Here is a 115343-nt window from a genome sequence, read left to right on the forward strand (position 1 = left end):
CCAGGTTCTCGAACTTGGTGTCGCCGGTGACTTCGATACCGGTGATCGACTTGGTAATTGCGTCCTGGCCGCCCGCGTACAGGTCGTTCGGCGCGGTGATTTCCACGGTGCCGGTGGCCGAGCCTGGGTTGATGGTGACCTGAGTGCCACCGGTCAAGGTAACGGTCACACCACCGTGGCCAGTCACTGGCAGCTTGGTGTCTTCACTGATCAGGGTCACGGTGTAGGTGATCTTGCCACCTTCCACCACAGCGGTGTTGTCCACCGACAGGACAGCGGTGACTTTGCTGATGGTGTCGGTCACGTTGACAGTGGCCGGGTCGCCGATCTGCAGGTTTTCCAGCGGCGCACCGGTGACGGTGGCCTTGTCGATGCTAACGGTGATGGTGCCTTTATCAACAAAGACGTCATCGCCTTGGGCCGGCGCCGAGATGGTCTTGGTGGTCTCGCCAGCAGCGAACACCACGGTTTCACCGGTGCTCAGCAGCACGGTCAGCGGTTTATCGATGGCCTGGTTCAGGGTCACCTTGAAGGTCGGCGCAGTCGCTTCGTTCACCGACTCGGTGACCGGCGTGATGCTGACCTTGACCAGGTTGTCGCTGCCGTTCGGCTCGTCGCTGACAGTAGTGGTCACTGGCGTCTTATCGGTCACCAGGTTTTCGAACTTGGTGTCACCGGTGACCGAAATGTCGGTGATCGACTTGGTGATCGCAGGCTGGCCACCGGTGAACAGGTCGTTCGGTGCAGTGACGAAGGCGGTACCCGAAGCAGAACCCGCCGGAATAGTCACGACCGTGCCGCCAGTCAGGGTCACGGTCACACCGCCGTGGCCAGTCACTGGCAGCTTGGTGTCTTCACTGATCAGGGTCACGGTGTAGGTGATCTTGCCGCCTTCGACGACAGCGGTGTTGTCCACCGACAGGACAGCGGTGACTTTGCTGATGGTATCGGTCACGTTGACAGTGGCCGGGTCGCCGATCTGCAGGTTTTCCAGCGGCGCACCGGTGACGGTGGCCTTGTCGATGCTAACGGTGATGGTGCCTTTATCAACAAAGACGTCATCGCCTTGGGCCGGCGCCGAGATGGTCTTGGTGGTCTCGCCAGCAGCGAACACCACGGTTTCACCGGTGCTCAGCAGCACGGTCAGCGGTTTATCGATGGCCTGGTTCAGGGTGAGCTTGAAGGTCGGCGCAGTCGCTTCGTTCACCGTGTCGGTGACCGGCGTAATGCTGACCTTCACCAGGTCACCCTGCCCGGAAGGCTCATCCGTAACGCTGGTGCTGACCTCGGTCTTATCCAGGGTCAGGTTCTCGAACTTCCACGCGTCCGCGCCGCTGACCGCGTCGATGGCGTTGACCACCGGCTCGTTAGCACCGACATAGACGTTATCCGGCGCGGTCGCAGTGGCCGAACCGGTGGTGCTGTTGGCGGGCACGATGACAGTGGTGCCATCGGTCAGCTTGAAGTACAGCTCCGAGTGGTTATTGATCGGCAGGCCATCTTTGTTGGTCAGCGTGATCGTGTAAGTGATCTCGCCGCCTTCGCTGACCGACTGGCTTGCGGTCAACTTGGCGACAACTTCGTCGATGGTGTCGGTCACTTTGACCGAAGCATCACCACCCAACTGCAGGTTTTCGAAGGCAGCACCGGTAGCGTCTACCGCCGACTTGATGCCCAGGGTGATTTCGCCAGCATCCTGGTAAACGTCATCGCCCTGCGCCGCGTGCTCGTACGGTGCACTGGTTTCGCCGGCCTTGATGGTCACCGTGGCATTGTTGCTCAGGGTCACGACCAAGTCGTGGGCCAGGGCGGTGTTGATGTGCACGGTGAAGGTCGGTTTGACGTTCTCGGCCACCGAAGTTTGGTCGGCCGTGATGGTGACCTTGACGATATCGCCTTCGTTGCCTGGGGTGCCTGGCTCGTCGGTAACCTGCGTGCTGACCGGGGTCTTGTCCAGGTTCAGATTTTCAAACTTCCACGCGTCCGCGCCGCTGACCGCGTCGATGGCGTTGACCACTGGCTCGTTAGCACCGACATAGACGTTATCCGGCGCGGTTGCAGTGGCCGAACCGGTGGTGCTGTTGGCGGGCACGATGACAGTGGTGCCATCGGTCAGCTTGAAATACAGCTCCGAGTGGTTATTGATCGGCAGACCGTCTTTGTTGGTCAGCGTGATGGTGTAGGTGATCTCGCCGCCTTCGGTGACCGACTGGCTTGCGGTCAACTTGGCCACAACCTCGTCGATGGTGTCGGTCACTTTGACCGAAGCATCGCCGCCCAACTGCAGGTTCTCGAAGGCAGCACCGGTAGCGTCTACCGCCGACTTGATGCCCAGGGTGATTTCGCCAGCATCCTGGTAAACGTCATCGCCCTGCGCCGCGTGCTCGTACGGTGCACTGGTTTCGCCTGCCTTGATGGTCACCGTGGCATTGTTGCTCAGGGTCACGACCAGGTCGTGGGCCAGGGCGGTGTTGATGTGCACGGTGAAGGTCGGTTTAACGTTCTCGGCCACCGATGCCTGGTCAGCGGTGATGGTGACTTTGACGATGTCACCTTCGTTGCCAGGGGTGCCTGGCTCGTCAGTAACCTGGGTGCTGACCGGAGTCTTGTCCAGATTCAGATTTTCAAACTTCCACGCGTCCGCGCCGCTGACCGCGTCGATGGCGTTGACCACCGGCTCATTAGCACCGACATAGACGTTATCCGGCGCGGTCGCAGTGGCCGAACCGGTGGTGCTGTTGGCGGGCACGATGACAGTGGTGCCATCGGTCAGCTTGAAGTACAGCTCCGAGTGGTTATTGATCGGCAGACCGTCTTTGTTGGTCAGCGTGATGGTGTAGGTGATCTCGCCGCCTTCGGTGACCGACTGGCTTGCGGTCAACTTGGCCACAACCTCGTCGATGGTGTCGGTCACTTTGACCGAAGCATCGCCGCCCAACTGCAGGTTTTCGAAGGTACGACCATCAACGTCCACAGCCGACTTGATGCCCAAGCTGATTTCGCCGCCGTCCAGATAGACGTCGTCGCCCTGCGCCGCGTGCTCGTAAAGCGCGCTGGTTTCGCCGGCCTTGATGGTGACTGTGGCGTTGTTGCTCAAGGTGACGACCAGGTCGTGTGCCAGAGCGGTATTGATGTGCACGGTGAAGGTCGGTTTGACGTTCTCGGCCACCGAAGTCTGGTCGGCAGTGATGGTGACCTTGACCAGATCGCCTTCGTTATTGCCGCCTGGGTTACCGGGGGTACCTGGCTCGTCAGTGACGGTGGTGCTGACCGGGGTCTTGTCCAGTGTCAACTGTTCGAATTTTCCGACGTCAGCGCCAGCAACGGTAGCGATCGACTGCACCACCGGGGTATTGCTGCCGACATAGACGTTGTCCGGAGCAGTGACGGTAATCGAGCCGCTGGTGCCATTGGCCGGCACGGTAATGACGGTTTTGCCGTCGCTCAGCGTGAAGTTCAGGGCGCCGTGGTTGTTGATCGGCAGGCCGTCTTTGTTGGTCAGCGTGATGGTGTAGGTGATCTCGCCGCCTTCGGTGACCGAAGGCGTCGCGGTCAGCTTGGCCACGACTTCGTCGGTGGTGTCTGTCACTTGGACGGTAGCCGCACCGCCCAGCTCCAGGTTCTCGAAGGTAGCACCGGTGGCGTCTACCGCCGACTTGATACCCAGGCTGATTTCGCCCGAATCATTGTAGACGTCATCCCCCTGCGCATCGTGGGTGTACGGCGCGCTGATTTCGCCCGCCTTGATGGTCACGGTCGCGTTGTTGCTCAGGGTCACAACCAGGTCGTGATCCAGCGGCTGGTTGATGTGCACAGTGAACGTCGGTTTGACGTTTTCCGCCACCGAAGTCTGGTCGGCGGTGATGGTGACCTTGACCAGGTCGCCTTCGTTGCCTGGGGTGCCTGGTTCGTCGGTAACCTGGGTGCTGACCGGGGTCTTGTCCAGATTCAGGTTTTCGAACTTCCACGCATCCGCGCCGCTGACAGCATCGATGGCATTGACCACCGGCTGGTTAGTACCGACATACACGTTATCCGGGGCGGTTGCAGTGGCCGAGCCCGTGGTGCTATTGGCCGCGACGACAACAGTGGTGCCATCGGTCAGCTTGAAATATAGCGCCGAATGGTTGTTGATCGGCAGACCGTCTTTGTTGGTCAGCGTGATGGTGTAGGTGATCTCGCCACCTTCGGTAACCGAAGGCGTCGCAGTCAGCTTGGCTACCACTTCGTCGATGGTGTCGGTCACTTTGACCGAAGCATCACCACCCAACTGCAGGTTCTCAAAGGCAGCACCGGTAGCATCTACCGCCGACTTGATGCCCAGGGTGATTTCGCCAGCATCCTGGTAAACGTCATCGCCCTGCGCCGCGTGCTCGTACGGTGCACTGGTTTCGCCTGCCTTGATGGTCACCGTGGCATTGTTGCTCAGGGTCACGATCAGGTCGTGGGCCAGGGCGGTGTTGATGTGCACGGTGAAGGTCGGTTTAACGTTCTCGGCCACCGATACCTGGTCAGCGGTGATGGTGACTTTGACGATGTCACCTTCGTTGCCTGGGGTGCCTGGTTCGTCGATAACCTGGGTGCTGACCGGGGTCTTGTCCAGATTCAGGTTTTCGAACTTCCACGCATCCGCGCCGCTGACAGCATCGATGGCATTGACCACCGGCTGGTTAGTACCGACATACACGTTATCCGGGGCGGTTACAGTGGCCGAGCCCGTGGTGCTGTTGGCCGCGACGACAACGGTGGTGCCATCGGTCAGCTTGAAATACAGCTCCGAGTGGTTATTGATCGGCAGACCGTCTTTGTTGGTCAGCGTGATGGTGTAGGTGATCTCGCCGCCTTCGGTAACCGAAGGCGTCGCAGTCAGCTTGGCTACCACTTCGTCGATGGTGTCGGTCACTTTGACCGAAGCATCACCACCCAACTGCAGGTTCTCAAAGGCAGCACCGGTAGCGTCTACCGCCGACTTGATGCCCAGGGTGATTTCGCCAGCATCCTGGTAAACGTCATCGCCCTGCGCCGCGTGCTCGTACGGTGCACTGGTTTCGCCTGCCTTGATGGTCACCGTGGCATTGTTGCTCAGGGTCACGATCAGGTCGTGGGCCAGGGCGGTGTTGATGTGCACGGTGAAGGTCGGTTTAACGTTCTCGGCCACCGATACCTGGTCAGCGGTGATGGTGACTTTGACGATGTCACCTTCGTTGCCTGGGGTGCCTGGTTCGTCGATAACCTGGGTGCTGACCGGGGTCTTGTCCAGATTGAGGTTTTCGAACTTCCACGCGTCCGCGCCGCTGACCGCGTCGATGGCGTTGACCACCGGCTCGTTAGCGCCGACATAGACGTTATCCGGCGCGGTCGCAGTGGCCGAACCGGTGGTGCTGTTCGCGGGCACGATGACAGTGGTGCCATCGGTCAGCTTGAAATACAGCTCCGAGTGGTTATTGATCGGCAGGCCATCTTTGTTGGTCAGCGTGATCGTGTAAGTGATCTCGCCGCCTTCGGTGACCGACTGGCTTGCGGTCAACTTGGCTACCACTTCGTCGATGGTGTCGGTCACTTTGACCGAAGCATCACCACCCAACTGCAGGTTCTCGAAGGCAGCACCGGTAGCGTCTACCGCCGACTTGATGCCCAGGGTGATTTCGCCAGCATCCTGGTAAACGTCATCGCCCTGCGCCGCGTGCTCGTACGGTGCACTGGTTTCGCCGGCCTTGATGGTCACCGTGGCATTGTTGCTCAGGGTCACGACCAGGTCGTGCTCCAGCGGCTGGTTGATGTGCACGGTGAACGTCGGTTTGACGTTCTCGGCCACCGAAGTCTGGTCGGCAGTGATGGTTACTTTGACCAAGTCACCTTCGTTGTTGCCGCCTGGGTTGCCCGGAGTACCTGGCTCATCGGTAACGGTTGTGCTGACCGGCGTCTTGTCCAGGGTCAGCTGTTCGAACTTGCCGACATCAGCGCCAGCAACAGTTGCGATCGACTGTACCACCGGGGTATTGCTGCCAACGTAAACGTTGTCCGGAGCAGTCACGGTGATCGAACCGCTGGTGCCGTTGGCCGGCACGGTGATGACGGTCTTGCCGTCGCTCAGCGTGAAGGTCAGGGCGCCGTGGTTGTTGATCGGCAGGCCGTCTTTGTTGGTCAGCGTGATCGTGTAGGTGATCTCGCCGCCTTCGGTCACCGAAGGGGTGGCGGTCAGCTTAGCCACAACTTCACTGATAGTGTCCGAGATCTCAACGGTAGCTGGACCACCCAAGGCCAGGTTCTCGAAAGTGGCACCTGGAACGGTAGCGTCGGTAACGCTGAGGGTGATGGAGCCAGCGTCGTGATAGACGTCATCACCCTGAGCCGGAGTCTTGTACTCGACTTCGGTCTTACCGGCTTCGATCGTCACGGTGTCTCCGTTCGACAGAGTGACGGTCAACGGACGATCCAGCGCCTGGCTTACTTTCACAGTAAAGGAAGGTTGCTGGTCTTCGGTCACATTGCCATTGCTGACGATGCTTACGGTGACAGTATCGACGCTGTCATTGATGACAGTCGAGGCTGGAGTCGGATTCGGGGTCAGCTGCTCGAAGTTGCCGCCGGTGGCGTTTTCGATGGTGACGCTAACAGTCGAACCGTTGTTATAGACGTCGTTCGCCGGGGTCTGGAAATCAACGCTGCCTTGGGTCTTGCCCGCTTCAACAGTGATGGTCTGGCCGTTGGACAGGGTCACGGTTACCGGCGTCTGGGCAGGGTTGCTCAGGGTCACGGTGTAGGTGATGACACCGCCTTCGGTCACCGACGGGTTCGCCGTCAGCGTTGCGGTGGTGGTGTCGACCGAATCGTTGATCGTGGTCTGAGCCGGGGTCGGATTCGGGGTCAACTGCTCGAAGTTACCGCCCGTGGCGTTCTCGATAGTGACGCTGACAGTCGAACCGTTGTTGTAGACGTCGTTCGCCGGGGTCTGGAAATCAACGCTGCCTTGGGTCTTGCCCGCTTCAACAGTGATGGTCTGGCCGTTGGACAGGGTCACGGTTACCGGCGTCTGGGCAGGGTTGCTCAGGGTCACGGTGTAGGTGATCACACCACCTTCAGTGACGCTTGGCGAAGCGGTCAGGGTCGCAGTGGTGGTGTCGACCGAATCGTTGATCGTGGTCTGAGCCGGGGTCGGATTCGGGGTCAACTGCTCGAAGTTACCGCCAGTGGCGTTCTCGATGGTGACGCTAACAGTCGAACCGTTGTTGTAGACGTCATTCGCCGGGGTCTGGAAATCAACGCTGCCTTGGGTCTTGCCGGCTTCAACAGTGATGGTCTGGCCGTTGGACAGGGTCACGGTTACCGGTGTCTGGGCAGGGTTGCTCAGGGTCACGGTGTAGGTGATGACGCCACCTTCGGTGACACTTGGCGAAGCAGTCAGAGTCGCAGTGGTGGTGTCGACCGAATCGTTGATCGTGGTCTGAGCCGGGGTCGGATTCGGGGTCAGCTGTTCGAAGTTACCACCGGTAGCGCCAGTAATAGTTGTGCTGACGGTCGAACCGTTGTTGTAGACGTCGTTCGCCGGCGTCTGGAAGTCAACGCTGCCTTGGGTCTTGCCCGCTTCAACAGTGATGGTCTGGCCGTTGGACAGGGTCACAGTCACTGGCGTCTGGGCAGGGTTGCTCAGGGTCACGGTGTAGGTGATTACGCCACCTTCAGTGACGCTTGGCGAAGCGGTCAGGGTCGCAGTGGTAGTGTCGACCGAATCGTTGATCGTGGTCTGAGCCGGGGTCGGATTCGGGGTCAACTGCTCGAAGTTACCGCCCGTGGCGTTCTCGATGGTGACGCTGACAGTCGAACCGTTGTTGTAGACGTCGTTCGCCGGGGTCTGGAAATCAACGCTGCCTTGGGTCTTGCCGGCTTCAACAGTGATGGTCTGGCCATTGGACAGGGTCACGGTTACCGGCGTCTGGGCAGGGTTGCTCAGAGTCACGGTGTAGGTGATGACACCACCTTCGGTCACCGACGGGTTCGCAGTCAGCGTTGCGGTGGTGGCGTCTACTGAATCGTTGATCGTGGTCTGAGCCGGGGTCGGATTCGGGGTCAACTGCTCGAAGTTACCGCCCGTGGCGTTCTCGATGGTGACGCTGACAGTCGAACCGTTGTTGTAGACGTCGTTCGCCGGGGTCTGGAAATCAACGCTGCCCTGGGTTTTGCCGGCTTCAACGGTGATGGTCTGGCCATTGGACAGGGTCACGGTTACCGGCGTCTGGGCAGGGTTGCTCAGGGTCACGGTGTAGGTGATGACACCGCCTTCGGTCACCGACGGGTTCGCCGTCAGCGTTGCGGTGGTGGTGTCTACTGAATCGTTGATCGTGGTCTGAGCCGGGGTCGGATTCGGCGTCAGCTGCTCGAAGTTGCCACCGGAAGCGCCGGTTATGGTTGTGCTTACAGTCGAACCGTTGTTGTAGACGTCGTTCGCCGGGGTCTGGAAATCAACGCTGCCCTGGGTTTTGCCGGCTTCAACGGTGATGGTCTGACCATTGGACAGGGTCACGGTTACCGGCGTCTGGGCAGGGTTGCTCAGGGTCACGGTGTAGGTGATCACGCCACCTTCAGTGACGCTTGGCGAAGCGGTCAGGGTCGCAGTGGTGGTATCGACCGAATCGTTGATCGTGGTCTGAGCCGGGGTCGGATTCGGGGTCAGCTGTTCGAAGTTACCACCGGTAGCGCCAGTAATAGTTGTGCTGACGGTCGAGCCGTTGTTGTAGACGTCGTTCGCCGGGGTCTGGAAGTCAACGCTGCCTTGGGTCTTGCCCGCTTCAACAGTGATGGTCTGGCCGTTGGACAGGGTCACAGTCACTGGCGTCTGGGCAGGGTTGCTCAGGGTCACGGTGTAGGTGATCACGCCACCTTCAGTGACGCTTGGCGAAGCGGTCAGGGTCGCAGTGGTGGTGTCGACCGAATCGTTGATCGTGGTCTGCGCCGGGGTCGGATTCGGGGTCAGCTGTTCGAAGTTACCACCGGTAGCGCCAGTAATAGTTGTGCTGACGGTCGAGCCGTTGTTGTAGACGTCGTTCGCCGGGGTCTGGAAGTCAACGCTGCCTTGGGTCTTGCCCGCTTCAACAGTGATGATCTGGCCGTTGGACAGGGTCACGGTTACCGGTGTCTGGGCAGGGTTGCTCAGGGTCACGGTGTAGGTGATGACGCCACCTTCAGTGACGCTTGGCGAAGCGGTCAGGGTCGCAGTGGTAGTGTCGACCGAATCGTTGATCGTGGTCTGCGCCGGGGTCGGATTCGGGGTCAGCTGTTCGAAGTTACCACCGGTAGCGCCAGTAATAGTTGTGCTGACGGTCGAGCCGTTGTTGTAGACGTCGTTCGCCGGGGTCTGGAAGTCAACGCTGCCTTGGGTCTTGCCCGCTTCAACAGTGATGGTCTGGCCGTTGGACAGGGTCACAGTCACTGGCGTCTGGGCAGGGTTGCTCAGGGTCACGGTGTAGGTGATTACGCCACCTTCAGTGACGCTTGGCGAAGCGGTCAGGGTCGCAGTGGTGTTGTCGACCGAATCGTTGATCGTGGTCTGCGCCGGGGTCGGATTCGGCGTCAGCTGCTCGAAGTTGCCACCGGAAGCGCCGGTTATGGTTGTGCTTACAGTCGAACCGTTGTTGTAGACGTCGTTCGCCGGCGTCTGGAAGTCGACGCTGCCCTGGGTCTTGCCCGCCTCAACGGTGATGGTCTGGCCATTGGACAGAGTAACGGTTACCGGCGTCTGGGCAGGGTTGCTCAGGGTCACGGTGTAGGTAATCACACCGCCCTCGGTCACCGACGGATTCGCCGTCAGTGTCGCAGTGGTGGTGTCGATGGTATCGGTAACCTGGGTAACCGCCGGCGCTTGCGGCACAGTCACCGTCAGGCCGTTGCCACCGGTGGTACCCGTTACAGTTGCCGAGATCTGGCCACCGTCGATATACGGCGTGTCATTTGCCGGAACCACGACATTGACGCTGCCGCTGGTCTGCCCGGCCGGGATGACGATAACGGCACCGTTAGACAGGGTGACGATCAGGTTGGTGGTCGGCGCTTGGCCAACCGTAGCGGTATAGACGATTACGCCACCCGCTTCGCTGATGGAAGGAGTGGCGCCAAGAATAAGGTCGGTAGCAACGTTGGTGCCTGTCGTCGGCGTAGTCACCTGGTTGTTGCTGGTGGTATCCAGCAAGCCAACTTCTTCACTATCGAGCGCGCCAGCAAAGCCCAGCCCTTGCGTCGGGAACCCGACGGTAGCGTCTACCCGGCCCGCGGTTTCCTCCAGCATCACAAAGCTGTGACCACCGCCCAGCGCGCCGCCGCCCGCTGCGGACGGGCCGGCTGCGGTGGCCTCAAGCTCGGTAGTCGGGTCGACACCTGCAGCGATCGCCTGTTGCAGTTCTTCCACCGACGGTGCGGCCTGTGCGGTCGCCTGGCTCAGGTCGGTGCTGCTGTCGGGCGCATCGGCACTCCACTGGCTGTCACGGCCAAGGTCAAGCAGACGGCCATCGGCCAGCTCAAGAGTAACTGCGCCACCCGGGCCAGTGAGTACTTCCTCACCTGCCAACAGGCGGTCCCCTTCGATGAGCACACGGCGAATACCCTCTGGGGATACCGCAATAACCTGGCCGACAATGCTTTTGACGATGGCTACAACGCTGCTCATTGGACTCTCCGTGTGACCCTATGGGTACTTCCCTGCCAGAGCGGCACTCGCAGCCACTTCAGGCGGAACTATGTCGATGATCTCTTGACGCTTTTTTCGTCAATTTTTCGTCTATAACTATTTGGAATTACTTAAATGCCAAACTATTGACCTTATACAGGCCATCCTAAACAATCGGCAATGTAATGTCACATTGATATTTGTACCTTAGCCAACGGTTCATTCAGAACAAATGTCGTACATCATCGAAAGCGCGCTCAACGCTATTTTCGGCAACATTTATTACACCCTGAGTCGGTATTTCATGCTGCTGACAATCCCCCCCTTCAGCAACCGTCAAACCTGCAGACGTCAATTTAAAAGCGCCCGGGCTGCCGCGTTTAGACAAGCACAAACCTTGCCTTAAACCCGACGGGCAGGGGCATCAAAACCCGCAAAACCAGGGATTGTATAGCCGCACGAGCCAACACCAGCCGCTGAGCGCGTGACGTGCAACAACACTTCATCGCAGATCAAAGGGATAGAGAACGATTGCGCAGATAACCACACGGCGATGATGGCAAAACATTGACGATTTCTGAACCAGAACCGAGCGTGCAAACAGACTTACGCCGATGAATTTTAACGATCGATACCTATAAGACCGTCAACAAATCAGCGCCCATTTACTGACGACGAAAAAGATCGATCACCGACGGCAATTCTCACTCGCCCCGCGGGCAGTCTATGCTGCTGAAAATGCTTCAGCCTGCATGCACACTGGATCAAAAATGAAACACCCTTGCTCAGGAGCAGCCTGGTAGCAATGAACGACGTACAATTGTTTACTCAGTATCGATTCGAGGCGACCATTGGCCGTCTGCTCAGCCAAAGGGCCTTGTAGGCCTCACCTACACCGCTTGGCAGTACCATTGAACGCCAGGGCGAGCCGGCCCGACCTTAATGCCGGCACAGCCACCCCACCCACCACAAGGATGAAGAGAGCGCCGCGTGGAATCTGAAGTCAGTCGAGTCCAACTCAACCATGATCCACGCAGTCAGCATGACGATCCCTTGCTGGATAGCCTGCTGAGCCTGTGTGTCCTGCACCAGAAACCCGCCAGTCGGGTCATGCTGACCACCGGGCTGCCGCTACCCGCCCAGCGCCTGAGCCCCGAGCTGCTGCCCCGCGCCGCCGCCCGGGCCGGTCTGCAAGGGCGCCTGTTGCAGCGCAAGCTGGAACAGATCCCGAGCATCGCCATGCCTGCGATGCTGCTGCTAAAGGAAGGCCGCAGTGCCGTCCTGCTGGGCTGGGAGAACGAAGACACCGCGCGCCTGTTGCTCAGCGAGAGCGATGGCGGCGAGGTGCATGTAAGCCGCGAAGCCCTGCAAAGCGACTATAGCGGCCGGGTGTTCTTTGCCCAGCCGCAGCACAAGTTCGACGTCAACCACGGCAACCTCATCCCGCGGGCAAAGTCGTGGTTCCGCGATACCCTGCTGCGCAGCAAGTGGCTGTATATCGACGCCATCGCCGCCAGCCTGGTGATCAACCTGATCGCCCTGGCCGCGCCGCTGTTCGTGATGAACGTGTACGACCGTGTAGTGCCCAACCAGGCAACGTCAACGCTCTGGGTGCTGGCCATCGGTATCGCCGGCGCCTACATCTTCGACCTGATCCTCAAGGGCCTGCGCGGCTTGTGCCTGGACCTGGCCGGCAAGAAGACCGACCTGATCATCTCGGCGACGCTGTTCGAGCGCATCGTCGGCATGTCGATGAAGTACCGCCCGGCCAGGGTCGGCAGCTTTGCCCAGAACATTCACGAGTTCCAGGGCCTACGCGACTTCCTCGCCTCACTGACCCTGACCAGCCTTATCGACCTGCCGTTCACCGTCCTTATCCTGATCGTCATCGCCATCATTGGCGGGCACTTGGTGTGGATCCCGATCATTGCCTTCCCGCTGGCCCTGGGCATCGGCTATGCCTTGCAACGGCCGCTGATGGCGACCATGGAACGGACCATGGCCCTGGCCTCCGAGCGCCAGTCCAGCCTGATCGAGACCCTCGCCGGCCTGGATGCGGTAAAGGTCAACAACGCCGAAAGCGAACGCCAGTACATGTGGGAGCAGACCCTCGGCACCCTCAGCCGCCTGGAACTGCGCGTGAAGGTGCTGTCGAGCCTGGCGATGAACATCACCCTGCTGATCCAGCAGCTGGCTGGCGTGGCGATGATCTGCGTCGGCGTGTACCTGATCATCGACGGCAACCTGAGCATGGGCGGCCTGGTGGCGTGCTACATGCTCAGCGGCCGTGCCCTCGGCCCGCTGGGCCAGCTCAACGGTTTGCTCGCCCGCTACCAGCAGGCCAAGGTAACCATGGTTGCCACCGACCACATGATGGAACTGCCGCAAGAGCGCAACTTCGAGGAGCGCCCACTGAGCCGTAAGGTACTGCAGGGCAGTGTCGAGTTCCGCGGGGTCGATTTCACCTACCCGAACCAGCAGAACATGGCGCTGAAAAACATCAACCTGACCATCCGCCCCGGCGAGAAGGTCGGCATCATCGGGCGCAGTGGTTCGGGCAAGAGCTCGCTGGCCAAGCTCATCGTCGGTCTGTATGAGGCCGATGGCGGCTCGCTGCTGGTCGATGGCGTGGACATTCGCCAAATCGACGTCAGCGAACTGCGCCACAACATCGGCTATGTACCGCAGGACATCCAGCTGCTGGCCGGCACCCTGCGCGACAACCTGGTCAGCGGTGCCCGCTACATCGAGGACGAGCTGATCCTGCAGGCCGCCGAGCTGGCAGGTGTGCATGAATTCGCCCGCTTGCACCCGGACGGTTACGAACTGCAAGTGGGTGAGCGCGGGCAGAACCTGTCCGGCGGCCAGCGGCAGAACGTCGCCCTGGGCCGTGCGCTGCTGCTCAACCCGCAGATCCTGTTGCTAGACGAGCCCACCAGTGCCATGGACAACACCGGCGAAGAGCGCCTCAAGCAGCGCCTGCAAGCGGTGGTGGAAGGCAAGACGGTGCTGTTGGTCACGCACCGCGCCTCCCTGCTGTCGCTGGTGGACCGGCTGATCGTGATCGATCGCGGGCAGATTGTCGCCGACGGCCCGAAAGCCGCGGTCATGGATGCGCTGAAGAAGGGGCAGATCAGTGTTGCATAAGCTGGATATTGGGCAATTCAAGGATGGCCTGCGGCGCTACTTCAAAGGTTCCGATTCACTGGGCGGGCAGCCGCTGCCAGAGGTCAACAAGGCCCTGATCGAAGATGCGCCGCGGGTTGTGCGGCTGACCATCTGGGGCGTGATCCTGTTCTTCGTGTTCTTGATCGTGTGGGCCAGCGTCGCCCCCATCGACGAGGTCACGCGGGGCGAAGGCAAGGCCATTCCGTCTTCCAAAGTGCAGAAGATTCAGAACCTGGAGGGCGGTATCGTCGCCGAAATCTTCGCCAAGGAAGGGCAAATCGTCGAAGTCGGCCAGCCATTGCTGCGTCTGGATGAAACCCGCTTCGCCTCCAACGTTGGTGAAACCGAAGCTGACCGACAGTCCATGGCTCTGCGGGTCGAACGCCTGAGTGCCGAGGTAGAGGACCGCCCGCTGAAGATCGACGAAGAACTGCGCAAAGCGGCACCAAGCCAGGCAGCCAGTGAAGAGTCGCTGTACCAGAGCCGGCGCCAGCAACTGCAGGACGAAATTGGCGGCCTGCAGCAGCAGCTGGTCCAGCGCCAGCAAGAGCTGCGTGAGTACAGCTCCAAACGCGCCCAGTACGCCAACAGCCTTGAGTTGCTGCGCAAAGAAATCGGCATGTCCGAACCGCTGGTGGCAACCGGCGCAATCTCCCAGGTCGAAGTGCTGCGCCTGCGCCGCGCCGAAGTGGAGAACCGTGGGCAGCTGGACTCCACCGCGCTGGCCATCCCCCGTGCCGAGGCGGCCATCCGCGAGGTGCAAAGCAAGATCGAGGAAACCCGAGGCAAATTCCGCAGTGAAGCGCTGACCCAGCTGAACGAAGCACGCACCGAGCTGAACAAGGCCACGGCCACCAGCAAGGCACTGGACGATCGGGTGCACCGCACCATGGTCACTTCGCCTGTACGCGGTATCGTCAAGCAGATGCTGGTCAACACCATTGGTGGGGTGATCCAGCCTGGCAGCGATATCATCGAGGTGGTACCACTGGACGACACGCTGGTCATCGAAGCGAAGATCCTGCCCAAGGACATCGCCTTCCTGCACCCTGGCCAGGAGGCAACCGTCAAGTTCACGGCCTACGACTACACCATCTACGGTGGGCTCAAGGCCAAGCTGGAGCAGATCGGCGCCGACACCATCACCGACGAAGACAAAAAGACCACCTACTACCTGATCAAGCTGCGCACCGACCGCAGCCACCTGGGAACCGACGAGAAGCCGCTGCTGATCATTCCGGGGATGGTGGCGACGGTGGATATCATGACCGGCAAGAAGACCATCATGAGCTACTTGCTCAAGCCGATCATGAAGGCGCGTTCGGAGGCGCTGCGCGAGCGCTGACAGACGAGATATGAATGCCCCAGGGTCAACGCAACACCTGTAGGAGCGGGTTTACCCGCGAAGCAGGCAACGCGATGGGTGGCACGGGCTTCGCCCGTGTTCGCGGGTAAACCCGCTCCCACAGGTACGGCGCTGGTGCCACGGGCAGCGTCGTATCTGCTGGGTTGTCGGTGGTCAAGTGTGATCAGCGCCAGGGCGCAGGTTCACCTACCAGTTGCCCCTGAATGCCGCCTACCCCCATCTCCTGCAACACCCGCCGCTCACCTTCTGTCTCGACCCGCTCAGCAATCAGCGGCAGGTCGATGCTGTGCGCCGCACGCTGGATCGCCTCGATGAACAGCCGCTTGTGCTGCTCATGGTCGATGTTGCGAATGTAGCTACCGTCAATCTTCAGGTACGCCAGGCCCAGGTGGGCCAGGTTGCCGATCATGCTGAAGCGCCCGCCAAAGCGCTGCAACGCTAGCCCGAAGCCCAACCCGTGCAGGCGCCGGGTGAGTTGTTCCAAGGCTGCCTGCTCAGGCAACTGTTCCTCGCCAATTTCAAAAACCAGCCGCGGGCCGAGCGCCGCATTCTGGCCCAGCAGTTCAAAGATGCGGTGCAGGGCCTTGGGGTCGGCCAATGTAGCGGCGGACAGGTTCAGCGCCAGCACCTGGTCATGCCCACGCAGGTGCGTCAATACTTTCTCCAGCACCAGCACGTCCAGTCGCGGCATCCAGCCAAAGCGCTCCAGCCAGGGCAGGAAGCGGCCCGCCGGCAATGCCTCGCCCTGACCATCCTGCAAGCGTGAAATCACCTTGTGGTGCAGTACCCGTTGCACCGAAGTGCAATCCACCACCGGCTGGAAGAACAGCTCGAAATGCCCATTGTTGAACGCCTGATCGAGACGCTCGTGCCAGGCGTGCTGGCTATCGGCAGCAACTGCAGCCACGCCTTGTTCAAGGCATACCCACCCTGGCGTTGGCTGGTTTTCGGCACGGGCCAAAGCCTCATCGGCGAGCTTCAGCAAAGCCTGTGGAGAATCGCCTGGGCTGAACGGCGCGAGGCCAATACAAGCCACCGGGTCGATATCACTGGCGCCCGTTTCGTGCAGGCTCTGCAGCGTTGCCTCCAAGGCCTGGGCAAGGTTCACCGCTTCTTCATGCACCATGCCCGGCGCCAGCACGGCAAACTCGCCACCGCGGCTGCGGGAAATCAGGTCGTTGGTTTCCGGGAAGCTGGCACAGGTGCGGCGCAACTGCTCACCCACGGCCTGCAGCAACTGGTCGGTACGCTGGCCGCCAAGGCGTGCGTTCAGCCCCGCCAGCCCTTGGACACGCAGTAACAGCAGGTAGCCGGCGCGCGCGTCTTCCAGGTTGCTTACCCGGGTGTTCAACTGCATTTCGAAATAGCGGCGGTTCGATAGCCCGGTCAGGCTGTCCTGGTAGGACTCCGCACGCAGCCGTTCGCTGCGCTCGGCCTGCTCGGTGAACAGCGCCTTGAGCTTCTCGACCATCTGGTTCATCGCCTGCACCACACGGCGCAGCTCCGGTGTGCGCGGCAACTCAGGCAGGCTGAGGAATTCACGACGCGCAATGGCGTGGGATTGCTCGACCATATAGTCCAGAGGCCGCAACTGGCGGCGCAGCAGCAAGGCGCCGAGCACGGCGCTGGCCGCTCCGCACAGCAGCAACCAGCCCAAGCTGCCCAAGGCGCTTTGCCAGAGTTTGGCAATGGCAAACATGGGGTGGCTGATCACCTCTACCCGCGCGGCCTGTTGCCAGCCACGGCTGACGATGGCGTCGCCACCAGCGGCCTCAAGGCCAATCAGGTGCACGAACCAGGCAGGTACGCCGCCAGGGTCCGGCTCCGCGTGGCGCTCCACCAGCACGGCATTGGAGCCCAGATCGACGACCTTGATGCTCGCATAGTAACCACTGTCGAAGATCGAGCTGACCATCAGCTCGACCATCGCCGGGTCGTCGATATTCGGCGTCAGCGATAACGCCAGCGCGGTCGCTGCATCCTGGGCGTGCGACCGCAGCTGGTTGACGTACTGGCTGCGTGAGCTTTCCAGGCTGACCATGAAACTGCCACTGAAGGCGACTACCAGGAACAGGCAAATGGCCAACAGCAATTGTTTGAACAGTGACATCTGTGCTCCTTCAGTAAACCGGCTCGGCCGGGAACCCTTCGGCCTGCATTTTCTTCAGCAAATCCTGCCAGCGTGACAGCCGCTTGGTATCGCCGACCTTCTTGTTGCCTGTTGCGCCCGTCAGCCACAAGCCTTCGCCATTGAAAGCGTAAACCGGCAGCAGGTCGGTACGTTGGCTTGCCGGCTTGATGGCATCCATCAGGCTATCGAGCACCAAGGGCTGGGCCTGTGGGTTCGAATAATAAGTCAGGACCATGTGTGCCCGGTTCTGCCGCAACGCCTTGACGTAGGTGATGCGTAGTTTTTCGCTGGGTATACCCATGCGCCGCAGGCTGAAATATTTGGCGATGGCGTAGTCCTCGCAGTCCCCGGCACCTTTGATCAGTGCCTGCACCGGTGTCGCCCAGTAGTCGACCTCGTGCCACAGGTCGATGTCCTCTACATAGCGCAATTGCTGGTTGAAGAAACGGTTGACCACTTGCAGCCGCTCAAGCTCAGTACCCTGCTTCTGCGTGGCCATCAGGTTCTGCCACGCATCGATACGGCCCTGCCCGGCACCCAGAGGGCCATACAGGGCCTGCGACTTGCGGCTGATCTGGGAGAAATCCCAATCCGCGTGCAAGCCGCCCAGCAGCAGACTGCCCAGCAGCGCGGCAAAGCCGACACATCGCACAACGGTTTTGAACATCCAGGATATCGCCACTGCCAAGCCCTGTTCAGGCCAGTCGAAAGCAGCGATGGTGCGGCTTGCTACCGCAAAAAACAATGGCACCCTGCAATCATGCATCCGCCTGTCAGCCCGCCTACACTTTCTGTTTATATCCTTCTATAGCCTGCTTCCTTTGGCACGTGACTTCATCCACCATAGCCGCGCTTTTGGGGCGCCCGTTCCAATCCGGGCCTTGGTTTGACAACTCCCCCAAGCTGTTACTAGTGTCATTGGATCCAACTTTAGTCATCGTTGAGGCAGACGTCGCGTGGCCGAAAAAATCAAATTGAGCAATGTGCTGGTCAGCGAGCAGCTGTCGCCGCACCAGGCCCGTGCCGTGATCGAAGAACGCCTGCGTAGCGCCATCCTCGATGGCCGCCTGCCCCCTGGCACCGCCGTGCGACAACAAGAGCTCGCCACCTTGTTTGGTGTCAGCCGCATGCCCGTGCGCGAAGCCCTGCGCCAGCTTGAAGCGCAATCGCTGCTGAAAGTGGAGATGCACAAAGGTGCGGTGGTTGCGCCGCTGATCGGCGAGGATGCGGTGGATACCTATGCCCTGCGTGTTCTGCTGGAGAGCGAAGCGCTGCGCCAGTCTATCCCGCTGCTGGATGCCAGCGACATCGCCAGCGCACGTGGCTATATCCAGCAACTGGAGAACGAAACCCGCCACGCCGAAATCGGCCGACTGAATCGCTTGCTCCATATGACGTTGTACAGCAAGGCGTCGAACAGGAAGCTGTTGCGACTGATCGAGGACGAACTGAACGAAGAAGAACGCTTCCTGCGTTTTCATCTTTCATCCATGGGCTTGGGCAAGCTGACCCAGGACGATCACAACGCACTGGTAGATGCCGCCAGCGACAAGCTGGTGGACGAGGCGGTAGCGGTGCTGGAACGGCACCTCAATAGCGGGGCTTTGGTGATCCGCAACTATCTTGATACCCAGCGAGGGCGTTAGCCCGTAACTGGCCTTATGTGCGGGGCGAGCAGATGGGTTGCAAATTCAGCTCGCCGCGCCAACAATGAGACTAATTATCATTCATGTCCATTGATGCCAGCACCCTCCCCCTATGCCCAGCAATGACTCCGTGCAAACGCTCTACAGTAACCACCACGGTTGGTTACACGCCTGGCTACGCAGCAAGCTGGGCAATGCCGCCGATGCCGCAGACCTGGCCCATGACACCTTCGTCCGCTTGCTGCAACGCCGCGAACACCTGCAGCTAAACACCCCTAGGGCCTTCTTGCGCACGGTAGCCCGTGGGCTGATCATCGATCACTGGCGCCGCGAGGAGCTGCACCGGGCCTACCTGGAGGCATTGGCCCATGTGCCGGAAGCACAGTCTCCATCAGCCGAAACCCGCGAGCTGCTGCTGGAGTTGCTTGAACGTATTGCGCGCATGCTCGACGGCCTCAAACCCAAGGTACGTCGCGCCTTCCTCCTGGCCCAATGCGAGGGGCTGAAGCATCAGGCCATTGCCGAGCAGATGGGGATCTCAGTGCGTACGGTGGAGCGTTACATCGCTGATGCGCTCTACCATTGCTATGTGCTGCGCTACGAAGACGAGTGTTGAGCCAATGAGTGCCGCACGCCCTGATGCAAAAGCGGTCAAGCAGGCCATCCAGTGGATGCTGCGTCTGCGTGAGAGCGGGCATGAGCCGACCTTGCAGCAACAGTGCGCGCAATGGCGCAGTGCCCACCACGAACATGAGCAAGCCTGGCAACGGGTAGTACACCTGCATCAGGACCTTGACCTGCGCTCGATCCCGGGTGCAGGGCTGGCGTTGCAGACCCTGGAAACCAGCCAGCAGCGCCTGCACCGCCGGCAAGCGCTGAAGCTGCTTGGCGGCGTTGTCATGGCTGGGTCGGCGGCATGGCTGGCCAAGGACCTCGATGCCATCAGTGCGTGGGCGTCGGACTATGCCACCGGCACCGGTGAGCGACGCGTCTTTACCTTGCCTGGTGGCTCACTGCTACAACTCAATACCCGCAGTGCTGTGGACCTGGCCTTCAATGAGCAGCAGCGTATGGTCCGCCTGAAGCAGGGGGAGCTGATGATTACCTGCAACGCCCGGCATCCCGTACTGGTACAAACTCGCGATGCGCTGCTGGAAGGGTTCGAAGGACGCTTTGTAGCCTATCAGGACAACGACTGCACACGTGTCAGCGTCAGCCACGGCAAAGTGGCGATCCACCGACCTGGCAATGGTCAATTGCTGTGGATTGAAAGCGGCCAGAACTGGCGGCTGGATGCTGAGGGGGCGCACCCGCTCGCGCACCTGAACATGGATGCGATGGCCTGGACTGAAGGGCTGATCGTTACCCAGGACATGCGCCTGTCCGACTTCCTCGCGCAGGTCAGCCGTTATCGCCATGGTTACCTGGGCTGCAGCGACGAGATCGCCGATCTGCGCCTGTCGGGGGTGTTCCGCCTCGAAGATCCGGAACGTTTGCTCCAGCTGCTGCCACAGACACTGCCCGTTAGGCTTCGTCACCGTACACGCTGGTGGGTACGTGTAGAGAGCATGACCTGACAACGCCTTGTTGATTTATGGCGGGTTTTCAATCGCGGTCCGGCTAGGACAGTAAGCGACACCTTCTGCCCTCAACTCTTCAACGGACCCTGCATGCCTATCAACCCGGTGGTAACCGACACTTCCAACTTGAATGATTATCGACCTGTCCTGCAATCAGCACGCTTGCGCCACGCTGTCCGGGCGGCTCTGTTTGGTACTGCATTGGGCTTGGCATTTGCTCCGCAACTTTGCGCAGCGGCTGCAACAGCTCAAGTGAGTCATCACTATGCAATCCCGGCCGGTCAACTGGCCGACGTTCTCAATCAGTTTGCCCGCCAGGCCGGCATAACCCTGTCGAGTACACCTCAGCTCACAGATGGCCTGCGGTCTGACGGCCTTCAGGGGCAGTACGCTACCGATCAAGCACTGCGCCAAATGCTCAATGGCAGCGGCCTGGAAGCCGTCAGCCAGGATGGACGTAGCTATGTGCTGCAGGTACAGCCCCAGGACACCGCCCTGTCATTGCCGGACACCGATATCCGTGGCTTCTCCCTCGGTAATGCGCTCGGCAGCATGGAGGGTTACAACGCTACGCACAGCCAAGTGGCGACCAAGACGAGCACACCGTTGGTGGAGACGTCCCAATCCGTCTCGGTCGTTACTCGCCAGCAGATGGACGACCAGGGCTCACAGACCGTTGCCCAGGCCATGCGCTACACGCCTGGGGTGATGACCAATCCTTACGGTGCCACCCATCGCTATGACTATGTCGCGATGCGCGGCTTCAACGACGGCTCTGTGGATAACATCTACGTCGATGGCCTCAAGTCGATGGGCGACAACGGCACCTACAGCACCATGCAGGTAGACCCGTACTTCCTGGAGCGCATCGACATTCTCAAGGGCCCATCTTCGGTACTGTATGGGCGAAGCTCGCCGGGGGGCCTGGTCGCCCTGACCACCAAGAAGCCGCTGTTTACTCCCTACCATCAGGTTCAGGCCACGGTTGGCACCCAAGGCCAGCGTGGCATGGGTTTCGATTTCAGTGGCCCTGTAGATGATGACAAGCGCATTGCTTATCGCCTGACAGGCCTGGCGGATGCATCCGATACCCAGTTCGACCACAACAAGGAAGAACGCTACACCATCGCCCCGGCCATCAGCGTCGACTTTACCGAAGACACCTCGCTCACATTGCAGGCTTACCTCCAGCACGACCCTAACGGCGGGTACCATGGCGGTAACCCTGCAGACGGCATGCTGCACAAACGCAACGGCTTGCGCTTGTCAGACCACTTCTTCGAGGGCGAGCCGGGCATCGACAATTACGAACGTACCCAGCAGTCGTTCAGCTACCAGTTCGAGCACCGCTTCAATGATGTGTTCACCGCGCGGCAGAACTTCCGTTACCAGGATTCCGACGTCTCCATGGACCAGGTGTACTCAGCCGGCTGGACGGATGCCGACAGCAACATCCTCAACCGCGCCTATACCGGCGGCGACGAGCGCCTGCATTCGTACATCATCGACAATATGCTGCAGGCGGAATTCTTCACTGGAGCTGCCAAACATACCCTGCTGCTGGGCGCCGACTACCAGCGGCGCAAAGCCGACGTCGCATGGCGTTATGGCACGGTCGACCCGCTGGACGCAGCTAACCCGCAGTATGGCAATGGCAACCTTGAGGTCCTGGGCGAAAACCGCTACCAGCGGCGCTTGCAGCAAACAGGTGCGTATCTGCAGGATCTGGTGGAGCTGGACCAGTGGCGCTTCTCCTTGGGGCTTCGTCAGGACTGGGTGAAGGTGTCCGAGGAGAATCGCGACAGCGACACCAAGGTCAACGATCAACGCACCAAATTTACTACTCGGGCCGGGGTGCTCTACCTGTTCGAGAACGGCATTGCGCCCTATGTCAGCTACTCGGAGTCGTTCAATCCCAATACCGTGTCCGACCAGGAAGGCCGCCCCCTGGCACCGACCGAAGGCACTCAATGGGAAGCCGGCATCAAGTATCAGCCTCCGGGCAGCGACAACCTGTTCACCGCATCGGTGTTCCGCATCGAGCAGGAAAACCTGGCTTCGAAGCAGCCTGACGAAAATTTCTATCGCCCGGTAGGTGAAGTACGTTCCCAAGGGCTGGAGCTGGAGGCACATGTGCAGGTGACCGACAGCCTCAAACTGCTAGGCGGCTACACCTTCACCGATATCGAATATTCCCGGTCGATGCCGAGCCTGACGTCGGCCAGCCTGGACAACAAGGGCAATTCGCCAACCCAGGCACCGAAACAGATGTTCTCGCTTTGGGCTGACTACAACTTCCACCAAGGGCCTCTGGATGGCCTGAGGCTGGGCGGTGGCGTGCGGTATGTGGGCTACAGCTGGGTAGATGCGGAAAACAGCATGAAGGTGCCTTCCTACACTGTGTTAGACGCTTCGCTCGGCTATGACCTGAGCAAGGTTGGGCTCAGGGGCGTGGATGTGCGCCTTAACGCCAACAACCTTACCAATGAAAGCTACATCACCTCATGTGCCAGCCTGAACTACTGCTACATGGGTGAGGAACGCAATTTGAGCGCCACGGTCAGCTATCAGTTCTGACCGATACAACTACCCAGAAAAGACAAAGCCCCTGTCTGCATTGCAGACAGGGGCTTTGGGTTTGAATCTTGACGATGACCTACTCTCACATGGGGAAACCCCACACTACCATCGGCGATGCATCGTTTCACTGCTGAGTTCGGGATGGGATCAGGTGGTTCCAATGCTCTATGGTCGTCAAGAAATTCTGTGTGCTGGCCCGTCACTCGGACGTGCCTGCGAATCTCTGTAGTTCCTACTTAAAGACAAAACCCCTACCTGCATGCGCAGATAGGGGTTTTGCGAAATGAATCTTGACGATGACCTACTCTCACATGGGGAAACCCCACACTACCATCGGCGATGCATCGTTTCACTGCTGAGTTCGGGATGGGATCAGGTGGTTCCAATGCTCTATGGTCGTCAAGAAATTCTGTAGCCAGAATGTCCAGATGAACAGCCCAGCGAATCCGGATATGTGATGTTTGTGGTTCGTTGCGAACTTTCGGTTCGTATCATCTTCACCACCGCAATCTGCGCGAGCAAATTGCTTGGGTGTTATATGGTCAAGCCTCACGGGCAATTAGTATTGGTTAGCTCAACGCCTCACAGCGCTTACACACCCAACCTATCAACGTCGTAGTCTTCGACGGCCCTTTAGGGGATTCAAGATCCCAGTGAGATCTCATCTTGAGGCAAGTTTCCCGCTTAGATGCTTTCAGCGGTTATCTCTTCCGAACATAGCTACCCGGCAATGCCACTGGCGTGACAACCGGAACACCAGAGGTTCGTCCACTCCGGTCCTCTCGTACTAGGAGCAGCCCCTCTCAAATCTCAAACGTCCACGGCAGATAGGGACCGAACTGTCTCACGACGTTCTAAACCCAGCTCGCGTACCACTTTAAATGGCGAACAGCCATACCCTTGGGACCGGCTTCAGCCCCAGGATGTGATGAGCCGACATCGAGGTGCCAAACACCGCCGTCGATATGAACTCTTGGGCGGTATCAGCCTGTTATCCCCGGAGTACCTTTTATCCGTTGAGCGATGGCCCTTCCATACAGAACCACCGGATCACTAAGACCTACTTTCGTACCTGCTCGACGTGTGTGTCTCGCAGTCAAGCGCGCTTTTGCCTTTATACTCTACGACCGATTTCCGACCGGTCTGAGCGCACCTTCGTACTCCTCCGTTACTCTTTGGGAGGAGACCGCCCCAGTCAAACTACCCACCATACACTGTCCTCGATCCGGATAACGGACCTGAGTTAGAACCTCAAAGTTGCCAGGGTGGTATTTCAAGGATGGCTCCATGAGAACTGGCGTCCCCACTTCAAAGCCTCCCACCTATCCTACACAAGCAAATTCAAAGTCCAGTGCAAAGCTATAGTAAAGGTTCACGGGGTCTTTCCGTCTAGCCGCGGATACACTGCATCTTCACAGCGATTTCAATTTCACTGAGTCTCGGGTGGAGACAGCGCCGCCATCGTTACGCCATTCGTGCAGGTCGGAACTTACCCGACAAGGAATTTCGCTACCTTAGGACCGTTATAGTTACGGCCGCCGTTTACCGGGGCTTCGATCAAGAGCTTCGCTTGCGCTAACCCCATCAATTAACCTTCCGGCACCGGGCAGGCGTCACACCCTATACGTCCACTTTCGTGTTTGCAGAGTGCTGTGTTTTTAATAAACAGTCGCAGCGGCCTGGTATCTTCGACCGGCATGGGCTTACGGAGCAAGTCCTTAACCCTCGCCGGCGCACCTTCTCCCGAAGTTACGGTGCCATTTTGCCTAGTTCCTTCACCCGAGTTCTCTCAAGCGCCTTGGTATTCTCTACCTAACCACCTGTGTCGGTTTGGGGTACGGTTCCCAGTTATCTGAAGCTTAGGAGCTTTTCTTGGAAGCATGGTATCAACCACTTCGTCGCCTAAAGGCAACTCGTCATCAGCTCTCGGCCTTGAAATCCCGGATTTGCCTAAGATTTCAGCCTACCACCTTAAACCTGGACAACCAACGCCAGGCTGGCCTAACCTTCTCCGTCCCTCCATCGCAATAACTGGAAGTACAGGAATATTAACCTGTTTTCCATCGACTACGCTTTTCAGCCTCGCCTTAGGGACCGACTAACCCTGCGTCGATTAACGTTGCGCAGGAAACCTTGGTCTTTCGGCGTGCGAGTTTTTCACTCGCATTGTCGTTACTCATGTCAGCATTCGCACTTCTGATACCTCCAGCAAGCTTCTCAACTCACCTTCACAGGCTTACAGAACGCTCCTCTACCGCATCACCAAAAGGTGATACCCGTAGCTTCGGTGCATGGTTTGAGCCCCGTTACATCTTCCGCGCAGGCCGACTCGACTAGTGAGCTATTACGCTTTCTTTAAAGGGTGGCTGCTTCTAAGCCAACCTCCTAGCTGTCTAAGCCTCCCCACATCGTTTCCCACTTAACCATGACTTTGGGACCTTAGCTGACGGTCTGGGTTGTTTCCCTTTTCACGACGGACGTTAGCACCCGCCGTGTGTCTCCCATGCTCGGCACTTGTAGGTATTCGGAGTTTGCATCGGTTTGGTAAGTCGGGATGACCCCCTAGCCGAAACAGTGCTCTACCCCCTACAGTGATACATGAGGCGCTACCTAAATAGCTTTCGAGGAGAACCAGCTATCTCCGAGCTTGATTAGCCTTTCACTCCGATCCACAGGTCATCCGCTAACTTTTCAACGGTAGTCGGTTCGGTCCTCCAGTCAGTGTTACCTAACCTTCAACCTGCCCATGGATAGATCGCCCGGTTTCGGGTCTATACCCAGCGACTAAACGCCCTATTAAGACTCGCTTTCGCTACGCCTCCCCTATTCGGTTAAGCTCGCCACTGAATATAAGTCGCTGACCCATTATACAAAAGGTACGCAGTCACCTAACAAAGTAGGCTCCCACTGCTTGTACGCATACGGTTTCAGGATCTATTTCACTCCCCTCTCCGGGGTTCTTTTCGCCTTTCCCTCACGGTACTAGTTCACTATCGGTCAGTCAGTAGTATTTAGCCTTGGAGGATGGTCCCCCCATATTCAGACAAAGTTTCTCGTGCTCCGTCCTACTCGATTTCATTGATAAGAGATTTTCGTGTACGGGGCTATCACCCACTATGGCCGCACTTTCCAGAGCGTTCCACTAATCTCAAACCAACTTAAGGGCTGGTCCCCGTTCGCTCGCCACTACTAAGGGAATCTCGGTTGATTTCTTTTCCTCAGGGTACTTAGATGTTTCAGTTCCCCTGGTTCGCCTCTTGCACCTATGTATTCAGTACAAGATAACCAGCTTATGCTGGCTGGGTTCCCCCATTCAGAGATCTCTGGATCACAGTCTGTTTGCCGACTCCCCAAAGCTTTTCGCAGGCTACCACGTCTTTCATCGCCTCTGACTGCCAAGGCATCCACCGTATGCGCTTCTTCACTTGACCATATAACCCCAAGCAATCTGGTTATACTGTGAAGACGACATTCGCCGAAAATTCGCACGTCGCTCTTTCGAGCAGAACTCACAAATTTTACCTTAGCCTGATCCACCAGCAGTGAAACTGGTGTTCAGTCTATTTCTATCACATATCCGAATTTTTAAAGAACGATCTGACAAAAGTCAGAAATCAACATTCATTCACGAATGTTCATTTCTAAGTTCTGACTAGCTACTGCGTACGGCGAAAGTGGTGGAGCCAAGCGGGATCGAACCGCTGACCTCCTGCGTGCAAGGCAGGCGCTCTCCCAGCTGAGCTATGGCCCCGTATTCTACGGCTAAACCATGTAATGGTAGGTCTGGGCAGATTTGAACTGCCGACCTCACCCTTATCAGGGGTGCGCTCTAACCAACTGAGCTACAGACCTATAACAGGGTCGCTTTACAGCATCGTCTTTTACAATGAATCAAGCAATTCGTGTGGGAGCTCATCAGCAGGCTGATGTCGTCGATTAAGGAGGTGATCCAGCCGCAGGTTCCCCTACGGCTACCTTGTTACGACTTCACCCCAGTCATGAATCACACCGTGGTAACCGTCCTCCCGAGGGTTAGACTAGCTACTTCTGGTGCAACCCACTCCCATGGTGTGACGGGCGGTGTGTACAAGGCCCGGGAACGTATTCACCGCGACATTCTGATTCGCGATTACTAGCGATTCCGACTTCACGCAGTCGAGTTGCAGACTGCGATCCGGACTACGATCGGTTTTGTGAGATTAGCTCCACCTCGCGGCTTGGCAACCCTCTGTACCGACCATTGTAGCACGTGTGTAGCCCAGGCCGTAAGGGCCATGATGACTTGACGTCATCCCCACCTTCCTCCGGTTTGTCACCGGCAGTCTCCTTAGAGTGCCCACCATAACGTGCTGGTAACTAAGGACAAGGGTTGCGCTCGTTACGGGACTTAACCCAACATCTCACGACACGAGCTGACGACAGCCATGCAGCACCTGTGTCAGAGTTCCCGAAGGCACCAATCCATCTCTGGAAAGTTCTCTGCATGTCAAGGCCTGGTAAGGTTCTTCGCGTTGCTTCGAATTAAACCACATGCTCCACCGCTTGTGCGGGCCCCCGTCAATTCATTTGAGTTTTAACCTTGCGGCCGTACTCCCCAGGCGGTCAACTTAATGCGTTAGCTGCGCCACTAAAATCTCAAGGATTCCAACGGCTAGTTGACATCGTTTACGGCGTGGACTACCAGGGTATCTAATCCTGTTTGCTCCCCACGCTTTCGCACCTCAGTGTCAGTATCAGTCCAGGTGGTCGCCTTCGCCACTGGTGTTCCTTCCTATATCTACGCATTTCACCGCTACACAGGAAATTCCACCACCCTCTACCGTACTCTAGCTTGCCAGTTTTGGATGCAGTTCCCAGGTTGAGCCCGGGGCTTTCACATCCAACTTAACAAACCACCTACGCGCGCTTTACGCCCAGTAATTCCGATTAACGCTTGCACCCTCTGTATTACCGCGGCTGCTGGCACAGAGTTAGCCGGTGCTTATTCTGTCGGTAACGTCAAAACACTAACGTATTAGGTTAATGCCCTTCCTCCCAACTTAAAGTGCTTTACAATCCGAAGACCTTCTTCACACACGCGGCATGGCTGGATCAGGCTTTCGCCCATTGTCCAATATTCCCCACTGCTGCCTCCCGTAGGAGTCTGGACCGTGTCTCAGTTCCAGTGTGACTGATCATCCTCTCAGACCAGTTACGGATCGTCGCCTTGGTGAGCCATTACCTCACCAACTAGCTAATCCGACCTAGGCTCATCTGATAGCGCAAGGCCCGAAGGTCCCCTGCTTTCTCCCGTAGGACGTATGCGGTATTAGCGTTCCTTTCGAAACGTTGTCCCCCACTACCAGGCAGATTCCTAGGCATTACTCACCCGTCCGCCGCTGAATCGAAGAGCAAGCTCTTCTCATCCGCTCGACTTGCATGTGTTAGGCCTGCCGCCAGCGTTCAATCTGAGCCATGATCAAACTCTTCAGTTCAATACTGCTTGGGTTTTTAAGAAACCCTAAACTTGGCTCAGCAATCTCAAATGACTATGTGATTTCTCGCATGGTCACTTGTGATGCTGATAATCTTTTTGACTATCAGTCCGTACTCACAAGCACCCACACGAATTGCTTGATTCGATTTGTTAAAGAGCGTTTGGTTAAGAGCTTTTCGTCTCAACCGAGGCGCGCATTCTACGCTTTCCTCAGAGCCTGTCAAGCGTTTATTTTGAAGTTTTTTGCGAGAAACTCGTTTAACTTCAAACACTTAACTCGCTTCGATCTCTCGTCGCGGGAGGTGAATAATACAGCATTCAAAAACGCTGTCAACCACCTTTTTGCTGCAGCTGGCTGACCTTGCGGCTTACCAGGAAGAAGCATGAGCTTCTACTTAAAGACAAAACCCCTACCTGCATGCGCAGATAGGGGTTTTGCGAAATGAATCTTGACGATGACCTACTCTCACATGGGGAAACCCCACACTACCATCGGCGATGCATCGTTTCACTGCTGAGTTCGGGATGGGATCAGGTGGTTCCAATGCTCTATGGTCGTCAAGAAATTCTGTAGCCAGAATGTCCAGATGAACAGCCCAGCGAATCCGGATATGTGATGTTTGTGGTTCGTTGCGAACTTTCGGTTCGTATCATCTTCACCACCGCAATCTGCGTCAGCAAATTGCTTGGGTGTTATATGGTCAAGCCTCACGGGCAATTAGTATTGGTTAGCTCAACGCCTCACAGCGCTTACACACCCAACCTATCAACGTCGTAGTCTTCGACGGCCCTTTAGGGGATTCAAGATCCCAGTGAGATCTCATCTTGAGGCAAGTTTCCCGCTTAGATGCTTTCAGCGGTTATCTCTTCCGAACATAGCTACCCGGCAATGCCACTGGCGTGACAACCGGAACACCAGAGGTTCGTCCACTCCGGTCCTCTCGTACTAGGAGCAGCCCCTCTCAAATCTCAAACGTCCACGGCAGATAGGGACCGAACTGTCTCACGACGTTCTAAACCCAGCTCGCGTACCACTTTAAATGGCGAACAGCCATACCCTTGGGACCGGCTTCAGCCCCAGGATGTGATGAGCCGACATCGAGGTGCCAAACACCGCCGTCGATATGAACTCTTGGGCGGTATCAGCCTGTTATCCCCGGAGTACCTTTTATCCGTTGAGCGATGGCCCTTCCATACAGAACCACCGGATCACTAAGACCTACTTTCGTACCTGCTCGACGTGTGTGTCTCGCAGTCAAGCGCGCTTTTGCCTTTATACTCTACGACCGATTTCCGACCGGTCTGAGCGCACCTTCGTACTCCTCCGTTACTCTTTGGGAGGAGACCGCCCCAGTCAAACTACCCACCATACACTGTCCTCGATCCGGATAACGGACCTGAGTTAGAACCTCAAAGTTGCCAGGGTGGTATTTCAAGGATGGCTCCATGAGAACTGGCGTCCCCACTTCAAAGCCTCCCACCTATCCTACACAAGCAAATTCAAAGTCCAGTGCAAAGCTATAGTAAAGGTTCACGGGGTCTTTCCGTCTAGCCGCGGATACACTGCATCTTCACAGCGATTTCAATTTCACTGAGTCTCGGGTGGAGACAGCGCCGCCATCGTTACGCCATTCGTGCAGGTCGGAACTTACCCGACAAGGAATTTCGCTACCTTAGGACCGTTATAGTTACGGCCGCCGTTTACCGGGGCTTCGATCAAGAGCTTCGCTTGCGCTAACCCCATCAATTAACCTTCCGGCACCGGGCAGGCGTCACACCCTATACGTCCACTTTCGTGTTTGCAGAGTGCTGTGTTTTTAATAAACAGTCGCAGCGGCCTGGTATCTTCGACCGGCATGGGCTTACGGAGCAAGTCCTTGACCCTCGCCGGCGCACCTTCTCCCGAAGTTACGGTGCCATTTTGCCTAGTTCCTTCACCCGAGTTCTCTCAAGCGCCTTGGTATTCTCTACCTAACCACCTGTGTCGGTTTGGGGTACGGTTCCCAGTTATCTGAAGCTTAGGAGCTTTTCTTGGAAGCATGGTATCAACCACTTCGTCGCCTAAAGGCAACTCGTCATCAGCTCTCGGCCTTGAAATCCCGGATTTGCCTAAGATTTCAGCCTACCACCTTAAACCTGGACAACCAACGCCAGGCTGGCCTAACCTTCTCCGTCCCTCCATCGCAATAACTGGAAGTACAGGAATATTAACCTGTTTTCCATCGACTACGCTTTTCAGCCTCGCCTTAGGGACCGACTAACCCTGCGTCGATTAACGTTGCGCAGGAAACCTTGGTCTTTCGGCGTGCGAGTTTTTCACTCGCATTGTCGTTACTCATGTCAGCATTCGCACTTCTGATACCTCCAGCAAGCTTCTCAACTCACCTTCACAGGCTTACAGAACGCTCCTCTACCGCATCATCATAAGATGATACCCGTAGCTTCGGTGCATGGTTTGAGCCCCGTTACATCTTCCGCGCAGGCCGACTCGACTAGTGAGCTATTACGCTTTCTTTAAAGGGTGGCTGCTTCTAAGCCAACCTCCTAGCTGTCTAAGCCTTCCCACATCGTTTCCCACTTAACCATGACTTTGGGACCTTAGCTGACGGTCTGGGTTGTTTCCCTTTTCACGACGGACGTTAGCACCCGCCGTGTGTCTCCCATGCTCGGCACTTGTAGGTATTCGGAGTTTGCATCGGTTTGGTAAGTCGGGATGACCCCCTAGCCGAAACAGTGCTCTACCCCCTACAGTGATACATGAGGCGCTACCTAAATAGCTTTCGAGGAGAACCAGCTATCTCCGAGCTTGATTAGCCTTTCACTCCGATCCACAGGTCATCCGCTAACTTTTCAACGGTAGTCGGTTCGGTCCTCCAGTCAGTGTTACCTAACCTTCAACCTGCCCATGGATAGATCGCCCGGTTTCGGGTCTATACCCAGCGACTAAACGCCCTATTAAGACTCGCTTTCGCTACGCCTCCCCTATTCGGTTAAGCTCGCCACTGAATATAAGTCGCTGACCCATTATACAAAAGGTACGCAGTCACCTAACAAGTAGGCTCCCACTGCTTGTACGCATACGGTTTCAGGATCTATTTCACTCCCCTCTCCGGGGTTCTTTTCGCCTTTCCCTCACGGTACTAGTTCACTATCGGTCAGTCAGTAGTATTTAGCCTTGGAGGATGGTCCCCCCATATTCAGACAAAGTTTCTCGTGCTCCGTCCTACTCGATTTCATTGATAAGAGATTTTCGTGTACGGGGCTATCACCCACTATGGCCGCACTTTCCAGAGCGTTCCACTAATCTCAAACCAACTTAAGGGCTGGTCCCCGTTCGCTCGCCACTACTAAGGGAATCTCGGTTGATTTCTTTTCCTCAGGGTACTTAGATGTTTCAGTTCCCCTGGTTCGCCTCTTGCACCTATGTATTCAGTACAAGATAACCAGCTTATGCTGGCTGGGTTCCCCCATTCAGAGATCTCTGGATCACAGTCTGTTTGCCGACTCCCCAAAGCTTTTCGCAGGCTACCACGTCTTTCATCGCCTCTGACTGCCAAGGCATCCACCGTATGCGCTTCTTCACTTGACCATATAACCCCAAGCAATCTGGTTATACTGTGAAGACGACATTCGCCGAAAATTCGCACGTCGCTCTTTCGAGCAGAACTCACAAATTTTACCTTAGCCTGATCCACCAGCAGTGAAACTGGTGTTCAGTCTATTTCTATCACATATCCGAATTTTTAAAGAACGATCTGACAAAAGTCAGAAATCAACATTCGATACAAATGTTCATTTCCAAGTTCTGACCAGGAAAAACGCTAGACCGATACAGGTCTTAATCGCCTTTTTACAATGAATCAAGCAATTCGTGTGGGAGCTCATCAGCAGGCTGATGTCGTCGATTAAGGAGGTGATCCAGCCGCAGGTTCCCCTACGGCTACCTTGTTACGACTTCACCCCAGTCATGAATCACACCGTGGTAACCGTCCTCCCGAAGGTTAGACTAGCTACTTCTGGTGCAACCCACTCCCATGGTGTGACGGGCGGTGTGTACAAGGCCCGGGAACGTATTCACCGCGACATTCTGATTCGCGATTACTAGCGATTCCGACTTCACGCAGTCGAGTTGCAGACTGCGATCCGGACTACGATCGGTTTTGTGAGATTAGCTCCACCTCGCGGCTTGGCAACCCTCTGTACCGACCATTGTAGCACGTGTGTAGCCCAGGCCGTAAGGGCCATGATGACTTGACGTCATCCCCACCTTCCTCCGGTTTGTCACCGGCAGTCTCCTTAGAGTGCCCACCATAACGTGCTGGTAACTAAGGACAAGGGTTGCGCTCGTTACGGGACTTAACCCAACATCTCACGACACGAGCTGACGACAGCCATGCAGCACCTGTGTCAGAGTTCCCGAAGGCACCAATCCATCTCTGGAAAGTTCTCTGCATGTCAAGGCCTGGTAAGGTTCTTCGCGTTGCTTCGAATTAAACCACATGCTCCACCGCTTGTGCGGGCCCCCGTCAATTCATTTGAGTTTTAACCTTGCGGCCGTACTCCCCAGGCGGTCAACTTAATGCGTTAGCTGCGCCACTAAAATCTCAAGGATTCCAACGGCTAGTTGACATCGTTTACGGCGTGGACTACCAGGGTATCTAATCCTGTTTGCTCCCCACGCTTTCGCACCTCAGTGTCAGTATCAGTCCAGGTGGTCGCCTTCGCCACTGGTGTTCCTTCCTATATCTACGCATTTCACCGCTACACAGGAAATTCCACCACCCTCTACCGTACTCTAGCTTGCCAGTTTTGGATGCAGTTCCCAGGTTGAGCCCGGGGCTTTCACATCCAACTTAACAAACCACCTACGCGCGCTTTACGCCCAGTAATTCCGATTAACGCTTGCACCCTCTGTATTACCGCGGCTGCTGGCACAGAGTTAGCCGGTGCTTATTCTGTCGGTAACGTCAAAACACTAACGTATTAGGTTAATGCCCTTCCTCCCAACTTAAAGTGCTTTACAATCCGAAGACCTTCTTCACACACGCGGCATGGCTGGATCAGGCTTTCGCCCATTGTCCAATATTCCCCACTGCTGCCTCCCGTAGGAGTCTGGACCGTGTCTCAGTTCCAGTGTGACTGATCATCCTCTCAGACCAGTTACGGATCGTCGCCTTGGTGAGCCATTACCTCACCAACTAGCTAATCCGACCTAGGCTCATCTGATAGCACAAGGCCCGAAGGTCCCCTGCTTTCTCCCGTAGGACGTATGCGGTATTAGCGTTCCTTTCGAAACGTTGTCCCCCACTACCAGGCAGATTCCTAGGCATTACTCACCCGTCCGCCGCTGAATCGAAGAGCAAGCTCTTCTCATCCGCTCGACTTGCATGTGTTAGGCCTGCCGCCAGCGTTCAATCTGAGCCATGATCAAACTCTTCAGTTCAATACTGCTTGGGTTTTTAAGAAACCCTAAACTTGGCTCAGCAATCTCAAATGACTATGTGATTTCTCGCATGGTCACTTGTGATGCTGATAATCTTTTTGACTATCAGTCCGTACTCACAAGCACCCACACGAATTGCTTGATTCGATTTGTTAAAGAGCGTTTGGTTAAGAGCTTTTCGTCTCAACCGAGGCGCGCATTCTACGCTTTCCTCAGAGCCTGTCAAGCGTTTATTTTGAAGTTTTTTGCGAGAAACTCGTTTAGCTTCAAACACTTGGCTCGCTGCGATCTCTCGTAGCGGGAGGCGAATCATACAGCGTTTAGAAGCGCTGTCAACCACCATTTCAACCGCTTGCGATCTTTCGATCGTAGCCCTTTCAACGCTACCTTAACTACCTAACTCATTGAATCTCAAGGAGTTTGTCGTTCCGATGTCGCTGGAAGTGGGGCGCATTATAAGGGGATTCGAAAGGGCGTCAACCATTAATTTCAAGAAACCGTAATATCGCTGAAAAGCAAAGCAGGGAGGCCTGGCGGCCTCCCTGCTTTTATATAGCACCCGCCGCTTCTACAGCACGCCGGCCTCCCGCAAGCGCTGCACCTCACCTGCCTCCAGCCCCAGCACTTCCCCCAGTACCGCCTCGGTATGCTCACCCAACAGCGGCGGCGCCCGTCGGTACTCCACCGGCGTCTCCGACAACCGTATAGGGCTGGCTACCTGCGGCACGGTACCCGCCAATGGATGCGGAATGTTCACCGCCAACCCACGCGCCAGCACCTGTGGGTCCTGAAACATCTGAGCCAGGTCATTGATAGGCCCGCACGGCACCCCAGCAGCCTCCAGCTGGGCAACCCATTCGGCGGTTGTCTTGAATACTGTGGCCTGGCGGATCAGTGGAATCAGCTCGGCCCTGTTGGCCACCCGCTGCTTATTGGTCAGGAAGCGTGGATCGTCCGCCCATTGTGGCTGCCCGGCCACTTCTGCGAATTTGCGGAACTGGCTGTCGTTGCCCACGGTAAGAATGAAGTCGCCATCCGCCGTCGGGAAGTCCTGGTAGGGCACTATATTGGGATGCGCATTGCCCAGGCGCCGAGGCGGGTTGCCCGTGGTCAGGTAATTCATGGCCTGGTTCGCCAGGCAGGCTACCTGTACATCGAGCAACGCCATGTCGACATGCTGGCCCACCCCGGTCTGCGCCCGATGGGCAAGGGCGGCAAGCATGGCCACCGTTGAGTACAGCCCGGTAAGGATGTCGGTAAGCGCCACACCCACTTTGACCGGCCCCGCGCCTTCCTCACCCTCCGGGCGGCCGGTCAGGCTCATCAGCCCACCCAGCCCCTGGATCATGAAGTCATAACCCGCACGCTTGGCATACGGGCCGGTCTGGCCGAAACCGGTAATGGAGCAATAGATAAGCTGCGGGTTGATCGCCTTCAGGCTCTGGTAGTCCAGCCCATAGGCCGCCAAACCACCCACCTTGAAGTTCTCGATGACAATATCGGACTTCGCCGCCAACTCACGCACCAGGCGCTGCCCTTCAGGCCGGGTGAAGTCGATGGTCACCGAACGCTTGTTACGGTTGGCCGACAGGTAGTAAGCCGCCTCGCTGGTGTTTTCACCCTCGGCATCCTTGAGGAAAGGCGGCCCCCACGCGCGGGTATCGTCACCACTGCCCGGGCGCTCCACCTTTATAACGTCAGCGCCCAGGTCAGCGAGAATCTGGCCAGACCATGGGCCGGCCAACACGCGCGAAAGGTCCAGCACCCGCAGATGTGATAGCGCGCCCATGGGCTGGCTCCTTATTAATAGAAGGCCTGGATACCGGTCTGCGCACGCCCCAGGATCAGTGCATGCACGTCGTGAGTACCTTCATAGGTGTTGACCACCTCCAGGTTTACCAGATGACGGGCCACGCCAAACTCATCGGAAATGCCGTTGCCACCCAGCATGTCGCGCGCCATGCGAGCGATATCCAGCGCCTTGCCGCAGGAATTGCGCTTCATGATCGAGGTAATTTCCACAGCAGCGGTACCTTCATCCTTCATGCGCCCCAGGCGCAGGCAGCCTTGCAGCGCCAGGGTGATTTCGGTCTGCATGTCGGCCAGCTTTTTCTGGATCAGCTGGTTGGCAGCCAGGGGGCGGCCGAACTGCTGACGGTCCAAGGTGTACTGACGCGCGGTGTGCCAGCACGCCTCGGCCGCACCCAACGCCCCCCACGAGATGCCGTAACGGGCAGAGTTGAGACAGGTGAACGGGCCTTTGAGGCCGCGCACATCCGGGAAGATGTTCTCTTCTGGCACGAACACATTGTCCATGACAACTTCACCGGTGATCGAGGCACGCAGGCCGACCTTGCCATGAATGGCCGGGGCACTGAGGCCCTGCCAGCCCTTCTCCAGGACAAAGCCGCGGATATCCCCTGCATCGTCCTTGGCCCACACCACGAACACATCAGCGATCGGGCTGTTGGTGATCCACATCTTGCTGCCGGTCAGACGGTAGCCGCCGTCGACCTTCCTGGCACGTGTGATCATCGAGCCAGGGTCGGAGCCGTGGTTGGGCTCGGTCAGACCAAAACAACCGATCCACTCGCCACTGGCCAGCTTGGGCAAGTACTTCTGCTTTTGGGCCTCGGTACCAAATTCATTGATGGGCACCATCACCAGCGACGACTGCACGCTCATCATCGAACGGTAGCCCGAGTCGATACGCTCGACCTCTCGGGCAATCAGCCCATAGCACACGTAGTTCAGGCCACTGCCACCGTACTGTTCGGGAATGGTGGCACCCAGCAGGCCGACTTCACCCATCTCCCGGAAGATCGCCGGGTCGGTCTGCTCGTGGCGGAAAGCCTCGAGCACACGCGGGGCAAGCTTGTCCTGGGCGAACTGATAAGCGCTGTCACGCACCATGCGCTCTTCTTCAGTGAGCTGTTGATCCAGCAGCAGTGGGTCGATCCAGTGGAAGCTTGCTTTACCGGCCATGAGCGAAATCCTCGTAATAGGGGGCAGTTTCTTGTGCGTTTGAGCCTAGGCCCGATCGGCCGCCGGGACAAACGAGGATTGCGCACCAATTAGTGATAATTTGTCACTTCGTAAATCGGCAAAACACCACAAAGACAGCCTTACGAGTGAGGTTGACGTACATGCGCCGCAAGATCCCCAGTACCACCGCTCTGGTTTGCTTCGAGGCGGCGGCACGCAACGAGAGCTTTACCAAGGCCGCCCAGGAACTCGCCCTGACCCAGGGTGCCGTTTGCCGGCAGATCGGCGGCCTCGAGGCTTTTCTGAATGTGGAACTGTTCCGCCGTTCCCGCCGCGGCGTGAAGCTGACCGAGGCCGGCCTGTCCTACAGTCGTCAGGTTGCCGCTCAACTGGATGCGGTAGAGCGCGACACCCTGTCGGTGATGGGTCAGCAGGGCGCCAGCGTGATCGAGCTGGCCGTAGTGCCTACCTTTGGTACCCAATGGCTGCTTCCGCGCCTCAAGGACTTCCAGCAACGCCACCCAGAGGTGACGGTCAACCTCACCAACCGCACCCGGCCATTCCTGTTCGCCGACACCCCCTTCGATGCCGCAATCTATTTCGGTGATGCCGACTGGTCCGGCACCCAGTCGCACCGGCTGATGGGGGAGAACCCGGTCCCCGTCTGCAGCCCGGCATTGCTGGCCGGGCAGGGCATACTCGAAGCACAGCGCATCGCCCAACTGCCACTGCTGCAGCAAAGCACGCGCCCCTACGCCTGGCGGCAGTGGTTCGGCAGCCTAGGGATGAATGTGCCACGCGACATGACAGGCCCGCGTTATGAACTATTCTCGATGCTCGCCCAGGCGGCCATACATGAAATGGGGGTCGCACTGATCCCACCGTTCCTGATCCAGCGCGAGTTGGGGGAGGGTAGGCTGGTGGTCGCTAACAGGCATGCCCTGATCAGCGACAAGGCCTACTATCTGATGATTCCGGATCGCAAGGTAGAGTCAGCTTCGCTGCGCGCCTTCCGAGACTGGCTGGTGAGCCAGGCCTGGGCCTACACCGCAACAGCTTGATGAAGTGCGACAAATTGACCCTGTAGTTAATTATTTTAAACACCTACAGATATATGTATTTGTCGCATATCCATAAACTGTTATGTCCGCCTGGAAATACCCTTTAACCCTGCTAACCACGCGGCTTTGCGGGTGATTTTGCGACATTCACCGTGCCGTAAGCGTATCAACCCAAATATTTTTGATTTTTTCTCCTAATCTGCCAATAGCCCATGCTTGACGGGCTGGAGCCTTACCGCTGCGACAAGCGGTCACAGGGTGACTTGTAGTTTTAACTTCGTTTCGCTCCATAACCGGTTGAAGGCCCCCGGGTTCGTCTGCAAAATGCTTCGCCCGCCCGGGAATCGGCGGGTCGGCGCTCCACAGCCGCCCCAGCGCACCATCCGAAGTGTGCTGGCTCATACAAAGACAAAAGGTCACCGCAGGAGAAATAGTCGTGCACATTGGTGTTCCTCTCGAGACGCAGACCGGTGAGACAAGGGTCGCTGCGACCCCGGAAACCATCAAGAAACTGATTGGCCAAGGCCATCAGGTCACCGTCCAACGGGGGGCAGGGCTCAACGCCAGCATTCCGGACAGTGCCTATGAGGCCGCAGGCGCTTCCCTAGGGAGCGCAGCCGATGCATACGGCGCCCAATTGGTACTCAAAGTGGTCGCACCCAACGACCAGGAGCTGGCCCTGATCAACAGTGGCAGCCTCCTGGCGGGCATGCTCAACCCCTTCAACAGCGAACTGATCGCCAAGATGGCCGAACGCGGCATCACCGCTTTCGCCCTGGAAGCCGCTCCCCGCACCTCGCGGGCGCAGAGCCTCGACGTGCTGTCGTCACAGGCCAACATCGCGGGTTACAAAGCTGTGTTGCTGGCGGCCCATCACTACCCACGCTTCATGCCCATGCTGATGACCGCTGCAGGCACCGTGAAGGCCGCGCGCGTGCTGATCCTGGGGGCGGGCGTTGCCGGCCTGCAGGCCATCGCCACCGCCAAGCGCCTGGGTGCGGTGATCGAAGCGTCCGACGTACGCCCGGCAGTGAAGGAGCAAATCGAGTCGCTGGGTGCCAAGTTCATCGACGTGCCTTACGAGACCGATGAGGAGCGCGAGTGCGCCGAAGGCGTCGGCGGTTACGCCAGACCGATGCCAGCCAGCTGGATGCAACGCCAGGCCCAAGCCGTGCACGAGCGAGCCAGGCAGGCGGACATCGTCATTACCACCGCACTGATCCCCGGCCGCAAGGCTCCGACCCTGCTCAGTGCCGAGACCGTGGCGCAGATGAAGCCCGGCTCGGTGGTCATCGACCTCGCCGCAGCCCAGGGTGGCAACTGCCCACTCACCGTTGCTGATCAGGTAGTACGGGAGAATGGCGTGACCATCGTCGGCCCGACCAACCTGCCGGCCCAGCTGGGTGCCGATGCCTCGGCGCTGTATGCGCGCAACCTGCTGGACTTCATGAAACTGCTGTTCGACAAGGACGGCGCACTGGTCATCAACCTCGAAGACGACATCGTCGCGGCCTGCCTCATGTGCCGTGATGGTCAAGTCGTCCGCAAGAACGGCTAAGGAGCACGACAATGGAAGACATGCTGATTTCCCATGGCATCTACAACCTGATCATCTTCGTGCTGGCCATCTATGTGGGCTACCACGTGGTGTGGAACGTCACCCCGGCGTTGCACACGCCGCTGATGGCCGTGACCAATGCCATCTCTGCCATCGTAATCGTCGGCGCCATGCTTGCTGCCGCGCTGACTGTGACCCCAGCCGGCAAGCTCATGGGCACTCTCGCCGTAGCCCTGGCTGCGGTCAATGTGTTCGGTGGCTTCCTGGTCACCCGCCGCATGCTTGAGATGTTCAAGAAGAAAGCCAAGAACGAGGGGCAGAAGTAAGCATGAGCATGAATCTGGTAACACTTCTGTACCTGGTCGCTTCGGTGTGCTTCATCCAGGCGCTCAAGGGCCTGTCGCACCCAACCACCTCACGGCGCGGCAACCTGTTCGGCATGATCGGCATGGGCATCGCCATGCTCACCACGGTTGGCCTCATCTATAAGCTGGGCGCCGAGCTGGCCACCGCCGGTATTGGCTATGTCATCGTCGGCCTGCTGGTCGGTGTTACCGCGGGTTCGATCATGGCCAAGCGCGTCGAGATGACCAAGATGCCGGAACTGGTCGCCTTCATGCACAGCATGATCGGCCTGGCTGCGGTGTTCATTGCCATCGCTGCCGTGCTGGAGCCGCAGTCGATGGGCATCGTTGCCGCGATCACCGACCCGATCCCCACCGGTAACCGCCTGGAGCTGTTCCTGGGCGCAGCCATCGGCGCCATTACCTTCTCCGGCTCGGTTATCGCCTTCGGCAAATTGTCGGGCAAGTACAAGTTCCGCCTGTTCCAGGGCGCACCGGTACAGTTCCCCGGCCAGCACAAGCTGAACCTGATCCTGGGTCTGACCACCATCGCCCTGGGCCTGCTGTTCACCTTCACTGGTCATTACAGCGCCTTCACCCTGATGCTGGCCCTGGCCTTCGTCATGGGCGTGCTGATCATCATCCCGATCGGCGGCGCCGACATGCCCGTGGTGGTGTCGATGCTCAACAGCTATTCGGGCTGGGCGGCGGCCGGTATCGGCTTCTCCCTGAACAATTCGATGCTGATCATCGCAGGCTCCCTGGTGGGTTCGTCCGGCGCCATCCTCTCGTACATCATGTGCAAGGCGATGAACCGGTCGTTCTTCAACGTCATCCTTGGGGGCTTTGGCGGCGATACCGACGCCGGCGCGGCGCAAGGCTCGAAAGAGCAGCGCCCCGTGAAGTCCGGTTCGGCCGACGATGCCACCTTCTTGCTCAGCAACGCCGACAGCGTGATCATCGTCCCGGGATACGGCTTGGCGGTGGCCCGTGCCCAGCACGCGCTGAAGGAGCTGACCGAGAAGCTGACCCACAACGGCGTAACCGTGAAGTACGCCATCCACCCCGTGGCGGGCCGCATGCCCGGGCACATGAACGTGCTGCTGGCCGAGGCCGAAGTACCGTACGATCAGGTGTTCGAGATGGACGACATCAACGCCGAATTCGGCCAGGCCGACGTGGTGCTGGTGCTGGGCGCCAACGATGTGGTCAACCCGGCGGCGAAGAACGACCCCAAATCGCCAATTGCCGGTATGCCAATCCTCGAAGCGTTCAAAGCCAAGACCATCATCGTCAACAAGCGCTCCATGGCCAGCGGCTATGCCGGCCTGGACAACGAACTGTTCTACCTGGACAAGACCATGATGGTGTTTGGTGACGCCAAGAAAGTCATCGAGGACATGGTGAAGGCCGTGGAGTGAAAACCACGGCTGCAAACCAACTGATATAAAGGAAGCCCCGGTCAGATTCTGCCGGGGCTTTCCTTTTATTGATCCGGATCAACGGCTCGACTTCAAGGCTTCTCATACGACCATGGTCGTGGGACGGCAATGGGCGAAATCTCTAGACTGCGCTGCAGTAGTTTCAGTAGCCCGAGATAACAATCCATGTACCGTGATCGTATCCGCTTGTCCTCCCTGCACAGCAAGGTAATGAGTGCGGCTGATGCCGCTGGTCTGATCGAGGACGGCATGACCGTCGGCATGAGCGGTTTCACCCGCGCCGGCGAAGCCAAGGCCGTACCGCATGCCCTGGCCGAACGTGCCAAGCAGTCGCCACTGAAAATCAGCCTGATGACCGGCGCCAGCCTGGGCAACGACCTGGACAAGCAGCTGACCGAGGCCGGCGTGCTGGCTCGCCGCATGCCGTTCCAGGTTGACAGCACCCTGCGCAAGGCCATCAACGACGGCCAGGTGATGTTCATCGACCAGCACCTGTCGGAAACTGTCGAACAACTGCGCAACCAGCAGCTAAAGCTTCCGGACATTGCGGTGATCGAGGCCGTGGCCATCACCGAGCAAGGCCACATCGTGCCAACCACTTCGGTAGGCAACTCGGCCAGTTTCGCGATCTTTGCCAAGCAGGTGATTGTCGAGATCAACCTCTCGCACAACCCCAACCTCGAAGGCCTGCACGATATCTACATCCCGACCTACCGCCCGACCCGCACGCCAATCCCACTGGTCAAGGTCGACGACCGCATCGGCAGCACCGCCATCCCGATCGACCCGGCCAAGATTGTCGGCATTGTCATCAGCAACCAGCCGGACTCCCCGTCCACCGTACTGCCGCCGGATGACGAAACCCAAGGCATCGCCGACCACCTGATCAACTTCCTCAAGCAAGAAGTTGAAGCTGGCCGCATGACTAACAAGCTCGGCCCACTGCAAGCCGGTATTGGCAGCATCGCCAACGCGGTGATGTGCGGCCTGATCGAGTCGCCGTTCGAAGACCTGACCATGTACTCCGAAGTACTGCAGGACTCCACCTTCGACCTGATCGACGCCGGCAAGCTGAGCTTCGCGTCGGGCAGCTCGATCACCTTGTCCGGCCGCCGCAATGCCGACGTTTTCGGCAACCTGGAGCGATACAAGGACAAGCTGGTGCTGCGCCCGCAAGAAATCTCCAACCACCCGGAAGTGGTACGTCGTCTGGGGATCATTGGGATCAACACCGCACTGGAGTTCGATATCTACGGCAACGTTAACTCCACCCACGTGTGCGGCACCCGGATGATGAACGGCATCGGCGGCTCGGGTGACTTCGCCCGCAACGCCCACCTGGCCGTATTCGTCACCAAGTCGATTGCCAAGGGCGGCGCGATTTCCAGCGTGGTGCCGATGGTCAGCCATGTCGACCACACCGAGCATGACGTAGACATCCTGGTCACCGAGCAAGGCCTGGCCGACCTGCGTGGCCTGGCGCCTCGCGAGCGGGCACGGGCGATCATCGACAACTGTGTGCACCCGGACTACCGCGCTGCGCTGAACGATTACTTCGAGCGTGCGTGCCAGCGTGGCGGCCATACCCCGCACATCCTGCGCGAAGCGCTGAGCTGGCACGAAAATCTGGAAGAAACTGGTCGTATGCTGGCTAGCTGACCCAAATACCGGACGGAACAGCAGCCCTGCTTCTGCTGTTCCGGCCTCTTCGCGGGCAAACCCGCAAAAGGGCCATGACAGTCAAATCCTTCTACTCGTACACCCATTCACTGCGACCAAATAAAACTGTACTACTGTACTGGTTGCCTTGCCTCGCTATACCTGTAAACGCCGCTATCCAACGTTAAAACGCACCAACAAAGTGCGGACCGGTACAGTTACGCCATTTTCGAGTGCAACAGTAGGGTTACACAGTTAACTGAGCCATCGTCTTACTACAGAACTGTATCTACTGTTATGGACAGCAGAGGAGGATCATTGGCATCAGTTAAATCACTACCTAATCCCGCCATAAGCGGAAGGATGAAGCATCATGGAACGTACCCTCAGTTCCGGTCTGGTTTTTGAAAGCAACGCTCAGCAATCCAACACCTCGATGCCGCTGCGCGCGCTGTCTACCCTGCTGCTGTGGCAGCGCCGTATGGCCAGCCGCCGTCAACTGGCTCGCCTGGACAGCCGTCTGCTGGCCGACGCCGGTATCAGCGAGTCGCAGCGTTACGAAGAGCTGAGCAAGCCTTTCTGGCGCTAAGCACCGGCTTGCCGGCTTAGGCCGGCACCGCGAATTCCCAAACCCGTTGCAGGTGACTGCGACGGGTTTTTTTATGTCCAGGCCGCGCGGCAGAGCGCTTCAAGGTCAATAGGTACAGTTTTTATAAACACAAAACAAGCCAGCACAGTTTACTGGCGTGCCGTTCATTAACTTCCACAAACAACGGCGCGTGATACGCTTGGCTTAACAGTCTGTTGAAAGCCGCTGTTAAACGTACCGTGACGAGCTGTGTCAGCGTCCGATAAGCACCACCACCCGACCCTAGTCCAGGAGTCCACCATCATGTCCCGTAAATACCTGATTGGCGCCGCCCTGATGCTGAGCCTGGCCGGCACCGCAAACGCCACCAGCTTCGTTGTCACCACCGACGCCGTTGTTGGCGCAGTGGCCGCATCCACCGATGCCACTTCCGACGTCACCTCTTCGTTCAAAGACGACAAGATCGTGCAGGCCGCCCGTGACGACGCCGCCAGCTTCGTTGGCAGCCAGGGCGACATCCGTGGGGCCAAGCTGGAAAGCGCTTTTTTGCACATCCGTTCGCAGATGCCTGACCTGCAAGCCAGCGACGCGCAATTGGCCCAGGCTATCCTGGCGCTCTGACCCCGAATAAGCCGTGCAACTGCGCTGCTCAGCACCTGCCCAGTTACACGCGCTTCTGTCACCCACGTTCCCAGCCGTTGTAGAGCCCATGCGTTATCTGTTGCCACTGCTGTTCTCTGTTGCAGGTATGGCCAGTGCCCATGCCATGGATACCACCACGCAAGGCATGGTCATCACTGGCTATGTCACCAGCCAGGTCACCAGCGCACCGTTCGATCGCAAGCTGGTTCGCCAGGCGCGCGATGATGCTGCTGCCTTCGTTGCCAGCGACGGCCAGATCCGCGGTGTTCGGCTGGAAGCCGCGCTGGAATCATTACGCCACAATTGTTCACAGCACGCCGTCGGCGACCTGGAACTGGCGCAGGCAATTCTCGTCCAATAGCTACATCTGACTCCCTGTATTTTTTCGGAGATGCTCCATGCGTAAACCGCTGATTGCCGCTAGCCTCGGCATGTTGCTGCTGGCCGACCTGGCCCATGCACAGACCTTGGTGGCCACCAGCAACATCATCGTGCGTGCCTTTGGCCGCTCGATCGACTTCACCTCAGACACCACCACCTCGATTCGCGACTCCAAAGTAGTCCGCGAAGCGCACGATGACGCCGCCAGCTTCGTCGCCAGCAATGGCGACATTCGCGGTGTCCAGCTTGAGGCCGCCTTCAACACTCTGCGCGAGCGTGTGCCTGAAGCACGTGGCGCCAGCGACCAGGTACTGGCTGAAGCCATCCTCGCGCTGTGAACCGCATGCGTACCTGGCTGCTCGGCTGCGCCCTGACGCTGCTCGGTACGCCCGCATTGGCCGACCTGCAGCTCCAGCTGCAGGCATCGGGCCTCGACCCACAACAAACCCAAGCCACCCAGGCACTGCTTGACGAGGCCATGGGCAAACTGCCCCCTCGCTTCAAGCAGCAGCTGGACCGCCGCGTGCGGGTGAGCTGGAGCGACACCATGCCGGCCGATGCCTACGGCCAGGCATCGCTGGTGTCCACCCTTGAGCTCAACCGTCGCCTGCTGCCCAGCCTCACCGACGGCAGCGCCGCAACCGAGCGTACCAATCGCCCACACGGCACAGTGCGTGAAGAACTGCTGGCCACCGTGTTGCATGAGCTCACCCATATCTACGACCGTGCCCGCCTGTGGCCCGCTGCCGAGAATTCGCTGATTGCCCGCTGCAAGCGCCAGCAAGGCACGCTGGGCAAGATCGGCCTGCCAGAAGCGTGCCGCGGCCAAGCCGAGCGCCGCTTCACCCTTAGCGACGACCCGCGCCTGCTCGACCTGGCTGGCTGGCAGCAGTACGTGGGCCGACGCGGCGAGCGCGAACAGCACAACGGCCAGTTCGTGCGCAGCCCCGACAGTTATGAACTGAGCAGCCCCAAGGAGTACATCGCGGTCAACATGGAGTATTTTCTCCTCGACCCGAGCTACGGTTGTCGCCGCCCGGCGCTGAACCAGTATCTGCGCGAGCACTTCGGTTGGGCCCCCCAACAGGACACTTGCGCCAAGGGCCTGCCGTTCATCAACGCTGGCAGCGACTTCGCTCGCCAGCCGTTGGGTGAAATCGATCCCGAGCGGGTCTATGAAGTGGACTACCTGCTGGCCGAAGCCAACCAGAACCTGGTCAGCCGTTGGGGCCACAGCATGCTGCGCCTGGTGATCTGCAAGCCCGGCCGCCCACGCGGGCCGGACTGCCGCCTTGACCTCGACCAGAGCCTGGTGCTGTCGTACCGCGCCTTCGTCAACGATGTGCAGCTGTCCAGCTGGGACGGCCTGGTCGGTGTCTACCCCTCGCGATTGTTCGTACTGCCGCTGGGGCAGGTGATCGATGAGTACACCAAGACCGAACTGCGTAGCCTGGCCTCGGTACCCTTGAGGCTCAGCCGCGAAGAAGTCGAGAGCCTGGTGCGTCAGGCAGCCGAGATGCACTGGAGCTATGACGGCAACTATTGGTTCCTGTCCAACAACTGTGCGGTGGAGTCGTTGAAACTGCTGCGCAGCGGCACCGCCAACCCACGCCTGAACGACCTCGACAGCATCATGCCCAACGGTTTGCTGGCCGTGCTCAAGGGCAGGGGGCTGGCCGATACCAGCGTGCTGGACAACCCGCGCGAGGCATTACGCCTTGGCTACCGCTTCGATTCCTACCGCGACCGCTACCAGGCGATGTTCGAGGTACTGAGGAAGCAGCTGCCGATCAAGCAGGCCCTGGTGGAAGACTGGCTGGCCCTGGATGCCGAGCAACGCCGCCCCTGGTTCGCCAAAGCCGACCTGCGAACCAGCGCTGCGTTGCTGCTGCTGGAACAGGCCAGCCTGCGCCGGCAGTTGCTGCTGGCCCAGGACGAGGTCAAGCAGCGCTACCTGAATGCAGCGGCGCTGAAAGATGGCAGCATCAACAAAGCTGACGCCACCCTCAAGCAGATGCTCGCGAACAGCGGTTTCCTCAGCCGCCCTGCAGAATTGCTCGATGCCAAAGGCTACGGGCTGCCACAACCCGAGGAGCGTAAGCACCTTGAGCAGGTGAGCAGCGAACGCCAGGCACAGCTGTTGCGCTTGAGTACCAGCCTGGACAAAGAGGTGAGGGCATTGCTGGAGCCATCGCGCGCCAAGGAAATTGCCGCCGTCGAGGCCAATGTGAAACAGATCGGTGAGCATTTGCGGGCGCTGCATAAAGCTGCGGGTGGCCTGCAATTGTAAGGAAGGCTGTACCGGCCCTATCGCCGGCAAGCCAGCTCCCACACATTCTGCACAGGCCTTGAGTACTGCGCAGTCCCTGTAGAAGCTGGCTTGCCGGCGATAGGGCCTGCAGCACCAGCACAATTGCTTACTGGCTTTCGCCATCCTCTTCTGGCAAATCTTCATCCAGATGCAACCAGGGCAGCCGGCTACCCACCCAGATATGCCGGGTGGCCCGCACCCGCTCGGGGTGATCCAGCGTCGCCACCGTCACGTCAACCGTCTCAGGGCTGTGCGTAGTCACCAGCGCCACATGCGCCCCGCAATGCCCGCAGAAGTACCGGTTGCAACTGGCCGGCGCCACATAGCAGTTGGGTTCGCCCGCCAGCCACTTGAACCCCGAACCGGGCAGGGTGAGCCAGGTGACCACCAGCCCGCCGCTTACCCGGCGGCAGATCGTACAATGGCAGTGGGCAACGTCTGTCAGGTCACCCTCCAATCGGTAACGCAAGGCGCCGCAATGACAGCCCCCTTCGGTCACATTCTGCATCACCTACCTCTCGTCGCCTTTGCTTCAGCGAAAGCTGGCTGAAAGCTTGCCCTCATAGGATAGCCCCCACCACCGGCACAAGACCGGTCAGCCAGGGCACCGGTAAAAACCGCGCCCGGCCCAATCAACAACAACAATGGTGATTCTGATGTATTCCTGTGCCCGCCTTCCTGCAGTACCTCTCCGCATGCTCCCCGCGCAGCGCCTGACGCGCTGATCCGCCCGAATCGACTTTCCTTTCGCCGCGCCACGCCTGGAGTATTGCCATGCTGACCTTCCTCGGCTTTGCCATGGTCATCACCTTCATGTACCTGATCATGACCAAGCGCCTGTCGGCCTTGATCGCGTTGATTCTGGTACCCATCCTGTTTGCCCTGTTCGGGGGCTTTTCTGCCAAGATCGGCCCCATGATGCTCGAAGGCATCAGCAAGCTCGCACCTACCGGCGTGATGCTGATGTTCGCCATCCTGTACTTCGCCCTGATGATCGACTCTGGCCTGTTCGACCCGGCCGTGCGCAAGATCCTGAAGCTGGTGAAGGGCGACCCGCTCAAAGTCTCTGTCGGCACTGCCGTGCTGGCCTTGGTGGTCTCCCTCGACGGTGACGGCGCCACGACCTACATGATCTGCTGCGCCGCCATGCTGCCCATGTACAGCCGCCTGGGGATGAGCCCGCGGATCATGGCCGGCCTCATCATTCTCGCCGGCGGGGTCATGAACATGACCCCGTGGGGTGGCCCCACTGCCCGCGCCGCCAGCGCCCTGCACGTCGACCCGTCGGACATCTTCGTGCCAATGATCCCGGCCATGCTGTTCGGCGTGCTGGCGATCCTGGCCATTGCCTACATGTACGGCAAACGGGAACGTGCCCGCCTGGGCGAGCTGCACCTGCCGACCGATGACATCGACCACAGCGAAATCACCGTTTCGCAATTTCCGGAAGCACGTCGGCCCAAACTGCTGTACTTCAACGGTGCGCTGACCGCCGCCCTGATGGTCGCGCTGATCGCCGGTGTGCTGCCGCTGCCAGTGCTGTTCATGATCGCCTTCAGCATCGCCATGATCGTCAACTACCCGTGCCTGCAACAGCAGAAGGACCGTATAGCCGCCCACGCTGGCAGCGTGCTGGCCGTGACCGGGCTGATCTTCGCCGCCGGCATCTTCACCGGCATCCTGTCGGGTACCGGCATGGTCGACGCCATGTCCAAGAGCCTGCTGGCAGTCATCCCAGAAGCGCTGGGCCCATACCTGGCGGTAATCACCGCGATCGTGAGCATGCCGTTCACCTTCTTCATGTCCAATGATGCCTTCTACTACGGCGTACTGCCCGTGCTGGCCGAAGCCGCCAGCCACTACGGCATCACCCCGGTGGAAATGGCCCGTGCGTCGATCGTCGGGCAGCCGGTACACCTGCTCAGCCCGCTGGTACCCTCCACGTACCTGCTGGTGGCCCTGGCCGGTATCGAGTTCGGCGATCATCAGCGCTTCACGCTCAAGTGGGCAGTGCTGGTATGCCTGTGCATAATGCTCGCCGCACTGCTGATGGGGATTTTCCCGCTGTTCAGTAGTCTTTAATACTGACGTATCACCTACGCGACGCGTCCCACCGGGGCGCGTCGCCATTACCGCTCGAAGGAAATTACATGGAATGGCTGACCAGCCCGGAAATCTGGGTTGCCTTTTTTACCCTTACCGCGCTTGAGATCGTCCTCGGTATCGACAACATCATCATGATCTCGATCCTGGTCAGCCGCATGCCCAAGCACATGCAGCCGCGCACCCGGATCTTTGGCCTGGCCCTGGCCATGGTTACCCGCATCATGCTGCTGCTGTCGATTACCTGGGTCATGCGCCTTACTGCCGACCTGTTCGTGGTGTTCGGCCAGGGCATCTCCGGACGTGATCTGATCCTGTTCTTCGGTGGCCTGTTCCTGCTGTGGAAAAGCTCGCAAGAGATTTACCACGGCCTGGAAGGCGAGGACGAAAGCCCGGATGAGCCAAAAGGCGCAGGTGGCAAGTTCTTCTACACCATTATCCAGATCGCCATCATCGACATCGTGTTCTCGCTGGACTCGGTAATCACCGCAGTGGGCATGGTTTCCCACGTACCGGTGATGATCGCCGCCATCGTCGTAGCCGTGCTGGTGATGATGCTGTGCGCCGGTGCGATCAGCAATTTCATCGACAAACACCCGTCGCTGAAAATGCTCGCACTGTCGTTCCTGATCGTGGTCGGTACCGTGCTGATCGCCGAGGCTTTCGAGGTGCACGTACCGAAGGGTTATGTCTACTTCGCCATGGCCTTCTCGCTGGCAGTGGAAGCTATCAACATCCGCATGCGCACTGCCTCGGCCCGCAAGAAAGGCACAGAACAGGAGCCGGTGAAACTGCGCAAGGACATCCCGGGTCAATAAAACCAGGGAGTGCAGGAAAACCAAAGGGCCCTTCGTTCGGGGCCCTTTTTCATGCCCGCTTTCTGAACACGATCCCTGTGGGAGCGGGTTCACCCCGCAAAAAAGCGCGCACAGGCAATCATTCATTTCCATGTGTTTCAAATAAATGACTGCCATGCGAAGCTGGCGACAGCTGCGCAAAACAACTAAAGCTTTGAGTGAGCACCGAAAATTCTTCAAACGCTCACGTTTCTTTTTCTGGGCCCTATGGGCCAGTGCAACAGGGGGCCTTCGCCATGTTGACCCTGCTCAACCTGCTTTCGGCCGTGACGCTGCTGGTCTGGGGCACCCACATCGTGCGTACCGGCATCCTTCGGGTATTCGGTTCGAACCTGCGGCGCATCATCAGCCAGAACATGGACAAGCGTCCGTTGGCTTTCATAGCCGGTATTCTGGTCACCGCCATGGTGCAAAGCAGTAACGCCACCGCCATGTTGGTCACGTCTTTCGTCGGCCAGGGCCTGATGGCCATGACCCCGGCCCTGGCGATCATGCTGGGTGCCGATGTGGGTACCGCGTTGATGGCCCGGGTATTGACCTTCGACCTGTCGTGGCTGTCACCGCTGCTGATCTTCCTGGGCGTTATTTTCTTCCTCTCGCGCAAGCAGACGCGCGCTGGCCAATTAGGTCGGGTAGGTATCGGGCTTGGCCTGATCATTCTGGCGCTGGAGCTGATCGTGCAGGCAGCTGCGCCTATCACCCATGCACAAGGCGTAAAAGTGCTGTTTGCTTCGCTGACCGGCGACATCATGCTGGACGCCCTGGTAGGCGCCATGTTCGCCATGATTTCCTATTCCAGCCTGGCCGCCGTACTGCTCACTGCGACATTGGCCGGCGCCGAAGTCATCAGCCTGCCGGTGGCCATCGGCCTGGTGGTCGGCGCAAACATCGGCAGTGGCTTGCTGGCCTTCATCAGCACCAGCATGCAGAACACCGCCGGGCGCCGGGTAGCTTTGGGCAGCCTGCTGTACAAGCTGTTCGGCCTGGTGCTGATCATCCCGGTGCTGCACCCACTGGTGGAGTGGATGGACTCGCTCAGCTTCAGCCCACAAGAGCTGGTCATCGGCTTTCACCTGCTCTACAACACGCTGCGCTGCCTGCTGATGCTACCCACAGTCAAACTCATGGGCCGGCTGTGCAATACACTGCTGCCTGAGCGCGAAACCGGTAACGGGCAAGTGCGCCCACGCCATCTGGACGCTTCGGCACTGGAAACGCCCAGCCTGGCCTTGGCCAACGCCGCCCGCGAAACCCTGCGCCTGGGCGATATCGTCGACAGCCTGCTCGAAGCCATGCTCGGCGCCCTGCGCGGAACCCAGACCGCCCTGCCACAGCAGGTTCGCGCCTTGGCCGAAGACGCCGAAGCCCTGTACAGCGCGATCAAACTGTACCTGGCGCAGATGTCCCGCGAAGACCTTAGCGAGCAGGACAACCGCCGCTGGGCGGAGATCATCGAACTGGCAATCAACCTCAAGCTGGCCTGCGACCTGATCGAGCGCATGTTGCGCAAGGTCCAGCAGCAAAAAACCAGCCAGCGCCGGGAGTTTTCCCAGACAGGCCTGGAGGAGCTGACCGGCCTGCAGGAGCAATTACTGGCCAACCTGCGCCTGGGCCTGTCGGTGTTTCTCAGCGCCGACCCGGAAAGCGCCCGCTTGCTGCTGCGGGAAAAACGCCGTTTTCGCGCCCAGGAACGGCGCTTGGCGCACGCCCATGTCAGCCGCTTGCAGCGTAAGGTGGTGCAAAGCATCGAGACCAGTTCGCTACACTTGGAACTGATTGCCGACATGAAACGGTTGAACTCTTTGTTCTGCAGCAGTGCCTATGTGGTACTAGGCGGCTCGGACACCGGCGGCCTGATGCTCGACAGCGTACCGGACGAAGCCCGTCTGCCCTGATTCTGCCTACAAAAGGACCCTCGCTCGCCCATGCGTTGCCTGATGTTCGTTTGCCTGCTGATCTGCAGCCTGCCCTCATTGGCCCTCGACCGCTCGCGAGTCGAGGGCTACCTGCTGCCCAATGGCCTGCAGATCATCCTGAAAAACGGCTACGAACGTGACCACGTGGCAATCCGCCTGGTGGTCGGGGTGGGCCTGGACGACTTCGATTGCGAGCAGAAAGAACTGCCTCACTTGCTTGAGCACCTGCTGTTCAGCGGCATTGACGAAACGGGCGAGGGCGGCCTCGAAGAGCGCCTGCAAGCGCTGGGTGGCGAGTGGAACGCCTACACCAGCAGCGCCGACACCACCTTTGTCATCGAAGCCCCGGCGCGCAACCAGCGCAAGGTCCTCGACCTGCTGCTGGCGGTTATCCGCGATACCCGCATCGACGCCAAAGCCCTGACCACTGCCAAGCGCATCATCGAGCGCGAAGATGGCGGCCATTATGGCCACCTGCAGCGCTGGCTCGACCGCCAGGACATCGGCCACCCTGCCAGCGACCAGCTGGCCACCGAGCTGGGCCTGAAATGCCCGGAGCGCTCCAATATCGACGACATGACCCTGGAGCAGGTGCAAGCCTTGCGTGATCGCTGGTACGCCGCCAACAACATGACCCTGATCATGGTCGGTGGCCTTGACCGCCTGTTACCGGCCTATCTGGAGCGCACCTTTGGCGAGCTACCCGCCACTGAACCGGAAGAGCGCCGCAACCTTGAAAGCATCACCCAACAGGCGGAGCAGCGTCGCGACCTGACCCGCGGCTGGCTGGGCGATGGCGTCAAGCTGCACTGGCTGTTCATCGAACCGGTGCTGGACAACGACCACCAGGCCACCCTCGACCTGCTGTCACGCTACCTGGACTGGGCGCTGTACGACCAGCTGCGCCTGCGCAACGGGCTGTCCTACGGACCCACGGTGCAGCGTGAGAGCTTTGGCGACACCGGCCTGCTCAGCCTCAACGCCGACCTGGAGCGCGATGACATCGACAAGGCAGTGAAGGTGATGCAGGCCCTGTTCGAACACCTTCGCAAGGAAGGCCTCGACCCGGACACCTTCGCCCGCATCAAGGACGCCAGCGTGGCCAAGGAAAGCTGGAGCACCCAGGGCAACAGTGCCCTGGCCGACTACTACTGGGGAGCGCTGAACGACTATACCGACGGGCGTTTTGCGAACCCGGTGCGCAAGTTGCGCCAGGTCAGCCTTGAACAGGCCAACGAGGCGCTGAAAGAACTGCTCAAGGAAGATGGCTATGTGCGCATCGAGAAGCCGTTGCTTGGCTATGACGAGCTTTACGGCTTGATCGCCTTGCTTGTGGGGGTGGTCCTGGCAGCAGGGTTGCTGCGCTGGCGGCGGCATGGGCCTGAACGGCCGAGTGGTGCTACACGGCAGCGGTGAATCGGCGGTATCCTTTTGCCAGTACCGCCTCCTTCGCGGGCACGCCCGCTCCCACAGGGACTGCATTATCGCCGAACCCTGTGGGAGCGGGCATGCCCGCGAAGGGGCCCGGACAGCCAACTCATCCTTTCTGTTGTAGCCCCTAATGCCCCAAATTCCCCATATCGTCCAGCGCATCATCGAACTGCTCAAACGCTACCCCGGCATCATCGCGCTCGGCGGTTTTCTCTCCGGTATAGGCAGCTTCATCCTGGTCGACCGCCAAGCCGGCCTGGCCAGCTGGGTTGCCGTGCTCATGCTGGTCAGTTGGGTCTGGCTGATGCTGGAAAACACCCTCACCGGCTTGTTCGCGCGTACTTTCAACCGCGAAATCCCGCAGCCGCTGTTGCGCTACGCGACGCAGATGATCCACCAGGAAACGCTGTTCTTCGTGCTGCCGTTCTTCTTCATCACCACCACCTGGAACAGCGGCCAGCTGGTGTTCACCGGTTTGCTCGGTGCCGCAGGCCTGATTTCGATCATCGATCCGCTGTACTACAAATGGCTGGCACCACGGCGCTGGCTGTTCCTGGCGCTGCATACCCTGACGCTGTTCGCCGCCCTGCTGACCGCGCTGCCGATCATCCTGCACCTGACCACCGCGCAGAGTTTCAAGCTGGCCCTGATCGCGGCCATGGCGCTGTCTTTCCCCAGCCTGGCCAGCAGCTTCCCGATCAACAACTGGCGCCGCGCCGTGGCGCTGGTGCTGGTCACCCTGTCGGTCGGTGCCGGGGGCTGGCTGCTGCGCTCCTGGGTACCGCCAGCAACCCTGTGGATGACCGAGGTGGCGGTGAGTACCGAAGTGCTGAACCGCCAGCCCGGCGAGTCGCTGGACGAAATTGCCGCCAGCCGCATACGCAGCAGCGGCCTGTACGCCTACACCGCCATCAACGCACCACGCGGCCTGAACGAGCGGATCTACCATGTGTGGCAAAAGGACGGCAAAGAGGTGGACCGCATCGCCCTGGACATCCATGGCGGGCGCAAGGAAGGCTACCGGGCCTGGACCCACAAGCAGAACTTCCCGCCAAACCCGGTGGGCAAGTGGCAGGTGAGGGTGCTGACCGAAGATGGCCAGGTGATTGGGGTACTGCGTTTCAAGGTGGTCGACGACACGCCAGCGCAGTAAATGAAAGGGGCGCTATGCGCCCCCGGGGCATCAACACACAGCACATAATCACCTAACAGCCCATGCCGGCTGCGCTATGATCAGCCCTTAAGCCTTAGCGCCGAGTCAATTGCATGGAGCCTATGACCCCACCCAGCGCCACCCTGGATGCCAGCAGCCAACCGGCCTGCCTGCGCATAACCGGTGACTGGACACTGGCGCACTACGCCAGCCTCAGGCGCGAGAGCGAGCAGCTACGCGCGCACTACACTGCTGACACCGTCGCCGACCTCAGCCAGCTGGGCCGCCTGGACACCGCCGGGGCCTCGCTGCTGGCCGAGCTGCTCGGCTCAGAACGCCTGTCACACTGTGCCGAGGACCTGCCCGAAGCCAGCCGCGCACTGCTCAAGAACGTCTACTGCTCGGTCCAGGACTACTGCATCCCGGTCAAGGAGCCCGAGCGCAACGTCCTGCTGATGCTGCTGGAACGCATCGGCCGTGCCGTCGGCACACTGTGGCAAGACTCCATGCAGTTGCTCGGTTTCATCGGTGTCATCCTCGAGACCCTGCTACGCCGCGCCCTGACACCGCACCGCTGGCGCCTCACGCCGGTTGTGGCACATATCGAACAGACCGGGCTGGACGCGGCCCCCATCGTCGCCTTGCTGACCTTCCTGGTGGGCGCGGTGGTGGCCTTCCTCGGTGCCACGGTACTGGCCGCATTCGGCGCGACCATTTTCACCGTGGACCTGGTGGCGTTCTCGTTCCTGCGCGAGTTCGCCGTGCTGCTGACCGCCATCCTCATGGCCGGCCGCACCGCCAGCGCTTTCACCGCGCAGATCGGCTCGATGAAGGCCAACGAGGAAATCGACGCCATCCGTACCCTGGGCCTGAACCCGATGGAGCTGCTGGTGGTGCCACGGGTACTGGCACTGCTGATTTCACTGCCCTTGCTCACCTTCATCGCGATGATCTGCGGCATTGTCGGCGGTGCAGTGGTATGCGCCCTGTCGCTGGGCATCTCGCCGGCGATGTTCCTCTCGCTGCTGCAAACCGATATAGGCGTGCAGCACTTCCTGGTGGGCTTGGCCAAGGCGCCGTTCTTCGCCTTCCTGATCGCCGCCATCGGCTGCCTCGAAGGCTTCAAGGTCAGCGGCAGCGCCGAATCGGTGGGCGCACACACCACCTCTGCGGTGGTGCAGTCGATTTTTGTGGTCATCGTCCTGGACGCCGTGGCCGCCCTGTTCTTCATGGAGATGGGCTGGTGAATGCTCGGGAAAAAGTGATCGAAGCCCGCGGCATCTGCAACCGTTTCGGCCGCCAGGTTGTGCATGAAAACCTCGACCTGGACCTTTACCGTGGCGAAATCCTGGCCGTGGTCGGTGGTTCGGGCAGCGGCAAGTCGGTACTGCTGCGCAGCATCATTGGCCTGCGCCGGCCCAATGAAGGGCTGATCAAGGTGTTCGGCCAGGACCTTGCGGGCCTGCGCGAAGAACAGCGCTCACTGGTCGAACGGCGCTTCGGCGTGCTGTTCCAGAAGGGCGCACTGTTCTCTTCGCTGACCGTCACCGAAAACGTGGCCTTGCCGTTGATCGAACACGCCGGGCTGTCCCGCGCCGATGCCGAGCACCTGGCCGGCGTCAAGCTGGCCTTGGCCGGGTTGCCAATCTCGGCCGCCGACAAGTACCCGTCCTCGCTGTCAGGGGGCATGATCAAGCGTGCAGCGCTGGCTCGCGCCTTGGCACTGGACCCGGACATCCTGTTCCTTGACGAGCCCACCGCCGGCCTGGACCCGATCGGCGCCGCCGCATTCGACCAGCTGATCCTGACGCTGCGCGATGCGCTGGGCCTGTCGGTGTTCCTCATCACCCACGACCTCGACACCCTGTACACCATTACCGACCGCATCGCGGTGCTGTCGCAAAAAAAGGTCCTGGTGGCCGGCCCGCTGGCCGAGGTCGAGCAGACCAACGACGCCTGGATTCAAGAATACTTTCACGGCCCACGCGGGCGCGCAGCCGAGCAGGCTGCCACCCGTGCCAGGCAGGAGCGCTGAGCAATGGAAACCCGAGCCCATCATGTCCTTATCGGCCTGGTCACCGTCCTGGTGGTGGCTGGTGCCATGCTGTTCGGCCTATGGCTGACCAAGTCCAGTGTCGATGACGCCTTCAAGGATTACGAAGTGGTGTTCAACGAAGCCGTTTCCGGCCTGTCGCGCGGCAGCCCGGTGCAGTACAACGGTATCAAGGTGGGTGATGTATCTACCCTGCGGCTGGACCCGAAGGACCCGCGTCGGGTACTGGCCCGGGTGCGCCTGAGCGGCGACACCCCAGTGAAAGAAGACACCCAGGCCAAGCTGACCCTGGCCGGCGTGACAGGCAACTCGTTCATCCAGCTGAGCGGCGGCACTCCGCACAGCCCTGAACTGAAGGGCAAGGACGGCAAGCTGCCAGTGATCATTGCCTCGCCGTCGCCGATCTCGCGCCTGCTCAATGACAGCAGCGATCTCGTCACCAACGTCAACCTGCTGCTGCACAACGCCAACCAGATGTTCTCGGAAGACAACATCGGCCACCTCAGCAACACCCTGGCCAACCTCGACAAGACCACCGGCGCCTTTGCCGGGCAGCACGGTGGCATCGCCGAGGCCATCGAACAGCTGGTGCAGGTGGGCAAGCAGGCCAGCGCGACCCTGGCCGAAACCCAGGCGCTGATGCGCAACGCCAACGGCCTGCTCGGCAGCCAAGGCAAACAGGCGATCGGCAGCGCCGAGCAGGCCATGCAGTCACTGGCTGAAAGTACGGCAACCATCAACAACCTGCTCAAGAACAACAGCGAGGCCCTCGGCGACGGCGCACAAGGCCTGAACCAGCTAACCCCAGCCATTCGCGAGCTGCGCGAAACCCTCAACGCGCTCAAAGGCATTTCCCGGCAACTGGAGGCCGACCCGAGCGGCTACCTGCTCGGCCGCGACAACAACAAGGAGTTCCAGCCATGAAACCGTCGTTGCGCCTGCTGGCCCTGGCGGCCTCGCTGAGCCTGGCCAGTGCCTGCTCGATCCTGCCCCAGACCGAGCCCGTCGACCTCTACCGCCTGCCGGTGAACCAGCCCAGCCGCACAGCGGCGCCGCTGGACTGGTCATTGCGCCTGAACAAGCCGCTGGCCAGTGAGGTGTTGGCTGGCCCGCGCATTGCCGTCATTCCCCAAGGCGATGTGGTCAGCAGTTACAAGGGCGCGCGCTGGAGCGATGCGGCCCCGGTACTGCTGCGCAACCGCCTGCTCGATGGTTTCCAGCGTGACGGCCAGGTGCAGCGCTTGAGTGCCGACGACAGCAACCTGCAGGCCGACTACGAGCTGGCTGGCGAGTTGCAGGCGTTTCAGAGTGAATACCGCCCGGGCGGGGCGGTGGAAGTGGTGATCCGCTACGATGCCCGTCTGGTTCAGGGGCGCAACCAGCGCATCCTGGCCAGCAAGCGCTTCGAGATTCGCCAGCCCCTTGCCGACAAACAGGTATCAGCGGTGGTCGCCGGCTTTGGTCAGGCCAGCGACCAGCTGGTGGGGCAGGTGGTGAACTGGACGATTGCCCAGGCCAACCAGGATCAGTTGAAGGTTCAGGCGAAGAACCAGTAGCAGACGAAGATCGCCGCGATCACCCCGGACAACTCGGCCAGCAGTGCGCAGCCTACCGCATGGCGCACGCGCTGGATGCCCACGGCGCCAAAGTACACGGCCAGTACGTAGAAGGTGGTTTCGGTGCTGCCCTGAACCGTTGCCGCCACCAAGGCCGGGAAACTGTCCACGCCTTGGGTCTGCATGGTCTCGATCAGCATGGCCCGTGCTGCGCTGCCAGAGAACGGCTTGACCAGCGCGGTGGGCAAGCCCTCGACAAAGCGGGTGTCCAGGCCCATCCAGTTCACCGCATGACGGATACCGTCCAGGGCCAGCTCCAGGGCACCAGAGGCGCGCAGCACACCCACCGCCACCAGCATCGCCACCAGGTAGGGCAGCAGGTTCTTGGCCACATCGAAGCCTTCCTTCGCGCCTTCGACAAAGGCTTCATACACCTTCACCCGCTTCAGGGCACCTATCACCAGGAACAGCATGATCACGCCAAACAGCGTGAGGTTGCCCAGGATAGACGACAGGCTGGCCAGCGCGGCCGCCGACAAAGTGCCGAGAAAGGCCATGAACCCTCCCAGCAGCAAGGCGCCGGGGATGAAGTAGGCAAGTACCACCGGGTCCCACAGGCGCAAACGCTGCATCACTGCCACCGACAGCAGGCCGACCAGGGTCGAGACGCTGGTCGCCAGCAGGATGGGCAGAAACACCATGGTCGGGTCTGGCGCGCCCTGCTGGGCCCGGTACATGAAGATAGTGACTGGCAGCAGCGTCAGCGACGAGGCGTTGAGCACCAGGAACAGGATCTGCGCGTTACTCGCGGTGGTGCTGCTGGGGTTCAGCTCCTGCAGCGCGCGCATGGCCTTGAGCCCAATCGGCGTGGCGGCGTTGTCCAGGCCCAGACCGTTGGCGGCGAAGTTCATGGTTATCAGGCCAAGAGCCGGGTGGCCGGGCGGCACCTCCGGCATCAGGCGGGCAAACAGCGGGCCCAGCACCTTGGCCAGCCATTCGACGATACCGGCCTTCTCGGCGATCTTCAGAAAGCCCAGCCACAGGGTCAGTGTGCCGAACAGCAGCACCATCACCTCGACCGACAGCTTGGCCATGGCGAAGATGCTTTCGACCATTGCCGCGAAGATGCCAGCGTTCCCGCCTACCAGCCATTGGGCCAGGGCGGACACCGCCGCCACCAGGAAAAAGCCAAGCCAAAGGCCGTTGAGCATCCGCGTGTACCCCCTGAAAAATGCCCGAATGATAGCGTATCGCAGCCCCTGACTGGCGATCGCAGGCGAGGGCTGCCCCCTCGTATCGCGACACAAGGCCGCTCCCACAAAGATCGGTGAACGCCCGCCCTTGTGGGAGCGGCCTTGCGTCGCGATAGGGCCGCAACGCGGCCCAAGATCTCACAGACAACAAAAAGCCCCGACAGGTCGGGGCTCTTTATCAAACAGCGGTAAGGCTCAGCGCTTGGCGGTTTCGCCAGCGACTACAGCTTCCTTTTTGTCGGCCATCAGCGAGGCGTAGTACTGCTCGCCTTTGGCCGCATCGTACATGCCTTCCCAGCGCGCGATGACCAGTGCAGCCAAGGCGTTGCCCACCACGTTCAGTGCAGTACGGGCCATGTCCATGATGCGGTCGACACCTGCGATGAAGGCCAGGCCTTCCAGCGGGATGCCTACGCTGCCCAGGGTGGCCAGCAGGACCACGAACGATACGCCCGGCACGCCGGCGATACCTTTGGAGGTGACCATCAGGGTCAGCACCAGCAGCAACTGCTGGCTCCACGACAGGTCGATACCGTACAGCTGGGCAATAAAGATGGCCGCAATGCTCTGGTACAGGGTCGAACCGTCAAGGTTGAAGGAGTAGCCGGTCGGTACCACGAACGAACAGATCGACTTCGGTGCGCCGTACTTCTCCATCTTCTCGATCACACGCGGCAGCACGGTTTCGGAGCTGGAGGTGGAGTAGGCCAGGATCAGCTCATCTTTCATGATGCGCATGATCTTGATCACCGAGAAGCCGAACACGCGGGCTACCAGGCCCAGCACCATGAAGGCGAAGAAGGCGATGGCGAAGTACACCAGCAGCACCAGCTTGGCCAGCGGCAGCAGCGAGCTGAAGCCGAAGTTGGCCACGGTCACGGCGATCAGGGCGAACACGCCGATCGGGGCGTAGTTCATGATCATGTGGGTGACCTTGAACATGGTTTCCGATACAGCCTGGAAGGTGCGTACCAGCGGGTCACGCAGTTCTGCCTGCAGGCTAGAAAGGCCCAGGCCGAACATTACCGAGAAGAAGATGATCGGCAGCATTTCGCCACGCATCAGCGCTGCGAAGATGTTCGACGGAATCAGGTTGAGCAGGGTTTCGATGAACGCGTGCTCATGCTGCACCTCAGCCGCAGTGGCCTGGTACTTGGAGATGTCCACGGTACCCAGGGTGCTCATGTCGATGCCGGCGCCCGGGTGGAACAGGTTGGCCAGCACCAGACCCACGACGATGGCGATAGTGGTCACCACTTCGAAGTAGATGATGGTCTTCAGGCCGATACTGCCCAGTTTCTTCGCGTCGCCAACCCCGGCGATACCCACGATCAGCGACGAGATCACGATCGGGACGACGATCATCTTGATCAGGCGAATGAAGATGTCACCGGCGGGCTGGAGAACGTTGCTGATCCACCATGCCTTTTCCGCGCTGAAGTGGTTCAGCAGCGCGCCGATTGCAACGCCCAGGACCAGACCGATGACGATCTGCCAGGCGAGGCTCAGTTTTGCCTTCTTCATGTCTTTACCCTTTGTTCTAGTGGTCATGGCACCGGACGAAAACGCCCGTGACAAAGCCATAGGCCAGGTCACGGGCAGCAAATCTTCCTTCCGGCGACTTCATGTAAGGACAGCGCAGGCGAGCGACAGGGCGCTCGTGCCAGCGAAAAAGGCGGCAACTATTGCGATGGCAAAGGGGGAAATCTAATGCCGGAAACGCATACCCCATGCCGTTTACGCATATCGACTTGCACTAAAACAGAGCGTCGGCAAGTGCTTGATTTATAACGTTCGGAATCCCGAACAAGTCCAAACCGCCATATTTCGGCAGATTTGACGGTATGCAAAGCACATGAAAGATGGCCTGTTCGACAATCCGAATGGCGGAAATGACACTTGAAGAAGCGCCATCGAGGTCGAAAAAAAGTTGATGTACGGTCGAGACAAAATGTGTCTTGAGGGAAAAAACGCGCAAGGGAAGGGACGTTTCCTACATGGCTCCTCGGAAGTCAGGTCTGCAAGGTGTCCCTGTGACACCGCCGACCTGATACTTCCGATTCCGCCTTTCCTGACCCGGCCCATTGCTGGAGGCACTCCCTGTACCCCTAGGCCACTCCGGTTCTCTAGCAACCAGAACAGCCCGGCCCCTTGGTCATGTGCTGCCCCTCCTCGGGGCGGCGCATCATAGAAGGCTGAACTATAGAAAGGTTCAGCTTCTATTACGTGACAGTCGATACCCTTTCACCGCAATACCGGCAAAAAAATGCTCAGTACCAGTTAGGGTCACGTTTGAGCTGCTCCTGCAGCATCGCCTTCATGCCGTCATCGGGTTTGCCCAGCCAGCGGTACTGCGCATGGCGAGTGGGCGATTTGTCGCTGGGCAAACCCTCGGGTACCTCCACGAGCATCCCGTAGGCATCATCCTTGTCCCAGCTGAAGGCCACGATCAGCCGCTTGTAGGTACAGTTGTCCTGTTTTTCACACAGGGGGCCGACCAAGTATTTGTCGCCGTCTTCGGTGACGGCAGACATCTGCTGCTGGGCACTACCGGTCAGATTGACTACCCAATCGGGCAGTCGTTCCTCGCCCTTGATCGTGTCCTGCCAGGTATCCCGATACTCCGGGTCCGAGCCGAGCAACTGGTCGACCCGGACCTGGCCGTCATTGGCCGCCATGGCCGCCGCGCTGCCGCCCAGCAACAGGGCGGCGGCAAGGGCCGAACAAAGCTTCCTGCCCATCTTCAACCTCGTCCACGTCCAAAGAAGAAGGAGGCTACGAACAACACCAGGAAGACAATGAACAGGATCTTGGCGATACCCGTCGCAGCGCCCGCTATACCACCGAAGCCCAGTACGGCAGCGACAATGGCGATGATGAGGAAAGTGATAGCCCAGCTCAGCATGGTAGTTCTCCTTTCTTTTTGCGGAATCGATCGGGTCGGCAGGTCAGAAAACCCAGCGGTCCCGGGGTACGACATTTTCCAGGGTGGCCGGTGAGGCAGTGGCCTGGCCCGCTGGCAGGCGGTCAGCCGCCTGGACCAGGGTGTTGGCACGGGTTGCCTGAATTTGCGTCAACAGGGCAGTTTGAGCTGCCACCTGGTCAGCCAGACGCGCTGTCTGCCAGCTGTAATAGAAGAGGCCAGCAGCCAAGGTCAGCAGCAGCGCCATGCCAAGCGTGAGCATCTGGCGCAAAGGCAGTGCGGCGATCTGTGAGCGGTTGACGGATTGGCGGTTCATGCCGGCTCCTCCTGCTGTAATTTTTGTTCAAACCTGAACAGGTAATTGCAGCCTGCATGCCAGCCTTTTGATTTAATTAAAATGCTTATAAATCAATCACTTACATAATCATCGAGTGAACCGCGAGGACGTATCCTGCACGATGTCGCCTACAGGGTCGTGCGAATTGCACGATCACCCCTCAACCTTGGTCGCCACCTTGAGCAGGTCGGCATCTACCCCGCGTACGCCGATGATCTGCCGGGCGATCTCCACGGCGATGGTTTTCTGCTCAGCGCTGACCACCTCACCCGACAGCCTGACCATCCCCGATTCGCTGGCCACCTTCAGGTTCAGGCCATCGAGGTTGCGGCTGAAGCGGTAGCTGCTCTGGATCTTGTCGATGATCCAGCTGTCACTCGGCTGCGGCCCGGTTGGCGCCCCCACCGGCGTTTCCCGCGCTTTGGCCATGGCGGCGGTATCGAGGCTGATCAGGTTATTGACCAAGTGCACGCCGTCGGTGGTACGCGCCACCACGCCTGCCAGCTCCTTGGCTTCGGCACTGTCGACCCTGCCGCGCAACGTCACCACGCCGTCGCTGCTCTGTACTTCTATAGGTGCTTTTTCGGTGGTGCGGCTCCACAACAGCCGGGCGCGGATCACCGCCGCCAGGGTGGCGTCCTCCAGGCGCTGGGCGTAGGCACGCTGCTCCAGCGGGCGCTCGACCAGTTGGGCATTGACCTGCAACTGGTTCTCAACGTGTTCGATGCCCCGGGTGGCCCGGGCCACATCTTCGGCCAGCTGCCGCTCGACCTCGCTCTCCACCTCACCGGAAAGCCGCGCCTGCTTGCCGTCCACTTCAACCTTTATACGGAATGGGTCGAGCATGCGGTTCAGTGCCAGTGCGGTTTGCAGGGCACCTTCCAGGCGCGCGTCCTGCACCGGGTCGGCCACGGCCGGGGTGAAAATTGGCAGCAGGGTGGCTGCCAAAACGGCAGTACGCAGGGAAAAGGGCATGGCTGTTCCTCCTTCGTAGGCAAAATCTGAAAAACATCGCAACCAATGTGCCAGTGCGTGCCTCTAAGTAAATCATTGGCAAATAGCGGTTTTTACGTATCGTTTGGCCGTTGGCTAGCATGCAAAGGACAGAATCCTTCAGAATTGACCATGCAACTTGCCCGATTTTTCCCACACTAAATAAAGATCTATCCCTAAGGAGCACAGGAAATGGAATCAGCCCAGGACAACCAAGGCCGCATTCTGCTGGTGGATGACGAGTCCGCGATCCTGCGCACCTTCCGCTACTGCCTGGAAGACGAGGGATACAGCGTGGCCACGGCCAACAGCGCCGCCCAGGCCGAAACCTTGCTGCAGCGACAGGTATTCGACCTGTGCTTCCTCGATTTACGCCTCGGTGAAGACAACGGCCTCGATGTGCTGGCGCAGATGCGTATCCAGGCCCCGTGGATGCGCGTGGTGATCGTTACCGCGCACTCGGCGATCGACACTGCGGTAGACGCGATTCAGGCCGGCGCTGCCGACTACCTGGTCAAACCGTGCAGCCCCGACCAGTTGCGCCTGGCCACGGCCAAGCAACTGGAGGTGCGCCAGCTTTCAGCGCGCCTGGAAGCCCTGGAAGGTGAAGTCCGCAAACCCAAGGACGGCCTCGACTCCCATAGCCCGGCCATGATGGCGGTGCTTGAAACCGCCCGCCAGGTCGCCACCACCGACGCCAACATCCTCATCCTGGGCGAGTCCGGCACCGGTAAGGGCGAGCTGGCACGGGCGATCCATGGCTGGAGCAAGCGTGCACGCAAAGCCTGCGTGACCATCAACTGCCCGTCGCTTAACGCCGAGCTGATGGAAAGCGAGCTGTTCGGCCATACCCGTGGCGCCTTCACCGGCGCGAGCGAAAGCACCTTGGGGCGGGTCAGCCAGGCAGATGGTGGCACGCTGTTCCTCGACGAGATCGGCGATTTCCCGCTGACCTTGCAGCCCAAACTGCTGCGCTTCATCCAGGACAAGGAATATGAACGCGTAGGCGACCCGGTTACCCGACGTGCAGATGTGCGTATTCTGGCCGCTACCAACCTGAACCTCGAAGAGATGGTGCGCGAAAGCCGCTTCCGTGAAGACCTGCTGTACCGCCTGAACGTCATCACACTGCACCTGCCACCGCTGCGCGAGCGCAGTGAGGACATCCTCACCCTGGCGGACCGGTTCCTTGCCCGCTTCGTCAAGGAATACTCCCGCCCCGCTCGCGGGTTCAGTGACGAGGCACGCTCGGCCCTGCTCAACTACCGATGGCCTGGCAACATTCGCGAACTGCGCAACGTGGTGGAACGGGCCAGCATCATTTGCCCGCAGGAACGCGTGGAAATCAGCCATCTGGGCATGGGCGAACAACCCGCCAGCAATGCCCCGCGCGTGGGCGCCGCCCTGAGCCTGGATGAGCTGGAGCGCGCCCATATCGGCGCCGTGCTGGCCGCCAGCGACACCCTGGACCAAGCCGCCAAGACCTTGGGCATCGATGCTTCAACCCTGTACCGCAAGCGCAAGCAGTACAACCTATGAAGTGGCCACCCATGAAGCTGCGCACGCGGCTTTTCCTCAGCATCTCGGCGCTGGTGACCGTGGCATTGCTAGGGCTCCTGCTGGGCCTGGTCAGCGTGCTGCAGATGGCCACAGTGCAACAGCAGCTGGTGCGTGAAACCACCCATGCCCTGGAAGTGGGCCTGAAGTTGCGCCAGAACCTGGGCGAACAGCTGACCCTGATCCTGGATGAAGACACCGCCCCGGAAAGCCTGCGGCTGCTACAGGAAAACTTCCAGGCCCTGCTCAATCAAGGGCTGGAGCAAGGCGGTGAACGCACCGGTTTCAGCAAGGCCAGCAGCAATTACCAGGCCTTCCTCCAGGCCTATCGCGACAGCGCCGCACCCGCTCGCAGCATGGGTCTCGATCAGCCGTTGGGGGCCGCATTCAACCAGGTCCGCAGCGACCTGATCGATTCCCACAAGCAGGCATTGGACCTGATTACCCGTAGCGAGGAACGCACCCGTGACCGAGCCTTGCTGGTCAGCGGTGTACTGGGCCTGATGGGCCTGGTGGTGCTGGTACTGGGCTTTATCACCGCGCACAACATCGCCCGGCGTTTCGGCCAGCCGATCGAAGCCTTGGCCAAGGCGGCCGACCAGCTGGGCAAAGGCAATTTCGACGTCACCTTGCCGGTCACTCAGGCGTCCGAGCTCAACCAGCTGACCCGTCGCTTTGGCCTGATGGCCGATGCCTTGCGCAAGCACCAGGCCACCAACGTTGACGAACTGCTGGCTGGTCAGCAACGTCTACAGGCCGTGCTCGACAGCATTGACGACGGTCTGCTGATCATCGACCGCCAAGGCCGCCTCGAGCACCTCAACCCGGTAGCGCAGCGCCAGCTGGGCTGGAACGACAGCCGCGTCGGCAGCAGCCTCGCAGAAGCCTTGCAGCGCCCCGAGCTTGAGCAACAGCTGCGCCAGGTGCTACGCGGAGGCAACCTCGACCGCCCACCTGACGATTTGAACATGGAGGTTGATGAGGAATCACGCCTGCTCACCTACAGCCTGACCCCGGTGAGCCACCCGCAGGGGCCAATCCTGGGTGCGGTGATGGTGCTGCACGATGTGACCGAGCAAAGGGCCTTCGAGCGGGTGCGCAGCGAGTTCGTGCTGCGCGCCTCCCACGAACTGCGTACCCCGGTGACTGGCATGCACATGGCCTTCGGCCTGTTGCGCGAGCGGGTAAAATTCCCGCCCGAGGCGCGCGAGAACGACCTGTTGGAAACCATCGGCGAAGAAATGCAGCGCCTGACCCAGCTGATCAACGACCTGCTGAACTTCTCGCGCTACCAGAGCGGGCTGCAGAAGCTGGACCTGGCCCCATGCTCCCTCGACGAGCTGCTTGAGCGGGCGCGACTGCGGTTTGCGGAGCAGGCAGCGCACAAGCAGATCGAATTGACCATGGAACTGGAAGCGCCGCTGCCGCGCATCCAGGCCGATGCCGCCCAGCTGGACCGCGTGCTGGACAACCTGCTGCACAACGCCGTCCGCCATACTGCCAACGGCGGGCGTATCCGCCTGCATGCCCGGCGGCATGCGGAACGGGTCATCATCAGCGTCGAGGACAACGGCGAGGGCATCGCCTATGGGCAGCAGGGGCGCATCTTCGAACCCTTCGTGCAGGTAGGTCGCAAGAAAGGCGGCGCTGGGCTGGGGCTGGCATTGTGCAAGGAGATCGTCCAGCTGCACGGCGGTCGCATGGGTGTATTTTCCCGACCGGGGCAGGGGACCCAGTTCTACATGGCGTTGCCGGTCTGAATGCGGTAACGCGCCTATACCCGCCGCGGGAGGTGCCCGCGGGTCACCAGCTCGGCAAATTGCCGGGCGTTCAGAGGCCGGGCAAACAGCCAGCCCTGGCCATAGTTGACCCCCTCGCTGTTCAGCAGCACCGCCTGGTCCTCGAACTCGATCCCTTCGGCGATCACCCGCAGGTGCAGGTCATGGGCCATGCGGATGATATGGGGGGCAACGCCGCTGCTGGCGGCATCATGGCCCAGGGCATCGATGAACGCCTTGTCGATTTTCAGGCAGTCCACCGGCAAGGTCTGCAGGTAGGCCAGGCTGCAATAACCCGTACCAAAATCGTCGATCAGCACCTGATGCCCGACGGCGCGCAGCGCCTGCAGGTTGTCACGGGCTACCACCACATCGATCAGGCCACGCTCGGTCACCTCAAAGGCAATCTGGCTGGGTGCCACTCGATGCAAGGCCAACAGGCGGGCCGCCACCCGACCAATACGCGGCACCATCACATCGCATGCCGCCAGGTTTATCGATATGTACAGTTTGGGGTGCGAGCGCAGTAGCTGCCCAAGCTGTTCAAGCACCCGTTGCAGGACAAAATCGGTGATCTGGCGAATCTGCCCGGTGTTCTCCGCCAGCGGAATAAACAAGTCCGGGCTGGTCAGGGTGCCGTCCGGTCGACGCCAGCGCACCAGCGCCTCGGCACCCACGCAACGCCGGCTGTCGAGCTCGATGATTGGCTGATAGAGCACCTGCAGCTCGCCACGGCGCAAGGCATTCTGCAACTCCGAGCTCATCGACCGTCGTTGCAGGATCAACTGGAGTACCAGCCAACCGATGCAGCAGGCCGCCAGCACGCTACCGGGGAACAGCAACCAGAGCATGCCGTTCATCCTCAGCGGCAGGCTCGCCCTCGGGGCTATCAGCACCAGCTGGTAATCCGGCGACTTGGTCGGCATTCGGTAGATCAGCCGATCACTGAGTTCCAGCAATGACTTGTGGCCGTTCGACCATGCGGAGGGCGGTGGCCATACCTGGGGCGGGCCGAGTACCGGAATGGCCCGGGCACCGTTGTCCAGCACCACCACCAGGCTGCCGCCCGGGGGCAGATCGACCACGTCGGTCAGGTGCCCGCGCGAGGTGGAGACCACGAACTTGCCCCGGCCCAGCATGAGTGCAGCCAGGTTCTCGTTGGGTTCGGTGGTGGTGTTCAACCAGTAGCTGTAGGTCGGGCCCTGAATATCGGGTGCCCGCAGAGGTTCGAACGCCCGCTCATCGCCACGGTTGGAGCAGGCGACATCACCGTCCACATAAGCCGCTTCATAAATGAAGCGCGAGCTCAGGCCCACTTGTTGCAACGCCGCCAGCATCGCCGGGCTGCAGCCACGCAAGGGCTGCGCCTGTAATAGGTCGACCCCTTCACGCAACTGGCCAAACACTTGTTCGAGGCGGTCGAGAAATCGCTCGCCCTGGGCGTTCATCTGCTCGCTCTCGCTTTGCTTCATCTGTTGCAGGGCAATGCCAATGCTGGCAGAGAGCAACAGGGCGGCGCTGGCCAGCGCTGCCAAGGAGGCCAGCATCCAGGGACGGTAAAAAATTTGGCGCAGCAGGGTGATGATGGCTGACATCAAAGGCATCCAGTTGATAACTAAGGTATAGCAACTGAATCGAGAATCACCCTCACCGTTTGGCGCTTATCCGCAGTTTACGCAGGCCTTTGCAGGAGCGGCCTTGTCGCGAACGGGCTGCAAAGCCCCCGGGATCTCAGCTTTTGCCTGGTCACCGGGGCCGCTTTGGGGCCCGTTCGCGACACAAGGCCGCTCCTGCAGGGCTCAGCGCATGCGGTTAAGCACCTGCAGCATCGCTGCCGTCTGCGCATCCGGCATGCCGTCGAAGCGCTGAGGGCGGAAGCGCATCTGGAACGCGGCAATCACATGCCGGGTGGCCACATCCAGCACCCCGGTCTGCTCGATTTGATAGCCAAACCGCGCCAGCTCCTGCTGGTACCAGCCAATGCCTGGCGGGTTGACGCTGAAGTAGGCCTGCTGCCGCGCCACAGCGTTGGCATCCGGCCAGATACCCAGCCCGGCATCAGCCAGGCGCTTCCACGGGAACAGCGGCCCCGGGTCCAGCTTGCGCAACGGGGCAATATCGCTGTGGCCGATGATGTGCCGCGGCTCGATGTTGTTGCGTTTGACAATGTCCTTGAGCAGCGCGATCAGCGATTGCACCTGCGCTTCGCTGTAAGGGTGCCAGACCCGGCCGTTCGGTGTGTCGGTAAACCCCGGATTGACGATCTCGATCCCAATGGACGAGGAGTTCAGCCAGGTGCGCCCCTGCCACTGGCTGTCACCGGCATGCCAGGCACGGCGGTTCTCATCCACCAGTTGATACACCGTCGCCGGGCCGTCGCCGATCAGGTAATGGCTGCTGACCTCACCATGGGTAAGCAACGCCAGGGAGCGCTCCAGCGAAGCATTGGTGTAATGCAGGACAACGAACTGGATGCGGTTGTCCTGGTTGGCCGAGGGGTGGCTGCGGTCAATGCGCAGGCCCGTCGAGCAACCGGCGATAGACAACAGCAGAAAGGGGATCAGCGTTTTTTTTAGCGTAGAAAGCACGTCAGTGGCCTCAGCGAATCAGCGCTACAGTATAACGTGCTCCCCATGGCCGCGCTTACCGTGGGTCAGTGTTTGCAGGCTAGCCCTGTTCGACCAGGTTGCGGCCCTGCTCCTTGGCCCGGTACAGCGCCGCATCGGCGCGCTTGAGTACCTGATCGGCGCGCTCCCCGGAGCGAAACGCAGCCAGGCCTATGGAGGTGGTAATGACCACCCGCTCGCCCTTGAAGTGGAACGGGCAGGCTTCCACCGTGGCCCGCATGACTTCCGCCACTTGGGCAGCGGCAGCCGGCGACCTCTGAGGGAGCAGCAGGACGAATTCCTCACCACCGAAACGGGCGATGAAGTCACGACCCTGCAGGCGCTTGCGTAACTGGTCCGCAACAATCTTCAGTACCTTGTCACCCGCCAGGTGCCCATAACTGTCGTTGATGCGTTTGAAGTGATCCAGGTCGAGGATAGCCATGGCCAGATGGCCGCCGTTCTCTTGCCATTCGACCATTTCGCGCTCTACCCGCTCACTCCAGGCCGCGCGGTTGGGCAGGCCGGTGAGGGGGTCAAGCAGGGCTTTCTGGCGCTGCTCTTCCAGGTGCTCGCGGTAACCGAGCGCTTCGTGCTCCATGTTTGCCACCCGCTCGGACAGGCCTTGCAGGCGCCCCGCCAGCTCTTGCTCGCGGCGATCCCGTTCGTGCTTGTGCTCGTCCATGGTGACCAGCAGGCCTTCCAGGCGGTTTTCCAGGATGTGCTTGAGGCTATCGACGTCAGCGGCGCCCTGCACACTGGTTTGCAACCCATCGACATGCTCACGCAACTGGGTATCCAGCTCGCGAGCGGCAAAGCTGTTGTCGGCGTGGCCGGCGCTGGCCTCGTGCAGGTGGCTCTGGAACCCTTCCAGGCGCTCATTGAGCTGTTGCAGATAAGTTTCGAATTCGTGCTGGCCACTGTCAGTGATCGCCAGCATGAGCACGGCAAGGTCATCCAGCACCGGGATCAGCTCGTACCAGTTCAGGCCACGGGCAACTCGCTCGCGCATTTCCAGCGCCTGAGCCTTGTGCCGTTCGGGCAGGCTCAGGTCATCGAGCAGGCCGATCAGGGTCTTTTCGATGTGCGCCGCAACCTGGCTGTACGGCGGTTCAACCGCGTAGGGCAGGGCATAGGGGCCGTCTTCGCCGAAGGTTTCTTCGAGCGTGGGTGCCGGCTGTGCTTCTGCCAGAGGTTCGCTGACGTCAGCCCCCAGCTCGGGCGCATCATCCTGGGGCGGCTGGGCGGCTGATGTTTCAATTGTTTCGATCAGCGCCGGGCCAGACACCTCCAGATCCGGTTCGGGCAACCTGATCGCTTCGGCGGCCGAAGCGGAAAGCGGTTGCAGCGCATCCACATCGTCACGCTGCGGGGCTTCGGTACTGGCCTGTACAGCTTGGGGCGCCTCAGCAACAGGCACCGGCACCGGCACCGGCACAGGCTCGCCTTGTGGGTCGTCCTCACGGCTGCCAAACAACCGTTGCAAAAAGCCGGGCCGGGCTTCGTCCGCCTGTTTGCCAAGGGCCGACAGTGCAAGCCCCTGCAGGCCGCTCAGCTCGCCCAACAGCGGCGGCAGATCGCGGGACTGGGCAACCCCACCATCGAGTTTTTTTGCCAGCTTTTTCAACGGCCGCGAGATATCGCTGGGCAGCGGTAAGCCTTGCAGCTGGCCGACCAGCGCGGCCAACGCATCGCTGACCTGATTCATGCGGGTTTCCCGGCGCTGTTCGGAGTCCAGCACCGCTTTTTCCAGGCGCGGAATCAACCCGGCGAGGCCAGCATCCATGTTGTCGCTGCGAATAACCTCGCGCATCTCCTTCATGCACGCGTCCACCACCTTGTCACTGCCTTCGGCAGCCAGGGTGCTGCGCACCAGACCACGACGCAGCAGGTCGAGACGGGCGTCCCAGCGGCGTTCGAGCTTTTCTTGCTGCTCGATGCTTTTAAGGTATTTTTCTTTCCAGCGCTCAGCGTCTTCAGTCATGCCGGGGTCCGCAAACGGTGATGGCAATTAGCTCAAGGCCGGCAGCGTATCCACAGTCAATGCATCAGGCAATCGAATCTCGACAGCAACGGGAAGGTGGTCGGAAATTGGCCGCGCCAACACCTCGACACGCTCCAGCGTGAGGCTTGGGCTGAGCAGGATATGGTCCAGGCAACGCTGCGGACGCCAGCTGGGGAAGGTTGCCTCGACTTGCGGGGCAATCAGGCCCAGATCGCGCAACGGCGAGTGCTCCAGCAGGTCGGCGGCATGGGTATTCATGTCGCCCATCAGCACCTGGTGGCGGTAACCGCCAATCAGCTCGCGGATGTAACCCAGTTGCAGGGCGCGGGTCTTGGCTCCTAGCGCCAGGTGCATCATCACCACGATCAGGGCGTCTTCACCTTCACCAAAACGCACCAGGATCGCCCCACGGCCGGCCGGGCCGGGCAACGGGTGATCTTCGAGCAGTTGCGGCTTCAGCCGGCTGAGAACGCCATTGCTGTGCTGGGCAAAACGCCCAAGGTTGCGGTTGAGCTGCTGATACCAATAAGGGAAGGCCCCCAGTTGGGCAAGGTGTTCGACCTGGTTGACGTAGCCCGAGCGCATGCTGCCACCGTCGGCTTCCTGCAAGGCCACCAGGTCGAAGTCGGCCAGCAATTCACCAATCTTCTGCAGGTTGCCGGCACGCCCGTTGTGCGGCAGCAAGTGCTGCCAGCTGCGGGTCAGGTAATGCCGGTAGCGCTCGGTGCTGATGCCGACCTGAATGTTGAAACTGAGCAGCCGCAGTCGACCATCCTCGGGCAGGCCGGAGGCCTGCAGGTGATGCTCGTTGACCTGCGGCTGGTGCAGGCCAATGCCACGCGTGGTTCTGAAGCGGGGCATGGGTTACGCCGCCTACTTGGCGGCGCGCTCCTTGGCGATCAGTTGGTCGGCGACGTCCAGCACCTCTTTCGGCCCGCCTGCGGTACCCAGGTCGAAGCGGTACTTGCCGTTGACGACCATGCTCGGTACGCCGGTGATTTCATACTTCTTCGCCAGTTCCTTGGCCTGGTTGACCTGGCCCTTGATGGCGAACGAGTTGAAGGTGGCCAGGAACTTGTCCTTGTCCACACCTTGGGTGGCGAGGAAGTCAGCCATGTCCTGCGGGTCGGTCAGGCGCTTTTTCTGGTTCTGGATGGCGTCGAACACCGCGGCGTGCACCTTGTGCTCGACGCCCATGGCTTCGAGGGTCAGGAACATCTGGCCATGAGCGTCCCATGGGCCGCCAAACATGGCCGGTACGCGCTTGAAGTTGACATCCTGTGGCAGTTTTTCAACCCAGGGGTTGATGACCGGCTCGAAGTGGTAGCAATGTGGGCAGCCGTACCAGAACAGCTCGACCACTTCGATCTTGCCAGGCACGGAAACCTGAACAGGGTTGCTCAGCTCGAAGTATTCCTTGCCAGCAACAGGCTCGGCGGCCTGGACGGCAGTCATACCAAATACGCTGGCAGCGACCAGCGCGGCGCTGAGAATCAGTTTACGCATGCTTTACTCCTGAGCAGTCATAGGTCGCCACGACCCTACCTGCACTGAGACAGGCCGGGAAGGGGTCGAGTTCTGTAGTGTAACGGCTGCGGACTGAAAAAAGGGCGGCCCGGCCGCCCTTTCATCATTGGCCTACAACATTAACCGAAAGTTAATGCAGGCCCTGGATGTAGCTGGCCAACGCCTCGATGTCGTGGTTGCTCAGCTTGCCGGCAATGGTGCGCATGGTCATGGCATCACCATCGTTGGTGCGGTTGCCTTCGCGGAAGTCCGTGAGCTGCTTGGTCACGTACTGCGAGTGCTGGCCGCTCAGGTGCGGGAAGCCGGCCAAAGCAATACCTGCGCCGTTGGGGGAGTGGCAACCGGTGCAGGCGGGCATGCCTTTCTCCAGGTCGCCACCATTGAACAGCGCACGGCCACGTTCGACCAGCTTGGGATCGGCGGCACCCACGCTGCCTTTCTGGCTGGAGAAATAGGCGGCGATGTCGGCAAGGTCCTGGTCGTTGAACGCGGCCAGCATGCCGGTCATCTCCAGCACCGTGCGCTTGCCCGACTTGATATCGTGCAGTTGTTTTTCAAGGTAACGCTGGCCTTGGCCGGCCAGTTTAGGGAAGTTCGGTGCCAGGCTATTGCCGTCGGGGTTGTGGCAGGCGCCACAGACGGCCGTCTTGGCCTGACCGGCGGCGGCATCGCCCTTGACAGTTTGCGCAGCAGTGGCCGCACCTGCGACACCCAGGGTCAACAGCAGACTCACGACTAGTTTGTTCATCAGCTAATCCAACACGGCTAAGGGTGAAATGTTATGTATCGGGACTGCCGCTCATCCAAAGGATGACCAAACGGTAGTCCTCGGCACTGCAGTCCATGCACAATCCACGCGGCGGCATAGCCTTGAAACCCTGGGTCACGTGCTTCACCAGTACATCCATGCCTTGCGCCAGCCTTGGCTCCCATGCTGCCCGGTCACCCTGTCTGGGTGCCTGTGGCAACTGCCCGGTGTGACAGGCCGCACACGTGCGGTTGTACAACACCTCGGGATCCTGTGTAGCCTGTGCGCTGAAAACCGGCAGGAACATACCGACAGCAAGCAGCCATTTCGCCATGCGGAACGACCTTCAGGGTTGGGGGCCGCGCTGCGTTCTGATGCGCGAGCTATTGTTCGACACCCCATGCCCGTTCTCCTTCGCTGGGAGAATGAGCACACAAAAACTGGGGCATTATATACTTCCGCCATCCAAACGGAAACGACACCGCTTGCCAGGCTCGGGCCTTCAGAGTCAGGCAACACCCACATCGGATATCCCATGCAAGTCAAGAACCCCATCCTCGGCCTCTGCCAGAAAGCCACATTCGCCCTCAGCGCTGCCAAGGTCGAACAATGCCCGGACGACCAGGGTTACGAGGTGGCTTTTGCCGGCCGCTCCAATGCCGGCAAATCCAGCGCCCTCAACACCCTGACCCATGCCAGCCTGGCGCGCACCTCGAAAACCCCCGGGCGCACCCAACTGCTGAATTTCTTCAGTCTGGACGATGAACGGCGTTTGGTCGACCTGCCGGGCTACGGTTATGCAAAAGTGCCGATCCCGCTCAAGCAACACTGGCAAAAACACCTGGAAGCCTACCTGGGCAGCCGTGAGTGCCTGCGCGGCGTGATCCTGATGATGGACGTGCGCCACCCGATGACCGACTTCGACAAAATGATGCTCGACTGGGCCAAGGCCAGCCATATGCCCATGCATATTCTGCTGACCAAAGCCGACAAGCTGACCCACGGCGCGGGCAAGAACACCCTGCTGAAAGTGCAGTCGGAAATCCGCAAGGGCTGGGGCGATGGCGTGACCATCCAGCTGTTCTCGGCACCCAAGCGCCTGGGCGTGGAAGACGCCTACCGCGTGCTGGCGGGCTGGATGGAGCTGGAAGACAAGCCTGCTGTTTGAGGGCCCTATCGCCGGCAAGCCAGCTCCCACAGGTTCAACACAGGCCTCAAGGGAAGTGATACCCCTGTGGGAGCTGGCTTGCCGGCGATGAGGCCGGTACGGTCGACCCAAATTCCGGGCAAAAAAAACCCCGGACTTCGTATGGGGAGGGGGAAGTTCGGGGTCCAAGTCCGGACCGCTAGGGCGGGGTCCAGATATCTGCCAACACTTAACACAACATAGGAGCATCGAAGGGCTTCACCAGCCATTCAGTTACTCTGAGTTCCGCTTCACCGGTTTAGTTCCGAAGCCCTGAAAACTATTTGCGATAGTTTCATGAAACTTCCGTACCGACGGCACTGAGCCGTGCCAGGATCCGCGTCACTACGCCGCAGATCCTACACAGCTTTCCGCGCTCAATCAGTGAGCTTCGTCCCAATTCGCACCAATTCCTGCCTCCACCAGCAGCGGCACATCCAGTTGTGCGGCCTGGCTCATGTGCTGGCGAATTTCATCTTTCACCTGCTGCACCAGGTCCTCACGCACCTCCAGGACCAATTCGTCGTGTACCTGCAGGATCACCCGGGCATCCAGCCCGCTCTCGCTCAGCCAGTTATCCACATTGACCATGGCCCGCTTGATGATATCGGCGGCAGTGCCCTGCATCGGCGCGTTGATCGCCGTACGCTCCGCGCCTTTGCGCAGGGCCGGGTTCTTGGCGTTGATGTCTGGCAGGTACAGGCGGCGGCCGAACAGGGTTTCGACAAAGCCTTGCTCGGCGGCCTGGGCACGGGTGCGCTCCATGTAGGCCAGCACGCCCGGATAGCGGGCGAAGTAGCGGTCGATGTAGTCCTGCGACTGCTTGCGGTCGACACCGATCTGCTTGGCCAGCCCAAAGGCGCTCATCCCGTAGATAAGGCCGAAGTTGATGGCCTTGGCTTTACGGCGCTGGTCGGTGGTGACGTCTTCCAGGGCCACACCGAACACTTCCGCCGCCGTTGCCCGGTGCACATCGAGGTCGTTGCGGAAGGCGTGCAGCAGGCCTTCGTCCTTGGCCAGATGAGCCATGATGCGCAGTTCGATCTGCGAATAGTCCGCCGCCAGCAGTTTGTAACCCGGGCTGGCAATGAACGCCTGGCGAATACGCCGGCCTTCGGCAGTACGAATCGGGATGTTCTGCAGGTTCGGGTCGCTCGACGACAGCCGGCCGGTGGCTGCCACTGCCTGCTGATAGGAGGTATGGATACGCCCGGTGCGGGGGTTGATCTGGCCCGGCAGCTTGTCGGTGTAGGTGCTCTTGAGCTTGCTCAGGCTGCGGTACTGCATCAGTACCTCAGGCAGTGGATAACCGAGCAAGGCCAGCTCATCGAGCACGGCTTCGGCAGTGGATGGCTGGCCCTTGGCGGTCTTGCTCAGCACCGGCATGCCTAGCTTGTCGTAAAGGATCGCGCCCAGCTGCTTGGGTGAACCGAGGTTGAACTCTTCACCGGCCAGCGCGTAGGCGCGCTGCTCCAGTTCGGCCATCTTCACGCCCAGTTCACCGCTTTGCACATGCAGCAGCGCAGCATCGACCAGCGCTCCCTGGCGTTCGATCTTGGCCAGCACCGGCACCAGCGGCATCTCGATGTCCATCAGCACCGGCTGCAGGCTAGGCGTCTGTGCCAGGCGCGCCTGCAACGCCTGGTGCAGGCGCAGGGTAATGTCGGCGTCTTCGGCAGCGTAGGGGCCGGCCTTGTCCAGGTGGATCTGGTTGAAGGTCAGCTGCTTGGCGCCCTTGCCGGCGATGTCCTCGAAGGCAATGGTGGTGTGGTCGAGGTACTTCTGCGCCAGGCTATCCATGTCATGACGGGTGGCGGTGGAGTTCAGCACGTACGACTCGAGCATGGTGTCGTAGGCCACGCCACGCATTTCGATGGCGGGTGAGCCATTGGCGAGGATGTTGATGTCGTACTTGGCGTTCTGCCCGACCTTGGCCTTGGCCGGGTCTTCCAGCAACGGTTTCAGTGCCAGCAATACGGCCTCACGGTCCAGCTGGGCCGGTGCACCTTCATAGTCGTGGGCCAACGGCACATAAGCCGCCTCATGGGGCGCGACAGCGAAAGACAGGCCAACCAGCTGCGCCTTCTGGGCGTCAAGGCCGGTAGTTTCGGTATCGAAGGCGAACAGCGGCGCCTGGCGCAGCTTTTCCAGCCAGGCTTCAAAACGGGCTTGGTCAAGAATGGTTTCATACTGCGGCTCGACCTTGGCTGCCGGCTCTTCGACCGGCGCAACGTCATCGCCAGCCCTTGCGGCATCACGCTGCACCTCGGCAACCCAGCTCTTGAACTCCATCTCGGTGTACAACGCCAGCAACGCCTCGCGATCAGGCTCACCGCAGACCAACGCCTCGACCTCGACATCCAGTGGCACGTCTACCTTGATGGTAGCCAGCTCGTAGGACAGGAACGCCGCATCGCGGTGTTCCTCCAGCTTGGCCGGCAGGGTCTTGGCACCGCGAATGGCCAGTGCCGGCACCTTGTCCAGATTGGCGTACAGGTCGCTGAGGCCGCCGCCAATACCGGTCAGCAGGCCCACAGCGGTTTTTTCGCCAACGCCGGGTACGCCGGGGATGTTGTCGACCTTGTCGCCCATCAGCGCCAGGAAGTCGATGATATGTTCCGGGCCGACGCCAAATTTCTCGTGCACGCCAGCCACGTCCAGCACGCTACCGGTCATGGTGTTGACCAAGGTAATGTGCCCGTCCACCAGCTGCGCCATGTCCTTGTCGCCGGTCGAGATGATCACCGGGCGGCCCTGGGCGGCGCTGCTGCGCGCCAGGGTGCCAATCACGTCATCAGCTTCGACACCCTCGACGCACAGCAGCGGGTAGCCAAGTGCCCGCACGCTGGCATGCAGCGGCTCGACCTGCACCCGCAGGTCGTCAGGCATGCTTGGGCGGTTTGCCTTGTACTCTGCGAACATGGCATCGCGGAATGTGCCGCCCTTGGCGTCGAATACCACCGCGAACAAGCTGTCCGGGTACTGCTTGCGCAGGCTCTTGAGCATGTTCAGCACACCCTTCACCGCACCGGTCGGCATGCCCTTGGACGTGGTCAGCGGCGGCAGCGCGTGGAAGGCGCGGTACAGGTAGGAGGAACCGTCCACCAGGACGAGGGGGGCTTGGCTCATGAGCAGAATCAACCTTTTCGACGGGTCCGGCGCTAGAATAGCCAGAATCATTGACGACAAAGGGACTAGGTTATCATGCGTACACTCAATCGCCTGTTACTGCTCGGCCTGTTGGCAACCACGCCAGTCGTCACCCTGGCGGCGGACGACGCCCCCTCGGCCGATCCCGAGGTGACCATTCGCACGGAAGGCGACAAAACCATCCAGGAGTACCGGCAGAACGGGTTCCTGTATGCGATCAAGATCACGCCGAAAAACGGCAAGCCTTATTTTCTGGTGCGCGCTGATGGCACTGATGCCAATTTCATTCGATCCGACCAGCCGGACATGCTGATTCCGTCCTGGAAGATTTTCGAGTGGTAATCTGACGCGCACCGTTCACATCAACCCGGCACTTCCCGGCGGAAGTGCCCGTATGGGCAAATTTTCATCATGTCAGTCTTCACCCCCGTGACCCGGCCTGAGCTGGAAACCTTTCTGGCACCGTATGAGCTGGGCCGTCTGCTCGACTTCCAGGGCATTGCCGCCGGCACCGAGAACAGCAATTTCTTCGTCAGCCTCGAACAGGGGGAGTTCGTCCTGACGCTGATCGAGCGTGGGCCAAGCGAAGACATGCCGTTCTTCATAGAACTGCTAGACACCCTGCACGACGCTGACATGCCGGTGCCCTATGCCGTTCGTGACCGCGACGGCAACGGCCTGCGCGAGCTGTGTGGCAAGCCGGCGTTGCTGCAGCCACGGCTGTCGGGCAAGCACATCAAGGCGCCCAACAACCAGCACTGCGCCCAGGTCGGCGAGCTGCTGGCGCACATTCACCTGGCCACCCGCGAGCACATCATCGAGCGCAAGACCGACCGTGGCCTGGACTGGATGCTGGCTTCGGGTGCCGAGTTGTTGCCACGCCTGTCCGCCGAGCAAGCCGCACTGCTGCAGCCGGCACTGCAAGAGATCAGCGCGCACAAGGCGCAGATCCTGGCTTTGCCGCGGTCCAACCTGCATGCCGATCTGTTCCGCGACAACGTGATGTTCGAAGGCACCCACCTGACCGGTGTGATCGACTTCTACAACGCCTGCTCCGGGCCGATGCTGTATGACATCGCCATCACCGTGAACGACTGGTGCCTGGACGAGCAGGGCGCAGTGGATGTACCGCGTGCCCAGGCACTGCTGGCAGCCTATGCGGCGCTGCGGCCGTTCACTGCCGCCGAAGCCGAGCTGTGGCCGGAAATGTTGCGGGTAGGTTGCGTGCGCTTCTGGCTGTCGCGCCTGATCGCGGCCGAATCGTTTGCCGGGATGGATGTGATGATCCACGACCCGAGCGAGTTCGAAGTGCGCCTGGCACAGCGCCAGCAAGTGGCCTTGCACCTCCCGTTCGCCCTCTAGACCCCGTCTGCTTCTTCGCGGGCACGCCCGCTCCCACAGGGATAACACAACCCTGAAAGTTATCGTTGTTCCTGTGGGAGCGGGCATGCCCGCGAAGAGGCCGGTACAGGCTTACAGCTGTTCCAGGCAACCAGCCAGATCACCACCCAGCTTCTCAAGCAAGCGCTCATACCCTTTGCCATCCACCGGGTCGGTACCGCCGAGTGCATCCAGCTCGGCCAGACGCACCGGCAGCCCGGCAGTCAGGGTCTCAGCCAGGCGCGGTCGCAATGGCGGTTCGCTGAACACGCACGTCTTGCCCACTTCCTGCAGGCGCTTGCGCATGGCCGCTACATGTTGCGCCCCAGGCTGCACCTCGGACGCCACGCTGAACACGCCGGCGTGCTTCAAGCCATACTCAGCTTCGAAATAATCGAACGCTTCGTGGAACACGAAGTACGGCTTGTCGGCAATACCGGCCACCCGCGCCTTGATACGCTCATCCAAAGCATCCAGGCGTTCGTCGAAGGCCTTGAGGTTGTTTTGGTAGCGGGCAGCATTAGCCGGGTCGACCTGGGCCAGGTCAGACGCCATTTTTGCCGCGATTACCCGCGCGTTGACCGACGATAGCCACAAATGAGCATCCAGGCTGCCCGGGCGGTGATCGTGGTCATGATCGTCGTGATCCTCTTCCTCATGGGAATGGCTGTCCTCACCAAAGTGGCGCAGCTTCATGCCCGTCAGCGACTGCACAGCCACCGTCGCCTTGCTACGGCTCGCCAGTACCCGAGGCAGGAAATTCTCCATGTCCGGGCCGATCCAGTACAGCAGGTCGGCATCACCTACCCGCCGCACATCGGAGGGGCGCAATGCATAGTGGTGCGGCGAGGCACCTGGCGGCAGCAATACGTCAGGGCTGCCTACGCCATCCTGCACGGCGGCGGCAATCTGCTGCAGGGGCTTGATACTGGTGAGCACACGCACATCGGCGTGAGCGGAAAATGCGATGAAAGCGACAAACAGAGCTAGGAATCGGGACACGGTGGATACTCGAGTCGTCAGAAACAGGTAACATAATAACGTCTCCATCCAGAACCGTCGCTGCCCATGTCCATCACGCCGCTGGCCAACCTTCCTCACGATCACTCCCATTGCGTACACAGCGCACTGGCTGAAGCCGACGCCTTGTGCACCCGCCAGGGCCTGCGCCTGACTGCGCTACGCCGCCGTGTGCTGGAGCTGGTGTGGCAAAGCCACAAGCCGCTGGGCGCCTATGACATTCTCGCCGTGCTCAGCGAGCAGGACGGCCGACGTGCCGCCCCGCCCACGGTATACCGCGCGCTGGATTTCCTGCTGGAAAACGGCCTGGTCCACCGCATCGCCTCGCTCAACGCCTTCATCGGCTGCAGCCACCCCGAGCACGTGCACCAAGGCCAGTTCCTTATTTGCCGGGCCTGCCATGTGGCCATCGAGCTGGAGCAGAGCAGCATCAGCGAGGCCATCATCAGCAGCGCCAAAGGCGTGGGCTTTGCGGTCGAGACCCAGACCGTGGAAGTGGTCGGCCTGTGCGGCAGCTGCCGGAGCGCGGCATGAGCGATGCCCTGATCCGTCTTGAGCAGGTCGGCGTCACCTATGGCGGCGAGGCGGTGCTCGACAGCATCGACCTGTCGGTCGCCCCCGGCCAGATCGTCACCCTGATCGGCCCCAACGGGGCGGGCAAGACGACCTTGGTCCGTGCCGTACTCGGGCTGCTCAAGCCGCACCGCGGCAAGGTATGGCGCAAGCCGAAGCTGCGCATTGGCTACATGCCGCAAAAGATTCAGGTCGATGCCACGCTGCCGCTGTCGGTGCTGCGCTTTTTGCGCCTGGTGCCCGGCGTAGACCGTGCAGCAGCCTTGTCGGCGCTACAGGAGGTAGGCGCCGAACAGGTCATCGACAACCCGATCCAGACCATTTCCGGCGGCGAGATGCAACGCGTGCTGCTGGCCCGCGCCCTGCTGCGCGAACCCCAGTTGCTGGTGCTCGACGAGCCGGTGCAGGGCGTGGATGTGGTCGGCCAGACCGAGCTGTACAACCTCATCACCCGCCTGCGTGATCGTCATGGTTGCGGCGTGCTGATGGTGTCCCACGACCTGCACCTGGTAATGAGCGCCACCGACCAGGTGGTATGCCTGAACCGTCACGTGTGCTGCTCGGGTCACCCCGAGCAAGTCAGCGGCGACCCGGCGTTCGTCGAGCTGTTCGGCCAGACCGCGCCAAGCCTGGCCATTTACCACCATCACCACGACCACAGCCACGACCTGCACGGTTCGGTGGTCGCCCCTGGCACCCATGTTCACGGAGAGCACTGCAAGCATGGCTGATTTTCTTCTCTACGCCCTGCTTGCCGGTTTGTCCCTGGCGCTGGTGGCTGGCCCGCTGGGCTCCTTCGTGGTGTGGCGACGCATGGCCTATTTTGGCGACACGCTGTCCCACGCGGCCCTGCTCGGCGTGGCCCTCGGGTTCGCCCTGGATGTCAGCCCGACGCTGGCAGTTACTATCGGCTGCCTGTTGCTGGCGATCCTGCTGGTCACCTTGCAGCAACGCCAACCGCTGGCCTCCGATACCCTGCTCGGCATTCTCGCCCCCAGCACCCTGTCGCTGGGCCTGGTGGTACTGAGTTTCATGCACGACGTGCGCATCGACCTTATGGCCTACCTGTTCGGCGACCTGCTGGCCATCAGCACCACCGACCTGGCCTGGATCCTCGGCGGCAGTGCGCTGGTGTTGCTGCTACTCGCCGCGCTGTGGCGGCCGCTGCTGGCGGTTACCGTGCACGAAGAACTGGCCATGGTCGAAGGCCTGCCGGTGGCCGGCTTGCGCCTGGCATTGATGCTGCTGATTGCGGTGGTGATTGCCGTGGCCATGAAGATCGTCGGTGTGCTGCTGATCACCTCGCTACTGATCATCCCTGCTGCTGCGGCGCAGCGACACGCCCGCTCCCCCGAGCAGATGGCCCTGGGCGCCAGCTTGCTGGGCGTCACCGCCGTCTGCGGTGGCCTGGCCATGTCCTGGTTCAAGGATACCCCCGCTGGCCCGTCGATCGTGGTCTGCGCGGCGGTGCTATTCTTGCTGAGCCTGGCCCTGCCGAAACGCTGAAAGACAGGGCGTGTGCAGGCACGCCTTGCAACCTTTTGCCGGGTAAAGGGTCTGTAAGACCTGTTTTCGAGCGTGCGCACCTGGGTGTAGACTTGCTCGCTTTTTGCGCAAATAGAGAGTCGCAGGAATGAAGCCGTTCGCCTCCCGTTATCTGCTTGTTGCCGCGTTTTCCCTGTTCCTGGGTGCCTGCTCCAGCGCGCCGGTCGAACAGGCCACCGCACCTGCCCAAGCCGATGCCTGGCAGCAGTTGCAACAAAACATCGCCAGCAACGAACTGGCCACCGCCGAAGACCAGCTTGCAGCCCTGCAGGCTCAGTCGCCCGACGACGCACGCCTGGAGCAATACCAGCGTCAGTTGGCCGAAGCCTACCTGCAACGCAGCCAGATCGTCTTGCAAAAGGGCGATGTGAACGCAGCGGCTACCGCCCTGGCCCGCGCCCGAGCTCTGATGCCACAAGCCCCGGCCGTGACCGGGGGCGACCCCCTGACCCAGGCACGCAAGGCCGAGCTGGAAAAAGCGGAGGCTGCCTTGAAAGCCGCCGAATCCAAGCCCCAGGCACGCCTCATTGATCCAACGGCGCCAAGTACGGTGGTGGCCTTGAAGACCACTGACAGCCGTGCCATGCGCCGCCAGCTCGATGACATTGCCGCCGATGTGGTGAGCTATGACTGCGAAGTGGTGTTTCAGGTGCCGCGTACCGACGATGCGCCGTGGCTGAAGACCTTGCTGGAGAAACGCGTGCGCAAGATCGACAGCGGGTTCGAGCTGAAGCAGAAGCATGAAATCCAGCGCTCGCTGCCGGCGCAGGTGGTTCTGGTTCCGCACCAGCATTGAGAATCTGGGGGCGCTGTACTCCCCATCGCGACACAAGGCCGCCCCTACAGGGAACTGCTATCCCTGTAGGGGCGGCCTTGTGTCGCGATGGGGTGTCGAAGCAGCCCTTAGGCCGGCACAGCCTCCGCGGCAGCTTCACGCTCCCACACCCTATGCCCCTCGACCGCTTTGACGAAAGCGTCCAGCGTCTTCTGGTCATCGCCCAGCAACAGCCCCTTGTCTTCCTTGAGGCCCAGTGCGTCCACCAGCACCTTGCCTTCTTTGGCAAAGCCGATCGCCTTCAGGTGCTTGTAGGCCTCGAGCAGGAAGTGCTTGGCCAACCCACTCGCCCCCAGCGCATCCAGCGCGGCCTTGCCGGCCGGTACCAATACCCCGTCGAACATGATCGAAGGCATGCCCTCCATCGACGCATCCACTGGCAGTGCCTTGCCGTCAGCAGCCTTGACCGGTGCCGAGGTTGGGCCAAGCAGCATGATGCGTGCGCTATGCGCCTCAAGCGCCTTGACCAGCCGGTCGACACTGCCGGCATCCACGCCATCGGCCAGCAGCACGGCTATCTTGCGCCCCTTGATGCCCACAACCCCCGGGTGGTTCATCTGGCTCAGCGCGGGGGACTCGGCCAGTTTGCTGCCCTTCACCTGAACGGTGCCCGCCTTGGGTGCCGGCAACCCCAGGTTGGCGGCCACGGCGGCGGCCAGCTTGAGGTCGATGTTGGCTAGAATTTCATTCACCTCACGGGCACGAATGGCCTCGCGCTCGACCTTGCCCAGTTCGAAGCTGTAGGCCTTGATGATGTGCTGTTGCTCTGTCGGGCTCATGCTCTGGAAGAACAACCGCGCCTGCGAGAAGTGGTCGCCAAACGACTCGCTGCGCTGGCGAATCTTGTGCGCATCAACGCGTTCCTGATAGCTCTCGAAGCCGCCATCCTGCGCCGCAGGTGGCGTTTCCTTCGGCCAGCCGCCGTCGATGGAGTTCGGCTCATACGAGGCACGGCCCCTGTGCACGATGTGCTGGTGCAACGCGTCACGCTGGTTGTTGTGGTTGGGCGCCACCGGGCGGTTGATCGGGATCTGGTGGAAATTCGGCCCACCCAGCCGGCTCAGTTGCGTGTCGGTATAGGAGAACAGCCGGCCCTGCAGCAAGGGGTCATTGGTGAAGTCGATACCCGGCACGATATGGCCAGGGCAGAAGGCAACCTGCTCGACCTCGGCAAAGAAATTGTCCGGGTTGCGGTTCAGGACCATCTTGCCCAGCGGGGTAACCGGTACCAGTTCTTCGGGAATGATCTTGGTCGGGTCCAGCAGGTCGAAGTCGAATTTGTGTTCGTCAGCCTCAGGCACAATCTGCACGCCCAGTTCCCATTCCGGGTAGTCACCGGTTTCAATGGCTTCCCACAGGTCACGGCGCTGGAAGTCTGTATCCTTGCCCGCCAGTTTCTGGGCTTCGTCCCACAGCAGCGAATGCACGCCCTGGCTCGGCTTCCAGTGAAACTTGACGAAGCTGGCCACGCCCTCGGCATTGATCAGCCGGAAGGTGTGCACGCCAAAGCCTTCCATCATGCGCAGGCTGCGCGGGATGGCGCGGTCAGACATGGCCCACATGACCATGTGGGCCGATTCCGGTACCAGCGAGACAAAATCCCAGAAAGTGTCATGCGCCGAGCCGCCGGTAGGTATTTCGTTGTGTGGCTCCGGCTTAACCGCGTGAACAAAATCGGGGAACTTGATGGCATCCTGGATGAAAAACACCGGCATGTTGTTGCCAACCAGGTCGAAATTACCCTCGTCGGTATAAAACTTGACTGCAAAGCCCCGCACATCTCGCACCGTGTCGCCAGAACCACGTGGGCCCTGAACCGTGGAAAAGCGCACAAAAACCGGGGTGATCTTTTCCGGATCCTGCAGGAAACCGGCCTTGGTCAGTTCCGCGTGATTGCCATAGCTCTGGAAGAATCCGTGTGCACCGGTACCGCGTGCGTGCACGATGCGCTCGGAGATCCGCTCATGGTCGAAGTGGGTGATCTTCTCGCGCATGATGAAGTCTTCAAGCAGCGAAGGCCCGCGGTCACCCGCCTTCAGGGTGTTCTGATTGTCCGCGATACGTACGCCTTGGTTGGTGCGCAGCGCATGCCCGGTCGCATCACTGCGGTCGGCCTCCAGGCTTTGCAGCTTGGCATTGGTATTGGCCCGGTCAGGGGTCTGGGTGCCGGCGGCTTCACTCTGCTTGGGCGCGTCCGTTTTCTTGCTGGGCATGATCGGCTCTCCTCATCAGTCTTAAGGCTTGCCCGTTCAGGGCTTGTCCAAGTAGTGACTGGAGGGCGTGGCCGAGCGTTCAATCAGGATTACCAGTTGTCGCGATATGCCCGAAGGATTGGTGCATTACGAAATAAATGCTAAGAACAGCTATTGGAAAAGGCTAAAATGCGCGACCCCAGCTAACCGCTGACCCAAATTTCAATGCGCCCCACAAGGTTCGCTACGTGATCGAGTTCCAACAGGTACATAAAACCTACCGCGTTGCCGGTAGGGAAATCCCCGCACTGAATCCGACCAGCCTGACCATCGAAGATGGCCAGGTGTTCGGCCTGATCGGCCATTCCGGCGCCGGCAAAAGCACCATGCTGCGCCTGATCAACCGCCTGGAAGAACCCTCCGGCGGCAAGATCATCGTCGATGGCGAAGACGTCACCGCGTTCAACGCCAGCCAGCTGCGCGGCTTCCGCCAGCAGGTCGGGATGATTTTCCAGCACTTCAACCTGCTGGCTTCCAAGACCGTCGCCGACAACGTCGCCCTGCCGCTCACCCTGGCCGGCGAGCTATCGCGCAGCGAAATCGACAAGCGCGTTACCGAGCTGCTGGCCCGCGTGGGCCTGTCGGACCACGCCAGAAAGTACCCGGCGCAGCTGTCCGGCGGCCAAAAGCAGCGTGTCGGCATCGCCCGCGCCCTGTCCACCAACCCGAAGATCCTGCTGTGCGACGAGGCCACCAGTGCCCTCGACCCGCAAACCACGGCCTCGGTCCTGCAACTGCTGGCCGAAATCAACCGTGAGCTGAAGCTGACCATCGTGCTGATCACCCACGAGATGGACGTGATCCGCCGTGTCTGCGACTGCGTGGCCGTGATGGACGCCGGCCAGATCGTCGAGCAAGGCTCGGTGGCCGATGTGTTCCTGCACCCGCAGCACCCCACCACCAAGCGCTTCGTCCAGGAAGACGAGCAGGTCGACGAAGGCGAGCAACGCGACGACTTTGCCCACGTGCCGGGCCGCATCGTGCGCCTGACCTTCCAGGGCGACGCCACCTACGCCCCACTGCTGGGCACCGTGGCCCGCGAAACCGGTGTGGACTACAGCATCCTCGCCGGGCGTATCGATCGCATCAAGGATGTCCCCTATGGCCAGCTCACCCTCGCCCTGATCGGCGGTGACATGGAAGCGGCGTTCGCCCGCTTCAAGGCAGCTGACGTACATATGGAGGTACTGCGTTGATGGACGCCCTGAATTTCTTTGCCAACGTCGACTGGGCCGAAATCTGGCTGGCCACCATCGACACCATGATCATGCTGTTCGGCTCGCTGTTCTTCACCGTGCTGCTGGGCCTGCCACTGGGTGTGCTGCTGTTCCTCTGCGGGCCGAAGCAAATGTTCGAACAGAAGGGCGTATATGCGCTGCTTTCGCTGGTGGTCAACATCCTGCGCTCGCTGCCGTTCATCATCCTGCTGATCGTGATGATCCCGTTCACCGTGCTGATCACCGGCACCTCGCTGGGCGTTGCCGGCGCCATCCCGCCGCTGGTGGTGGGTGCAACGCCGTTCTTCGCGCGCCTGGTGGAAACCGCCCTGCGTGAAGTGGACCGCGGCATCATCGAAGCTACCCAGTCGATGGGCGCTACCACCCGCCAGATCATCACCAGCGCGCTGCTGCCGGAGGCCCGCCCGGGTATCTTCGCGGCCATTACCGTCACCGCCATCACCCTCGTTTCGTACACCGCCATGGCCGGTGTGGTGGGTGCCGGTGGCCTGGGCGACCTGGCTATCCGCTTCGGTTACCAGCGTTTCCAGACCGACGTGATGGTCGTGACCGTGGTACTACTGCTGGTACTGGTTCAAGTACTGCAGAGCGTGGGCGACACACTGGTCGTGCATTTTTCCCGTAAGTAACCCCAATGGGGTCGGCCTGGCCGACCCGTTCGGGGGCCGTCGCGGCCCTCACAAGGAGTGATCAATGAAGAAGCTGCTTGCTGTTGCTGCCGCTGTTGCGGCCTTCTCGGCCCACGCCGATACCCTGACCGTTGCCGCCACCCCGGTGCCGCATGCCGAAATCCTCAACTTCGTCAAACCGCAACTCGACAAAGAAGGCGTTGATCTGAAGGTCAAGGAATTCACCGACTACGTCCAGCCGAACGTACAGGTTGCCGAAAAGCGCCTGGACGCCAACTTCTTCCAGCACCAGCCGTACCTGGATGAGTTCAACAAGGCCAAGGGCACCCAACTGGTCAGCGTGGCCGGCGTGCACATCGAGCCGCTGGGGGTGTATTCGGCCAAGATCAAGAAGCTGGACGAGCTGTCCTCCGGCGCCACCGTGGTCATCCCCAACGACGCCACCAACGGCGGCCGCGCCCTGCTGCTGCTGGACAAGGCCGGTGTGATCAAGCTCAAGGACAACAAGAACATCCTGTCCACCGTGAAGGATGTTGCCGAAAACCCGAAAAGCATCAAGTTCCGTGAGCTGGAAGCCGCCACCATCCCGCGTGTGCTGACCCAAGTCGATGCCGCCTTGATCAACACCAACTACGCGCTGGAAGCCAAGCTGAACCCGGAAAAAGACGCCCTGGCCATCGAAGGCAGCGACTCGCCTTACGTGAACATCCTGGTTGCCCGCCCGGACAACAAGGACTCGGAAGACATGAAAAAACTGGCGGCTGCGCTGCACTCGCCAGAGGTGAAGCAGTTCATCATCGAGAAGTACAAGGGCGCTGTGGTTCCGGCGTTCTGATCCAACATCCCCAGGGCCGCTTTGCGGCCCTTTCGCGGCACAAGGCCGCTCCCACCAAGTAAGGCGTACGCCGATCCATGTGGGAGCGGCCTTGTGCCGCGAAAGGCCTGCGCAGCAGGCCCGAAATCTCAATCCCGCTTCAAAAGCCCAGGCAACTGCGCCACCAGCTTCTGGTTGTTGAAGGGCGCCCGAATGAACCCACGCTGACGCCCATCCGGCCCGACAACCGCCAGGTTGCCGCTGTGGTCCACGGTGTACCCCGGCTTGCTGGTATCGGCCGGGATGAACGGAATGCTCAAGGCATTGGCCAGCTTCTGGGTATCTTCGATCGACCCCGCCACCCCGACAAAGTCCTTGTCGAAATAGCCCAGGTACTGCTTCAGCTGGTTCGGCGTATCGCGGTTCGGGTCCACGCTCACCAGCACCACCTGCAGCCGGTCGACGGCTTCCTTGGGCAGCTCGCTCTTCACTTGGCGCAACTGGGCCAGAGTGGTCGGGCAGATGTCCGGGCAGTAGGTGTAGCCGAAGAACAACAGCGACCATTTGCCTTTCAGGTCATCCAGCTGCACGGGCTGGCCGTCCTGGTTGGTCATGGTCACGTCGGCCACGCTGCGGCTCTGCGGCAGCAGGATGATGCCGGCATCAATCAGCTCGGCGGGGTTGGCCTGGTCGCGGCCATTGAGCACCTTGTTGACGGTAAGGCCCAGGATCAACGCGACCAGGGCGACGAGGATGAAGACGGTTTTCTGGGTTCGGGTCATAGGTTCAGCAACAAGTAGTGGTCGAGGAGCAACGCGATGAACAGCGCGAACAGGTAGCCAATAGAGTACTTGAAGGTACCGATCGCCGCGTGCGGCCGGCTGCCACGGTACAGCACCCAGGCCCATTGCAGGAAGCGCAGGCCCAACGCCAGGGCAGAGGCCAGGTACAGCAAACCGCTCATGTGGATGGCATACGGCAGCAGGCTCACCGCCAGCAGTATCAGGGTGTACAGCAGGATATGCAGCTTGGTGTAGCGCTCCCCGTGGGTCACCGGCAGCATCGGGATATCGGCCTTGGCGTATTCTTCCTTGCGGTGAATGGCCAGCGCCCAGAAGTGCGGCGGGGTCCAGGCGAAGATGATCAGCACCAGCAGCAAGGGTTCAGCGCTGACATGGCCGCTTACCGCCACCCAGCCGAGCAGCGGCGGGGCGGCGCCGGCCAGGCCGCCAATGACGATGTTCTGTGGCGTGGCCCGTTTGAGAAAGCCGGTGTAGAGCACCGCATAACCCAGCAGCGAAGCCAGGGTCAGCCAGGCAGTGAGGGCGTTGGTGAACACCAGCAGCAGGGCCATGCCCAGCAGCGCCAGCGCCAGAGCGAACAGCAACGCCGGTAGCGGTTCGACCCGGCCTTGGGCCAGCGGCCGCTTGTGGGTACGGGCCATCAGCGCATCGATGCGCCGGTCCACCACATGGTTGACCACCGCCGCAGCGCCAGCGCACAGGCCGATGCCCAGGTTGCCGAACAGCAGCACGCTCCAGCCGACACCCGCCCGCGTGGCCAGGAACATGCCTGCCAGCGAGGTGATCAGCATCAGAACCACCACCTTGGGCTTGGTCAGCTCCAGGTAATCGCGCCAACTGGCCCGCCGTGCGCTCAGAAGCGTCGCCACGAATCGTTCCTCATGTGATGGGAGATGCCCACACCGGCCACCGGCCGCAGGCGCCAGCCTTGGCCGACGCCCACGCGAACCTTGTCGACCACTCGAATGCGGTAGTTCACCAGCACCATGCTCAGCAGCAACAGCGCCCCGCCGGCATTGTGCGCAACAGCTACCGCCAGCGGCAGGTGAAACACCACGTTGCTGATACCCAGGCCCACTTGCAGGGCCAGCGCCAGCATTACCAGCCGCGCCAGGCCGGGGAGGCCACAGCGGTGCAGCTTCCAGCTGAGCATCAGCAGCACGCAAGTCACCAGTAGCGCGCCCAGGCGGTGGCTGATGTGGATGGCCGTGCGGGCATCACTGTCCAGTTGCCCGCCCAGGTAATTGGGGCCGACGTGCTGCGTCAGGTGGAAGCCATTGCTGAAGTCCGCCGCCGGCCACCACTGGCCGTGACAGGTAGGCAGGTCGATGCAGGCGACTGCTGCGTAGTTGGCACTGACCCAGCCCCCCAAAGCGATCTGGCCGATCACCACCAACAAGGCCAGCGCAGCGATCCGCCGCAGGCTCAACGGCAGTTTCGGCAAAGGCGCAAAGGCACGGGACAGGCGCAAGGACAACAGGAACAACAAGCTCAAGGTAGTAAAGCCACCCAGCAAATGCGCCGTGACCACCTGCGGCCACAGCTTCAGGGTAACCGTCCACATGCCGAAGGCTGCCTGGGCCAGCACCACACCCAGCAGCAGCACCGGCAGGCGATACGGTTGGCCATCGCGGGCATGCCGACGCAGCGCCTGGAAGGCGAGCAGGGCAATCACCATGGCCAAGGTACCTGCGAAATACCGATGGACCATCTCGGCCCAGCCCTTGGCCTCTTCCACCGGGTGATCGGGGAAGTGCAGCTCGGCATGGGCGAGCTGGGCCTCGCTCTTGGGTACGCTGATGAAGCCATAGCAACCCGGCCAGTCAGGGCAGCCAAGGCCGGCATGGGTCAGGCGGGTATAGGCACCGAGCAGGACAACCAGCAGTGCCAGCAGGGTGGCGAACACAGCGATGCGGAATCCAGGTCTGGCCATGGCAGGCTCCTAGCCGATGTTGGACAGCTTGAGCAGGTGGCGCAGGTCATCCAGCACATGCTTGCCGTTGGCCTTGCCGTCGTAACGCAGCACCAGGTTGCCGTGGGGGTCGACGATCCACAGTTGCGGGCCAGGCTCGCCCACCTTCTGCAAATAGCGCGGGGCATCCAGCGGGTAGCGTTGCAGCTGCGGGTACTCGCGGCCCAGCAGCGCCTGGTAGTCGGCGCTCAGCGGCTGGGCTGTGGCCAGTGCATGGCTGGCACGGCTGGCATCGCGGCCCAGGCCCACCTGGATCTGCCGGGCGAGGTACACCAGGCGCTGGCAGGCCTCGGCACAGGCTTCGGGGGCGCTGACCAGCAATTGCCAGCGATCGTCCTCGCCTGACACGCCGATATCAGTACGGCTCTCACCGTTGCCGATCATATCGCCGTGGTAGCTGCGGCCCTCCGGCACCCAGAACTTCAGCTTGTACATGCTGGTGGCCAAAATCATCGGCCCGAGCACTACCAGCAGGATCAGCAAAAGCTGCAAACGCCCGCGGGCTCTGGGTTTGCTACGTTCAGGCACGTCCAGTGGAGTGGCGGTGGCCATGGCGTTTCTCCTTGTTGTGGTGCCAGCCGAAATAGAGGTAAAGCAGAACCAGTGCACCCGCCAGGGCAAACCACTGCATGGCGTAGCCCAGGTGTTTTTCCGGGCCCATGGCGACAACCGGCCAGTCCAGGCGATAGGCCGCCGGGCCGGGCTCCAGGCGCAACTCATGGGCATAGCCTTCGCGGGCTAGCTGCGGCCATAGCTGCGCGGCAGCAACGGCGGTGAGCAGGTGCGGCCATTGGCCGCCTTCAGGGTCGGGATGCAGCTGGAACGTGCTGCCGGGCGACACATACACCGAAGCGTCCAGTGCCAAGGCCTGTGGAGGGGTATTGAAATGCACCGGCACGCGGCGGTCTGGCCATGGCAGCCAGCCGCGGTTGATCAGCAGCCACTGGCCACTGGCCTGGTCATGGAAGGGTTGCAGCAGTTCGACACCGGCCTGGCCATCGCGCATGCGGTTGTCCAGCAGCACGCTGTGCTCGGCATCGAAGCGGCCGTACAGGTGCACGCGGCGGAAGGCGTTGTCGTCGTTTGATGCGAGCTGGGCCGTGGCGATCGGCGCTTCGACCCGCCGTTCGGCATAAGTGGCCAGCAGCACGCGCTTTTCCTCGGCCCGGCCGAGTTGCCAGCAGCCAAGCGCGATCAGCCCTGGCAGCAGTGCAAGCACCACCAGGGTCGGAATCCAGCCTGGGCGAAACCGCCTCACGGGCGCCTCGCTATACTTATCCACATCACCGCATCCCCCCGGAGTAGCGCCATGCTCAAGGCCGCGATTGTCCTGATGCTGTTGGCCACGATTGCCAGCCTGTTCAGTGGCCTGGTGTTTCTGGTCAAGGACGATGAAAACTCGACGCGTCTGCTGAAGGCTCTGACCGTGCGGGTGACCCTGGCGGCCCTGACAATTGCCCTGGTCGCCTGGGGTTTGCTCAGCGGTCAGCTGGTTTCACACGCCCCCTTCTGAAACTGCACTCGTTTTGCCGGCGATTGGCCCTACAGCACATACACAAAAATGAACAACCCCACCCACACCACGTCGACGAAGTGCCAATACCAGCTGGCTGCCTCGAAGCCGAAGTGTTTCTCGGGGTTGAAATGCCCGCGCAAGATGCGCACGAACATCACGATCAGGATGATCGTGCCCAAGGTCACGTGGGCACCGTGGAACCCGGTGAGCATGAAGAACGTCGCGCCATAGATCCCCGACCCCAGCGTCAGCCCCAGCTTGGTATAGGCTTCGTGATACTCGAAGGCTTGCAATGCAATGAAGCTGAGCCCCAGCAGGATGGTCAGGGCCATCCAGAATTTCAGCGGACCACGGTGGTCACGGCGCAGGGCGTGGTGGGCGATGGTGATGGTCACACTGGAACTGACCAGCAAGATCGTGTTGATCAGTGGCAGGTGCCACGGGTCGATTACTTCTTTGGGCGGCGGGAACAGTTTCGGATCCGGCGTGTGCAGCAGCGGCCAGGTGAACTCGAAAGTCGGCCACAGCATGTGTGCAACCCCTTTGGCGCCTTCACCTCCCAGCCACGGCCCGGCAAGCACGCGCACGTAGAACAGCGCACCGAAGAAGGCCAGGAAGAACATGACTTCAGAGAAGATGAACCAGCTCATCCCCCAGCGGAACGAGCGGTCCAGCTGCGGGCTGTACAACCCGGCGCGGCTCTCCTTGACCACCGCCCCAAACCAGCCGAACAGCATGTAGGCCAGGAACAAAGCGCCCACGAAGAAAATCAGCGGCCCGTGCGATTCCGGGTGGCCGGCCTTCATGTCGTTGAACCAGGTGCCCAGGCCAAACACCGTGATGAACATGCCGATGGTGGCGATGATGGGCCACTTGCTCTGCGCCGGAACGTAGTAGTGCTGATGACTTGCCATTGCTGTTCTCCTTCCCTTAACGGGCGCCCTGGACGTCCTGGGCCGCAACATGCGCGACCGGCGGGTGGCGAGCGGTGATGTCGAACAAGGTGTAGGCCAGTGTCAGGTGCTTCACGCTGGCCGGCAGGTCGCGGTCGACGATGAAGCGCACCGGCATCTCGATGCGTTCGCCGGGCTGCAGCACCTGCTGGGTAAAACAGAAGCACTCGGTCTTGTGGAAGTACGCCGCGGCCTCGGCCGGGGTGATGCTGGGTATGGCTTGCGCGCTCATCGGCCGATCGGTCGGGTTGTGCGCAACGAATATCATCTGGTTCACCGCACCCGGGTTGACCTCCAGCTGGTCGGCAGTGGAATAGAAATCCCAGACCATGTCGCTGGCATTGGTCGACATGAACTGCACCCGCACCGAACGCGACGGGTCGCTAACCTGGCTGCCCTCGTATTGCCCACCGGTCTTGCCGTTGATGCCAAAGGCCTTGCACATCACGTCGTAGATCGGCACCAGGGCGAAGCCGAAGGCGAACATCACCACCGTCAGCATCAACAGGCGCGTTACCAGGCGTTTCAGCGACAGGCCGTTCATGACAGGTTTCCTATTTCACTTCCGGTGGGGTCTGGAAGGTGTGGTAAGGCGCAGGGGAGGGGATCGACCACTCCAGGCCCTCGGCGCCATCCCAGGGTTTGGCCGGTGCCGGCGCGCCACCGCGAATGCACTTGATGACAATGAACAGGAAGAAGATTTGCGTGGCGCCGAACATGAAGGCACCGATCGACGACACCATATTGAAGTCGGCGAACTGCAGGTTGTAGTCGGGGATGCGACGCGGCATGCCGGCCAGCCCTACGAAGTGCATCGGGAAGAAGGCCATGTTCATGCCGATGAACGACAGCCAGAAGTGCAACTTGCCGAGGGTTTCGTCGTACATGTGGCCGGTCCATTTCGGTAGCCAGTAGTAAGCCGAGGCAAAGATGCCAAAAATCGCCCCGGGTACCAGCACGTAGTGGAAGTGCGCCACCACGAAGTAGGTGTCGTGGTACTGGAAGTCCGCCGGGGCGATCGCCAGCATCAGCCCGGAGAAACCGCCGATGGTGAACAGGATGACGAAGGCGATGGCGAACAGCATCGGCGTCTCGAAGGTGAGCGAGCCTTCCCACATTGTGCTGACCCAGTTGAACACCTTCACCCCTGTGGGCACGGCAATCAGCATGGTGGCGTACATGAAGAACAGCTCGCCCACTACCGGGATGCCGACCACGAACATGTGGTGGGCCCAGACGATGAACGACAGAAAGGCAATTGCGCCGGTGGCGTACACCATCGAGGTGTAGCCGAACAGCGGCTTGCGCGAGAACGCCGGGATGATCGAGCTGACCGCGCCGAACGCCGGCAGGATCATGATGTACACCTCGGGGTGGCCGAAGAACCAGAACACGTGCTGGAACAGCACCGGGTCACCGCCACCGGCCGCGCTGAAGAAACTGGTGCCGAAGTGAATGTCCATCAGCATCATGGTCACCACGCCGGCCAGCACCGGCATCACCGCGATCAACAGAAAGGCCGTGATCAGCCAGGTCCAGACAAACAGCGGCATCTTCATCAGGGTCATGCCTGGCGCACGCAGATTGAGGATGGTGGCAATCACGTTGATCGCGCCCATGATCGAGCTGATGCCCATCAGGTGGATGGCGAAAATGAAGAAGGTGACGCTGGCGGGTGCATAGGTGGTGGACAGCGGGGCGTAGAAGGTCCAGCCGAAGTTCGGCCCGCCACCCGGGCTGAACAGGGTCGAAACCAGCAGCAGGAACGCCGCCGGCAGCAGCCAGAAGCTGAAGTTGTTCATCCGCGGCAAGGCCATGTCGGGCGCCCCGATCATCAACGGGATCATCCAGTTGGCCAGGCCGACGAAGGCCGGCATCACTGCACCGAACACCATGATCAGGCCATGCATGGTGGTCATCTGGTTGAAGAACGCCGGCTCCACGATCTGCAAGCCTGGCTGGAACAGTTCGGCCCGGATGACCATGGCGAACGAGCCACCCAGCAGGAACATGATGAAGCTGAACCACAGGTACATCGTGCCGATGTCTTTATGGTTGGTGGTCAGCACCCAGCGCATCAGGCCCTTGGCCGGGCCGTGCGCATGGTCATGGCCGTGGGCTTGGTCGTCGATCACTGCACTCATGTCCTGTCTCCTGCAACCCATTGGTTGCCGCGAGTAACCCGGTTCACTTGGCTTCTGCCTGCTTCAGCGCCAGCACGTCCTTCGGCGTGACCATGTCGCCTTTGTTGTTACCCCAGGCATTGCGCTCGTAGGTGACCACAGCAGCGATGTCGACTTCCGACAGTTGCTTGCCAAAGGCGGCCATGGCCGTGCCGGGCTTGCCGTGGAAGACAATGCTCAGATGGCCTTCCTTCGGCCCGGTGGCAATCTTCGAGCCCTTGAGCGCCGGGAACATCGGCGGCAGGCCCTGGCCTTCGGCCTGGTGACAGGCCACGCAGGTGGTGTGGTAGACCTTGTCGCCACGCGCCACCAGCTCTTCCAGGGTCCATTCCTTGCTGGTCAGCTCCTTGAGCTTGGCGGCTTCAGCCTTGCGCTCGCCCAGCCAGGTGTCGTAGTCGGCCTTGGACTTGACCTCGACCACCACCGGCATGAAGCCGTGGTCCTTGCCGCACAACTCGGTGCACTGGCCACGGTAGATGCCGGGCTTCTCGATACGGGTCCAGGCTTCGTTGACGAAGCCGGGGATGGCGTCACGCTTGACCGCAAAAGCCGGCACCCACCAGGAGTGGATGACATCCGCGGCGGTCACCAGGAAGCGCACCTTGGCACCCACCGGCAGCACCAGCGGCTGGTCGACTTCAAGCAGGTAATGCTCGTCCTTGGGGGCCTTGTTGTGAATCTGATCGGCAGGGGTGGCGAGGTTGCTGAAGAACTCCACGTCCTGACCCAGGTATTTGTAGTGCCACTTCCACTGGTAGCCGGTGACCTGGATGTCGATGTCCGACTCGCTGGCGTCGTAGATGTCGATCAGGGTCTTGGTGGCCGGAATGGCCATCACCACCAGAATCAGGAAGGGCACCACGGTCCAGAGGATTTCCACCCAAGTGTGCTCGTGGAAATGCGCAGCCTGCTGGCCAGTGGAGCGGCGGTGGACGACCATCGACCAGAACATCGCGCCAAACACCACGATGCCAATGATCACGCAGATCCAGAAGATGGTCATGTGCAGGTCGAAGACGGCGTTGGAAACTTCCGTCGCCCCCGGGTGCATGTTCACGGTCCAGGCGGCATTGGCCTGACCAAAAACCGACCACAACAGGAGGCCCATCCAGACATGTGGATGTCGCATCATTGCGGGTTCCCCTTCTAATTCTTGTTGTCCCGGAGGCGTGGCCTGCGGCAAGAGGGAACGGCGGTCAAGACTGCCTGGCTTCGACGACCGAGCCCCTGCTAAAAGCAGTCGGGCCTCATCAACGAATCACGTTCAACGGGAGTATAGACAGCGACCAATGGCACGCAATGAAGCGTGTGAAATGAACTTCACGAAATGGCTGAATGGCCTGAAAGCCGCGTGCTTGATGGGAAATGGCGTAATAATGGCACGGCTATATGCCTGATAGCGCACACGTTTGCGGGACTTATAACAAATACGTCTTAGGTATTCTGTATACCGAGCTAATTTAGTGTCTTCCGTTTGAAACGTAATGTCCCTGGAGTTGTCATGAACATCGCTGCTGTACGCGAGCAGGTAAGCCAAGCCCATCAACATGAAGGCCAGACCGGCCAATTGAAAGAGCGTCTCGAGCTGCAACTGCCCCACCTGCATCCCTCGATCCAACTGCCTGAGCAGGACGCCCAGGGTACTTTGGCGCGCTTCGTCAGCGCCTACATCGATCAGGTTCCGGAACTGCTGGAGGCCGCCCACGCGGTCGCCCGCGAAGCCGGGATCGAATCGCAGATCAAACCCGTACTGAAAATTGCCGAAGCCTACTTCCTGCAGCCGCCCAGCGTGATGCAAGGGCATGTCGGCCTGGACTGCTTGCTGGATGAGGCCTACCTGGCGCACCGCCTGGTGGAAGAGGTGAATGACTTGTACATCCGCCACTTCCAGCAGCCATTGATCCCGGTCGACACCACTGTCGCCAACCTGATTGCCCACCAGTTGGTTGGCGAAAGCTTTGCCAACCAGCTGGATGAAGTGGTGCACCACTCGGTTGACGAAATGCTCAATGACGAAAGCTTTGCGGTGGAGTCGGTGGAGGCGTACCGCGAGAAGCTGAGCAGCCCGGCAACCGGCGAGGCGTGGAAGCGCTGGCCTTGCCTGTCGCGCCAGCTGGGTGTGGAGCTGGGTCAACCAGCCTGATATTCCGGTACCGGCCTCTTCGCGGGCTCGCCCGCTGCCACAGGTACTGCACAGCATTGAGTGTCTGCGCGGTCCCTGTGGCAGCGGGTTCACCCGCGAAGAGGCCAGTTCAGGCGATAGAAGTTTTCAGGCCCCAACCCCCGCCGTAGTGCGCAACCGCCCCTCGATCCGCCGCTTCAGGCGCCGCTGCTCTATCAGCAACCGTGACCCATTGGCCGAATTGCTGCGGCTCCAGTCCTCCAGCAACTCAAGGCACGAGTGATCGATATAGCTCAGGTTACCCAACGGCACATGCAGCGTAGTGCCCGCCGGTACCGTATCCAGCACCTGGGTCAGCGCCGGCACCTTGAGGAACGTCGCCGCGCCACTGAGGCGCAGTTCCATGTGCCCGGCCTTCTCCAGGCTCACCAGGTTGATCTTCAGCCGCGCCGCCTTGAACGCCAGCTTCAGCAGGGTCAGGGCAAAGCCCAGCAGCACGCCGGTCAGCAGGTCGGTGAAGATGATCGCCAGGGCTGTCGCCGCATAGGTGAACATCGGCATGCGGCCATAACGGCCCAGGCCACGAAACGCCTTGAAATCAACCAACTTCACCCCGGTAAACACCAGCACACCCGCCAGGCTCGCCACCGGAATCTGCTGCAGCACGCTGCTCAACACCACCACGAAGGCCAACAGCCACAGCCCGTGGAAGATTGCCGATGCCCGTGTCTGCGCGCCCGCCTGCACATTGGCCGAACTGCGCACGATCACGCCCGTCATCGGCAACGCTCCGAGCACGCCACAGAGCATGTTGCCGATACCTTGGGCCGACAGCTCACGGTCGAAGTCCGAACGCTGGCCGCTGTGCATCCGGTCCACCGCCGCAGCCGACAGCAAGGTTTCGGCGCTGGCGATGAAGGCCAGGGCAAAGGCGGCAACCAGCAGGGTAGGGTCGGCCAGTTGCATCAGGTCACCCGGGCGGATCCAGTCGATGGCCTCGGACAGGTCTGCCGGCACCTGCACCCGGTTTACCGGCAAGGCCAGCCACATACTGATGACGGTCATGGCTGCAACACCCAACAGGGCCCCAGGGACGAAGCGCAGCCGCTGGGGCCGCAGGCGCTCCCAGCCCCACATGATAGCGATGGTACCCAGGCCGAGCGCACCCGCCATCCAGCCGGAGCCTGAGCGTTCCTGTGGCAGGGCTGCGGCCACGGTGGACGGGAATTCCAGCAGGTTCTGCAGCCCCGAAGGCTGCGGCGCTGTATCGAACATCACATGTATCTGCGACAACACGATCAGCACGCCAATGCCCGCCAACATGCCGTACACCACCGCTGGCGCAGTGACGCGAAACCAGCAACCCAGACGCAGGCGCCCAGCCAGCAACTGCAGCAGCCCCGCCAGCAACAAGATCGGCCCGAGCATGGCCACGCCATGCTGGCGCACCAGCTCGAACACCAGTACCGCCAAGCCGGCGGCCGGGCCACTGACCTGCAATGGCGAACCGGCGAGGAAACCCACCACAACCCCGCCGATAATGCCGGTAATCAGGCCCTTGGCCGGCGGCATGCCCGATGCAATCGCGATACCCATGCACAATGGCAGGGCCACCAGAAAGACCACCACCGACGCCAGCAACTCACGCGGCAGGGCCGCTTTCAACTGTGTAATGTTCACCGTGTTTCTCCTTTCTTTGTCACACGGTCATTCCTCTGACCGTGGGCACGTTTGCCCCTGACTAGCGCGCAAGCGCGGGCCGCCAGCGGGCTTGCCGGCAGGGCAGTCAGGGAATTCAAGGCAGCCGAAGGCCGCGCCACACCCCAGCAGGGTGCAGCCGGCTATCAAGGTTCTAGCGGTGGATGGGTCGCTTAGTAGCGGCCTCTCGGAGTAGCGCAGGGGACCGGCTCGCCAGCAGCCAGGGGCAGGAAGCTGTCGCTGATGGCGTCGTAGGCTTCGATCTTGCTGGTTTCGATGTCGTAAACCCAGCCATGAATGAACAGCTCACCGGCTGCAAGGCGCGAAGCAACCGAAGGGTGGGTGCGCAGGTGATGCAATTGGGCGATCACGTTTTCCTTGGTCAGCACCTGCATGGTTTCGTGTTCGGTACCGCACGAGCAGTTGTTCTCGACCACGGTACGCGCCACTTCGGCATGGCGCAGCCAGGCAGAAACAGTCGGCATCTTGGTCAGCGATTGCGGGTTGAGTACCGCACGCATGGCGCCACAGTCGGAGTGGCCACAGACGATGATGTGGTGCACTTTCAGCGCAAGCACGGCGTATTCGATGGCGCTGGAAACGCCGCCGTTCATCTGGCCGTAGGGCGGTACCACGTTACCCACGTTACGGGTTACGAACAGGTCGCCGGGCGAGCTCTGGGTGATCAACTCGGGGACGATGCGCGAGTCGGCGCAGGTGATGAACATGGCACGCGGCGTTTGCGCAGTGGCGAGCTTCTTGAACAGCTCTTGCTGCTCGGGGAAGACGTCATGGTGAAAGCGCAGGAAGCCGTCGACGATGTGCTTCAGGGCGGCATCGGCGCCCTCGGCGGGTACATCCGGAACGACCTTGGATGGGTCCTTGACGGGCATGATTCATCCTCTTGACGGTGTGGTGGTAAATCCATTTTACCGGGGAAAGATTATGGCTATGCAGGGTTTTAGATGACACGCACGGGCCATAGATCACAGTCGGTGTGGACTGATTGCCTACGCTAGCGGGGAAAACTTAACTGAAACTTAATTCGGAGGCTCTAGAACGGGTGTTCCAGATGTAAAAGGCGGGAGCTGGATAATAGCAAAAAAACATCAACTGCCAATATGTATTAGCGCAATTATTAACTCGGATTAGTTGTATTGAGGGCTGGCAATAGGCCCCATTTGGGAACCTGAGACCTCCAAGGTACCTGTGGGAGCGGGCATGCCCGCGAAAAGGGCAACTCGGTATATGGCACCGGCTGCGCCGGTGTTCGCGGGCACGCCCGCTCCCACAAAAACCGTGATCTGTTCAAAGATCAAAATAGGGGCATCTGCCCACCGGGCGGGCAGAAGGCAGAGCAATCCAGCGTCTGCGCCTCGCGCCCTTCAAAATCCAGCCGCTTCATGGCTTTGGCAAAGCGCTGAGTGCGGATTCCACGCTGACTCGGACACCCATTCCACGCGCATCCGGACAGTGATTCCACGCTGATCCGGACACTCATTCCACGAGCATCCGGACACCGACTCCACGGTCATCCGGACACTTTTCTGGCAGGCAGCCACGCAGGATTTATTCACTACCATCGATCTCTTTTTCGAAGCAGAGAGGTCGTTGTGGAGCGTTTATCCATGCGTAAAATCCGAGAGGTGTTACGCCTCAAGTTCGACTGCGGCCTGTCCGTGCGCAAGATCGCCCGCAGCCTGGGCATTGGCCACAGCAGTGCCGGTGATTACCTCTGCCGTTTTGCCGCCAGCGGCCTCACCTGGCCCTGTTCGTTGTCCGATGCCGAGTTGGAGCAGCAACTGTTCCCGCCGGCCCCGGCGGTTGCCAGTGAGAAGCGGCCTTTACCCGATTGGGCATGGGTGCATGCCGAACTGCGCCGCCCCGGGGTGACCCTGGCGCTGCTCTGGCAGGAGTACCGCCTGAGCCAGCCTCAGGGCTTTCAGTACAGCTGGTTCTGTGAGCACTACCGAGCCTGGCAGGGCAAGTTGGACGTGGTGATGCGTCAGGAGCACCGCGTCGGCGAGAAGCTGTTCGTCGACTATGCCGGCCAGACGGTGCCGGTTATCGATCGCCACAGCGGCGAGATCCGCCAGGCGCAGGTGTTCGTCGCGGTGCTCGGCGCGTCCAGCTACACCTTCGCCGAAGCCACCTGGTCGCAGCAGCTGCCGGACTGGCTAGGCTCCCATGCCCGCTGCTTCGCCTTCCTCGGCGGCGTGCCGGAGATCGTGGTGCCGGACAACCTGCGCAGCGCGGTGAGCAAGAGTCACCGCTACGAGCCGGACATCAACCCGAGCTACCGCGATCTGGCCGAGCACTATGGCGTGGCGGTGGTGCCGGCGCGGGCACGCAAACCGCGCGACAAGGCCAAGGCCGAAGTCGGCGTGCAGGTGGTCGAGCGTTGGATCCTCGCCGCACTGAGGAATCGGCAGTTCTTCTCCCTGGATGAACTCAACACGGCCATCGCCGGGCTGCTGGAGCGGCTCAACCAACGCCCGTTCAAGAAGCTGCCGGGCTCCCGGCAGTCGGCCTTCGACAGCCTGGATCGTCCGGCGCTGCGCCCCCTGCCGGAGCAACCCTACGTCTACGCCGAGTGGAAGAAGGCGCGGGTGCACATCGACTACCACGTCGAGGTCGATGGGCATTACTACTCGGTGCCGTATCAACTGGTGAAGAAGCAGCTGGAGGTGCGCCTGACGGCGCGCACCGTCGAGTTTTTCCACGCCAACCAGCGAGTGGCCAGCCACCTGCGCTCAATGCACAAGGGCAGGCACAGCACGCAGGCCGAGCACATGCCCAAGAGCCATCGCGAGCATGCCGAGTGGACGCCGCAACGGCTGATCCGCTGGGCCGAGCAGACCGGGCCGAACACCGCCGGCGTGATCCGGCACATCCTCGAACGGCGCATCCATCCGCAGCAGGGCTACCGGGCCTGCCTGGGCATCCTGCGCCTGGGTAAAACCCACGGTGAGGCGCGTCTGGAGTTGGCCTGCCGTCGCGCCATCAGCCTCGGCACGTGCAGCTACAAGAGCCTCGAATCGATCCTGCGCCAGGGGCTGGAAAACCTGCCGCTAGCTCAAACCAACCTGCCGCTACTACCGGACGACCACGCCAACCTGCGCGGATCCGCCTACTACCACTGACCCCAAGGAATCCCACCATGCTGCCCCATCCGACCCTGGACAAGCTGCAAACCCTGCGCCTGCACGGCATGCTCAAGGCGCTGAATGAACAACTGAAAACCCCGGACATCGACAGCCTGAGCTTCGAAGAACGCCTCGGCCTGCTGGTCGACCGCGAGCTGACCGAACGCGATGACAAGCGCCTGAGCAGCCGCCTGCGCCAGGCCCGGCTCAAGCACAACGCCTGCCTCGAAGACATCGACTACCGCAGCCCGCGCGGACTGGATAAGGCGCTGATCCTGCAACTGAGCAGTGGTCAGTGGCTGCGCGACGGCCTCAACCTGATCATCGGCGGCCCCACCGGTGTCGGTAAAACCTGGCTGGCCTGCGCCCTGGCCCACCAGGCCTGCCGGGAGGGCTACAGCGTGCGCTACCTGCGCCTGCCACGTTTGCTGGAAGAACTGGGTCTGGCCCATGGCGACGGCCGCTTCGCCAAGCTGATGAGCAGCTACGCCAAGACCGACCTGCTGATCCTCGACGACTGGGGCCTGGCCCCGTTCACCGGCGAGCAACGGCGCGACATGCTGGAGCTACTGGACGACCGTTACGGCCAGCGCTCGACCATCGTCACCAGCCAGATGCCGGTGGACAACTGGCACGAACTGATCGGCGATCCGACCCTGGCCGATGCCATCCTCGACCGCCTGGTGCACAACGCTTATCGGATCAATCTGAAGGGTGAATCAATGCGCAAACGGACGCAGAAATTGACGACGCCAGCCAACCCGGACTAACAATGCCACCCCTGCGTCGCTGCGCTCCGACTGCCTGTCCGAATGAGCGTGGAACAGGTGTCCGGATCAGCGTGGGCTGAGTGTCCGAATGGCGTGGAATCCGCACGCTGAGCCAACAACTCGGCAAATACCCCTTCCCCGCGCATGCGCGCACCAAACCGGCTGTCATACAGCTCGCCGCCCCGGCTCTGGCGGATCAGGCTCAACACATGGGCCGCCCGTTGCGGATAATGGTCCTGCAGCCACTGCTCGAACAGCGGCGCCACCTCCAGTGGCAGGCGCAGCATCATGTAGGCCGCGCTCTGTGCGCCAGCTTCCTTGGCAGCCTCCAGCAAGCGCTCCAGCTCACTGTCGTTGATCATCGGAATCATCGGCGAACACAGCACCCCCACTGGCACACCCGCCTCGCGTAGCACGCGGATGGCCCTCAACCGGGCATTGGGTGACGCCGCCCGCGGTTCCAGTACCCGCTTGAGGTCGTCGTCCAGCGTCGTCAGGCTGATCATCACTCGCGCCAGTCGTTGCCGGGCCATTTCGGCCAGCAGGTCGAGGTCACGCAACACCAGCGAGCCCTTGGTCACGATGGTCACCGGGTGACGAAAACGCAGCAACACTTCGAGCAGGCGCCGTGTCAGCAACTGGTCCCGCTCGATCGGCTGGTACGGGTCGGTATTGGAGCCCAGGTTGATCGGCGCGCACACGTAGCCCGGTTTGCTCAACTGCTGCGCGAGTATCTCGGCGGCATTGGTCTTGGCGATCAGCTTGGTTTCGAAGTCCAGGCCGGGGGAGAGGTCCCAATAGGCATGGGAAGGCCGGGCATAGCAGTAGATGCAGCCATGCTCGCAGCCGCGGTAAGGGTTGATGGAGCGGTCAAAGGGCAGGTCGGGCGATGTATTGCGGGTGATGACCGATTTCGCTGTCTCGCTGCGCACTTCGGTGCCTTGGGTCTGCGGCACTTCCTGATACCAGCCGTCGTCCTCGACCACCGAATGGTTGGGGGCAAAGCGGTTATGCGGATTGTGCGCCGTGCCACGGCCCTTTAATGGTGCTGGAGGATTCATGGCTAACCCCTATACTGTATTTACATACAGTATCGCGACTACCATGAATCCACCAGCGCCTCTGATCCGACAGCCAGTGCTTACTCTGTCGGTTTCTTCAGCTTCGGATTAGGGAAGAACTGCACCGTCTGTACTTTGGCCGGCGCCGCCTTGGGTGCCAGGTGGTTAACCCGGGTACCGAGCTCCTTGGGCACCGACAAGCCCTGCTCGTTGAGGGTGTCGGTGAACCCGCAGGCGACGCACTCGCGGTGCGGTACGTCGTCTTCGCTCCACATCATCAGCTTGTCAGGCTCGCTGCATGCGGGGCATACCGCCCCGGCAATGAAGCGCTTCTTGGTCTTGTTCACAGCTACCTCGCTCACGCCGCAGCGCCTTCGGTAAGGCCGCTGTGCCGCAGCAGCGCATCAATGGAAGGCTCACGGCCACGGAAGTCGACAAACAGCACCATCGGCTCGCGCGAACCGCCACGGGCCAGGATAGCCTCGCGGAAGGCGCGGCCGGTCTCGGCATTCAGCACACCTTCTTCCTCGAAGCGCGAGAAGGCGTCAGCCGACAGCACTTCAGCCCACTTGTAGCTGTAGTAGCCCGCCGCATAACCGCCAGCAAAGATGTGCGCGAAGCTATTGGGGAAGCGGTTGTACGCCGGTGGGCGCATGACCGACACCTCGTCGCGCACGCCTTCGAGCACCTGCAGCACGCTGCGGCCGTCGCCATGGCTGGCGTGTAGCTCGAAGTCGAACAGCGAGAATTCAAGCTGGCGCACCATCATCATGCCCGACTGGAAGTTCTTCGCCGCCAGCATTTTGTCCAGCAGGTCCTGAGGCAAGGCCGCGCCGGTTTCGTAATGGCCGGAGATCAGTGCCAGGCCTTCTGGCTCCCAGCACCAGTTTTCCATGAACTGGCTCGGCAGCTCGACCGCGTCCCAGGCCACGCCGTTAATACCCGAAACACCGGCATGCTCGATGCGGGTCAGCAGGTGGTGCAGGCCGTGGCCGAATTCGTGGAACAGGGTGGTGACTTCATCATGGGTCAGCAGTGCCGGCTTGCCGGGTGCGGCCGGAGTGAAGTTGCACACCAGGTTGGCCACCGGGCTCTGCAGTTCGCCACCGGCAGTACGACGACGGTCGCGGGCGCCATCCATCCAGGCCCCGCCGCGCTTGTTGGCGCGGGCGTAAAGGTCGAAGAAGAAGCGGCCGACATGCTGGCCGTTTTCCTTGATCTCGAACAGGCGTACGTCCGGGTGCCAGCTGTCGAAGCCCTTGAGTTCGGCGATTTCGATGCCGTACAGGCGCTGCACAATGCTGAACAGGCCACCCAGCACCTTATCGATCGGGAAATAGGCACGCAGGGCTTCCTGCGACACGCTGTAGCGCTGCTCGCGCAGCTTCTCACCAAAGTAGCCGGCGTCCCAGCTGGCCAGTTCAGGGCAGCCTTGCTCAGCGGCGTAGGCCTTGAGCTGCTCCAGGTCCTGGGCTGCAAAAGGCTTGGAACGCTTGGCCAGGTCACGCAGGAAGCTCAGCACCTGGTCGCTGGACTCAGCCATTTTGGTGGCCAGGCTCAGCTCGGCGTAGTTCTTGTAGCCCAGCAGTTCGGCCAGCTCCTGGCGCAGGTCAAGGATTTGCTGCATGACCGGGCCGTTGTCGAACTGGCCGGCATTCGGGCCCTGGTCCGAGGCGCGGGTGCAGTAGGCGGCGTACACCTCTTCGCGCAGGGCGCGGTCGCTGGCGTAGGTCATCACGGCGTAGTAGCTTGGGAATTCCAGGGTAATCAGCCAGCCTTCAAGGCCCTTGGCCTGGGCCGCAGCGGCCATCTGCGCCTTGGCCGAGTCGGTCAGGCCGGCCAGCGCGGCTTCGTCGGTAACGTGCTTGGTCCAGGCCTGGGTAGCATCGAGCAGCTGGTTGGAGAAGCGGCTGCCCAGCTCGCTGAGCTTGCTTTGCACTTCGGCATAGCGCTGCTGCTTGTCCGCCGGCAGGTCGATACCCGACAGGCGGAAGTCACGCAGCGCATGCTCGAGGATAGTTTTTTGCGCCACGTCGAAACCGGCGGCTTCAGGGCTGTTGATCAACGCCTGGTAGGCGTCGAACAGCGCACGGTTCTGGCCCAGTTCGGTAGAGTAGGCGCTCAGCGCTGGCAGGCACGACTCGTAAGCCTCGCGCAGCTCTGCGCTGTTGCACACTGCGTTGAGGTGGCTGACCGGGCTCCAGGCAGCGCCCAGGCGGTCGTTCAGTTCGTCTATCGCCAGCACCAGGCCAGCCCAGGTAGGGGTCTTGCCCTGCTTTTCGAGGATCTCGGCAATGGCTTTACGGTTGTCGGCCAGGATCGCTTCGATCGCCGGCAACACGTGTTCGGCACGGATTTGCGAGAAGGGCGGCAGATCGTGGGATTGCAAAAGCGGGTTGTTCGCAGTCACGGTTTGGATACCTTGGCAGAAGAAACACTGCCCCATCTTAATTACAATCGACGCCGACCGCAGCAGGCAGCCTGCCTATCGGCACAGATGAGAGACGCTATCATGGCCATCCGAAGCTTCCAGCAACACACTCCGAAAGTGGGAATCCGTGCCTTCGTCGACCGTTCGGCGGTGGTGCTGGGCGACGTGGAGATTGGTGAAGACAGCTCGATCTGGCCCATGACCGTGGTGCGCGGCGACATGCACCGCATCCGCATCGGTGCGCGCACCAGCGTGCAGGACGCCAGCGTGCTGCACATCACCCACGCCGGCCCGTTCAACCCGGACGGCTTCCCGCTGATCATCGGTGACGAGGTGACCATTGGCCATAAGGTGATGCTGCATGGCTGCACCCTGGGCAACCGCATCCTGGTCGGCATGGGCAGCACCATCATGGATGGCGCCATCGTTGAAGACGAAGTGATCATCGGTGCAGGCAGCCTGGTACCACCGGGCAAACGCCTGGTCAGTGGTTACCTGTACATGGGCAGCCCGGTGAAACAGGCCAGGTTGCTGAACGACAAAGAGCGCGCGTTCTTCTCCTACAGCGCCGGCAACTACGTGAAGCTCAAGGACCAGCACCTGGCCGAAGGCTACGACCAACCGGAATAAACCCGACTAACGAGACGAACATGCAACAGCAAAACATCCTCTTCGACCTCGACGGCACCCTGACCGACCCACGCCTGGGCATCACCCGCTCGATCCAGTATGCCCTGGCCAAGCTGGGCATCGACGAGCCGGACCTGACCCGCCTCGAGCACTTCATCGGCCCACCCCTGCTGCAGGCCTTCATGCAGTTCTACAGCTTCGACGAAGCAAAGGCTTGGGACGCGGTCAACTTCTACCGGGAGCGTTTCCGCGTCACCGGCCTTTACGAGAACCTGGTGTTCCAAGGTGTGCCTGAGTTGCTTGAAGCCCTTAACGGGCAGGGCCGCACGCTGTATATCGCCACTTCCAAACCGTGGGAATTCGCCCGCGAAATCGCCCGGCATTTCGCTTTCGACCAACACTTCAAGGTGATCTACGGCAGTGAACTGGACGGCACGCGTACCAACAAGGTCGAGCTGATTCGCCATCTGCTGGATGAAGAAGGACTGGACCCGGCGCAGACCCTGATGATCGGCGACCGCAAACATGACCTGATTGGCGCGCGCAGCAATGGCTTACAGGCGGTGGCGGTGGGGTATGGGTTTGGTAGCCGGGAAGAACTGATGGCAGAAGAGCCGGCCTACCACTTTGCGACCTTGGCCGAGATGCATCAGGCATTCATCAAGGCTTGAGTGCCCTAGGGGGCCGCGTTGCGGCCCCAAAATCTCACAGGCTAACCACCAGACGCTGCAGCGCCGCTTTCCTTTCTTCAATCGGCAACCGCCCCAACTGCTCGACCCGCTGGTAAAACCGAAGCCAGTCCCCACCCACCTCACGAAACACCGCCGCAAACGCCGGCACCCACTGGTCATACAGCCCGAACGGCAACAACTTGGCATTACTCATCGGCCCATACATCCAGGCGTCATAGCGCTTGTCGCCGCCCCACTGGCCATCACGCACCTGCCGGTACTCACGCCTCAAACGCTCAAACTCGGCCTGCTTGGCCAGCCGCTTGTGTGCATCGTCCAGCGGCCCGGCATAAATCGCCTGCAACCGCTCGCGGCTGGCCAGCACCAGGCGGATGAACTGGTCACGCTGGCGCCCCTGGTTTTCGCCAATGGCAGCCAGCCCTCGCGCCGCACGCCATTGGCGTGTGCCTTCCTGCTCTACGAACGAGGCAAACGATTCGTTGAACTCGGTATCGTCCTGCACATAAAAGCGCTGGTGGGCCAGCTCATGAAAAATTAACGTCGCCAGGCGTTCATCACCCCAACCCACCATCGATGACAAGATCGGGTCGTCGAACCAGCCCAGGGTCGAATAAGCCTCCACGCCACCGACATACACATCCAGGCCGTCTTGGCGCATCAATGCCGCCGCCCCGCGTGCTGCACCTTGCTGGTAGTAACCGCGATAAGCCACGCACCCGGCAATCGGGAAACAGTGCGTCACCGGCTGCAGCGACAGTTCGGGCGTGGCGAACACATTCCACACCACATAAGGCCGGGCTATGTCGGCATACACCCGATAGCTACGGTTATCCGGCAGTTTCAACTGCTCGCTGGCGAAAACCCGCGCCTGTTCAGCGTGCGCAAGACGCGAGCGTAATTGCGGTGACGTGGCCGGGTCGGCCACCACCTGCGCAACAGGCTGACGCGCACGCAGCAACTGAAACTGCCCCTCGGCCAGCTGCCCATAGTAGGCGACGCTGCTGCAACCGTTCAGCAGGATCGCCCCCAGCAGGGGAACCAAACGGGTGAAAACGCGGTCGAGTGCCCCAGGGCCTGAGCGCTGCATAAAAAAAAGTCGAAGCATCCGGGCTGTATGACTCGCTCAAGGCCAATTCGCTCCAAGACTATCTCGCCAAGGGGGAGTTTCGCCATGCGTGCATTGCTGGTCGCCGGTTCACTGTTGCTGATATCCGCCTGTTCCACGTTGCCAGCCCCGGACCCGAACCAGGCCTGGATCGACCTCACCCCCTACGACAACACTTCGCTGGACGCCGTGCAGGTCGATGAACGTGACTGGGCCGACAGCCGCTATTTCGAAGTACAGCCCGGCAGCCACGAGCTGACCGTGCGCTATCAGTTCCCGGTCACTCCCAGCAATATCGGCCCGGTCGAAGAGCCGTTGTGGCGCGATTGCCAGGTCAAAGTCACCTTCAAGGACTTCGGCGCCGGCCAGCGCTATCAGTTGCACGCTGGCAGTATCGGCTTCCGTCCCTGGATCAAGCTCTACGACGACCAGCAAAAAATGGTCGGCCAAGGCTTGCCGGCAGGCTGCCAACGCACCTGAACCGTACAAACGACGCTATGCTTGTAACGTGTAAATCGCAAGTGGGAGTTTTGCCATGCGCCAGCCCATGATGCTGATCGCCCTCAGTGCACTGGGGGCTTGCGCCAGCCCCTTGCCACCCGTCGACCCCAAACAGGCCTGGGTCGATCTGTACACCATGACCCCTGGCCGGGTGATCATGGCCGACCGCCTCGATGGCAAGCGCCTGGAGGACGGCCGTTACTTCCAGGTAACGCCGGGCAAGCACGAACTGGTGGTGCGCTTTGATTACGAAATCTATTCAGGCGGCATCATGTCTGAACCCAGGGACCGAACCTGCTACCTGACCGTGCGCTTTGACGACTTCAAGGCCGGCGAGCGTTACCGCCTGGAAGCGCGGGCGCCGGTGATGGAACCGCAGGTGCTGCTGTATGACGCGAGCCGCAAGGTACTGGTGAACGAGCCTAGCAACGTGTTCTGCATTCCGTGAGTCGGGGCTGCTTTGCAGCCCCACAATCCCGAATCTACTGATCATTCTTCTGGTAAATGATCTTCTTCGTGCCGCCATCGCAAGTACCGACGACCATGTTCTGGTCCTTGACCTCACTGTTGGGCACGATCTCCAGGGTGTAGGACGGCACACCCTGAGCCTGGATCTTGGCCTCGATCTCGGCCTTGAGCTCCTCGCACGGCTTGACTGCCGCCAACGTGGATGTGGCGACCAGGGAAGCCAACACGGCGATTGCTACGCGAATCATGGAACGGCTCCTGAAAAGGCAGCGTGCTGCCGACGCTGTTTAGACTACAGCAAACCGCTGCCGTTGCGCCGCTTCAGCCCACGAGCGCCGCATCCAGGCTGATTTTGGCGTTCAGCACCTTGGACACCGGGCACCCTTCCTTGGCCTTTTTGGCAATGTCCAGGAACTGCGCCTCGCTGGCCCCAGGCACCTTGGCCCTGAGCACCAGATGCACGGCCGTAATGGCAAAACCGTCAGGCTGCTTGTCGAGTGTCACCTCGGCAGCGGTGTCGATCCGGTCCGCTGTCAGCCCTGCTTCCCCAAGCATCATCGACAACGCCATCGAGAAACAGCCGGCGTGCGCCGCGCCAATCAGCTCCTCCGGGTTGGTTCCAGGTGTACCCTCGAAACGGGTGTTGAAGCCATACGGGTTCTGCTTGAGCGCCCCGCTTTCGGTAGAGAGCAGGCCCTTGCCATCTTTCAAGCCACCTTGCCAGATCGCCGATGCTGTCTTTTTCATACTGCCTCCTGGTCATTCGGTTATGTGGTTATGGATTCAGAGGCTAGCGGCTTACGGCAAGTTCAGACCAATCGCACAGCAAACATTGAATCCCCCGAATATGCCCATACAGAGTTACAAAGGCCTCTGGCCAACCACCTTTACGGAGGCTCCCATGACGCAGCTGCGTGACCTGAAAATATCCACCCTCGACCTGGTGCCCGTGCGCGCCGATGCAGGCCCGGCGCAATCGCTGCGCAACTCGCTGGACCTGGCGCAACACGTCGAGCGTTTTGGCTACAACCGCTTCTGGGTGGCCGAGCACCACAACATGGACGGCATCGCCAGTTCAGCGACTTCGGTGCTGATCGGCTACCTGGCCGGGGGTACTTCGACCATTCGCGTGGGCTCGGGCGGGGTGATGCTGCCCAACCACGCACCGCTGGTGATCGCCGAGCAATTCGGCACCCTGGCCAGCTTGTACCCGGGGCGTATCGACCTGGGCCTGGGCCGTGCGCCGGGTTCAGACCAGATGACGGCTTATGCTTTGCGCCGCGACCGTGCTGGCGGCCCGGACGACTTCCCGGACGATGTCGAGGAGCTGTCGCGCTACCTCGGCCCACGTACCGACGCTCAAAAAGTGATCGCCGTGCCGGGGCACGACACTGACGTGCCAATGTGGCTGCTGGGTTCCAGCCTGTTCAGCGCCCAGCTGGCAGGCATGCGCGGCATGCCCTATGCCTTCGCTTCGCACTTTGCGCCGCGCTACATGCACGAGGCCATTCGCGTGTACCGCAATCATTTCAAGCCCTCGACCACACTGGACAAGCCGTATGTGATGCTGGGCATCCCCATGGTGGTGGCAGAAACCGACGAAAGGGCCGAATACCTGGCCACCTCGGTGTACCAGCGCATCCTGGCGCTGATTCGCGGCCAGAGCCTGATGCAGAAGCCGCCTGTAGAAAGCATGGATGGGCTGTGGTTGCCCCATGAGCGGGATACAGTAGGCAGTTTCCTCGGCCTGGCGATGATCGGCAGCCCGCAGAAGGTAAGGGCCAAGGTGGAGGTGCTGCTGGAGCAGACCGGGGCGGACGAGCTGATCTTTACCTGTGACCTGTATGAGCATGCGGACCGGATCCGGTCCTATGAGCTGTTGGCGCAGGCCCTCAAGTGACCTTCTTCGCGGGCTCGCCCGCTCCCACAGGACTGCACGGGTGCCTGACCCTGTGTATTACCTGGGGGAGCGGGCGAGCCCGCGAAAAAGCAAACGCATCAACCGCGACGGTACACAATCTCTTTGGTACCCGCCTCGCAGCTGCCAATCACCTTGCCGGCCGGCTCGCCCTTGTTGACGATCTCCAGCTTGTAGCCAGTAACCCCTTTGGCATCGAGCTTGGCGGCAATCTCCGCCTTCAGTTCCTCGCACGGCTTGCCCGCCGCCAGCGCACCACCGGCCAGTGTCATCAGGCCAAGCGCCAGAATCAGTTTATTCATCGATCGCTTTCCTTGTGCAGATGAAATCAGAAAAGGCGCCGCCAAGGCGCCTCTCTTCTAAATACCCCATCAAGCCGGGATCATCCAGTCCCGCAATGTTTCAGCTATTGGCGATACGGAAGCCCACCTTCAACGTGACCTGGAAGTGCGCCGCCTTGTTGTCGCGGATATGCCCACGGGTATCCACCACTTCGAACCATTCCAGGTGCTTGATGCTCTTGCCGGCTTCAGCCAGGGCATTGTTGATTGCGTCTTCGATACTGGTTGGCGAGGAGCCCACCAGCTCGATCTTCTTGTACGTGTGATGGTCAGTCATGTTCACGCTCCTTGGTAACGGTGAAATTCAGCCTAGCAGCGTAGGCCCGGTTTACCTGCGAGCCGTCCGCCAAGGTGAAAGTTCGATCGCACTTTCGCGCAAGCCAAGGGTCGCAACCTTACAGCCCATACTGCAAAGGAGAGTCAACATGCACCGCAACTCGCTGCGTAAATCATCCCTGGAAAGCATGGAAGCAGAGATCGAGAGCCTTCTGAAAAGCCTGGAAAACCTCAAGCATGACGCATCGGAAGAGTCCCAGAAGTCGGTGAAGGCAATCCGCAGCAATGCCGAAAGCGCGCTGAAACATTCGCGTAGCTTGCTCAGCGATGCCTATGAGGAGGTAAAGACCCGCACTCGCCAGACCGGGATCGCCACCCGTGAGTACGCACAGGAGCACCCGGTTACCACAGCGGGCGTGGCGATTGGCGCCCTGGGTCTGCTGGCGGCCTACCTGCTGACCCGTCGCAACTAAGCCGCCTGCCGTTCCAATTCGCGGCGCAGCCACTGCGCCAACTGCTCGGCGCGCCCATCTGCGGCGCGCCGGGGCACCCACAAGGCCAGCGCTGCCCGGGTAGGGGAAAAGCCCCATGGCGCGCTGAGGCGCCCGGCCCGCAAGTCATCAGCCACCAGTGGTTGTGGCGCGATGGCCACCCCAAGGCCAGCAACCGCAGCCTCCAGCAAATAGTACAAATGCTCGAATGCCTGGCCATACTGCAACCCGGCCAGGTCCAACCCCTGTTGCCCTGCCCATGTCGGCCATGCTTGTGGCCGCGAGGTGGTATGCAACAGGGCCTCGTCCAGCAGGGCTTTGGCGGGCGCATCTCGCAAGCGATCGAAGCCGGCAAAATGCGGGCTAAGTACCGGCCCGATACGCTCCTCAGCTAGCACATGCACCTGCATGTCCGCCGGCCACGGGGGTTCAGCGTACACCAGCAATGCATCGAGCCCTGGACGACGTGGGTCGAGATCACCTTCACCGGCGGACAAGTGCAGGCGCAGCTCAGGCAAATCCGCCTTCAGGCGACCAAGCCTTGGGATAAACCAACGCGCCAGCAGGCTCCCCGAGCAGCCCAGCACAAATGGCGCCTCGCTGACATCGCGGCTGAGTTCTGTACACACGCTGCGCAACCGGTCGAAGGCCTCACCGCTGGCATCGCGCAGACGCACACCGGCATCTGTGAGTTTGATGCCACGCCCGTCCTTGACGAAAAGCGCCACCCCCAGGTGCTCCTCCAGCACCTTGATCTGCCGACTGACAGCGCCATGGGTAACATGCAGCGCTTCAGCCGCCTGGCTGACGCTATTAAGCCTGGCGGTAGCCTCGAAGGCGCGCAGAGCATTCAGGGGAGGGAGATCGTGGGCCATTTTACCTGTGAGTTTTTCTGACAAGTTTGCGCAATCTTATCGGTTTTCAGCCGGGCGTGCCGTGGTTACAGTAAAGCCCATCACTCATTCATTACGCCCTGGAGCGCCCCATGACCCAGTCCCAATACCGCCCCGGCCCCGACGCCAATGGCCTGTTCGGCTCGTTCGGCGGCCGCTACGTGGCCGAAACCCTGATGCCACTGGTGCTGGACCTGGCCCGCGAATATGAAGCGGCCAAGGCAGACCCCAAGTTTCTCGAAGAGCTGGCCTACTTCCAGCGTGACTACATCGGCCGCCCCAACCCGCTGTACTTCGCCGAGCGCCTGACCGAGCACTGTGGCGGTGCGAAGATCTTCTTCAAGCGTGAAGAGCTCAACCACACCGGCGCGCACAAGGTGAACAACTGCATCGGCCAGGTGCTGCTGGCCAAGCGCATGGGCAAAAAGCGCCTGATCGCCGAAACCGGCGCCGGCATGCACGGCGTGGCCACCGCCACCGTCGCTGCCCGCTTCGGCCTGCCGTGCGTGATCTACATGGGCGCTACCGACATCGAGCGCCAGCAGGCCAACGTGTTCCGCATGAAACTGCTGGGCGCCGAAATCGTCCCGGTCACGGCCGGTACCGGCACCCTGAAAGACGCCATGAACGAAGCCCTGCGCGACTGGGTCACCAACGTCGAAGACACCTTCTACCTGATCGGCACTGTCGCTGGCCCACACCCGTACCCGGCCATGGTCCGCGACTTCCAGTCGATCATCGGCAAAGAAACCCGCGCCCAGCTGCAAGAGAAGGAAGGCCGCCTGCCAGACAGCCTGGTTGCCTGCGTGGGTGGTGGTTCCAACGCCATGGGCCTGTTCCATGAGTTCCTCGAAGAACCAAGCGTACAGATCATCGGCGTCGAAGCCGGTGGCCACGGCGTGCACACCGACAAGCACGCCGCCAGCCTGAACGGCG

The 115343-nt window shown here is 60.6% G+C and carries 89 protein-coding genes, 2 tRNA genes, 7 rRNA genes and 2 pseudogenes (2 of these 100 cut by a window edge); 48 read left to right on the top strand and 52 right to left on the bottom strand.

The annotated features are described in order from the left end of the window. Nucleotides 1-10657, bottom strand: partial view of an immunoglobulin-like domain-containing protein gene (locus J3A71_RS28595; RefSeq protein WP_096425443.1) — the start only. Its footprint begins 13148 nt before the window's first position; only the first 10657 of its 23805 coding nucleotides appear in the window; it begins with the start codon at nt 10655-10657; its stop codon lies off the left edge, out of view. 990 nt (nt 10658-11647) lie between these two features. Between J3A71_RS28595 and J3A71_RS28600 the strand changes: the two genes are divergently transcribed. Beyond that, nucleotides 11648-13804, top strand: coding sequence for a type I secretion system permease/ATPase (locus J3A71_RS28600; protein WP_016484320.1), 2157 nt, complete (start codon nt 11648-11650; stop codon nt 13802-13804). Further along, on the top strand, nt 13794-15170 hold the full coding sequence (locus J3A71_RS28605; protein WP_016484319.1) for an HlyD family type I secretion periplasmic adaptor subunit: 1377 nt from the start codon (nt 13794-13796) through the stop codon (nt 15168-15170). Before J3A71_RS28600 ends, J3A71_RS28605 begins: the two co-directional genes overlap by 11 nt. Before the next feature lie 184 nt (nt 15171-15354). Here J3A71_RS28605 and lapD read toward each other — a convergent pair whose 3' ends face one another. Beyond that, nucleotides 15355-17301, bottom strand: a complete 1947-nt coding sequence (gene lapD, locus J3A71_RS28610) for a cyclic di-GMP receptor LapD (protein ID WP_060519916.1) — start codon at nt 17299-17301, stop codon at nt 15355-15357. A gap of 10 nt (nt 17302-17311) precedes the next feature. Further along, nucleotides 17312-18073 carry a cysteine protease LapG gene (lapG, locus tag J3A71_RS28615; protein ID WP_172901719.1) on the bottom strand — a complete coding sequence of 254 codons (762 nt, stop codon included), beginning with the start codon at nt 18071-18073 and terminating at the stop codon, nt 17312-17314. 205 nt (nt 18074-18278) lie between these two features. Here lapG and J3A71_RS28620 point away from each other — a divergent pair, with 205 nt between their 5' ends. The 4 genes from J3A71_RS28620 (at nt 18279) to J3A71_RS28635 (ending at nt 23125) form a co-directional block, all read left to right on the top strand. Then, a complete protein-coding gene (locus J3A71_RS28620) occupies nt 18279-18968 on the top strand; it encodes a GntR family transcriptional regulator (RefSeq protein WP_016484316.1) in 690 nt (229 codons plus the stop codon). A 112-nt stretch (nt 18969-19080) separates the two neighbouring features. After that, complete coding sequence (locus J3A71_RS28625) at nt 19081-19584, top strand: sigma-70 family RNA polymerase sigma factor (protein WP_096425442.1); 504 nt, start codon at nt 19081-19083, stop codon at nt 19582-19584. Nucleotides 19585-19588: 4 nt separating this feature from the next. Beyond that, entirely contained in the window at nt 19589-20545 is a 957-nt protein-coding gene (locus tag J3A71_RS28630) for a FecR family protein (RefSeq protein WP_016484314.1), read from the top strand. A gap of 165 nt (nt 20546-20710) precedes the next feature. Next, the gene (locus J3A71_RS28635; RefSeq protein ID WP_031311795.1) at nt 20711-23125 is read left to right on the top strand and encodes a TonB-dependent siderophore receptor; all 2415 of its coding nucleotides are present in this window, start codon (nt 20711-20713) and stop codon (nt 23123-23125) included. A 66-nt stretch (nt 23126-23191) separates the two neighbouring features. Here the strand turns inward: J3A71_RS28635 and rrf (J3A71_RS28640) are convergent. The 11 genes from rrf (J3A71_RS28640) to J3A71_RS28690 all read right to left on the bottom strand — a co-directional run bounded on the left by rrf (J3A71_RS28640) (nt 23192) and on the right by J3A71_RS28690 (nt 37032). Continuing rightward, nucleotides 23192-23307: ribosomal RNA gene (gene rrf, locus J3A71_RS28640) — 5S ribosomal RNA — on the bottom strand. 109 nt (nt 23308-23416) lie between these two features. Further along, a 5S ribosomal RNA gene (gene rrf, locus J3A71_RS28645) occupies nt 23417-23532 on the bottom strand. Between the two features lie 134 nt (nt 23533-23666). Beyond that, nucleotides 23667-26559: ribosomal RNA gene (locus J3A71_RS28650) — 23S ribosomal RNA — on the bottom strand. 244 nt (nt 26560-26803) lie between these two features. Beyond that, nucleotides 26804-26879 (bottom strand) — tRNA-Ala (locus J3A71_RS28655). 24 nt (nt 26880-26903) lie between these two features. Continuing rightward, nucleotides 26904-26980, bottom strand: a tRNA-Ile gene (locus tag J3A71_RS28660). Between the two features lie 85 nt (nt 26981-27065). Continuing rightward, nucleotides 27066-28602, bottom strand: a 16S ribosomal RNA gene (locus tag J3A71_RS28665). Between the two features lie 449 nt (nt 28603-29051). Further along, nucleotides 29052-29167 (bottom strand): 5S ribosomal RNA (gene rrf / locus J3A71_RS28670). Nucleotides 29168-29301: 134 nt separating this feature from the next. Next, nucleotides 29302-32193 (bottom strand): 23S ribosomal RNA (locus tag J3A71_RS28675). Between the two features lie 317 nt (nt 32194-32510). Further along, nucleotides 32511-34047, bottom strand: a 16S ribosomal RNA gene (locus J3A71_RS28680). The 16S, 23S and 5S rRNA genes sit together here with 2 tRNA genes alongside, the layout of an rRNA operon. A 568-nt stretch (nt 34048-34615) precedes the next feature. After that, nucleotides 34616-35836 carry a CaiB/BaiF CoA-transferase family protein gene (locus tag J3A71_RS28685; RefSeq protein WP_209953587.1) on the bottom strand — a complete coding sequence of 407 codons (1221 nt, stop codon included), beginning with the start codon at nt 35834-35836 and terminating at the stop codon, nt 34616-34618. A 14-nt stretch (nt 35837-35850) separates the two neighbouring features. Beyond that, nucleotides 35851-37032 carry an acyl-CoA dehydrogenase gene (locus J3A71_RS28690; RefSeq protein WP_016484311.1) on the bottom strand — a complete coding sequence of 394 codons (1182 nt, stop codon included), beginning with the start codon at nt 37030-37032 and terminating at the stop codon, nt 35851-35853. A gap of 161 nt (nt 37033-37193) precedes the next feature. Here J3A71_RS28690 and J3A71_RS28695 point away from each other — a divergent pair, with 161 nt between their 5' ends. From J3A71_RS28695 to J3A71_RS28740, 10 genes are all read left to right on the top strand, one after another. Then, nucleotides 37194-38093 (top strand): LysR family transcriptional regulator, encoded by a 900-nt coding sequence (locus J3A71_RS28695; RefSeq protein ID WP_016484310.1) that lies wholly within the window; start codon nt 37194-37196, stop codon nt 38091-38093. Nucleotides 38094-38529: 436 nt separating this feature from the next. Continuing rightward, nucleotides 38530-39651, top strand: coding sequence for a Re/Si-specific NAD(P)(+) transhydrogenase subunit alpha (locus tag J3A71_RS28700; RefSeq protein WP_095116383.1), 1122 nt, complete (start codon nt 38530-38532; stop codon nt 39649-39651). 11 nt (nt 39652-39662) lie between these two features. Continuing rightward, nucleotides 39663-39977 (top strand): NAD(P) transhydrogenase subunit alpha, encoded by a 315-nt coding sequence (locus J3A71_RS28705; protein ID WP_016484308.1) that lies wholly within the window; start codon nt 39663-39665, stop codon nt 39975-39977. A gap of 2 nt (nt 39978-39979) precedes the next feature. Next, nucleotides 39980-41416 carry an NAD(P)(+) transhydrogenase (Re/Si-specific) subunit beta gene (locus J3A71_RS28710; RefSeq protein ID WP_209953589.1) on the top strand — a complete coding sequence of 479 codons (1437 nt, stop codon included), beginning with the start codon at nt 39980-39982 and terminating at the stop codon, nt 41414-41416. A 186-nt stretch (nt 41417-41602) separates the two neighbouring features. Further along, nucleotides 41603-43096 (top strand): acetyl-CoA hydrolase/transferase family protein, encoded by a 1494-nt coding sequence (locus J3A71_RS28715; RefSeq protein WP_016484306.1) that lies wholly within the window; start codon nt 41603-41605, stop codon nt 43094-43096. A gap of 373 nt (nt 43097-43469) precedes the next feature. Then, nucleotides 43470-43685, top strand: coding sequence for a DUF1127 domain-containing protein (locus tag J3A71_RS28720; protein ID WP_016484305.1), 216 nt, complete (start codon nt 43470-43472; stop codon nt 43683-43685). Nucleotides 43686-43988: 303 nt separating this feature from the next. Then, nucleotides 43989-44306, top strand: a complete 318-nt coding sequence (locus J3A71_RS28725; protein ID WP_016484304.1) for a DUF2388 domain-containing protein — start codon at nt 43989-43991, stop codon at nt 44304-44306. A gap of 88 nt (nt 44307-44394) precedes the next feature. Further along, nucleotides 44395-44688, top strand: coding sequence for a DUF2388 domain-containing protein (locus J3A71_RS28730; protein ID WP_016484303.1), 294 nt, complete (start codon nt 44395-44397; stop codon nt 44686-44688). A 37-nt stretch (nt 44689-44725) separates the two neighbouring features. Then, the gene (locus J3A71_RS28735) at nt 44726-45046 is read left to right on the top strand and encodes a DUF2388 domain-containing protein (protein WP_016484302.1); all 321 of its coding nucleotides are present in this window, start codon (nt 44726-44728) and stop codon (nt 45044-45046) included. Beyond that, nucleotides 45043-46998: a DUF4105 domain-containing protein gene (locus J3A71_RS28740; RefSeq protein ID WP_060519863.1), complete on the top strand. Its 1956-nt coding sequence runs from the start codon at nt 45043-45045 to the stop codon at nt 46996-46998. Before J3A71_RS28735 ends, J3A71_RS28740 begins: the two co-directional genes overlap by 4 nt. 127 nt (nt 46999-47125) lie before the next feature. Here J3A71_RS28740 and J3A71_RS28745 read toward each other — a convergent pair whose 3' ends face one another. After that, the gene (locus J3A71_RS28745; protein ID WP_096425441.1) at nt 47126-47527 is read right to left on the bottom strand and encodes a GFA family protein; all 402 of its coding nucleotides are present in this window, start codon (nt 47525-47527) and stop codon (nt 47126-47128) included. 266 nt (nt 47528-47793) lie between these two features. Between J3A71_RS28745 and J3A71_RS28750 the strand changes: the two genes are divergently transcribed. The 9 genes from J3A71_RS28750 (at nt 47794) to J3A71_RS28790 (ending at nt 58088) form a co-directional block, all read left to right on the top strand. Then, nucleotides 47794-49101 carry a CitMHS family transporter gene (locus tag J3A71_RS28750; RefSeq protein ID WP_023047261.1) on the top strand — a complete coding sequence of 436 codons (1308 nt, stop codon included), beginning with the start codon at nt 47794-47796 and terminating at the stop codon, nt 49099-49101. A 68-nt stretch (nt 49102-49169) separates the two neighbouring features. Further along, nucleotides 49170-49940, top strand: a complete 771-nt coding sequence (locus J3A71_RS28755) for a TerC family protein (RefSeq protein WP_016484298.1) — start codon at nt 49170-49172, stop codon at nt 49938-49940. Between the two features lie 275 nt (nt 49941-50215). Further along, entirely contained in the window at nt 50216-51874 is a 1659-nt protein-coding gene (locus J3A71_RS28760) for a Na/Pi cotransporter family protein (protein ID WP_016484297.1), read from the top strand. A 30-nt stretch (nt 51875-51904) separates the two neighbouring features. Next, entirely contained in the window at nt 51905-53311 is a 1407-nt protein-coding gene (locus J3A71_RS28765; protein WP_016484296.1) for a pitrilysin family protein, read from the top strand. A gap of 145 nt (nt 53312-53456) precedes the next feature. Next, nucleotides 53457-54479 (top strand): DUF5924 family protein, encoded by a 1023-nt coding sequence (locus J3A71_RS28770; RefSeq protein WP_016484295.1) that lies wholly within the window; start codon nt 53457-53459, stop codon nt 54477-54479. Between the two features lie 113 nt (nt 54480-54592). After that, a complete protein-coding gene (locus J3A71_RS28775; RefSeq protein WP_016484294.1) occupies nt 54593-55726 on the top strand; it encodes an MlaE family lipid ABC transporter permease subunit in 1134 nt (377 codons plus the stop codon). Next, on the top strand, nt 55723-56514 hold the full coding sequence (locus J3A71_RS28780) for an ATP-binding cassette domain-containing protein (RefSeq protein WP_016484293.1): 792 nt from the start codon (nt 55723-55725) through the stop codon (nt 56512-56514). The genes J3A71_RS28775 and J3A71_RS28780 overlap by 4 nt, the downstream gene beginning before the upstream one ends. Before the next feature lie 3 nt (nt 56515-56517). Further along, nucleotides 56518-57456: an MlaD family protein gene (locus tag J3A71_RS28785; protein ID WP_016484292.1), complete on the top strand. Its 939-nt coding sequence runs from the start codon at nt 56518-56520 to the stop codon at nt 57454-57456. Then, nucleotides 57453-58088, top strand: a complete 636-nt coding sequence (locus J3A71_RS28790; protein ID WP_016484291.1) for an ABC-type transport auxiliary lipoprotein family protein — start codon at nt 57453-57455, stop codon at nt 58086-58088. The genes J3A71_RS28785 and J3A71_RS28790 overlap by 4 nt, the downstream gene beginning before the upstream one ends. On the opposite strand, the gene J3A71_RS28795 is transcribed toward J3A71_RS28790, so the two are convergent. The 6 genes from J3A71_RS28795 to J3A71_RS28820 form a co-directional block, all read right to left on the bottom strand. Continuing rightward, nucleotides 58070-59299, bottom strand: a complete 1230-nt coding sequence (locus J3A71_RS28795) for a spore maturation protein (protein ID WP_060519857.1) — start codon at nt 59297-59299, stop codon at nt 58070-58072. The genes J3A71_RS28790 and J3A71_RS28795 overlap by 19 nt on opposite strands. Before the next feature lie 237 nt (nt 59300-59536). Next, on the bottom strand, nt 59537-60865 hold the full coding sequence (gene gltP, locus J3A71_RS28800) for a glutamate/aspartate:proton symporter GltP (protein WP_016484289.1): 1329 nt from the start codon (nt 60863-60865) through the stop codon (nt 59537-59539). 746 nt (nt 60866-61611) lie between these two features. Next, nucleotides 61612-62082, bottom strand: coding sequence for an inhibitor of vertebrate lysozyme family protein (locus J3A71_RS28805; protein ID WP_096425440.1), 471 nt, complete (start codon nt 62080-62082; stop codon nt 61612-61614). A gap of 2 nt (nt 62083-62084) precedes the next feature. Further along, entirely contained in the window at nt 62085-62246 is a 162-nt protein-coding gene (locus J3A71_RS28810) for a DUF1328 domain-containing protein (protein ID WP_003252966.1), read from the bottom strand. 43 nt (nt 62247-62289) lie between these two features. Then, nucleotides 62290-62580: a hypothetical protein gene (locus J3A71_RS28815; protein ID WP_016484286.1), complete on the bottom strand. Its 291-nt coding sequence runs from the start codon at nt 62578-62580 to the stop codon at nt 62290-62292. Nucleotides 62581-62754: 174 nt separating this feature from the next. Further along, nucleotides 62755-63576, bottom strand: a complete 822-nt coding sequence (locus tag J3A71_RS28820) for a BON domain-containing protein (protein ID WP_096425438.1) — start codon at nt 63574-63576, stop codon at nt 62755-62757. A gap of 210 nt (nt 63577-63786) precedes the next feature. On the opposite strand from J3A71_RS28820, the gene algB reads away from it, so the two are divergent. Both algB and J3A71_RS28830 read left to right on the top strand, forming a co-directional pair. After that, nucleotides 63787-65133, top strand: a complete 1347-nt coding sequence (gene algB / locus J3A71_RS28825) for a sigma-54-dependent response regulator transcription factor AlgB (RefSeq protein WP_016484284.1) — start codon at nt 63787-63789, stop codon at nt 65131-65133. Next, nucleotides 65130-66911: a KinB sensor domain-containing domain gene (locus tag J3A71_RS28830; RefSeq protein WP_016484283.1), complete on the top strand. Its 1782-nt coding sequence runs from the start codon at nt 65130-65132 to the stop codon at nt 66909-66911. Before algB ends, J3A71_RS28830 begins: the two co-directional genes overlap by 4 nt. A gap of 14 nt (nt 66912-66925) precedes the next feature. Here J3A71_RS28830 and J3A71_RS28835 read toward each other — a convergent pair whose 3' ends face one another. The 7 genes from J3A71_RS28835 to J3A71_RS28865 form a co-directional block, all read right to left on the bottom strand. Beyond that, on the bottom strand, nt 66926-68524 hold the full coding sequence (locus J3A71_RS28835; RefSeq protein ID WP_016484282.1) for an EAL domain-containing protein: 1599 nt from the start codon (nt 68522-68524) through the stop codon (nt 66926-66928). A 204-nt stretch (nt 68525-68728) separates the two neighbouring features. Then, nucleotides 68729-69517, bottom strand: a complete 789-nt coding sequence (locus J3A71_RS28840) for an N-acetylmuramoyl-L-alanine amidase (RefSeq protein WP_016484281.1) — start codon at nt 69515-69517, stop codon at nt 68729-68731. A 79-nt stretch (nt 69518-69596) separates the two neighbouring features. Next, on the bottom strand, nt 69597-71519 hold the full coding sequence (locus J3A71_RS28845) for a GGDEF domain-containing protein (protein ID WP_096425436.1): 1923 nt from the start codon (nt 71517-71519) through the stop codon (nt 69597-69599). Nucleotides 71520-71546: 27 nt separating this feature from the next. Beyond that, nucleotides 71547-72401 (bottom strand): endonuclease/exonuclease/phosphatase family protein, encoded by an 855-nt coding sequence (locus J3A71_RS28850; RefSeq protein ID WP_016484279.1) that lies wholly within the window; start codon nt 72399-72401, stop codon nt 71547-71549. Between the two features lie 12 nt (nt 72402-72413). Further along, the gene (gene dsbA / locus J3A71_RS28855) at nt 72414-73046 is read right to left on the bottom strand and encodes a thiol:disulfide interchange protein DsbA (RefSeq protein ID WP_016484278.1); all 633 of its coding nucleotides are present in this window, start codon (nt 73044-73046) and stop codon (nt 72414-72416) included. 151 nt (nt 73047-73197) lie between these two features. Then, on the bottom strand, nt 73198-73815 hold the full coding sequence (locus tag J3A71_RS28860) for a c-type cytochrome (RefSeq protein WP_016484277.1): 618 nt from the start codon (nt 73813-73815) through the stop codon (nt 73198-73200). 31 nt (nt 73816-73846) lie between these two features. Continuing rightward, a complete protein-coding gene (locus J3A71_RS28865) occupies nt 73847-74149 on the bottom strand; it encodes a c-type cytochrome (RefSeq protein WP_016484276.1) in 303 nt (100 codons plus the stop codon). 201 nt (nt 74150-74350) lie between these two features. Here J3A71_RS28865 and yihA point away from each other — a divergent pair, with 201 nt between their 5' ends. Next, complete coding sequence (gene yihA, locus J3A71_RS28870; RefSeq protein ID WP_016484275.1) at nt 74351-74983, top strand: ribosome biogenesis GTP-binding protein YihA/YsxC; 633 nt, start codon at nt 74351-74353, stop codon at nt 74981-74983. A 399-nt stretch (nt 74984-75382) separates the two neighbouring features. On the opposite strand, the gene polA is transcribed toward yihA, so the two are convergent. Continuing rightward, complete coding sequence (gene polA, locus J3A71_RS28875) at nt 75383-78130, bottom strand: DNA polymerase I (RefSeq protein ID WP_016484274.1); 2748 nt, start codon at nt 78128-78130, stop codon at nt 75383-75385. 75 nt (nt 78131-78205) lie between these two features. On the opposite strand from polA, the gene J3A71_RS28880 reads away from it, so the two are divergent. Beyond that, entirely contained in the window at nt 78206-78493 is a 288-nt protein-coding gene (locus J3A71_RS28880) for a DUF2782 domain-containing protein (protein ID WP_003252997.1), read from the top strand. Nucleotides 78494-78562: 69 nt separating this feature from the next. Continuing rightward, complete coding sequence (locus J3A71_RS28885; protein ID WP_016484273.1) at nt 78563-79513, top strand: homoserine kinase; 951 nt, start codon at nt 78563-78565, stop codon at nt 79511-79513. Between the two features lie 111 nt (nt 79514-79624). On the opposite strand, the gene J3A71_RS28890 is transcribed toward J3A71_RS28885, so the two are convergent. Next, complete coding sequence (locus J3A71_RS28890; RefSeq protein ID WP_060519849.1) at nt 79625-80581, bottom strand: zinc ABC transporter substrate-binding protein; 957 nt, start codon at nt 80579-80581, stop codon at nt 79625-79627. 18 nt (nt 80582-80599) lie between these two features. Here J3A71_RS28890 and zur point away from each other — a divergent pair, with 18 nt between their 5' ends. The 4 genes from zur to J3A71_RS28910 all read left to right on the top strand — a co-directional run bounded on the left by zur (nt 80600) and on the right by J3A71_RS28910 (nt 83465). Beyond that, nucleotides 80600-81085, top strand: a complete 486-nt coding sequence (gene zur, locus J3A71_RS28895; RefSeq protein WP_096425435.1) for a zinc uptake transcriptional repressor Zur — start codon at nt 80600-80602, stop codon at nt 81083-81085. Further along, nucleotides 81082-81855 (top strand): zinc ABC transporter ATP-binding protein ZnuC, encoded by a 774-nt coding sequence (gene znuC / locus J3A71_RS28900; protein ID WP_016484270.1) that lies wholly within the window; start codon nt 81082-81084, stop codon nt 81853-81855. The genes zur and znuC overlap by 4 nt, the downstream gene beginning before the upstream one ends. Then, nucleotides 81848-82630 (top strand): zinc ABC transporter permease subunit ZnuB, encoded by a 783-nt coding sequence (gene znuB, locus J3A71_RS28905; protein ID WP_016484269.1) that lies wholly within the window; start codon nt 81848-81850, stop codon nt 82628-82630. The genes znuC and znuB overlap by 8 nt, the downstream gene beginning before the upstream one ends. Before the next feature lie 127 nt (nt 82631-82757). Next, nucleotides 82758-83465, top strand: a complete 708-nt coding sequence (locus J3A71_RS28910; RefSeq protein ID WP_016484268.1) for a PA5502 family lipoprotein — start codon at nt 82758-82760, stop codon at nt 83463-83465. Nucleotides 83466-83572: 107 nt separating this feature from the next. Here J3A71_RS28910 and katE read toward each other — a convergent pair whose 3' ends face one another. Next, entirely contained in the window at nt 83573-85717 is a 2145-nt protein-coding gene (katE, locus tag J3A71_RS28915; protein ID WP_209953591.1) for a catalase HPII, read from the bottom strand. A 227-nt stretch (nt 85718-85944) separates the two neighbouring features. Between katE and J3A71_RS28920 the strand changes: the two genes are divergently transcribed. The 3 genes from J3A71_RS28920 to J3A71_RS28930 all read left to right on the top strand — a co-directional run bounded on the left by J3A71_RS28920 (nt 85945) and on the right by J3A71_RS28930 (nt 88458). Beyond that, nucleotides 85945-86952, top strand: coding sequence for a methionine ABC transporter ATP-binding protein (locus J3A71_RS28920; RefSeq protein WP_016484266.1), 1008 nt, complete (start codon nt 85945-85947; stop codon nt 86950-86952). Continuing rightward, on the top strand, nt 86952-87623 hold the full coding sequence (locus J3A71_RS28925) for a methionine ABC transporter permease (protein ID WP_096425433.1): 672 nt from the start codon (nt 86952-86954) through the stop codon (nt 87621-87623). Before J3A71_RS28920 ends, J3A71_RS28925 begins: the two co-directional genes overlap by 1 nt. A 64-nt stretch (nt 87624-87687) precedes the next feature. Next, nucleotides 87688-88458: a MetQ/NlpA family ABC transporter substrate-binding protein gene (locus J3A71_RS28930; RefSeq protein ID WP_016484265.1), complete on the top strand. Its 771-nt coding sequence runs from the start codon at nt 87688-87690 to the stop codon at nt 88456-88458. Between the two features lie 128 nt (nt 88459-88586). Here J3A71_RS28930 and J3A71_RS28935 read toward each other — a convergent pair whose 3' ends face one another. From J3A71_RS28935 to J3A71_RS28955, 5 genes are read right to left on the bottom strand one after another with little or no spacing between them, the layout of a single operon-like run. Beyond that, nucleotides 88587-89219, bottom strand: coding sequence for an SCO family protein (locus J3A71_RS28935; protein ID WP_096425432.1), 633 nt, complete (start codon nt 89217-89219; stop codon nt 88587-88589). Next, the gene (gene cyoE / locus J3A71_RS28940; RefSeq protein WP_016484263.1) at nt 89216-90109 is read right to left on the bottom strand and encodes a heme o synthase; all 894 of its coding nucleotides are present in this window, start codon (nt 90107-90109) and stop codon (nt 89216-89218) included. The genes J3A71_RS28935 and cyoE overlap by 4 nt, the downstream gene beginning before the upstream one ends. Next, nucleotides 90094-91173, bottom strand: a complete 1080-nt coding sequence (locus J3A71_RS28945) for a COX15/CtaA family protein (RefSeq protein WP_016484262.1) — start codon at nt 91171-91173, stop codon at nt 90094-90096. The genes cyoE and J3A71_RS28945 overlap by 16 nt, the downstream gene beginning before the upstream one ends. Before the next feature lie 9 nt (nt 91174-91182). Continuing rightward, nucleotides 91183-91764 (bottom strand): hypothetical protein, encoded by a 582-nt coding sequence (locus tag J3A71_RS28950; RefSeq protein WP_209953593.1) that lies wholly within the window; start codon nt 91762-91764, stop codon nt 91183-91185. Continuing rightward, nucleotides 91733-92470, bottom strand: coding sequence for an SURF1 family protein (locus tag J3A71_RS28955; RefSeq protein ID WP_060519844.1), 738 nt, complete (start codon nt 92468-92470; stop codon nt 91733-91735). The genes J3A71_RS28950 and J3A71_RS28955 overlap by 32 nt, the downstream gene beginning before the upstream one ends. A gap of 51 nt (nt 92471-92521) precedes the next feature. Between J3A71_RS28955 and J3A71_RS28960 the strand changes: the two genes are divergently transcribed. Continuing rightward, a complete protein-coding gene (locus J3A71_RS28960) occupies nt 92522-92725 on the top strand; it encodes a twin transmembrane helix small protein (protein WP_016484259.1) in 204 nt (67 codons plus the stop codon). 29 nt (nt 92726-92754) lie between these two features. On the opposite strand, the gene J3A71_RS28965 is transcribed toward J3A71_RS28960, so the two are convergent. Genes J3A71_RS28965 through coxB form a run of 4 tightly spaced genes read right to left on the bottom strand, consistent with a single transcriptional unit; the run spans nt 92755 to nt 96996 of the window. Then, nucleotides 92755-93642: a cytochrome c oxidase subunit 3 gene (locus J3A71_RS28965; protein WP_016484258.1), complete on the bottom strand. Its 888-nt coding sequence runs from the start codon at nt 93640-93642 to the stop codon at nt 92755-92757. 16 nt (nt 93643-93658) lie between these two features. Then, nucleotides 93659-94225 carry a cytochrome c oxidase assembly protein gene (locus J3A71_RS28970; protein WP_016484257.1) on the bottom strand — a complete coding sequence of 189 codons (567 nt, stop codon included), beginning with the start codon at nt 94223-94225 and terminating at the stop codon, nt 93659-93661. Nucleotides 94226-94235: 10 nt separating this feature from the next. Continuing rightward, entirely contained in the window at nt 94236-95825 is a 1590-nt protein-coding gene (ctaD, locus tag J3A71_RS28975) for a cytochrome c oxidase subunit I (protein WP_016484256.1), read from the bottom strand. A gap of 43 nt (nt 95826-95868) precedes the next feature. Beyond that, nucleotides 95869-96996: a cytochrome c oxidase subunit II gene (gene coxB / locus J3A71_RS28980; protein WP_016484255.1), complete on the bottom strand. Its 1128-nt coding sequence runs from the start codon at nt 96994-96996 to the stop codon at nt 95869-95871. A 369-nt stretch (nt 96997-97365) separates the two neighbouring features. Between coxB and J3A71_RS28985 the strand changes: the two genes are divergently transcribed. Continuing rightward, a complete protein-coding gene (locus tag J3A71_RS28985) occupies nt 97366-98007 on the top strand; it encodes a hypothetical protein (RefSeq protein ID WP_209953595.1) in 642 nt (213 codons plus the stop codon). 126 nt (nt 98008-98133) lie between these two features. Here J3A71_RS28985 and J3A71_RS28990 read toward each other — a convergent pair whose 3' ends face one another. From J3A71_RS28990 to J3A71_RS31795, 3 genes and pseudogenes are all read right to left on the bottom strand, one after another. Then, complete coding sequence (locus J3A71_RS28990; protein ID WP_016484253.1) at nt 98134-99666, bottom strand: SulP family inorganic anion transporter; 1533 nt, start codon at nt 99664-99666, stop codon at nt 98134-98136. 191 nt (nt 99667-99857) lie between these two features. Further along, on the bottom strand, nt 99858-100577 hold the full coding sequence (locus J3A71_RS28995) for a carbonic anhydrase (RefSeq protein WP_016484252.1): 720 nt from the start codon (nt 100575-100577) through the stop codon (nt 99858-99860). A 422-nt stretch (nt 100578-100999) separates the two neighbouring features. Next, a pseudogene (locus tag J3A71_RS31795) lies at nt 101000-101107 on the bottom strand (radical SAM protein); the annotation flags it as partial. Between the two features lie 205 nt (nt 101108-101312). Between J3A71_RS31795 and istA the strand changes: the two are divergent. Beyond that, the gene (gene istA / locus J3A71_RS29000) at nt 101313-102827 is read left to right on the top strand and encodes an IS21-like element ISPpu7 family transposase (protein ID WP_019437638.1); all 1515 of its coding nucleotides are present in this window, start codon (nt 101313-101315) and stop codon (nt 102825-102827) included. Nucleotides 102828-102844: 17 nt separating this feature from the next. Continuing rightward, nucleotides 102845-103600, top strand: coding sequence for an IS21-like element ISPpu7 family helper ATPase IstB (gene istB / locus J3A71_RS29005; RefSeq protein WP_019437637.1), 756 nt, complete (start codon nt 102845-102847; stop codon nt 103598-103600). A gap of 104 nt (nt 103601-103704) precedes the next feature. On the opposite strand, the pseudogene J3A71_RS29010 reads toward istB, so the two are convergent. The 3 genes and pseudogenes from J3A71_RS29010 to prlC form a co-directional block, all read right to left on the bottom strand. Beyond that, a pseudogene (locus J3A71_RS29010) lies at nt 103705-104661 on the bottom strand (PA0069 family radical SAM protein); the annotation flags it as partial. A gap of 80 nt (nt 104662-104741) precedes the next feature. Beyond that, entirely contained in the window at nt 104742-105023 is a 282-nt protein-coding gene (locus J3A71_RS29015; RefSeq protein ID WP_016484250.1) for a YheV family putative zinc ribbon protein, read from the bottom strand. Then, complete coding sequence (gene prlC / locus J3A71_RS29020) at nt 105020-107071, bottom strand: oligopeptidase A (protein WP_256587459.1); 2052 nt, start codon at nt 107069-107071, stop codon at nt 105020-105022. Before prlC ends, J3A71_RS29015 begins: the two co-directional genes overlap by 4 nt. A 102-nt stretch (nt 107072-107173) precedes the next feature. Between prlC and J3A71_RS29025 the strand changes: the two genes are divergently transcribed. Beyond that, nucleotides 107174-107722 (top strand): gamma carbonic anhydrase family protein, encoded by a 549-nt coding sequence (locus J3A71_RS29025; protein WP_096425430.1) that lies wholly within the window; start codon nt 107174-107176, stop codon nt 107720-107722. Between the two features lie 20 nt (nt 107723-107742). Continuing rightward, nucleotides 107743-108393, top strand: a complete 651-nt coding sequence (locus J3A71_RS29030) for an HAD family hydrolase (protein ID WP_016484247.1) — start codon at nt 107743-107745, stop codon at nt 108391-108393. Between the two features lie 34 nt (nt 108394-108427). On the opposite strand, the gene J3A71_RS29035 is transcribed toward J3A71_RS29030, so the two are convergent. Next, a complete protein-coding gene (locus J3A71_RS29035) occupies nt 108428-109501 on the bottom strand; it encodes an aminopeptidase (RefSeq protein WP_016484246.1) in 1074 nt (357 codons plus the stop codon). Between the two features lie 84 nt (nt 109502-109585). Here J3A71_RS29035 and J3A71_RS29040 point away from each other — a divergent pair, with 84 nt between their 5' ends. After that, entirely contained in the window at nt 109586-109999 is a 414-nt protein-coding gene (locus J3A71_RS29040) for a hypothetical protein (RefSeq protein ID WP_096425429.1), read from the top strand. 55 nt (nt 110000-110054) lie between these two features. Next, nucleotides 110055-110468: a hypothetical protein gene (locus tag J3A71_RS29045; protein ID WP_016484244.1), complete on the top strand. Its 414-nt coding sequence runs from the start codon at nt 110055-110057 to the stop codon at nt 110466-110468. Nucleotides 110469-110502: 34 nt separating this feature from the next. Here J3A71_RS29045 and J3A71_RS29050 read toward each other — a convergent pair whose 3' ends face one another. Then, on the bottom strand, nt 110503-110736 hold the full coding sequence (locus J3A71_RS29050; protein ID WP_016484243.1) for a DUF1161 domain-containing protein: 234 nt from the start codon (nt 110734-110736) through the stop codon (nt 110503-110505). 73 nt (nt 110737-110809) lie between these two features. Then, complete coding sequence (locus J3A71_RS29055; RefSeq protein WP_016484242.1) at nt 110810-111235, bottom strand: OsmC family protein; 426 nt, start codon at nt 111233-111235, stop codon at nt 110810-110812. A 154-nt stretch (nt 111236-111389) separates the two neighbouring features. On the opposite strand from J3A71_RS29055, the gene J3A71_RS29060 reads away from it, so the two are divergent. Continuing rightward, a complete protein-coding gene (locus J3A71_RS29060; RefSeq protein WP_096425428.1) occupies nt 111390-112388 on the top strand; it encodes an LLM class flavin-dependent oxidoreductase in 999 nt (332 codons plus the stop codon). A gap of 98 nt (nt 112389-112486) precedes the next feature. Here J3A71_RS29060 and J3A71_RS29065 read toward each other — a convergent pair whose 3' ends face one another. Beyond that, entirely contained in the window at nt 112487-112708 is a 222-nt protein-coding gene (locus J3A71_RS29065; RefSeq protein ID WP_016484240.1) for a DUF1161 domain-containing protein, read from the bottom strand. Nucleotides 112709-112808: 100 nt separating this feature from the next. Next, the gene (locus tag J3A71_RS29070) at nt 112809-113024 is read right to left on the bottom strand and encodes a dodecin (protein WP_012269893.1); all 216 of its coding nucleotides are present in this window, start codon (nt 113022-113024) and stop codon (nt 112809-112811) included. Nucleotides 113025-113172: 148 nt separating this feature from the next. Between J3A71_RS29070 and J3A71_RS29075 the strand changes: the two genes are divergently transcribed. Then, on the top strand, nt 113173-113496 hold the full coding sequence (locus J3A71_RS29075; RefSeq protein WP_016484239.1) for a DUF883 family protein: 324 nt from the start codon (nt 113173-113175) through the stop codon (nt 113494-113496). On the opposite strand, the gene J3A71_RS29080 is transcribed toward J3A71_RS29075, so the two are convergent. Next, nucleotides 113493-114389, bottom strand: a complete 897-nt coding sequence (locus J3A71_RS29080) for a LysR family transcriptional regulator (protein WP_016484238.1) — start codon at nt 114387-114389, stop codon at nt 113493-113495. The two genes, J3A71_RS29075 and J3A71_RS29080, sit on opposite strands and share 4 nt — an antisense overlap. A 110-nt stretch (nt 114390-114499) precedes the next feature. Here J3A71_RS29080 and trpB point away from each other — a divergent pair, with 110 nt between their 5' ends. After that, nucleotides 114500-115343, top strand: partial view of a tryptophan synthase subunit beta gene (trpB, locus tag J3A71_RS29085; protein ID WP_016484237.1) — the 5' portion only. 374 nt of this gene lie beyond the right edge of the window; the window shows 844 of its 1218 coding nt (coding positions 1-844); its start codon is at nt 114500-114502; the stop codon falls past the right edge of the window.

The organism is Pseudomonas sp. PvP089, from assembly GCF_017875165.1.
GTDB classification, from domain to species: Bacteria; Pseudomonadota; Gammaproteobacteria; order Pseudomonadales; family Pseudomonadaceae; genus Aquipseudomonas; species Aquipseudomonas fortuita.

Bases quoted from the DNA above. Each gene is read 5' to 3' on its own strand.
- lapD (WP_060519916.1), bottom strand. From the start codon at position 17,301: ATGTCACTGTTCAAACAATTGCTGTTGGCCATTTGCCTGTTCCTGGTA.
- J3A71_RS28625 (WP_096425442.1), top strand. From the start codon at position 19,081: ATGCCCAGCAATGACTCCGTGCAAACGCTCTACAGTAACCACCACGGT.
- J3A71_RS28630 (WP_016484314.1), top strand. From the start codon at position 19,589: ATGAGTGCCGCACGCCCTGATGCAAAAGCGGTCAAGCAGGCCATCCAG.
- J3A71_RS28685 (WP_209953587.1), bottom strand. From the start codon at position 35,836: ATGGGCGCGCTATCACATCTGCGGGTGCTGGACCTTTCGCGCGTGTTG.
- J3A71_RS28690 (WP_016484311.1), bottom strand. From the start codon at position 37,032: ATGGCCGGTAAAGCAAGCTTCCACTGGATCGACCCACTGCTGCTGGAT.
- J3A71_RS28695 (WP_016484310.1), top strand. From the start codon at position 37,194: ATGCGCCGCAAGATCCCCAGTACCACCGCTCTGGTTTGCTTCGAGGCG.
- J3A71_RS28705 (WP_016484308.1), top strand. From the start codon at position 39,663: ATGGAAGACATGCTGATTTCCCATGGCATCTACAACCTGATCATCTTC.
- J3A71_RS28710 (WP_209953589.1), top strand. From the start codon at position 39,980: ATGAGCATGAATCTGGTAACACTTCTGTACCTGGTCGCTTCGGTGTGC.
- J3A71_RS28715 (WP_016484306.1), top strand. From the start codon at position 41,603: ATGTACCGTGATCGTATCCGCTTGTCCTCCCTGCACAGCAAGGTAATG.
- J3A71_RS28720 (WP_016484305.1), top strand. From the start codon at position 43,470: ATGGAACGTACCCTCAGTTCCGGTCTGGTTTTTGAAAGCAACGCTCAG.
- J3A71_RS28725 (WP_016484304.1), top strand. From the start codon at position 43,989: ATGTCCCGTAAATACCTGATTGGCGCCGCCCTGATGCTGAGCCTGGCC.
- J3A71_RS28730 (WP_016484303.1), top strand. From the start codon at position 44,395: ATGCGTTATCTGTTGCCACTGCTGTTCTCTGTTGCAGGTATGGCCAGT.
- J3A71_RS28735 (WP_016484302.1), top strand. From the start codon at position 44,726: ATGCGTAAACCGCTGATTGCCGCTAGCCTCGGCATGTTGCTGCTGGCC.
- J3A71_RS28745 (WP_096425441.1), bottom strand. From the start codon at position 47,527: ATGCAGAATGTGACCGAAGGGGGCTGTCATTGCGGCGCCTTGCGTTAC.
- J3A71_RS28750 (WP_023047261.1), top strand. From the start codon at position 47,794: ATGCTGACCTTCCTCGGCTTTGCCATGGTCATCACCTTCATGTACCTG.
- J3A71_RS28755 (WP_016484298.1), top strand. From the start codon at position 49,170: ATGGAATGGCTGACCAGCCCGGAAATCTGGGTTGCCTTTTTTACCCTT.
- J3A71_RS28760 (WP_016484297.1), top strand. From the start codon at position 50,216: ATGTTGACCCTGCTCAACCTGCTTTCGGCCGTGACGCTGCTGGTCTGG.
- J3A71_RS28765 (WP_016484296.1), top strand. From the start codon at position 51,905: ATGCGTTGCCTGATGTTCGTTTGCCTGCTGATCTGCAGCCTGCCCTCA.
- J3A71_RS28770 (WP_016484295.1), top strand. From the start codon at position 53,457: ATGCCCCAAATTCCCCATATCGTCCAGCGCATCATCGAACTGCTCAAA.
- J3A71_RS28775 (WP_016484294.1), top strand. From the start codon at position 54,593: ATGGAGCCTATGACCCCACCCAGCGCCACCCTGGATGCCAGCAGCCAA.
- J3A71_RS28785 (WP_016484292.1), top strand. From the start codon at position 56,518: ATGGAAACCCGAGCCCATCATGTCCTTATCGGCCTGGTCACCGTCCTG.
- J3A71_RS28790 (WP_016484291.1), top strand. From the start codon at position 57,453: ATGAAACCGTCGTTGCGCCTGCTGGCCCTGGCGGCCTCGCTGAGCCTG.
- J3A71_RS28795 (WP_060519857.1), bottom strand. From the start codon at position 59,299: ATGCTCAACGGCCTTTGGCTTGGCTTTTTCCTGGTGGCGGCGGTGTCC.
- gltP (WP_016484289.1), bottom strand. From the start codon at position 60,865: ATGAAGAAGGCAAAACTGAGCCTCGCCTGGCAGATCGTCATCGGTCTG.
- J3A71_RS28805 (WP_096425440.1), bottom strand. From the start codon at position 62,082: ATGGGCAGGAAGCTTTGTTCGGCCCTTGCCGCCGCCCTGTTGCTGGGC.
- J3A71_RS28810 (WP_003252966.1), bottom strand. From the start codon at position 62,246: ATGCTGAGCTGGGCTATCACTTTCCTCATCATCGCCATTGTCGCTGCC.
- J3A71_RS28815 (WP_016484286.1), bottom strand. From the start codon at position 62,580: ATGAACCGCCAATCCGTCAACCGCTCACAGATCGCCGCACTGCCTTTG.
- J3A71_RS28820 (WP_096425438.1), bottom strand. From the start codon at position 63,576: ATGCCCTTTTCCCTGCGTACTGCCGTTTTGGCAGCCACCCTGCTGCCA.
- algB (WP_016484284.1), top strand. From the start codon at position 63,787: ATGGAATCAGCCCAGGACAACCAAGGCCGCATTCTGCTGGTGGATGAC.
- J3A71_RS28830 (WP_016484283.1), top strand. From the start codon at position 65,130: ATGAAGTGGCCACCCATGAAGCTGCGCACGCGGCTTTTCCTCAGCATC.
- J3A71_RS28835 (WP_016484282.1), bottom strand. From the start codon at position 68,524: ATGTCAGCCATCATCACCCTGCTGCGCCAAATTTTTTACCGTCCCTGG.
- J3A71_RS28845 (WP_096425436.1), bottom strand. From the start codon at position 71,519: ATGACTGAAGACGCTGAGCGCTGGAAAGAAAAATACCTTAAAAGCATC.
- J3A71_RS28850 (WP_016484279.1), bottom strand. From the start codon at position 72,401: ATGCCCCGCTTCAGAACCACGCGTGGCATTGGCCTGCACCAGCCGCAG.
- dsbA (WP_016484278.1), bottom strand. From the start codon at position 73,046: ATGCGTAAACTGATTCTCAGCGCCGCGCTGGTCGCTGCCAGCGTATTT.
- J3A71_RS28860 (WP_016484277.1), bottom strand. From the start codon at position 73,815: ATGAACAAACTAGTCGTGAGTCTGCTGTTGACCCTGGGTGTCGCAGGT.
- J3A71_RS28865 (WP_016484276.1), bottom strand. From the start codon at position 74,149: ATGGCGAAATGGCTGCTTGCTGTCGGTATGTTCCTGCCGGTTTTCAGC.
- yihA (WP_016484275.1), top strand. From the start codon at position 74,351: ATGCAAGTCAAGAACCCCATCCTCGGCCTCTGCCAGAAAGCCACATTC.
- polA (WP_016484274.1), bottom strand. From the start codon at position 78,130: ATGAGCCAAGCCCCCCTCGTCCTGGTGGACGGTTCCTCCTACCTGTAC.
- J3A71_RS28880 (WP_003252997.1), top strand. From the start codon at position 78,206: ATGCGTACACTCAATCGCCTGTTACTGCTCGGCCTGTTGGCAACCACG.
- J3A71_RS28885 (WP_016484273.1), top strand. From the start codon at position 78,563: ATGTCAGTCTTCACCCCCGTGACCCGGCCTGAGCTGGAAACCTTTCTG.
- J3A71_RS28890 (WP_060519849.1), bottom strand. From the start codon at position 80,581: ATGGAGACGTTATTATGTTACCTGTTTCTGACGACTCGAGTATCCACC.
- zur (WP_096425435.1), top strand. From the start codon at position 80,600: ATGTCCATCACGCCGCTGGCCAACCTTCCTCACGATCACTCCCATTGC.
- znuC (WP_016484270.1), top strand. From the start codon at position 81,082: ATGAGCGATGCCCTGATCCGTCTTGAGCAGGTCGGCGTCACCTATGGC.
- znuB (WP_016484269.1), top strand. From the start codon at position 81,848: ATGGCTGATTTTCTTCTCTACGCCCTGCTTGCCGGTTTGTCCCTGGCG.
- J3A71_RS28910 (WP_016484268.1), top strand. From the start codon at position 82,758: ATGAAGCCGTTCGCCTCCCGTTATCTGCTTGTTGCCGCGTTTTCCCTG.
- katE (WP_209953591.1), bottom strand. From the start codon at position 85,717: ATGCCCAGCAAGAAAACGGACGCGCCCAAGCAGAGTGAAGCCGCCGGC.
- J3A71_RS28925 (WP_096425433.1), top strand. From the start codon at position 86,952: ATGGACGCCCTGAATTTCTTTGCCAACGTCGACTGGGCCGAAATCTGG.
- J3A71_RS28930 (WP_016484265.1), top strand. From the start codon at position 87,688: ATGAAGAAGCTGCTTGCTGTTGCTGCCGCTGTTGCGGCCTTCTCGGCC.
- J3A71_RS28935 (WP_096425432.1), bottom strand. From the start codon at position 89,219: ATGACCCGAACCCAGAAAACCGTCTTCATCCTCGTCGCCCTGGTCGCG.
- J3A71_RS28945 (WP_016484262.1), bottom strand. From the start codon at position 91,173: ATGGCCAGACCTGGATTCCGCATCGCTGTGTTCGCCACCCTGCTGGCA.
- J3A71_RS28950 (WP_209953593.1), bottom strand. From the start codon at position 91,764: ATGGCCACCGCCACTCCACTGGACGTGCCTGAACGTAGCAAACCCAGA.
- J3A71_RS28960 (WP_016484259.1), top strand. From the start codon at position 92,522: ATGCTCAAGGCCGCGATTGTCCTGATGCTGTTGGCCACGATTGCCAGC.
- J3A71_RS28965 (WP_016484258.1), bottom strand. From the start codon at position 93,642: ATGGCAAGTCATCAGCACTACTACGTTCCGGCGCAGAGCAAGTGGCCC.
- J3A71_RS28970 (WP_016484257.1), bottom strand. From the start codon at position 94,225: ATGAACGGCCTGTCGCTGAAACGCCTGGTAACGCGCCTGTTGATGCTG.
- ctaD (WP_016484256.1), bottom strand. From the start codon at position 95,825: ATGAGTGCAGTGATCGACGACCAAGCCCACGGCCATGACCATGCGCAC.
- coxB (WP_016484255.1), bottom strand. From the start codon at position 96,996: ATGATGCGACATCCACATGTCTGGATGGGCCTCCTGTTGTGGTCGGTT.
- J3A71_RS28985 (WP_209953595.1), top strand. From the start codon at position 97,366: ATGAACATCGCTGCTGTACGCGAGCAGGTAAGCCAAGCCCATCAACAT.
- J3A71_RS28995 (WP_016484252.1), bottom strand. From the start codon at position 100,577: ATGCCCGTCAAGGACCCATCCAAGGTCGTTCCGGATGTACCCGCCGAG.
- istA (WP_019437638.1), top strand. From the start codon at position 101,313: ATGCGTAAAATCCGAGAGGTGTTACGCCTCAAGTTCGACTGCGGCCTG.
- istB (WP_019437637.1), top strand. From the start codon at position 102,845: ATGCTGCCCCATCCGACCCTGGACAAGCTGCAAACCCTGCGCCTGCAC.
- J3A71_RS29025 (WP_096425430.1), top strand. From the start codon at position 107,174: ATGGCCATCCGAAGCTTCCAGCAACACACTCCGAAAGTGGGAATCCGT.
- J3A71_RS29030 (WP_016484247.1), top strand. From the start codon at position 107,743: ATGCAACAGCAAAACATCCTCTTCGACCTCGACGGCACCCTGACCGAC.
- J3A71_RS29035 (WP_016484246.1), bottom strand. From the start codon at position 109,501: ATGCAGCGCTCAGGCCCTGGGGCACTCGACCGCGTTTTCACCCGTTTG.
- J3A71_RS29040 (WP_096425429.1), top strand. From the start codon at position 109,586: ATGCGTGCATTGCTGGTCGCCGGTTCACTGTTGCTGATATCCGCCTGT.
- J3A71_RS29045 (WP_016484244.1), top strand. From the start codon at position 110,055: ATGCGCCAGCCCATGATGCTGATCGCCCTCAGTGCACTGGGGGCTTGC.
- J3A71_RS29050 (WP_016484243.1), bottom strand. From the start codon at position 110,736: ATGATTCGCGTAGCAATCGCCGTGTTGGCTTCCCTGGTCGCCACATCC.
- J3A71_RS29055 (WP_016484242.1), bottom strand. From the start codon at position 111,235: ATGAAAAAGACAGCATCGGCGATCTGGCAAGGTGGCTTGAAAGATGGC.
- J3A71_RS29060 (WP_096425428.1), top strand. From the start codon at position 111,390: ATGACGCAGCTGCGTGACCTGAAAATATCCACCCTCGACCTGGTGCCC.
- J3A71_RS29065 (WP_016484240.1), bottom strand. From the start codon at position 112,708: ATGAATAAACTGATTCTGGCGCTTGGCCTGATGACACTGGCCGGTGGT.
- J3A71_RS29070 (WP_012269893.1), bottom strand. From the start codon at position 113,024: ATGACTGACCATCACACGTACAAGAAGATCGAGCTGGTGGGCTCCTCG.
- J3A71_RS29075 (WP_016484239.1), top strand. From the start codon at position 113,173: ATGCACCGCAACTCGCTGCGTAAATCATCCCTGGAAAGCATGGAAGCA.
- J3A71_RS29080 (WP_016484238.1), bottom strand. From the start codon at position 114,389: ATGGCCCACGATCTCCCTCCCCTGAATGCTCTGCGCGCCTTCGAGGCT.